This is a genomic window from Cellulosimicrobium sp. KWT-B (genome assembly GCF_002127155.1).
Lineage (GTDB): Bacteria > Actinomycetota > Actinomycetes > Actinomycetales > Cellulomonadaceae > Cellulosimicrobium > Cellulosimicrobium funkei.
The window spans coordinates 800659-914669 of the sequence record NZ_NEDO01000001.1; the positions used below are offsets into that span (position 1 = coordinate 800659).

The window sequence follows — 114011 nt, forward strand, 5'->3', positions numbered from 1 at the left end:
ACGGGGTTGAGGGAGTTCATCGCCCCCTGGAAGACCATCGAGACCTTGTCCCAGCGGAACGCCCGCAGCGAGTCCCCGGACAGGGCTGCGACGTCGATGTCGTCGCCGTCCTTGTCGTGGAGGACGATCTCCCCGCTCGTGCGCAGCGCCGGCGGCTTGAGGAGCTGGTTGAGCCCGTACGCGAGGGTCGTCTTGCCGCAGCCGGACTCGCCCGCGAGGCCGAGGATCTCGCCCCGGTGCAGGGTCAGGGACACGTCCTTCACGGCCTGCACGACCGGGTTCACCTGGTACTCGATCGAGACGTTCCGCGCCGTGAGCACCGGGATCGCGCCGGGCGGGGCCCCGAAGTCGCCCGCGGCCTTCGCGGTGAGGGTCGGTGTGCTCATGACTGGACCTTCTCGTCGTCTCGGGCCGGGGTGCTCGCCGGGCCGTCTGCCGTGGCGGCAGCGCCGGCGGCCGGCGCGGTCGCCGCCGCACGCTTCGCGCGCTGCTTGCGGGCGAGCCGGACGTTCTTGACCGCGGCGGGCGCCGTCCGGAGCCTCGGGTTGATGATCTCGTCGATGCTGAAGTTGATGAGCGCGAGCCCGCACCCGAACAGCGCGATGAGGAGGCCCGGCGGCACGAACCACCACCAGCGTCCGTAGGCCATCGCGTTCTGCGTGCTGGCCTCGTTGAGGATCGTGCCCCAGGTGACCGACCCCGACGGCCCGAGGCCGAGGTACGAGAGACCGGCCTCGCTGAGGATCGCGAGCAGCACGGCGCCCAGGAAGTTCGCCGTGAGGAGCGGCAGGAGGTTCGGCAGGATCTCGACGAGGATGATGCGCGGCGCCTTCTCGCCCGCGACCTTGGCCGCGTAGACGTAGTCCCGGCTCCGCAGCGACCGGGCCTGCGCCCGCAGCACGATCGCCGCGCCCGCCCAGCCGGTGATGCCGAGGATCAGGGCGACGAGGAAGAGCGAGCGGGACTCCAGGTAGGCCGAGATCACGATGATCAGGGGGAGCCCGGGGATCACGAGCATGATGTTCGTGACGAAGGACAGGACCTCGTTCGTCCAGCCCCCGACGTAGCCGGCGAGGATGCCGAACAGGAGCGAGAGGACCATCGCGATCACGCCCGCGAGGAGGCCGACCGTCAGCGAGCCGAGGCCTCCGTGCGCGACCTGGGCGAAGATGTCGACGCCGATGTTGTTCGTGCCGAGCAGGTGCTCGGTGCTCGGCGGCAGGTACGCCGGGTTCGATGTCGCCCGCGGGCTCTGGCTGAACAGCGGCGTCACGACGGAGAAGAGCACGATCCCGAGCGTCAGCACGAGGCCGACGACGAGCTTGCCCGAGCGGCGCGGGAGCATCGCCCGGATACCGCGCTTCGGCGCGGAGCTCTCCGGGACGGGCTCGCCCGCGACGACGGCCTCGGGCGGGGCGATGGGCACGTCCGGCACGATGCCGGCGGTCCGGTTCTCGGGCGGCAGGCCGTCCACCACCACGGAGGCGGCGGGGGCGGCGTCCGCCGCAGGCGTCACGGTCTCGGCATCACGGGTGGGGTCAGCCATTGTTCCGCGTCCTCGGGTCGATGATGCCGTTGATCAGGTCCATGAGGAAGTTCGCCGCGAGCACCACCACGGTGATCACGAGGAAGGCGCCCTGCATGAGCGCGTAGTCCTTCGCCTGGACCGCGGTGAAGAGCAGCTTGCCGATGCCGGGGTAGCTGAAGGCCTGCTCCATGACCACCGACCCGGCGACGACGAAGCCGAGCGCGATGCCGAAGCCCGTGACCGACGGCAGGACCGCGTTCCGCGTCGCGTACGTCAGCGCGACCCGGAAGGGGCGCAGGCCCTTGGCCTCGGCCGTCGTGACGTAGTCCTCGGCGGTGGTCGAGACCATCATGTTGCGCATCCCGAGGAGCCAGCCGCCCATCGCGGACAGGATGATCGTCACGGCCGGGAGGGTGCCGTGGTAGATCACGCTGCCCACGAAGTCCCACGACCACTCGGGACCGCTGTCGAACTCGAAGATGTCGTACGCGCCCACGATGGGGAACCAGCCGAGCGACACCGAGAAGATCGAGATGAGGACCAGGGCGAGCCAGAAGTACGGCACCGCCTGGAGGAAGGTCGACGCGGGGATGATGTGGTCGACCCAGGTACCGCGCTTCCAGCCGACCCACGCGCCGAGGCCGACGCCGAGGAGGAACGCGATGATCGTCGCCAGCCCGACGAGGCCCACCGTCCAAGGGAGGGCCTCGCCGAGCAGCTGGCTCACGGGTGCCGGGAAGTACAGGACCGACGTACCCAGGTCACCCGTGAAGATGTTCTTCCAGTACGCGAGGTACTGCTCCCACAGGGAGGCGTCGTCACTGCCGAAGAGGACGTCGACGCTCTGGATGAGACCAGGGGTCAGCTCGCCGTTCTTCCGGAGCATGGTGTCGAGGTAGATCTGCTTGGGGTCACCAGGGATCGCCCGCGGCAGGAGGAAGTTGAGCGAGACGGCGGCCCAGAAGGTGACCACGTAGAACGTGATCCGCCGTGCGTAGTACCTCATGCGACTGACTCCTCGTTCACCCGAGCTCCTCTTCGGCAGTGCGACATCAGCTCGCGGGCTCGAGCTGGGAGAGGATCACGCCGTTGCTGATCGTGGCCCACGACGGCGGGAAGGCGTACATGTCGTCCTCGGACGGCCAGCCGGCGTAGTCCTTCGTGTTGACGAACGACATGGTCGGGTTCACGACGAGGGCGATGTAGGGGAGGTCGCGGGCGATCTCCTTCTGCACCGTGGCGTACGCGGCCTTCTTCGCGTCCTCGTCGTTGGTGCCGGCGGCGGTGGCCACGGCCTCGTCGACGAGCGGGTTCGAGTAGCGCGGGAAGTTGAAGCGGCCGGCCTCGATGGTCTCGCCCACCGGCGTCGTGTACTCGGTCGTGAGCCACTGGCGGTAGATGGCGAACGGGTCGTCGAGCGAGGTGCCCGTGATGCCGCTGATCATCATCTGGTAGTTGCCGCTGGTCCGGGCGTCGGACATCTCCTGCTGCGTGATCTTCACGTGGTTGATCTGCACGCCCGCCTCGAGCGCCTGCTGCGCGATGAGGTCACCGGCCGCGTTGTGGTCGCTCCAGCCGTCGACCGAGATGAGGTCGACCGAGAGCTTCTGGCCGTCCTTCTCGAAGATGCCGTCGGCACCCTTGGTGTAGCCGGCCGCCTCGAGGACCTTGGCCGCCTCGGCCGGGTCGCCCTCCTGCGGGCTCTCCTTCTCGATCTCCGAGGAGATCCAGCGGTCGTCACGACCGAGGAGCGCGAGCGACGGCGACGCGACGGCCGCGTGCCCCGAGAACGCCTTCTCGTTGATCTCGCCGCGGTCGACGAGCAGGTTGACCGCCTGGCGGACGGCGAGGTCCGTCTGCGGGCCCGCGCAGCCGAGCGCCGCGTTCGAGCACGACATGATCGTGGTCGGGTCCTGCGGGGTGTTGAGCAGCGAGACCTGGCCGCCGCCGGTGACCGTGTCCGGGTCCGCGATGAACATCGTGGTCCAGTCGATCTTGCCGGTGGCGAGGAGGTCCTGGGCGCTCTGGTTCTTGTCGAGCGCGAGGAAGCGGACCTTCTCGAGCTTCGGCTCGCCGCCCCAGTAGTCCTCGTTCGGGACGACGGTGTAGGTCGCGTTCGTGATGGTGTCGAGCGTGAACGGGCCGGTGCCGACGGGCTCCTCGTTCGTGTACGTGATGAGGTCCGACACCTCCTTGAAGAGGTGCTCGGGGACCATGAGCGTGGTGCCGAGGATCTGCACGGCGCTCGTGAACTGCGCGCCGTTGAACGTGAACTTGACGGTCGACTCGTCGACCTTCTCGATCGTGTTCAGGTAGTCGCGCTTCGCCGCCTCGTTGGTGTACGAGAAGATGACGTCCTCGACCGTGAAGTCCTCGCCGTCGGACCACTTCACGCCCTCGCGGATCTTGACGGTCAGCTCGGTGCCGTCCTCGCTCCACTCGTAGGACTCGCCCAGGCGGGGCGTCGGGTCGCCGGCCTCGGCGCGGTTGTAGAAGAACAGCGGCTCGTAGATGCCGCCGTTCGTCACGTGCAGCGGGTTGGGCGCGTACGGGTTGAAGTTCGCGACCATGGGCGTCTGGGTGCCGGCCCAGACGTTGAGGACACGGGCCTCGCCGCCGTTGCCCTCGCCCTCGCCATTGCCCCCGCCGGTGCAGGCGCTCGCGAGCAGCGAGACGCCCGTCACGAGCGCCGCCGCCGTGAGCAGACGCTTGCGCGCCGTGCTTCGAATCATCTTCGGTCCTTTCGCATGGACGACGCGTCCTCACGTCGTACTTCGGCGCCCGCAGGCGTGTGGCAGGAACACTAACTAATAGCCACGGGCCCTCCTACGAATACGACAGGAAAGTTACCTAACTGAGACATCGATACCAGGATCGCCACGGAACCGGTGCGGCCGGACCCCGTGGAGCGGGGTCCGGCCGAGGTGCCGAGGACGGTCAGGAAGGGGTGGGGCTGCCCACGGCCGGTCCGGGCGCCGCAGGACGTGGCGGGCAGCGCGTCGTGCGGGCGCAGCAGGCGGCGCTGGCGCGAGCGGCCGGGGACGGGGCCGGGGACGGGGCCGGCGGCGGGACGGCGGCAGCGCCGCCAGCTGGCCGGGGCAGGGTCAGCGAGCGGCGTCCAGCGCGGTGCGCGCGGCACGGGCGACCTCGGGGTCGGTGACCTCGTAGCCCGCGTCGCCGCCGCCACCCGGCCCGGCGTCGTCCGCGACGACGCGCTTGGCCGAGAGGTGCACGGCGTCCACGCCGGCGGCCACCAGGGCCCCGACGTCCTGCGGCCGCACTCCCCCGCCGGCCATGACCTGCACACGGCCGCCGAGCGCGTCGCGAGCGTGCGCCGCCATGGCGCGCAGCCGGTCGGTGCCGTCGATGCTGCGCGACGCACCGCCCGACGTGAGCACGCGCACGACCCCGGCCCCGGAGAGCGCGTCGAGCGCGGCGAGCGGGTCGGCGACGACGTCGACGGCGCGGTGGAACGTGACCTCGCGCCCGTCGGCGGCGTCCACGAGGGCGCGGACGGCGCCGACGTCGACCAGGCCGTCCGGGGTGAGCGCACCCACGACGACGCCGCGCGCCCCGGCCGCCACCGCGGCCCGGACGTCGCGCACCTGGACGTCGAGGTCGGTGGGCGTGAGGACGAAGCCGCCCGGGCGCGGGCGCACGAGCACGTGCACCTCGACGCGCGGCCCGGGGCCGTCGGCCTCCGCCGCGGCGGCGACCGCGGCCTCGACGAGCCCGGCGCTGGGCGTGAGCCCGCCCGTCGCGCCGAGCCCGACGCACAGCTCGACCCGGTGCGCACGCACGGCCCCGGCCACGCGGACGCCGTCGGGGTCCTGGACGGCGAGCTCGAGGGCCACGGCGCGGGCCGCGGGCGCCGCGGCACCCTCGGGGTGGGTGGTCGTCATGGCGCTCTCCCGTCGTCCGGTCCGGCGGCCGTCGCGTCGCGCGACCCGCACGACGACGGCCGTCGGCCAGGGTAGACGACGCCGGGCGGGGCGCGGGTCGGGCCGGCGGTCAGTCCAGGCAGAACTCGTTGCCCTCGACGTCCTGCATGACGATGCAGGACTCGTTCTCCTCGTCGGCGACCATCACGCGCACGCACGTCGCGCCGAGCGCGACGAGCCGGTCGCGCTCGGCCTCGAGCGCGGCGAGGCGCTCGGCGCCCACGAGCCCGGTGCCGGCACGCACGTCGAGGTGCACGCGGTTCTTGACGACCTTGCCCTCGGGGACGCGCTGGAAGTACAGGCGCGGGCCGGCCCCGGTGGGGTCGCTGCACGCGGACCACGCGTCCCGCTCCTCGGCCGGGAGGGAGGCCTCGGCGTCGTCCCAGGTGGTGAAGCCCTCCGGGGGCGACGCCGGGACGTAGCCCAGCACCTCGCACCAGAACCGGGCGACGCGCCGTGGCTGCGCGCAGTCGAACGTGACCTGGACCTGCCTGACCGTCGCCATCCGGCCACCCTAGGCGCCCGGACCCTCCCGGTCGGAGGCATTTCCCGCGCGCACGACGGCCGCCGGTGCCACCGCTCTGCGCGGGGCACCGACGGCCCTCGTCGTGCGGCTCGGGTCAGATGACGCCGAGCGCGAGGATCGCGTCGGCGACCTTGGTGAAGCCCGCGATGTTGGCGCCGAGCACGTAGTTGCCGGGCGTGCCGTACTCGTCGGCCGTCTCGACGCAGCGGTCGTGGATGCCCGCCATGATCTGCGCGAGGCGGTCCTCGGTGTACTCGAAGGACCACGCGTCGCGCGACGCGTTCTGCTGCATCTCGAGGGCCGACGTCGCGACGCCGCCCGCGTTGGCGGCCTTGCCCGGCGCGAAGAGGACGCCCGCCTCCTGGAGCAGCGCGACGGCGCTCGGCGTCGTGGGCATGTTGGCGCCCTCCGCGACCGCGACGACGCCGTTCGCGACGAGCTGCTTGGCCGCCGCCTCGTCGAGCTCGTTCTGCGTCGCGCACGGGAGCGCGACGTCGCACGGCACGTCCCAGATGGACCCGTCGGTGACGACGCGGGCCCCGGGGCGGCGCGCGGCGTAGTCGGCGACGCGCCCGCGCTCGACCTCCTTGATCTGGCGCAGGAGCTCGAGGTCGACCCCGGCCTCGTCGACGACGTAGCCCGACGAGTCGGAGAACGCGACCACGTTCGCGCCGAGCTGCTGCGCCTTGGCCGTCGCGTAGATCGCGACGTTGCCCGAGCCCGAGACGACGACGCGGCGCCCGTCGAGCTCCTGCCCGCGCGTCTCCAGCATGTTCTGCGCGAAGAGGACCGTGCCGTAGCCCGTGGCCTCCGTGCGGACGAGCGAGCCGCCCCACGAGATGCCCTTGCCCGTGAGGACGCCGGACTCGTACCGGTTGGTGATGCGCTTGTACTGCCCGAAGAGGTAGCCGATCTCGCGGCCACCCACGCCGATGTCGCCCGCGGGGACGTCCGTGTTCTCGCCGATGTGCCGGTAGAGCTCGGTCATGAACGACTGGCAGAACCGCATGACCTCGCCGTCGGACCGCCCGCGCGGGTCGAAGTCGGAGCCGCCCTTGCCGCCGCCGATGGGCATGCCCGTGAGCGAGTTCTTGAAGATCTGCTCGAAGCCGAGAAACTTCACGATGCCCAGGTAGACCGACGGGTGGAACCGCAGGCCGCCCTTGTACGGGCCGAGCGCGGAGTTGAACTCGACGCGGAAGCCGCGGTTGATCTGCACGCGCCCGGTGTCGTCCACCCACGGGACCCGGAAGATGATCTGGCGCTCCGGCTCGCACACGCGCTCGAGGACGGCGGCCTCGACGTAGCGCGGGTGCTTGCGCAGCACGGGGCCGAGCGAGTCGAAGACCTCGCGCACGGCCTGGTGGAACTCGGCCTCGCCGGGGTTGCGACGCAGGACCTCGTCGTAGACGGACTGCAGTCGGCTGTCCATGGGTACTCCTCGTCTGACGCGGGCGGAACTCCTGCTGACGGTACGCCTGTGCCAGAAGCTCCCGTCACACCGTCTCACTCCGCGCGCACCGGCACGGGCGGCCGCAGCGCACGAGCGACCGCACGGGGCGGCACAGGAGTCACCGACGACGACACATCCGTCCACCCACTGAGAAACCCTACCGATCCGGTGCAGTTTCCCGGGGCGGTTGCTATACCCGTCCCCAGGTCACGAGCGCCAGCGCCAAGCCCCGGCTCGCTGGCCGGCAACCCCCTGTCACGGCGGGGTGCTCCGGGAGATGACCAGGCCGGGCCCGGCCTGCCCCGCCACCGGCGAGGACGGCCCGCACGGCAAGCGTGATCGACGACTACTGCGAGGTGCACATGACCCACCACCCCACCCACCCGACGGTGCTCGCCGTCTCGGGCAACCCGCGGCCCGGCTCGCGGACGCTCGGCGCCGCCGAGACGGTCGCGCGCCGCGTCGCCGACCTCCTCGGCGCGGCCGACGTCGCCACGGTCGACCTGGCGTCGCTCGCCGGCGAGGTGCTCGCCGCCGACCACCCGGCGGCCGACGCCGCCCGTGAGCAGCTCGCCCGGGCGACCGTCGCCGTCGTGGCGACGCCGGTCTACAAGGCGTCGTACACCGGGCTGCTCAAGGCCTTCCTCGACCTCTACGGCCCCGACGGGCTCGCGGGCGTCGTCGTGGTCCCGCTCGTCGTGTCCGGGAACCCGGCGCACGCGCTCGTCGGGGAGGTGCACCTGCGGCCCGTACTCGTCGAGCTCGGCGCCGTCGTCCCGACCCGGTCGCTCACGGTCACCGAGCCGCAGCTCGCGGACCTGGGACCGGTCGTGGACGCGTGGCTCGCGCGCGCGGGCGACGCCCTGCGCCGCGCCACGGCACCGCTCCCCCCGGCGGAGGACCACCGCCCGTCGGCCCGCACCGACGCAGCCGTCGCCGACGCGTTCGCGGGGGTGGCCCGATGACCGCCGAGCTCACCCACCTGGAGGCCCTCCTGGCCGAGCAGGACGAGCCCCAGCTCTCCCCCGACGAGTACAAGGCCGTGTTCCGCGGCCACCCCGCGGGCGTCGCCGTCGTCGCGCTCGAGCATGGTGACCGCCTCGTCGGCTTCACCGCGACGTCGGTCATCTCCGTCTCGGCCGCGCCCCCGCTGCTCGCGTTCTCGCTCGCGTCCACGTCGTCGTCGTGGCCCGCGGTCTCGACGGCGCGCACGCTGACCGTGAGCTTCCTCGCGGACCACCAGGACGACGTCTCGGCCCGGTTCGCGACGAGCGGCATCGACCGGTTCGCGGACGGCGGCTGGTCGCGCCTGCCGACGGGCGAGCCCGTGATCGACGGCGCGCTGTCGTGGGTGCGCGGGCGGGTCGTCCAGCGCACCCCGGTGGGTGACTCGTACCTCGTCTCGCTGCGCGCGCTCGCGTCGAGCGTCGGCGCCGCGCCCGGGGCACCACGCGGGTCGGTGGCGTCGCCGCTCGTCTACCACGACCGCACCTACCACCGGATCGGCGACCACTCCGCGCTCTGAGCGCACGACGGGCGAGGGGCCCGACGGCGGACGTCCCGCCGTCGGGCCCCTCGCCCGTCCCGTGCCGCCCCTCACGGGTGGTCCGTCACCAGCTCCAGCCGCGCGCGCTGAGCTCGAGTTCCTCGCGGAACCGCTCGTCGTCGCCGGTGCGGAAGCCCGCGCGCAGGGGCGCGTCCGCGACCGGGAGCCCCGTGAGCCGGCAGGCCTCGCGCAGCAGCGCGTCGTAGGCGCCCTGGACCGCGAGGTAGTGGTGGGCGCGCGCGTAGACGTCCGGGTCGGCCTCGATGCGCCGGAGCTCCGCGGCGAGCGCGGTGAGCCGCACCTGGAGCGCGAGCGTCGTGAGCGGGTCCGGTGCCGCGGCGGCACGACGGCGCCCGCCTGCCCGGTGGCTCGGAGGTCGCCCGGCCCGGCGCAGCACCCACCACGCGGCGGCGGCCGTGCACGCCGTCGCACACCAGATCATGAGCAGCCACGACATCGGAGCCGACCTCTGCGCGGGGAGACCCACAGGACCTCTCCAGTCTAGGTCTCCCCGGCCCCGCGAGGCAGGGTGGGGGCCCCTTGTCCTCGCCGCCGCCCGCGCGGCGGGTCAGCCGTCGAGGAGGTCCGGCTGCGGGTGCCGCACGCCCTGGACGGCCGCGCGCGGGATCGCCGCGCCGATCGTCGCGACGTCGTCCGGCGTGAGCTCGACCGCGGCCGCCGCGACGTTCTGCTCCAGGTACGCGACGCGCTTCGTCCCCGGGATCGGGACGACGTCGTCGCCCTGCGCGAGGAGCCACGCGAGCGCGAGCTGCGCCGTCGTGACGCCGCGCTCCGCGGCGAGCTGCTCCAGGGAGCGCACGAGGCCGCGGTTGTGCTCGAACGCCTCACCGGCGTACCGGGCGTGGGCGCGGCGCACGTCGTCCTCCGCGAAGCCGTCGGTGGCGTCCACGGTCCCGGTGAGGATGCCCCGGCCGAGCGGCGAGAAGGGCACGAAGCCGACCCCGAGCTCGCGCAGCGTCGGCAGCACCTCGTCCTCCGGGTCGCGCGTCCACAGCGAGTACTCGCTCTGCACGGCCGTCACGGGGTGCACGGCGTGCGCGCGGCGCACGGTCGCGGCGGACGGCTCCGAGAGACCGATGCCGCGGACCTTCCCGGCCTCCACGAGGCCGGCGAGCGCGCCGACCGTGTCCTCGATCGGCACCTGGGGGTCGACACGGTGCAGGTAGTACAGGTCGAGGCGGTCGGTGCCGAGGCGGCGCAGGCTCGCGTCGACCGCGGCACGGACGTACTCGGGTCGGCCGTCGACCGGACGCCCGTCGGGGTGGCCGCCCGCGGGCGGGAGCCCGAACTTCGACGCGAGGACGATCTCGTCCCGGTGCGGCCCGAGGACCCGGCCGAACAGCTCCTCGTTGCGGCCGTGGCCGTAGACGTCGGCCGTGTCGAAGAGGGTCACGCCGAGCTCGAGCGCGCGGCGCAGCACGGCCTCGGCCTCCGCGGCGTCCGCGGGGCCGTAGGCGTCGGTGACGGACATGCCGCCGAACCCGACGGCGGAGACGGCGAGCGCCGCCCCGCCGGTGCCGAGCGTGCGCGACGGGAGGGTGCCGGGGGCGGGGGTCCGGGAGGTGTCGGTCATGGCCCCAGCGGACCACCGCGCGCCGCCGGGGGCAAGGGCGGACGCCGTCCTCTCACCTGGCGAGAGGACGTGACACGCCGGGCTGCGCGACGCGTCCCGTCGCAGGTCAGGCACGCCTCTCCTTGCTGGCGGGCGCGCGGAATGCCCCCTAGTCTGGAATGGTTCAAGTGAACGGCACCGACGGAAGCCGGGTGACCGCCGCACGATTCCGGGCGACCCCCGAGAGAGCGAGGAGCACCATGTCCGCACCCACCATCCACCGCACGACGGCCCGCTTCGAGGCGTCGGAGAAGCTCCGCGCCCACCTGCAGCGCGTGCTCGTCGCGCTCGTCGACCTGCACGTCCAGGGCAAGCAGGCCCACTGGAACGTCACGGGCCGCGGGTTCCGCGACCTGCACCTCCAGCTCGACGACGTCGTGGACGCCGCGCGCGAGCACAGCGACACCGTCGCCGAGCGCATGCGCGCGCTCCAGGTCGTGCCCGACGGCCGCACCGAGACCGTCGCGACGACGACGGACCTCTCGCCGTACCCGGCCGGCCTCGTGTCGGTCGGCGACACGGTCGACGCGGTCGTCGAGCGCATCGCGCAGACGGTCGAGGTCGTCCGTGCCGTGCACGACGACGTCGACGCCGAGGACCCGACGAGCGCCGACATCCTGCACGAGATCATCGCGGACCTGGAGAAGCAGGCCTGGTTCCTCTCCTCGGAGAACCGCGAGGCCTGACCCGGCCCGCCGCCGCGAGGTAGAACGGCCCGTCGCGAGGTAGAGCACGCCGTGTGCTACCTCGCGGCGGGCCGTTCTACCTCGCCGTGCGCCCCTGGCGCGCGTGGCGGCCGGGGATGGCCGCGACGAGCTCACGCGTGTACTCCTCCTGCGGGTCGAGCAGGATCTGCTCGGCCGCCCCCTGCTCGACGACGCGCCCGCGGTGCATGACGCCGACGTGGTCGGACACCTGGCGCACGACGGCGAGGTCGTGCGAGATGAACAGGTACGCGAGCCCGTGCTCGGCCTGGAGCCGCACGAGCAGCTCGAGGATCTGCGCCTGCACGGACACGTCGAGCGCCGAGACGGGCTCGTCGAGCACGACGAGCGCCGGGTTCAGGGCGAGCGCCCGCGCGATGGCGACGCGCTGGCGCTGCCCGCCCGAGAGCTCGCGCGGTCCCCGTCGGAGCACGTCGGGCGGGAGCGCGACGTCCTCGACGAGCGCACGTGCCCGGTCCGCCCGCTCGGACGGCGAGCCGACCCGGTACGCCCGGAGCGGCTCGGTGACGATCTGCTCGACGGTGAACCGCGGGTCGAGCGACGCGTACGGGGACTGGTAGACCACCTGGAAGCCGCGGCGCAGCGACCGCAGCCGCTCGCCGCGCGCCGTCGTGATGTCCTCGCCGGCGAACTCCACCGTGCCCGCGGTGGGCCGCTCGAGCCGGAGGGCGAGGCGCGCCGTCGTGCTCTTGCCCGACCCCGACTCCCCCACGAGCGCGTACGTCTCGCCGCGCCCGACCGCGAGGCTCACGCCGTCCACCGCGACGAGCGTCCGGTGCGCCGACCCGCGCGGCAGCGTGAACTCCTTGCGCAGGTCCCGCACCGCGAGGACGGGCGTGCCCGCGGTGTCAGGACCGGCGCCGTCGGGCACCGCGATCCCCTGGCCGACGGCGAGGCTCGCGACCGCGGCGCGGCTCGCCTCCGCGCCCGGGACGACGCCGCCGCCCGGCACCGCCTCGGGGGTGCCGCCCGCGACGAGGCGCGAGCTCGCGAGGCTCGGCGCCGCCGCGATGAGCTGCTGGGTGTACGGGTGGCGCGGGTCGTGCAGCACCTGCTCGGCGGTGCCCTCCTCGACGACGACCCCGTGCTCCAGGACGACGATGCGGTCGGCGCGGTCCGCCGCGACGCCGAGGTCGTGCGTGATGAGCAGGACGGCGGCGCCGAGGTCGCGCACGAGTCCGTCGAGGTGGTCGAGGATGCGGCGCTGGACCGTCACGTCGAGCGCGCTCGTGGGCTCGTCCGCGACGACGAGGCGCGGCCGGGCCGCGACGGCGATCGCGATGAGCACGCGCTGCCGCATCCCGCCGGAGAGCTGCGACGGGTACTGCCGCGCGCGGGCCTCCGGGTCGTCGATCCCGGCCTGGCGCAGCAGCTCGACCGCGCGCTCGCGCGCCTCCTTGCGCCGCGCGAGCCCGTGGATGACGAGCACCTCCGCGACCTGGTCGCCCACGCGCGTCACGGGGTTGAGCGACACCGTCGGGTCCTGCGGCACGAGCCCGACGTCGCGGCCCCGCACCTGCTGCCACTCCTTCTCGGAGAGCCGTCCGACGTCGCGCCCACCGAGGCGGATGGTCCCTGCCGCCACCTCGCCCCCGCGCGCGAGCAGGTGCAGGGCCGCGTGCGCCGTCGTGCTCTTGCCCGACCCGGACTCGCCCACGAGCGCGACGACCTCGCCCGCCCCGACCGTGAGGTCGACGCCGCGGACGGCGGCGTACGAGCCGCCGTCGCGCGTGCGGTAGGCGACCTCCAGACCGCGGATCTCGAGCGCGGGCGCCTCGCCCGACCTCGGGCCGGGACGCTCCTGGGTGGTCGGCGTCGTGGCGGTCATGCGTCCCCTCCGGTCCGTTCCAGGGCCCGCGCGATGCGGTTCGCCGACAGCACGACGGCGACGATCACGAGGCCCGGCATGGTCGTGAGCCACCACGCGGTGGCCAGGTAGTCGCGCCCGCCCGAGACGAGCGAACCCCACTCCGGCGCGGGCGGCGGCGTCCCGTAGCCGAGGAAGCTCAGGGCCGAGATGGCGAGCACGGCCGTGCCGAGCTCGAGCGCGACGAGCGCGAGCACCGGTCCCGTCGAGTTGGGCAGCACGTGCCGCCCCAGCACGCCGTACCAGCGCACCCCCGACGCGCGGGCCGCCTCGACGTACACCGACGTCGAGGTCCGCAGGACCTCGGCCCGCATGACGCGCGCGAACGTCGCGACGCTCGTGATGCCGACGGCGATCGCGACCTTGACCGTCCCGAACCCGAGCGCCGTGATGATCGCGAGCGAGAGCAGGATGCTGGGGATCGCGAGCAGCACGTCGACGAACCGGCCGACGACGTCGTCCACCCACCCGCGCACGAACCCCGCGAGCAGGCCGAGCAGCGACCCGGCGACGAGCCCGACCGCGACCGCGATGACGGTCGCGCCGAGCGAGGCCGACGCGCCGTGGACGACGCGCGCGTACACGTCCCGCCCCAGGTGGTCGGTGCCGAACAGGTGCGCGCCCGACGGCGGCTGCAGCCGGTCCGCGGGCACGCCCGTCAGCGGGTCGTACGACGTGAAGAGCTGCGGGACGACCGCCCACGCCGTGACGAGCAGGACGACGAGCACGGCGACGACCAGCCCGGGCCGCCGCACGGCGTACCGCGCCCCGCGGCGCCACCGGCTCGCCGTGCCCCGGGTCCGCACGCGGCCGTGCCGCAGGATCGCGCGCGCGTCCTCGCGGTCCTCGACCTCGATCTCCGCGGGCGTGCGCCCCTCGGGCGCGTCGGCGGGCGGGGCGTCGGGGGCGAGCGCGCCCGACGGCGGCGCGTCCGCCACCGCGGCACGGTCCGCGACCCGGGCCTCGTCCCGGAGCACGATGCGCACTCCCGGCCTGGTGCTCATGCGGCCACCGCCTTCTGTCGTGCGTCGATCCGGGGGTCGAGCAGGGGGTAGAGCAGGTCGACCACGAGCGTGATGACCACGAACACGAGCGCCGAGAGGACGACGACCGCCTGCACCACGGGGATGTCCTGCGCGTCCACCGACGTCACCGTGAGCCGTCCCAGGCCCGCGCGCGAGAACACCGTCTCGGTGACGACCGTGCCGCCGAGCAGCCCGCCCACGACGACCCCCAGCACGGTCAGCGCGGGGATCGCGGCGTTGCGCAGCGCGTGGCCGAAGTGCACGCGCGCGCGGCTCGCGCCCTTGGCGCGCGCCGTCTCGACGTACGGCTCGCCGAGCGTCCCGCGCAGGCTCCGCGCGAGCACCTGGGCGAGCGCGGCGCTCGCCGGTACGGCGAGCGTGATCGCCGGCAGCACGAGGCTGATCGCGCCCTGGTTGCCGATCGCGGGGAACAGCGGGAGCTGGAAGGAGAACCACTGCAGCAGGAGGAGGCCCAGCCAGAACGGCGGCAGGGCGACGCCGAGCGGAGGGAGCGACGCGAGCGCGTGGCGCAGCCAGGCCGCGCGCGGGAACGTGCTCGCGATCGCGATGCCGGCGCCCGCCACGACGGCGAGGACGAGCGCCGCGGCCGTGAGCCGGAGCGTCTCCGGGAGCGCCTGGAGCACGAGCTGCGTCGCGGGCGCCCCGGACGCGTACGACGTCCCGAAGTCGAGCCGCAGCGCGTGCCACAGCGCGTCGGCGTACTGCACGAGCACGGGCCGGTCGAGGCCGTACTGGGCGCGCAGGGCGTCGAGCAGCGCGGGGTCCACCTGGTCCGCCTCGCCCCCGCCGCTCGCCATGAGCGCGGCCGGGTCGCTGGGCAGCAGGTAGAGGACGAAGAACGAGATGGTGAACGCCGCCCAGAGCACGAACAGGCCCTGCCCGGCGCGACGCAGGACGTACCGGCCCATGGTCGGCCTCCTTCCGTGGGGGATGCCCGCCTGCCCGACGCCGCGGCGTCGGGCAGGCGGGCCCGGCGGGTCAGCCCTGGGTGACCCAGGCGTCGTAGAAGTCGAGGCGCGACGACGCCTCGAACGTCAGGCCGTGGACCGTGTCGGCGGCCGCGATGGTCGTCGAGAGCTCGTAGACCGGGATCGCGTGGCCCTTCTGCACGAGCAGGCGCGACGCCTCCGTGACGAGCTCCTGGCGCTCGGCCGGGTCGGTCGCCGCGGCCGACGCGTCGAGCAGGTCGTCGACCTCCTCCGCGTCGCGCTGGTTGATGTTGCGCGCGTTCGCGGAGAAGATCGTGCGCAGCACGTCCGGGTCGGAGCGCGTGAGGTTGTAGTAGTCGAAGTCGAAGTCGCCGCTCTCCTTGATCGCCTGCGACTCGGCGACGGTCACGTGCTGGAGCTGGAGGTCCACGCCGATCTGCGCGAGCTGCTGCTGGACCAGCTCGAGCGGCTCCGGCACCTGCCAGAACGTCACGGTCGTGGAGAGCTTCTGGCCGTCCTTCTCGCGCACGCCGTCGGCGCCCTCGACCCAGCCCGCGTCGTCGAGGATCTTCTTCGCGCCCTCGGGGTCGTAGGCGAGCTCGTCCGCGACGCTCTCGTAGAGCGGGGTCGAGTGCGACAGGACGCTCGTGGCCGGCTCGTCCTGCGCGCTGAGCACGGTGTCCGCGATCTGCTCGCGGTCGATGCCCTTGAGGATCGCCGTCCGCACGGCCTCGTCGCCCGCGAGCGGGCTCGACTCGTTGGGGAAGAGGTTGAACACGACGCCCGGGTTGGCGCGGTACTCGAGCCAGAACCCGTTCCCGTCGAACTGCGGGAGGTCGACGGTCGAGATCGCGGCCGTGGCGTCGATCTGCCCGGACTGCAGGCTGCCGCTGCGCACGCTCGCCTCGGGGATGACCTTGAACGTCACCGTGTCGAGGTAGGCCTCGCCCTGGTGGTCGCTCGCCTCCGAGCCCCACGCGTAGCCCGCGACCTTCTGGAGCACGATCTCCTGGTCCTGCGTGTACGACTTCACGGAGAACGGGCCGGAGCCGACGAACTTGCCGGCGCAGCGGTCCTCGACGCTCAGGTCGGCCGAGGACGGGGCGAGGAGGCCGAGCGAGAACGTCGACGTCGCCTGGAGGAACTGCGCGCTCGGCTCCGCGAAGTCCACCGTGAGGGTCTGCGGGTCGGTGACGGTCGTGCCCTCGTAGCCGACGAGGTACTGCGAGCCGAGCGACGCCGTCGCGCCGAGCGCGACGATCGCGTCGAAGTTCGTCTTCACCGACTCGGCGTCGATCGGCGTGCCGTCGGCGTACGTGGCGTCGTCGCGCAGGTGGAACGTGTAGCTCGACGCGTCGTCGTTCACCTCCCAGCTCTCCGCGAGCCACGGCAGGATCTCGCCCGTCTCCGGGTCCTGCGCCGTGAGCGACGCGACGGTCTGGCGGGCCGCCGCGATGGCGTCGTTGTTGCCGACCTGCTGCGGGTCGATGCAGTGCGAGTCGACCGTGAGGGCGAACGTCAGGTCGCCGCCCGCCACGGGCTCGCCGGACGGGCTGGGCGACCCGTCGCCGTCGGACGCGCCGGAGCCGCCGCCCGCGCACGCGCTGAGCAGGAGGCCCGTCGCGGCGGCCGCCGCGGCGACGGTCAGGGACCGGCGTCGGTGAGGTGTGGGGATCATGTCGTGCTGCTCTCCTCGTGTGCCGGCTGAGGACCGGCGATCGTCCGGCGCCGGTGGTCGACCGCGCCGGGCCCAGGGCCGGCGCGGCGGGGAACCCACCGGGGTGCCGTGCTTACCGCGCCGCGGGAGCGGCGCGGTCAGGTCGTTCCCGGAGCACCCCGTCACGTCGAAGGGTTGCTGGTCAGCGAGCCGGGCCTGCGTGCTGACGCTCGTCACCTGGGAGCAGGAAAGACAATCTCGACCGGTTGAGTCAAGTATCGAGACGGCCGTCCCGCCAGACGGACGGTTGTTTCCTGCTCCGCGACGTCGTGACCCGTCGGCGGGGCCGTCACGAGCACGGCGAGGGCCCGCCTCGCCAGGCGAGACGGGCCCCTCCGGTCCGGCGGGCTTACCTCAGGACGCCGTGAACCCCGCCGCGCGGCGGGAGTCGGCGGGGCTCCACAGGTCCGTCTTCACCTCGGCCTGCACGACGGGCACGACCTCCTCCGCGAACCGGCGCAGGACGTCCTCCTGCTGCGCCGCAGGGATCAGGTGGTTCACCGAGACGGACTGCAGGTCGTGCCGGTAGGAGGCGTGGTAGTCGAGGATCTTCTCCGCCACGCGCTCCGGCGACCCCACGAGCGCGGGCCCGCGCTCGACGGCGTCCTCGACCGTCCGGAAGCTCGGTGCCTTCCCGACGGCGTCGGGCCCGTACCCCCGGCGCGCCGCCGCCGCGACCTGGCCCTCGTAGATCGGGCGGTACTGCTCGATCGCCTCCTCCGTCGTGTCGGCGAGGAACAGCCCGCCCGAGCCCGACCCGACGAACCCGTACGCCGGGTCGTGCCCGTGCGCCGCGTACTGCTCGCGGTAGCGGTCGATGAGCACCTGGTAGTTCTCGCGCGGCTGCAGCGCGTTGGCGCTGACGATCGGGTCCCCGTACCGGGCCGCGAGGTCCACCGCGAAGCGCGACGTCGCCGACCCGTGCCAGATCCGGAACGGCCCGGCGAACGGTCGCGGCAGCGTCGTCGCGTGCTCCAGCGCGTGGCGGTGCCGCCCGCTCCAGCTCACGTCCTCCTCCGACAGCAGCAGGCGCAGCAGCTCGTAGTTCTCCTGGAGGTACTCGTACTGCTTGTCGATGTCCAGCCCGAGCAGCGGGTACTGCAGCACCTCGTTGCCCTTGCCGATGACGATCTCCAGCCGCCCGCGGCTCAGCTGGTCGACCGTCGCGAGGTCCTCGGCGACGCGGATCGGGTCGAGCAGCGACAGCACGGTGACGCCCGTGCTCAGCAGGATGCGCGACGTCCGCGCCGCGACCGCGCCGAGGATCACCGTCGGCGCCGACGACAGCACCTCTCCCGCGTGCCGCTCCCCCACCGCGAACGAGTCGAACCCGAGCTCCTCCGCGAGCACCGCCGTCTCCACGACCCGGTTCAACCGGTCGGACGGCGCGACCGCCTCCCCGGTCACGGGGTGGGGCGGGTTGAACACGATGTCGAGTACCTGGAACCGCACGTCCTTCTCCTTGTTGTTCGTCGTCGTCCGGGGGGGGCCGGTACCGGCGCGTTCGGCAGCTCCGGCCGTGATCGGCACCCGCAGGTGCCGAATCCGACCGGAGCTGCCGAAGCGGGGCGGGGTTGCCGATCTCTCAGGCCGCGGCGGCCTCGGCGGCGGCGGCGGCGTCGCGCTTCGCGACCTCCTCGCGGACGAGCGGGATGACGTAGCGGCCGAAGTCGACCGCGTCGTCCAGCAGGTCGTAGCCGCGCGCGGAGATGACGCGGACGCCGAGGTCGTAGTACGCGAGCAGCGCCTCGGCGACCTGCTCGGGCGTGCCGACGAGCGCGTTGGAGTTGCCGGCGCCGCCGGTGGCCTTCGCGGTCGCGGTCCACAGCGCGGTGTCGAAGCGCTCGCCCTGGGCGGCGATCTCGAGCAGCCGCTGAGAGCCCGCGTTCTCGGGCTTGTCGATCGGGTGCCGACGGCTGAGCTGTCCCCCGGCGGCGGCCTTGCGCGCCTCGATCCGGTCGAGGATGCGGTGCGCCTTCTCCCAGGCGAGCTCCTCGGTCGGCGCGATGATCGGCCGGAACGCGGCGTGGATGCGCGGCGGCGTCGTGCGGCCCGCGGCGGCGGCCTCGGCGTGCACGCGCGCGATCTGCTCGGCGGTGCGGTCGAGCGGCTCGCCCCAGACGGCGTAGATGTCGGCCTCGGCCGCGCCGACGCGGAACGCGGCGTCCGACGACCCGCCGAACGAGATGGTCGGGGTGCGGCCCTCGAACGGCTTGGCGTCGAGCACGAAGTCGTCGAAGTCGTAGAACGGCCCGTGGTGGTCGAACGGCTCGGCGCTCGACCAGGCCTGCTTGACGATCTGGATGTACTCGTGGGTGCGCGCGTACCGCTCGTCCTTGGTCAGCGTGTCGCCCTCGCGCCCCTGCTCGTGGTCGTTGCCGCCGGTGATGAAATGGACGGAGAGCCGCCCGCCGGAGAGCTGGTCGAGCGTCGCGAACGTCTTGGCGGCGTACGTCGGGTAGGACACGTTGGGCCGGTGCGCGAGCAGCAGCTCGATCGACTGCAGGCGCGCGGCGGTGTAGGCGGCGAGCGCGGCGGGCTCGGGGCCGGAGGAGCCGTACGCGAAGAGGACGCGCGTCCAGCCGTTGTCCTCGTGCGCGCGCACGAGGCGCTCGAGGTAGGCGGGGTCGAACGCGGCGGTCGTGCGCTCGGTGGTCTCCGAGGCGTCGTTGGTCGTGGCGATGCCGAGGAACTCGACGGGCATGAGGGTCTCCGTGGTGTCGGTGCGGGTGGTGCGGCGTGCGGTGGTGCGGCGTGCGGTGGTGCGGCGTGCGGTGGTGCGGGGGCCGGACGTGCAGGGCACGGTCCGGCCGCCGGCTCAGGGCCGGGCGGGCGCCGTCGGGTCCGGCGACGCCGCGGGCCCCGCGGGCGCGGGCTCCGGGGCCGCCCCGACCGGGTCGGACGCCGGGAGGCCGGCCTCCTTCCACGCGGGGAAGCCGCCGTCGACGTGGGACACGTGCGTGTACCCCCGGCGCGCGAGCGCCTCGGCCACCGGCCCGGAGCCGTTCGGCGACCCGCACACGACGACGACGGGCGTGTCGAGCGAGATCACCGGGGCGTCGGCGGGGCCGAACAGGGCGTCGAGGTCGTCGCGGTCGGCGAGCGTGGCGCCGGGGATCTCGCCGTGCGCGGCGCGACCGCCGGCCGAGCGCACGTCGATCAGCAGCGCGCCGTCGGCGACCTGGGCGGCGGCGTCGGTCGCGGCCCGCAGGGGCGGGGTCGTGGTCATGGGTGTCTCCTTCGCGGGGTGGTGGCGTCAGCGGGTGGTGGCGAGGGCGGGTGCGACGTCGGGGGTGGCGGTCGTGGTGTCGCCTCTGCCCGAGGCGTCTGCGAACCAGTGCTCGGCGAGCAGCGCGAACGAGCGTCGGGCGTCGTCGGCGTCGTGGGTCGCGGTGGTGACGAGGAGCTCGTCCGCGCCGGTCGCGCGGCGCAGGGTCTCGAGCCGCCGCACGACGGTCTCGGGGTCGCCGACGATGCGCGTGTCGACGCGGTCGGCGACGAGCGCGCGCTCCGCCTCCGGACGCTCCTCCCACGCGGGCGACGTGCCCGGCTCCGGGTAGGCGATCGCGCCGTCGGCGCCGCTGCGGATGGAGAGCACCCAGTCCGCGAACGGCGTCGCGAGCTCGCGGGCCCGCTCGACGGTGTCGGCGACGAGCACGTCGGCGGACACGACGACGTAGGGCTCGTCGAGCACGCCCGGCCGGAACGCCTCGCGGTACGCGGCGACGGTGTCGAGCGTCGCCGACGGCGCCACGTGGTAGTTCGCGGCGAGCGGCAGCCCGAGCTCGCCCGCGACGCGCGCGCTCTCGCCCGCGCTCGACGCGAGGACCCACAGGTCCCAGTCGGCACCCTCGACGGGCGGGCTCACGTACGGCGTCCCGCGCTCGTCGCGGTAGCTCCCCGCGCGCAGCCCGAGCACGAGGTCGAGCTCGTCGCGGAAGCTCGCCGGGGTGCGCGACGCCCCGACGATCCGCTTCTGCGCGAGGATCCGCTCGCGCAGCACGGAGTCGTTCACGTCGGCGGGCGGCGCGCCGGGCACGTACAGCCCGTCGACGACCCGCGGCCCGGTGGCCGGCCGGGCCCGCCGCGGCGGCGCCCCGGCCCCCTTCTCCCCCGTCGGCGGTGTGAACGCCCGGCCGAGCCCGAGGTCGACGCGGCCGGGGTGGAGCGCGGCGATCGTACCGAACTGCTCGGCGGCGACGAGCGGGCTCGTCGTGCTCAGCAGCACCGCACCGCTGCCGACGCGGATGCGCTCGGTCCGGGCCGCGACGGCGGCGGCGAGCACGGCGGGCGACGCGGAGCCGACGCCGGGCGACAGGTGGTGCTCGGCGTACCAGACGCGGTGGTAGCCGAGCCGGTCGAGGTCGCGCGCGAGCCCGACGGCGCGGCGCACCGCGTCCTGGCCCGTCGCCCCCTCGGGGACGATCGCGAGGTCGAGCACGGACAGCGGGACGCGGCCGGACGCCGGTCGCGGCCCGCCGGGGGTGGCGGTCGGGTGCGGATGCTGGTGGGACATGGCTTCCTCTGGTGGGGTGCGGTGGCTCGGGGCGACGCGGTCGCGTGCGGGCCCGCCGGGCTACTTGGACGGGAACCCGAGCGCGGCGAGAGTGGTGCGCAGGTGGGCGCGCCCGCGCAGGGCGCCGGGGACGCGCAGGCGGTCGACGACGCGGTCGCGCCAGCCGCCGTCGAGCCCCTCCTCGCGGTAGAAGGGCGCGATGCGCTTCTCGTACGCCGCGACGTGCTGCTCCTGGCCGGCGGCGCGGTAGCGCTCGGTGTGCAGGACGGCGGCCTGCGGCAGCCGCGGCTTGACCCGTTCCCCGCCCGCGGGGTCGGGGTGCCCGACGACGAGCCCCACGACCGCGACGACGCCCTCGGGCAGGCCGAGCTCGGCCGCGACCTGGGCGGGGTGGTTGCGCAGCGCGCCGATGTACACGGTGCCGAGACCGAGCGACTCCGCCGCCACGACGGCGTTCTGCGCGGCGAGCGCGGCGTCGAGGAACGCGACGACCGTCGTCTCGAGGTAGTCGGTCGCCTCGAGCCGGACGCCCTCGCGCTCGCCGAGGGCGCGGGCCCGCGCGACGTCGGCGAGCCAGACGAGCAGCAGCGGCGCGGTGCGCACGTGCTCCTGGTCGCCCGCGAGCGCCGCGAGCCGCGCCTTGCGCACGGGGTCGGTGACGGCGACGACGCTCCAGAGCTGGAGGTTCGACGACGTCGGGGCGGACTGCGCGGCGGCGACGAGCGTCGGCACGACGTGGTGGGCCAGCGGGTCGGTGCGGTAGCGGCGCACCGTCCGGTGCCGGAGCTGCGTCGCGAGGACGGTGCCGGGACGGTCCGCGGCGGGTGCCAGGCCCGCGGCCGCACCGGACGCGACGTCCTCGACCACGGCGGGGTCGACGCCGTACCGCGCCGCGAGCGCGGCACGGGCCCCGCCGGTGTCGTGCGTGGCGTGCGTCTCGGGGCCCGCGGCCGGAGCCGGAGCGTCCGCGGCGGCGGGTGCGGGAGCGATCGTCATGAGGCGGTCCTCTCGGGGAGTGCGGCGAGGCGGGCGAGCACGAACCGCTCGGCGGCGGTGCCGCCGTCGGGCAGGGCGCCGGGGGCGGTCGCGAGGTCGGCGAGCACGCGCCCGACGGCCGGGGCGAACTTGAAGCCGTGGCCGGAGAACCCGGCGCCGACGACGACCGGACCACGCCGGTCGAGCACGAAGTCGTGGTCGGGCGTCGTGGTGTAGGTGCAGCTCACGGGGACGTACGCGTCGGGGTCGAGGCCGGGCAGCCAGGTCCGCACGTAGTCGCGCAGCGCGGCGAGCTGACCCGGCTCCGGCCGGTACGAGCGCCGGTCGGGGTCGACGACGGGGCCGACGCCGTGGAAGCCGACCTTGACGCCCTCGCCCGGGGTCGCGAGCCCGTAGACGCCGCTCGGCCACGCGCTGCCGGGACCGACGTCGTGCGTGAACGCGGGCCACCCCGCGGGCGACGCGCCGGGGGCGAGCGCGAAGTGGGCGGGCTGCTCCTGCGTGACGACGAGCGGGAGCTCCTGCCCGAGGAGGCCGCCCGCCGGGGAACCCAGCAGACCCGCGCTCCACGCCCCGACGGTCACGACGACGACCCGCGCGACGACGTCGGCGCCGTCGGTGACGACGCGCACGCCCTCGGGGACGCGCTCGACGTGCCGGACGGCGACCTCGTGCCGCACGTCGGCGCCCTGGGCGGCCGCCGCCCCCTGGAGGGCCGCGACGGCGCGGTCGGCGTGGAGCCGGCCGGCCGTCGCGACCTCGTGCAGCACCCGGCCCTCGAACCGCAGCCCCGGCCAGCGCTCGGCCGCGGCCGCGGGGTCGAGCCACTCGTGCTCGATCCCCCGGGCCGCGAACGCGGCGCCGATCGCGTCGGAGCGGCGCTCGGCCGCGCCGTCGCGACGCCCGTGGCTCACGCCGCCGGTCACGTCGAGGAGCTCGGTCCCGGTCTCGTCCTCGACCTCGCGCCACAGGCGCAGCGCCTCCTGCGCGAGGTCGAGGTACTCGGGCTCGGCGTACGTCGTGCGGTAGATGCGCGACGTCCCGTGCGAGGCGCCGTGCGCGTGCCCGGGCGCGAAGCGCTCGAGCAGCACCACGTCGCGCCCACGCCGCGCGAGCTGCCACGCCGCGGCCGAGCCCATGACGCCGCCCCCGACCACGAGGTGGTCGACGTGCTGGGTGCTGGTGGTCATGCGCGGGTCACTCCGTCTTCGGCAGGCCGGGCGGGTTGGTCTGCGACTCCTCGACGGCCTCGGACTCCAGGCCCCACCGCTGGAGCACCTCGAGGTACGTGCCGTCCTCGATGGCGTGGTTGATCGCGGCGGTGATGGCCGGGGCCGCCTCGTTGCCCTTCTTCGTGGCGACGGCGATCTGCGCCGTGTCGGGCCAGCCGCCGTTGAGCGTGCCCACGACCTTGAAGTCCTGCGGGGAGATCGCCGCCTGGTACGCGAGCGACGCGTTGGGGCCGACGTACGTCTCGATGCGCCCGGACTGGAGCGCGAGCAGGACGTCCGAGAACTGCTCGTAGTACTCGGGGCCCTGGATGGGCTCGAGGCCGTCCTCCTGGTTGAGGCGATCCCACTCGAGCACGATCTTCTCCTGGTTCGTCCCGGAGCCGACGGCGACGACCTTGCCCGCGATGTCCTCGCGCTTCGTGATCGACGTGATGTCGGAGTCGGCGCCCACGAGCCAGCCGAGCTCGTCGTTGCGGTACGTGGAGAAGTCGATGGTCTCCTTGCGCTCCTCGGTCACCGTGACGTTGGAGATCACGGCGTCGACGTCGCCCGAGCCGAGCGCGAGCGGCCAGTCGGCCCAGGCCTTGACCTCGAGGCGCAGGTCCTTGCCGAGCGCGTCGGCGACGAGCTGCGCGATGTCGGTCTCGTTGCCGATGGGCGTCTCGTCGTCGTCGGCGAGGAAGCCGAGCGGCGGCGCCGCGCCCGCGGAGATCGCGACGACGAGCTCGTCCTTGTCCTTCCAGGCGTCCGGGAGGAGCGCGACGGCCTCGGCCGACTCGGTCGTGCGGATGCGGTCCTGGTCGGGGCTCGTGCTCACGTCGAGGGCGTCCGAGACGGACGTCGTGCTCTCCGTCGTGCCGTCGGAGGATGCCGCGCCCTCGTCCGCGGCGGCCGGGGCCTCGGTGCTCACCCCGGAGCAGGCCGCGAGCGCCAGCAGGGGCACGACGGCGAGGGCGGCGAGCGCGCGGGGGGCGCGGGCGCGGGTGGTCGTTGCGGTCACGGGTGTCCTACCTCTCGGGTGGTGCGTCGGGGTGACGCAGGGAGTGCGGGTGTGCGGGACGGCCGGGTGGCCGTCGCGGGTCACGACGGCGGGCGTCGGTGGAGGGCGGTGGTTCAGAGGACCTTCTGGAGGAAGGCCCGGGTGCGGTCGTGGCGCGGGTGGTCGAGCACCTCGGCGGGCGTGCCCTGCTCCACGACGACGCCGTCGTCCATGAACACGACGGTGTCGGCGACCTCGCGGGCGAAGCCGATCTCGTGCGTCACGACGACGAGCGTCGTGCCGGTGCTCGCGACGTCCTTGATGACCTCGAGCACCTCCCCGACGAGCTCGGGGTCGAGCGCCGACGTGGGCTCGTCGAACAGGAGCACCTTGGGCCGCAGCGCGAGCGCACGGGCGATGGCGACGCGCTGCTGCTGCCCGCCGGAGAGCTGGCGCGGCCGGGCGTCGGCCTTGTCCGCGAGCCCGACGCGCTCGAGCAGCGCGCGGGCCTCGGGCTCCACGTCCTCGCGGCGGCGGCGCTGCGCGGAGACCGGCGCCTCGACGACGTTCTCGAGCGCGGTGAGGTGCGGGAACAGGTTGAAGCTCTGGAAGACGAACCCGATCTGGGTGCGCTGGCCGAGGATCTCGCGCTCCTTGAGCTCGCGCAGGGTGTTGCCCTTGCGGCGGTACCCGATGAGCTCGCCGTCGAGCGAGATGAACCCCTTGTCGACCTTCTCCAGGTGGTTGATCGCGCGCAGCAGCGTCGACTTCCCGGAGCCGGACGGGCCGAGCACGACCGTCACGGACCCGGGCGGGACGGTGAGCGACACGTCGCGCAGCACCTCGAGGGTGCCGAAGCTCTTGTGGACGCCGTGGATCTCGACGAGCCCGGCGGTCGCGACGTCGGCGGTCATGCCGCACCTCCCGACGTGCGCGCGGTGCGGGTCAGCACGCCCACCCGGGCGCGGGCCGCGTACGCGGGCGGGACGGCGTCGGGCACGGGGCGGCCGGAGAGCCGCGACGCCCAGACGAGCACGGTCCAGCGCGCCTTCTGCAGCGGGGTCGGGGGCAGCGTGCGCACCGCGCCCTTCGCGTAGTGCCGCTCGACGTAGTACTGCACGACGGTGATGAGCGTGGTGAGCACGAGGTACCAGATCGACGCGACGATGAGCAGCGGCACGACGCGGCCGTTGCGGCCGTAGATGACGCTGACGATGTAGAACAGCTCGCCGTACGCCAGCACGTAGACGATCGACGTGCCCTTGAGCAGCCCGATCACCTCGTTGACGGCCGTCGGGATGATGGAGCGCATCGCCTGCGGCAGGATGATGCGGCTCACCTGGCGGCGCTTGGGGATGCCGAGCGACGCGGCGGCCTCCTGCTGCCCCTGGTCGACCGAGAGGATCCCGGCCCGCACGATCTCGGCCGAGTACGCGGCCTGCGAGAGCCCGAGCCCGAGGATCGCGGCCCAGAACTTGTCGATCACGGACAGCGTGTCGAAGTACAGGAACTCGGGCCCGAAGGGGATGCCGACGCTCAGGTACGGGTACAGGTAGGCGAGGTTGTACCAGAGCAGCAGCTGCAGCAGCAGAGGCACGGACCGGAACACCCACGTGTACGTCCACGAGACCGACTGCAGGAGCGGCGAGCGCGACAGCCGCATGAGCGCGAGCACGGTGCCGAGCGCGAACCCGACGACCGACGCGACGAGCGTGAGCCGGATCGTCGCCCACGCGCCCTCGAGGATCGAGGGCCAGGTGAGGTACTGCGCGACGACGCCCCACTCCCAGCGGTCGTTCGTCACGAGCGAGCTGACGACCATGGCGAGCAGCACGGCCACGCCGGCCGTCGCGGCCCAGCGGCCCGGGTGCCGGGCGGGGACGATGCGCAGGCTCTCGAGCGGCAGCGCGTCCTCGACACCGCCGCGCGGGTCGGCGGGGTGCCGGCCCGACGGCGGCGCGAGCTGCCGGGACTCGTCCTGCGGGAGCGACACGGTGCTCATGGCGCGACCTCCAACCACTTCTCGAAGGCGAGCGGGCCGATCTCCTCGGGATCGGTCCCGGTGTCGAACAGGGGCGTGTAGCCGGTCGCGAGGTACAGGCCGGCGGCCTCGGGCTGGCGCGGGCCCGTCGTGAGGTACACGCGCCGGTAGCCGCGCTCGACGGCGCGACGCTCGAGCTCGACGAGCACGAGGCGCGCCAGCCCGCGGCGCCGGTGCGCCGAGTGCGTCCAGATCCGCTTGAGCTCGGCGGTGCGCACGGCGGGCGTCCCGTCGGCGCGGCGCGCGGCCGGCCGGGCGAGGCGCGCCGGGTCGCCGAGCTCCGGCTCGGTCCGACGGCGGAACGCGCCGCCCGCGACGGGCTCGCCGTCCTCCAGCACCAGCACGAGCTCGCCGTGCGGCGCCGCGAAGTCCTGCGCGGGGTAGTGCTCCATCTCGGCGCGGAGCTCCTCGGCGCTGAGCACGCGCTGGTACCGCGTCCAGTACTCGTGGGAGAGCTCGTCGAGCAGCGGCCGCACGAGCGGGTCGTGCATCGCGACGGACCGGACCTCGCGCGTCCCCCGCCCGGCGGGGCGCGCGGCGACCGCGGTCACCGGGGTGCCCTCTCGCCCGCGGTGACGGCGAACGACACGTGATTGCCCTCGACCGGCGCCGGGCACGTCCCGAAGTCGCTGAACGCATACGGCAGGTTGACGGCCCGGTTGAGGTCGAGGCGCACGCTCCCCGCGGTGCCGGGCACCGCGTCGGCGTCCACGCGCAGGACCCGCCAGGGGGCGACGCCGTCCGCCTCGTCGCTGAAGAGCAGCGTCACCGCGCCGCCCGGCGCGCCGGTGAGGGCGAGCGTCGCGCTGCGCCGGGCGCCGTCGCGCTCGACGACGAGGTCGACCTCGCCGACCGTGCGCACGTGGTGCACGAGGCCGGGCCGGGCCGCGCCGACGACGACGGGCCGCGGCGCGTCGTACCAGCGCACCGGCGCGTCGACGACCCAGGCGGGGTCGTAGGCGAACGTCGGGACGCCGTCGAACGCCGTCCGGGCCGGGGCGAGCGGGTCGCGCACGCGGACGGCGTAGCGGCCCGTGCGGCGCACGACCTCCACCGCGACCTCGCGCGTCTCGCCCTCGCCCGCCGGGTCGCCCGCGTCCCGGTCGTGCGGCAGGAACGTGCCGGCGACCGTCGACCCGCCCTCGGCGACGACGACGGTCCCGACGGCGCCGCCCGTCGTCGTCCGGACGGCGCCGCCCTCGTCCGCGCGGTGGTGCGCGCCGTCGGCGTCGGCCCACCAGAGCCCCGGGACACTCGGGAGGGCGGCGGGCTCGGCAGGGAGCGCGTGGTACGCGACGAGGCTCAGCCAGCCGTGCGGCGGGCGCAGCCCGTCCTCGCGCTCGGCGTGCCAGGCGGCCCAGGCGACGGCGTCGGGCGACGCGGACGCGACGGGGTCGGCGGGTGCGGTGGCCACGGCGCCCGTGGCGGTCGGCGTGCTCGTGCTCATGGGTCCTCCGAGGTCGGTGCGGGTGGTCGGTGCGGTGGTCGCCGCGGTGCCGGCGACGGTCAGCCGACGAGCTCGGCGGGGTGCGCCGCCGTCGGCCCGTGGTCGCCGCGCGTCGCGCCGGGGCGGGCGAGGCCGAGGTGCTCGCGCAGGGTCGTGCCCGCGTACTCCGTGCGGAACGAGCCGCGCTCCTGGAGCAGCGGGACGACCTGGTCGAAGACGTCGTCGAGCCCTCCCGGCGTGAGGTGGGGCACGAGGATGAAGCCGTCGGAGGCGTCCTCCTGGACGTGCCGGTCGATGTCGTCCGCGACCTGCTGCGGCGTGCCGACGAACCCGCCGCGCGACGTCACCTGGATGACGAGCTCGCGGATCGACCACCCGTGCGCCTCGGCCTGCTCGCGCCACGCCGCGGCGACCGCCGCCGGGTCCTTCGCGTGCCGCACCCGGCCGCGCGTGATCGACAGGTTCTCGGTGTCGGGGTCGACGTCGGGCAGCGGGCCCTCGGGGTCGTACGCCTCGAGGTCGCGACCCCAGACCTGCTCGAGGAACGCGATCGCCGTCGGGCCCGACACCTGCTGGAGCCGGATCTCCCGGGCGCGCTCCTCCGCCTCGGCGGGCGTGTCGCCCAGCACGACGACGGTCGCGGGCAGGATCTTCAGGGAGTCGCGCTCGCGACCGTGGGCCGCGAGCCGCCCCTTGACGTTCTCGTAGAACGCGCGCCCGGCGTCGAACGTCGAGTGCGCGGAGAACACGACGTCGGCGGTCGCGGCGGCGAACTCGCGTCCGTCGGCCGAGTCGCCCGCCTGGAACAGGACGGGGTGGCCCTGCGGGCCCCGCGGCGTCTCGAACAGCCCGACGACGTCCGCGTACGTCCCGTGGTGCGCGACCGGTCGCACCGCACCCGGCCGCAGGAACTCGCCCGCGATCCGGTCGGCCAGCACGGCGTCGTCGTCCCACGAGTCCCACAGGGCGCGCGCGACCTCGACGACCTCGGCCGCCCGCGCGTACCGCTCGGGGTAGGGCAGGTAGCCGCCGCGGCGGAAGTTGGCGCCCGTGAAGGCGTCGGGGCTCGTCACGAGGTTCCACGCCGCGCGCCCCTCGGAGAGCAGGTCGAGCGTCGCGAACTGCTTCGCGAGCTCCCACGGCTCGTTGAACGTCGAGTTGATCGTGCCCGCGAGGCCGAGCCGCTCCGTGACGGCGGCGAGCGCGGCGAGGACGGGCAGCGTGTCGGGGCGGCCGACGACGTCGAGGTCGTGGATGCGGCCCTTGTGCTCGCGCAGGCGCAGGCCCTCGGCGAGGAAGAAGAAGTCGAGCTTCGCGTCCTCGGCACGGCGCGCGAGGTGCTCGAACGACGCGAAGTCGATCTGGCTGCGCGAGCGGGGGTCGCTCCACACGGTGGTGTTGTTGACGCCCGGGAAGTGGGCGCCGAGGTGGATCTGCTTGCGGGGTCGGGTGCTCATGTCGGGTCCGTCCGGGCTCAGGCGATCGCCGCGTAGCGGTTCGCGGGGTGCGGGAGGCCGAGCGTGTCGCGCAGCGTCGTGCCCGGGTACGCGGTGCGGAACAGGCCCACGCCCTGGAGCAGCGGCACGACCCCGTCGACGATCGCGTCGAGGTCCGTGCTCAGCGACGACGGCCGCAGCAGGAAGCCGTCGGCGGCACCGGCGTGCGCCCACTCCTCGACCGTCGCCGCGAGGTCGCGCGCCGTGCCGACGTGCGTCAGCGAGTCGGTGTCCCACGAGACGCCCTCGAGGTCCTCGAGCAGGTCGAGGCGGGCCTGCGCGCTCGCCCGCGTGTCGCCGACGACGACGTAGGCGTCCACGAGGACCCGGAGCGTGTCGGGGTCGCGCCCGGCGTCCGCGGCGGCGTCGCGCACCTGCGCCCGCAGCGCGACCGCCTCGTCCCGCGTCGCGGCGCGGACCCGCACGACGTCGGCCCGCCGGGCCGCGAGGTCGAGCGACGCCGGCGTGCTCGCCCGCACGACGACGGGCGGCTGGCCCTGCGGCGGGCGCGGCGTGATCGACGGCCCCTTGACCGCGAACCGGATGCCCTCGTGGTCGACGTAGTGCAGCTTCTCGCGGTCCACGAACCGGCCCGTCGCGACGTCGCGGATCTCGGCGTCGTCCTCCCACGAGTCCCACAGGCGCGTGACAACCTCGACCGCCTCGTCGGCCTCGGCGACGGCGTCGGGCTCGTCCTGGGCGCCCTTGCGCCCGAAGGCCGCGGCCTCGGCCGGGGTCGTGGACCACCCGACCTGCCATCCCGCGCGGCCGGAGCTCACGTGGTCGATCGTCGCGACCGCCTTCGAGACGTGGAACGGCTCGGTGTGCGTGGTGGTGACGGTCGGGACGAGGCCGATGCCCGCGCTGCGCGGCGCGAGCCGGGACGCGACGAGCGCGGCGTCGAGCCGGCCGCGCACGGACCCGTTGCGGCCCGGCTGGAGGGTGAACGCGTCGTCGAGCGTGACGAGGTCGAGCAGGCCGCGCTGGGCGGTGGCCACGAGCTCGACGAGGCGCTTGGCGTCGAACAGGCGCTGGGCCTGGGAGCCCACGGTCCGCCAGGCGGCGGGGTGCGCACCGGCGTCGGTGAGGTCGACGCCCAGGTGGACGGTGCGGGCGGGGCGGGGGTCGGGCATCGCGAGGATCCGTTCTGGGACAGGCGCCGGCGGCGCGCTCAGGGCGCGGCGGGGTGCCGGGGGTGGGCAGGGTCGCCTCGCCGCGGGACGGCAGGGCGGGGCCGGGGAGGCCGGAGGAAGGCGCGTCAGGGCGTGCGCGCGGGAGCGCGCGGCGTCAAGAGCGGGGCGTCGTCAGCGACAACAGGTGACGCGCGCGGGGGCGCCGCCCGGACAGGAGACGACGGCCGCAGCGCCGACCGGACAGGGGCACGTCGGCGCGTGCGGGGTGCTCACCGCGGTGCTCGACTCTCGCCGGTCCATCGTCCGTCTCCTTCGTGCCCGTCTCCGGGCGCCGCGTGTTGCCCCGCACCGCGCAGGTCGCGCGACGCGGGACCTGGTCCTCACCCGGGGCACCCCGCCACGCGGGAGGGTTGCCGTCCGACGAGCCGGGGCTTCGCGTCGGAGCTCATGACCATGTCCTGTGCCGGGGTCCGTGGACCTCGGTTGCCGGGAACCTACGAGCGGTCGGAGAGGGTGTCAACGCACCGCCGGGACCTTCCCACATACTGGACTTGATCGGTCGACTTTGAGCAGTCGAGGCCCCCGTTTGCACCGAGTGCATCGATGCACCTAGTGTCAAGAGGTGCCTCTCCTCCCCGGACCCGAGCGCCCGACCACGCCCGCGACGGGCGCCGTGACCCCGGACGCGCCGAGCGCGGACGTCCCCGGCCCGGACGCCGCGGCTCCGGACCGTCGCGCGGCCCTGCGCGCACGCCACCGCCGTGCGATCGTCGCCGCCGCCGCGTCGCTCATGGAGGAGAAGGGCGGCGCGCGCTTCACCGTCGACGAGCTCGCGGCCCGCGCCGACGTCGCGCGCCGCACGATCTTCAACCACTTCGCGTCGCTCGACGACGTCGTCGTCGAGGTCTGCGAGGACGTGCTGGGCACCGTCGTCGAGACGCTCGGGGCGAGCGCGGCCGAGCCGGGCACCGACCGCCCCACGCCCCTCGACGACGTCACCGCGGCGCTGCGCGGCACGGACCTCGTCGGCCCCATGGCCTACCTCACGCGCGCCCTCGGCGGTACCGCGACCGAGCCCACGCCGCGCGTCACGACGATGGTCGTGCGCACCTTCACCCACCTCGCCGAGCGCCTCGTCGCGGCGACCACGCGCCGGCACCCGGACGTCGACCCGCTCGAGATCGAGATGCTCGTCGGTGCGCTCATGGCCGGGGTCCTCGTCATCCAGCGGCGCTGGTGGGCCGAGACCGGCGCCGCCGACGACGACGCCTCGCGCGCGGTGTGGTCGGGCCTGCTCGACCGCCTCGTCGAACGGATCCGCGCCGGCTGGGCGGACCCCGCCTGACGCGAGCCGCACCCTCCCAGCCCCGACCCGCCCCGCGACCACCTCTCCCGCAGCATCACCCCCGCACCCCGGGCACACCCGCCACCGGACTCCCACCGAAGGACCCTCATGGCTGAACTCCTCTACCGCCTCGGCCGCGCGTGCGCGCGCCGCGCACGGACCGTCCTCGCCGCGTGGCTCGCGGTGCTCGTGCTCGCCGGGGCGGCGTTCGTCGCGTTCGGCGGCACGCTCGCCAGCAGCTTCTCGATCCCCGGCACCCCGACCGCCGACGTCACCGAGCGCCTCCAGACGGCGCTGCCCGAGGCGTCGGGCGGGAGCGGCACGATCGTCCTCGCGACGGACGACGGCGCCCCGTTCACGCCCGAGCAGGAGGCGGCGATCGCGGACCGCTTCGCCGCGGCGGAGGAGGTCGACGGCGTCGCGTCGGTCGTCGACCCGTTCGCGACGCAGGAGGAGCTCGCCGACCAGCGGAAGCAGATCGACGACGGCCGCACCCAGATCGCCGCGGGACGCGAGCAGATCGAGGACGGCCGCGCGCAGCTCGCCGCCGCGCAGGAGCAGGTCGACGCCGCGCGCGCCCAGCTCGACGCGGGCCAGGCCCAGCTCGATGCCGCACGTGCCCAGGCGGAGGCCGCGGGCGCGCTGGAGCAGGCCGCGCCGCAGCTCGACGCGCAGCAGGCCGAGATCGACGCGGGCCGCGCCACGCTCGAGTCGCAGGCCACGACGCTCGACCAGCAGGTCACCGCGCTGGAGGACCAGAGCGCGACGCTCGAGGAGCAGTCCGCGCAGCTCGAGCTCTCCGCTCCCCTGCTCGACATGGCGTCCGACATCCGCCTCGTGTCCACGGACGGGAGCGCGGCCGTCGCGAACGTGACGTTCACCGAGCCGAACATGAGCATCGACCAGCAGACGAAGGACGACCTCGTGGCCGTCTTCGCCGACGACCCGGTCGACGGCGTCCAGACCGACTTCTCGTCCGACATCGCCCAGGGCGTGCCGCAGGTGTTCGGCGTGGGCGAGGCCGTCGGCCTCGTCGTCGCGGCGATCGTGCTCGTCGTCATGCTCGGGACGCTCGTGGGCGCCGGCCTGCCGATCCTCACGGCCCTCATCGGGGTCGGGATCGGCGCGCTCGCCGCGATGTCGCTGTCCGGGGTCGTGGAGATGTCGTCCGTGACGCCGGTGCTCGGCCTCATGCTGGGGCTCGCCGTCGGGATCGACTACTCGCTGTTCATCGTCAACCGGCACCGGCGCCAGCTCAAGCAGGGCGACGAGCTGCACGAGTCGATCGCGCTCGCGAACGGCACGTCGGGCAACGCGGTCGTGTTCGCCGGGGCGACGGTGCTCATCGCGCTGCTCGCGCTCAACGTCACCGGCATCCCGTTCCTCGGCCTCATGGGCACGGTCGGTGCGCTGTGCGTCGCGATCGCCGTGCTCATCGCCGTCACGCTCACGCCGGCCCTGCTCGGGATGATCGGCCCGCGGATCCTCAGCCGCCGCGAGCGCGCCGCGCTCGCCGAGCCCGCAGCGTCGTCGGGCGCCTCGACGGGTGCGGCGGCCGGCGCGTCGGCCGGGACCGCGTCGTCGGGGCCGGGCGCCGCGGGCGGTCTGCCCGCCGCGGAGCCCGTGCGCCCCATGTCGACCGTCCGCGCGGTGGGGACGGCCCTGCTCTCCGTCGTCGCGCTCGGCGTGATCGCCCTGCCCGCGCTCGACCTGCGGACCAACCTGCCCGACGGCTCGTCCGAGGCGCACGACTCCACGCAGTACCGGGCGTACTCGACCGTCGCCGAGGAGTTCGGCGAGGGCACGAACGGACCCCTGCTCGTCGTCGCCGACCTCCCTGGCGAGCCCACCGAGGCCGAGGCGCTCGAGTACCAGGTGGGCGTGGCCGAGGAGCTGTTCGCCCAGGACGACGTCGTGGCCGTCGCGCCGATCGGGACGTCCGAGGACCGCACGGTCGCGGCGTTCCAGGTGATCCCGGCCGAGGGCCCGACGAGCGAGTCGACCGAGGAGCTCGTGCACGCGCTGCGCGCCCTCGAGCCGCTCGACGGCGAGGTCACGCTCGGCGTCGCGGGCTCGGCCAGCGGCAACATCGACATCTCGGAGAAGCTCGCGCAGGCCCTGCCGATCTACCTCGCGGTCGTCGTCGGGCTGTCGCTCGTCATCCTCGTGCTCGTGTTCCGGTCGATCTTCGTGCCGGTCGTCGCGACGCTCGGGTTCATCCTGTCGTACTTCGCCGCGCTCGGCGGGGTCGTCGCGATCTACCAGTGGGGCTGGCTCGCGGGGGTGTTCGGCGTCGAGACGCCGGGCCCGATCCTCAACTTCCTGCCCACGATCCTCGTCGGCATCCTGTTCGGCCTCGCGATGGACTACCAGCTCTTCCTCGGCTCGGGGATGCGCGAGGCGTACGCGCACGGCGCCCCCGCGCGCGTCGCGATCGTGCAGGGCGTCCGCGCCGGCCGGGCCGTGGTGACGGCCGCGGCGATCATCATGATCTCCGTCTTCGGCGGGTTCGTCTTCTCGCACAGCGCGATGATCCGGCCCATCGGGTTCGCGCTCGCGTTCGGCGTCCTCGTCGACGCGTTCGTCGTGCGGATGCTGCTCGTCCCGGCGCTCATGCACCTCGTGGGCGACAAGGCGTGGTGGCTCCCCCGCTGGCTCGACCGCATCCTGCCCGACGTCGACGTGGAGGGCGCCGCGCTCGAGCGCCGGCACCCGCACCACCTCGACGGGTCGACCGACCCGGCGGCCCAGGGCGGCGCGCCCGACGCCGGCACCGAGCCGGGCACCACCGGCCCGGACGCGACCGAGCCGGAGACCGCGCGCGGCTGAGGCCGCGGAGCCCCGCACCGGACCCGGTGCGACCAGTCGACGAGCGAGCCCGCTCGTCGGCCGGTGGCGCCGGGTCCGCCGTCGTCAGGGGCGGGGCACGTGCACCGTCGCGACGATCGCGCGGTGGTCGCTGCCCACGACGTGCAGGGAGCCGACGTCGGTCACGACGTTCTCGCGGTCGGTCACCACGTGGTCGAGGTTGAGCACCGGTGGCACGACGCCGGGGCGCGGCGACCACGACAGGTCGAGCCCGCCGCCCGAGGCGCGCGACGCGTCGTGGAACCGGTCGCCCAGCAGCCGGCGGAACGTCGCGTGGTCGTGGGTGGAGTTGAAGTCGCCGACGAGCACCTGGGGCAGCGGGTCGCCGTGCGCGCGCTCGGCGAGCGCGTCCGTCTCCTCGTGCCAGATGTCGACGTACTCCGGGATCGGCGGGATCGGGTGCACCGCGGTGACGCGCACCGGGACGCCGTCGACCTCCACCGTCGCCGACGGCATCGCGTCGTTCGAGAACGGCTCGACGTCCACGTCGCGGAGCGGCAGCGCGCTCCACAGCCCGCTGCCCATGGCGCCGCGCCCGACCTTGCCGTCGGCGCTGTACGGCAGCACGTCCTCGATCCCCGCCGCGACGAGCCGCTCGCGCAGGTCCGTCGTCAGCTCCAGCACGGCGAGCACCTGCACGTGCTCGGTGCGGACGAGGTCGACGAGCGCCTCCGCGTCCGCCGCGCCGTACCAGGTGTTGGCGCCCATCACGCGCAGCGTCACCGCGTCGTCGGGCGGCGCAGGGCCGGGCACGAACGCGGGCACGAGCCACACCGCCTGGACGGTGACGCAGACCGCGAGCAGCGCCGCGAGCAGCCACCGGCGCGCGAGCAGCGTGAGCACGAGCCCGACGGCGGCGCCCAGGGCGACGAACGGCGTGAAGCCGACGAGCTGCGCCACGGGCGTCCACGCGTCGTCGGGCAGCACGCGCGCGAGCGTGAGGAGGAGCACCGCGACGGCGCCCGTGGCGAGCACGACCGTGAGGGGTCGGCCGCCCGGTCGGCGCCGCGTCGTGACGCGCGCGGGCGGGAGGCGCGTGGTGGCCGAGGTCATGCCCGGACTCTCGCAGCGCCGGCCCCGCCGCCGCGACCCGCCCCACCGGCCCGCCCGGCGATCTCCACGGAACCCGCCCACCCGCCCGTCCCGAGCGTCCCGCCCGTCCGCCGAGCACGAGGTTGCCGTCGTTCCGGGGTCCGTGCCGACGGCAACCTCGTGCTCGACCGAGCGCTGGACCGGGAGACGGGACGACGACGCCCCGGTCACCGTGCGGTGACCGGGGCGTCGGTGGAGCGGGTGTCAGCCGAAGATGGCCGGCAGCGTGCCGCGGAAGGCCGCGTCCGCCTCGCTGAGCGGGACGGTGAACAGGCCCGCGACCTCGAGCGCCTCGCCCGACTCGGCGACGGCGCCGGGCTCCGTGCCCGTCTCGCCGATCTTGAGGACGGGGACGCCGCGCGCGACGCACGCGTCGACGAGCTTGGACTCCTCGCCACGGGGCACCGCGACGAGCGCGCGGGCCGTCGACTCGGAGAACAGCGCCTCGAACGGGGTGACGCCGTCGCGCTCGGTCAGCGCGTCGAGCGACACGGTGGCCCCGACGCCGAAGCGCAGCGACGCCTCGAGGAGCCCCTGCGCGAGCCCGCCCTCGGAGAGGTCGTGCGCGGCCGACACGAGGTCGTCGCGGCTCGCGTTGACGAGCACGCCGGCGAGCGCCTTCTCGGCCGCGAGGTCCACCCGCGGGGGCACGCCGCCCAGGTGGCCGTGCTCGACGTCGGCCCACGCCGAGCCGTCGAGCTCCGCGCGCGTGGTGCCGAGGAGGTAGATGCTCTCCCCCGTCTCGCGCCAGCCCGACGGCGTGGCGTGCGCGACGTCGTCGAGCACGCCGAGCACGCCCACGACCGGGGTCGGGTGGATCGAGGAGTCGATCTGGCCCGGCTCGCCGGTGCCGTTGTAGAGCGACACGTTGCCGCCCGTCACGGGGACGCCGAGCTCGCGGCACGCGTCCGCGAGGCCCTCGATCGCCTCGACGAGCTGCCACATCGAGTCGGGGTCCTCGGGCGAGCCGAAGTTGAGGCAGTCGGTCACGGCGAGCGGACGGGCGCCCGTCGTCGCGACGTTGCGGTACGCCTCGGCGAGCGCGAGGCGGGCGCCCGTGCGCGGGTCGAGCTTGCCGTAGCGGCCGTTCGCGTCCGTCGCGAGCGCGACGCCGAGGCCCGTGCTCTCGTCGACGCGGACCACGCCCGAGTCGTCGGGCTGCGCGAGCGCGGTGTTGCCCTGGACGAACCGGTCGTACTGGTTCGTCACCCACTCCTTGGACGCGAGGTTCGGCGACGCGAGGAGGCGCAGCGCCGTCGCGCGGAGCTCGTCGCCGCTCTCGGGGCGGGCGAGCGCGTCGGCGTCCACGGTGCGGGCGTTGAGCCCGTCCTGCCACGACGGGCGCGCGTACGGGCGGTGGTACACCGGGCCCTCGTGCGCGACGGTCCGCGGGTCGACGTCGACGATGCGCTCGCCGTGGTGGTCGATCGTCAGGCGCCCGGAGTCGTTGACCTCGCCGATCACGGCGGTCTCGACGTCCCACTTGGCGGTGATGGCGAGGAACTCGTCGAGCTTCTCCGGCGCGACGACCGCCATCATGCGCTCCTGCGACTCGGACATGAGGATCTCGCCCGCGTTGAGCGTCGGGTCGCGCAGCAGGACGTCGTCGAGCCACACGTGCATGCCGCCGTCACCGTTCGAGGCGAGCTCCGACGTCGCGCACGAGATGCCGGCGGCGCCGAGGTCCTGGATGCCCTCCACGACCTGCGCCGCGTAGAGCTCGAGGCAGCACTCGATGAGGACCTTCTCCATGAAGGGGTCGCCCACCTGGACGCTCGGGCGCTTGGCGGGCACGCCGTCCTCGAACGTCTCCGAGGCGAGGATCGAGGCGCCGCCGATGCCGTCGCCGCCCGTGCGGGCGCCGAACAGCACGACCTTGTTGCCGACGCCCGAGGCGTTGGCGAGGTGGATGTCCTCGTGGCGCAGCACGCCGAGGCACAGCGCGTTGACGAGGGGGTTGCCCTGGTACGAGGAGTCGAAGACGAGCTCGCCGCCGATGTTCGGCAGGCCGAGGCTGTTGCCGTACCCGCCGACGCCGCTCACGACGCCGTGCACGACGCGCGCCGTGTCCGGGTGGTCGGCGGCGCCGAAACGGAGCTGGTCCATCACGGCGACGGGCCGCGCGCCCATGGAGATGATGTCGCGCACGATGCCGCCGACACCCGTCGCGGCACCCTGGTAGGGCTCGACGAACGACGGGTGGTTGTGCGACTCGACCTTGAACGTCACGGCCCAGCCGTCACCGATGTCGACGACGCCCGCGTTCTCGCCGATGCCGACGAGCAGGTGCTTCTTCATCTCGTCCGTGGTCGCCGCGCCGAACTTCGACAGGTGGACCTTGGACGACTTGTACGAGCAGTGCTCGGACCACATGACGGAGTACATCGCGAGCTCTGCGGCCGTGGGGCGGCGCCCCAGGATGTCGCGGATGCGCTGGTACTCGTCCGGCTTGAGGCCGAGCTCGGCGAACGGCTGGACCTCGTCGGGCGTGGCGGCGGCGTGCTCGACGGTGTCGAGCGTCGGCGCGGCGGGACGAGCCTCGGAGCGTGCGGAAGCCTGGGGTGCGGGGGCGGTCATCGTTTCCCTCGGGTGGGCGCTGAGCGGGGAGCGCACGACGGCGCGCGGCCAGTCTACCGGCGCCCGCGGAGAGCCGTCCGCGCGTCTCGCGTCGCGGGCGGCCGAGAAGTGAGACGAGCGTCTCGCCGTGCGGAAACCCGGTTTCCGGGTTCCGATGGAGGGGTGACCACCCTTCTCGAACCGACGTCCGGCACCGCCCGCAGCAGGACCAGCGACCTCCTCGACCCCCACCTGGAGCGGCTCGGCCACGAGCTCACGCTCGTCGAGCGCCAGCTCAACGGCTACTCCCGGCGCACCGGCTCCTACGTGGGCCACGGGGCCGTCGAGACCGTCGAGCCGGCGGAGGGCCGCTACCGGGACGAGCTCGAGGCCGAGCGCGAGCGCATCCTGTCGCGCCTCGAGATGCTCAGCGCCATGCGCGTCGCCGCGTCCTGCTGACCACGACCGCGACCGCGACTCCGAGCGCGGCCACCGCGGGGCGCGGGGCGGCTCAGAGCGTCAGCCCCAGCACGACGCCCAGCACGCCGAGCGCGGGCGGCACGAGCTGCACGAGCGCCGCCCGCGCCTTCGACGGCGACGACAGGATCAGCACGAGCCCCGCCGCGACCATCGACCCGGCCCCCGCGACCACGAGCGTCAGGCCGACGTCCTGCCGGTCCGCCGCGTACAGGACGATGCCGAGCACGACGAGCACCGCGAGGAACAGGTTGTAGAACCCCTGGTTGAAGGCCATCTCGCGCGTCGCCGCCGCCTCCTGCGGCGACGTGCCGAACGTGGCGCGCGTGCGGTCGCTCGTCCACGTGAGCGACTCCATGACGAAGATGTACACGTGGATCGCCGCGGCGACCCCCGCGAGCGCCAGCCCGAACCCGATCATCGTCGGTCCCTCCCGGTCCGCGAGGCCGCACGGTGCGCGGACCCCGGCGTAACGCCGGGTGTCGCTGCCTCAGCGCTCCTCAGCGTTCCACAGGAGCGGCTCGGCCGCCGCGAGCGCCACGGCCAGCGCGCCGACCACGAGCCCGACGCGCGTGTGCGGCAGCCGCACGCCGCGGTCGCGCAGCCGCTCCCCGCGCCGGTAGACCCACTTCTCGCCCGCGACGACGAGGGTCGTCGCGAGCGCGAGCCCGGCCGCCGCGCCCGCGACGGCGACGCCGGCCGGCACCGGCGTGGTGTCGTCGTCGGTCGTCGCCCAGGTGTTGTCCTCCCGCGGGGCGCCGCCGGCGGTCGTGGTCCCCGCCGTCGCGCCGGTCTCGTCCGCGTCCGCCTCGCGGGCGGCGTCGCGCAGGGAGCGCAGGCCCTCGCGCGCCTCGGTCCCCTCGGTCGTCGAGGTGAACGTCAGCGCGACGGCGGCCGTCGCGACCGCGGTCTTGGCGAGCGCGCGCGCCCAGCGCGGGCGGACGGCGTCGGGCACGGCGTACCACGCCACGGTGGACAGCCCCGCGATCGCCACGGTGCGCGGGTCGGCGACCCGTCGGGTCGGCGCGTGCTCGGTCATCGTGCCCCTTCGTCGGCAGGTGTGCTCAGGGGGCCTAACGGCTCGCGACCGTGCCGGGTTCCTGCGGCGCGCAGGCGTTCGCGCAGGTAGCGCACCGCGGGGGCGTCGGTCATGGTCGCGCGCCACACGACCGTGACCGGGCGGGTCGGGACGGGCTCGCGCACGGGCACCGCGACGACGTCGGCCGGCAGCGGGCCGCGCCCGAGGCGCGGGACGAGCGCGACGGCGAGGTCCTGGGCCACGACCTCGACCTGCGACGCGAACTCGAGGCACCGGAAGTCGATGCGCGGGACGCGCGGCTCGCGCGCGAACATGTGGCAGAACCACTCGTAGCAGATGGTGCCGTCGGGCGTGCAGACCCAGGTCTCGTCGAGCAGGTCCGACGGCGTGAGCGCGGCCCGCCCCGCGAGCGGGCTCGACGCGTGCACGAGCACGTCCGCCTCGTCGCGGAACAGCTCCTCGGCGCGCAGGCTCGGCGGGAGCGCGAGGCCGACGCCCTCCCAGTGGTGCACGAGCGCGAGGTCCAGGGTGCCCGCCGCGACGGCCGCGACGGCGTCCCAGGGCTCGGTCTCCTCGACGACGAGGCGCAGGTCCGGCACGTCGTCGCGCACGCGCGCGAGGAGCGGGGCGACGACGCCGCGTACCGCCGTCGAGAACGAGCCGAGGCGCACGGTCCCCGTGGGGCGCGCCCCGGCGTCGTGCAGGCGGGCCCGCAGCGACTCGACCTGCTCGCGCAGCGCGCGGCCCTCCTCGACGACGCGCCGCCCTGCGGCCGTGAGGACGACTCCCCGCCCCTCGCGGTCGAGCAGGCGCGCGCCGAGGTCGCGCTCCAGGCGCTTCACCTGCTGCGAGACGGCGGACGGCGTGTACCCGAGGTCGCGCGCCGCGGCGTGCACGGTGCCGGTGCGCTCGACGGCGAGCAGGGCGTCCACGGCGGCGAGGTCGATCATGCGACCGATGCTATCCGGAAGCGGCGCTACCGGGAACCGTGCACGACTGTGCGCTGGACGTGCACGATGCCGCGGGCGCACCCTCGATGCCATGCCGCTGCGCCCGTCCCTCCTCGCCGTCCTCGTCGCCGTCGTCTGGGGCGTAAACTTCGTCGTCATCGACCTCGGGCTCAGCGACATGCCACCGACGCTGTTCGTCGCCCTGCGCTTCCTCGTCGTCCTGGTCCCGGCGGTGTTCCTCGTGCCGCGGCCCCGCGCGCGGTGGCGGGACGTGCTGCTCGTCGGCACGTTCATGAGCCTCGGCCAGTTCGGCCTGCTGTACACCGCGCTCGCGCTCGGCATGCCCGCCGGGCTCGCGTCGCTCGTGCTCCAGGCCCAGGTCGGGCTCACCGTGCTGTTCGCCGCCGCGGCGCTGCGTGAGGTCCCGACGCGCGCGCAGCTCGTGGGCGTGCTGGTCGGGGCGGCCGGGCTGGTCGTCGTCGGCGTGGGCCGCAGCGCCTCGACGCCGGCCCTCGCGTTCGTCGTGACGCTCGCCGCCGCGGCGTCGTGGGCGGTGGGGAACGTCGTCGCCCGACGCGCCGGGAGCCGCCGCGACCTGGCCTCTACCTCGCGCGACCAGGGTTCTACCTCGCCTGACCAGGGCTCTACCCCGCGTGACCAGGGCTCTACCTCGCCGGACCGCGGCTCTACCTCGCGTAGGCAGGGATCTCCCTCGCGGCCCGGGCTGGAGGGGCTGTCGATGACGGTGTGGTCGGCGCTCGTGGTGCCGGCCCCCATGCTCGGGCTGTCGCTCGTGCTCGACGGGCCGGACGCCGTCGGGCACGCGCTCACCCACCTCACGCTCGCGCCGGTCCTGTCGACCCTCTACACCGCCTGGCTCGCGAGCCTCGTGGGCTACGGGATCTGGAACACGCTCCTCACGCGGTACCCGGCGTCGGCGGTCGTGCCGTTCACGATGCTCGTGCCGCCGGTCGGGATGCTCGCCGCGTGGCTCGTGCTCGACGAGGTGCCGAACGCGGCCGAGGTGGTGGGCGGCGTCGTGCTCCTCCTCGGCGTCGCGACGACGACGGGCGTCCTGGGGCGGCGGCGCTCGCCCGGCACGGCGGTCGTGCCTCGCGCGACGGCCGTCCCCGGCACGGCGGTCGCGCCCGACGCGGCGGCGTCCTCCGTCGCGACCGACCCGCCCTCCGCTGGCGGGCGCCCCGACGCGACCGCGACCGACGGTCCGACCGCGACACGCGCGCGTTCGCGCTGACAGGACGCCCGCGCGGGGGTTCCATGGGAGTCCGGGACGTCCGAGACGCGAGGGAGCCTCTCATGAGCGAGACCGCGGGCCGCACGCAGGAACGGCAGCAACCGGAGCTCAAGCGCGTCATGGGGCCCAGGCTGCTCCTGCTGTTCATCGTCGGGGACATCCTGGGCACGGGCGTGTACGCGCTCACCGGCCAGGTCGCGGGCGAGGTCGGCGGGGCGGCATGGCTGCCGTTCCTGCTCGCGTTCGTCGTCGCGACGATCACCGCGTTCTCCTACCTCGAGCTCGTCACGAAGTACCCGAGCGCCGCCGGCGCCGCGCTCTACACGCACAAGGCGTTCGGCATCCACCTGCTGACGTTCGTCGTCGCGTTCATGGTCATGAGCTCCGGGATCACGTCGGCCTCCACGGCGTCCAACGCGTTCGCGGGGTTCGTCTCCGACGGGTTCGGGCTCGAGCTGCCGACGGGCGGGGACGGGCGCCTGCTCATCGCCCTCGCCTTCATGGCCCTCGTCGCGCTCGTCAACCTGCGCGGGGTCGGGGAGAGCGTCAAGGCGAACGTCGTGCTGTCGCTCGTCGAGCTGTCCGGCCTCCTGCTCGTCATCTTCGTGGGGCTGTGGGCGACGACGCAGGGCCGCGCCGACTTCTCGCGCGTCGTCGTGTTCGAGAGCGCCGACGACAAGAGCGTGTTCCTCGCCGTCACCGCCGCGACGACGCTCGCGTTCTTCGCGATGGTCGGGTTCGAGGACTCCGTGAACATGGCGGAGGAGTGCAAGAACCCCGTGCGGGACTTCCCGCGCATGATGCTCACCGGGCTCTCGATCACGGGCGCGATCTACGTGCTCGTCGCGATCACCGCCGTGGCGCTCGTCCCCGTGGGCGACCTCACGGACGACGCCAAGGGGTCGGCGCTCACGCAGGTCGTCGCGGCGGGCGCGCCGAACCTGCCGTTCGACACGATCTTCCCGTTCATCGGGATGTTCGCCGTCGCGAACTCCGCGCTCATCAACATGCTCATGGCGTCCCGCCTGCTCTACGGCATGGCGAACCAGGGCGTGCTGCCGCGCGCGTTCGGCCAGGTGCACCCGTTCCGCCGCACGCCGTGGGTCGCGATCCTCGTGACGACGGCCATCGCGTTCGCGCTCATCGTGTACGTCGTGCGACAGTCCGGGACCGCGGCGGGCACCAACGCGATCGCCCTCCTGGGCGGGACGACGTCGCTGCTCCTGCTCGTCGTCTTCACGATCGTCAACATCGCGCTCCTCGTGCTGCGCCGCGACCGCGTCGACCACGAGCACTTCCGCACCCGCACCTGGCTCGCTGTGCTCGGCGCCCTGACGTGCGCGTACCTCGCCGGGCCGTGGGCCCGCAGCGCCGAGCAGCAGGAGCAGTACGTCATCGCGGGCGCGCTCGTGGCCCTCGGGGTCGTGCTCTCGTTCGTCACGTGGCTCTACAACCGCTCGGTGCGCCACCGCCGGATCGCGTTCTCCGACGTGTCGCGCCTGGAGGACGACGTCGACGACGACGGCCCGGGACGGTGACCGCCGTCGCGCATGATGGGTCCATGCAGATCCGCGTCGCCGCCTACGCCGTGGTCGTCCGCGAGGACGGCCGGATGCTCCTCCCCCACTGGAGCGAGGGGGACCGCGGTGGCTGGACGCTGCCCGGGGGCGGCATCGACCCGGGCGAGGACCCCGCCGCCGCGGCCGTCCGGGAGGTGCGCGAGGAGACCGGCTACGACGTCGAGCTCGACGGCCTGCTCGGCGTCGACAGCCTCGTGATCGACGCCGCCGACCGGATCCGGCCCGAGGACCGCGACCGGTCGCTGCACGCGATCCGCATCGTCTACCAGGCCCACGTGGTGGGCGGCGAGCTGCGCGTCGAGGAGGACGAGTCGACCGACGACGTCGGCTGGTTCACGCCCGACGAGGTCGACGCGCTGGACCGCGTCGGCCTCGTCGACGTGGCCCGCCGGTGGGCCGGCCTGCTCCCCGTGCCGTCGTGACCCGCCCGCGCCGGGTGGCCTGCGGGCGGCCCGGGACGACGGCGCTGGGCGCGCTCGCCGTCGCCGTCCTCGTCCCGGTCGCGCTGGCCGCGTGCACGCCCGGCACCCCGCCGCCGGACCCGGACGTGGTGACGTCCGCACCGGTGCAGGTCCCGTCGCCCGGCCCGGGCGCCACCACGGAGGACGGCGGCGCCGCGGACGACCCGAACGGCGACCGGAGCGGCGGCGCCGAGCCCGCGTCCGTGCGCGTCCCCGTCGGGACGGCGACGGTCGAGATCGCCGTGCCCCCGCCGGCGTCGGGCGGGGCCACGCCTCCCCACGTCACGGCCGACGCCGAGGGTGCGTCCGACGTCACGCTCGCCCTCGCGGGCGCCCCCGCCACGGTCTCGGTGGAGGGCGGCTCGCTCGTGCGCCACCCGGACGGCACGCTGACCGTCCTGGACGACGGCGGCACGCCCGTCGGCGGGCTCGGCGCCCCGCGCGCCGTGGGCCGGCACGGCGCGCCGGGCACGCCCGGCGCGGACGGCGCGGACGGCGCGAGCGGGGCAGAGGGCGGGACGGTCGACAGCACGGACGCCGGCCCCACAGCGGACACCCCCGCACCCGGGACCCCGCGCGTCCGGGTCGCGCTCGTCGACGCCCACCGCGCGGAGGTGACGCTCGTGGGGACGACGGGGACGGCGGGAACGGCGGGAACGAGGTCGGGCGGGGACGGCGCGGCGGGCGCTCCCGCCGGGGACGCGGACGAGACCGCGACGACGGACGACGCCGCGGCGTGGGACGTCGTCGTCCCGCTCGGCACGCGTGCGGTGCGGAGCACCGACTGGGGCGAGCGCGAGGGCGGCCGGTCGCTTGCCGTCGACCCGACGGCGTGGGCCCGCGGCGCGGGGCAGGCAGGCCAGGAGCTCGTGTGGGCGCAGGTCGTCGCCGCCGAGCCGGAGGCCGACACCCCGACGATGCACGACCAGCTCGTGTGCCACGCCGTCGGCGCCCCGGACAAGGCGACGTGGAACCTCGAGCCCTGGCGGCCCGACGTCGGGCTGCTCGCCACGATGTCCGCGCGCTGCAACCCCGCCTGACCACCCGCCGTCGACCCGCACCCCCCGCTCGGCCGAACACCGGCTCGGCCGCCGAGCACGACGTCCCTCCCCGTCGAGCACGAGGTTCCTGTCGGCATGCGCCTCGGAACGACAGGAACCTCGTGCTCGGCGGCCGAGACGGAGACCGAGACGGCAACGGCCCGGGCGGCACGACGGCTGGTGGACGTCGTGCCGCCCGGGCCTGACCCTCGGCAGCGGTACCGCTCCGCCTGCGACGCCGAGGACGTTCCGGGGTGGCGCCGAGGACGGCGCCGGGGTGGTCAGCGGGCCTGCGGGCTGCCCTTCGCGGCCTTGCGCAGCGACTTCTCGCTCCGCGGCTCGTCACCGCTCGCGCGCAGGCGCCGGTAGTAGTCGCGCGCCTCGTCCTGGCGCTCCTTCTCGATGCCCGTCGCGATCGTCGCGCGCAGGTGCTCGGGGCCGTAGCCCCAGGCGTCCACGAGGTCCTGCGCGTGCGGGCGCAGCCGGTCGATGAGGCGGTCGAGGTAGCTCGTCACCGTGCGCGCGCGCTGCGTCGAGAGGCGCCCGTTGAGCAGGTACCAGGCGAGGTGCCGCTCGACGAGGCTCAGGCCGAACAGGTCGCGCACCGTGGTGAGGACCTCGCGCGTGCCCGCGTCCTCGATCGTGCCGAGCGCCTGCGTGAACGCCTCCCAGCGCAGCAGCTCCGCGTGGGCGCGGGCCGCCTCGACGAGCTCGACCTGGTGGGCGTTGAACAGGTTCGTGGCCGTCTCCGGGTCGGCCTTCTGCGCCGGGCGCAGCGCCTGCGCGACGTCCGCGACCATCGTCTCGACCCGGTCGGTGAGCAGCGCGCGCTGCGTCTCGGGATCGCGCAGGTGGCCGGCCGCGCGGCGCGGGTCGCCGACGTCCGCGAGCGCCTGGGCGGCCCGCTTGAGCGGCGTGCGGTGCAGCGCCATGTCGCCCGCGCGCTCGACGACGACGCGCGCCATCTGGCCCGGGGTGATGCCCTTGAACTGCTTGCCGTAGTCGGCGAGCAGGCGCTTCGCGACGAGCTGGAGCAGGACGGTGTTGTCGCCCTCGAACGTCGCGTACACGTCGAGGTCCGCGCGCAGGCTCGTGATGCGGTTGGTCGTGAGGAACCCGGCCCCGCCGCACGCCTCACGCGTCTCCTGGAGCACGTCGAGCGCGAACCGCGTGCTCGTCGCCTTGAGCGCGGCCGCCGTCGTCTCGAGGTCCTCGCGCTGCTCCGGGGTGTCCTCCTCGCCGGAGAACACCGAGTGGAACAGGTCGAGCAGGCGGTCGTGCGCGAAGTGCGCCGCGTACGTCTCCGCGATGGGGACGATGAGACGACGCTTGTGCGTGCCGTAGTCGAGGAGCACGACCTCCTCCGTCGGCGTCGCGCCCGTGAACTGGCGGCGCTCGTTCGCGTACCGCACCGCGATCGCGAGGCCGAGCTTCGCCGCGGTCACCGCGGCGCCGTCGAGCGACACGCGACCCTGGACGAGCGAGCCGAGCATCGTGAAGAAGCGGCGTCCGGGGCTGTCGATGGGGCTGGAGTACGTGCCGTCGGCGTCCACCGAGCCGTAGCGGGCGAGCAGGTCGGTGCGCGGGACCCGCACGTGGTCGAAGTGCAGGCGCCCGTTGTCGATGCCGTTGAGCCCGCCCTTCTGGCCGTCGTCCTCGCCGCCCACGCCGGGCAGGAAGGGCAGCCGGCCGAGCTCGTCGCGCTCGCCCGCGGTGTCGCGGATGGGCACGTAGAACGCGTGCACGCCGTGGTTGACGTTCTTCGTGATCAGCTGCGCGAACACGACCGCGGCCACGCCGTGCACGCCCGCGTTCCCGAGGTAGTCCTTCCACGCCCCGCGGAACGGGGTGTGGATGACGAACTCCTCGGTCTCCGGGTCGTACGTCGCCGTGGTGGCGATGCTCGCGACGTCGGACCCGTGGCCGATCTCCGTCATCGCGAACGCGCCCGGCACCGAGAGGTCCATGGCGCCCGGCAGGAGGCGGTCCTGCTGCTCGGGCGTGCCCAGGTGCAGGATCGCCGAGCCGAACAGCCCCCACTGCACGCCCGCCTTGATCTGCAGCGACGGGTCGGCCGCGACGAGCTCCTCGAACCCGGCGAGGTTGCCGCCCGCGTCGTCCGCGCCGCCGAGGCGCTCCGGGTACCCGCGCCACACCTGGCCCTTGCCCACGAGCAGGTGCATCTGCTCCAGCACGCGCTCGCGGTGCTCGCGCAGGCTCTGGCCCTCGATGCGCTGGAACGCCTCCTCGCCCGCGGTCGCGCGCGCCGCCGCGCGCAGGTCGGCCCAGCGGCCGAGCAGGATCTTCTCGAGGGCGGCGACGTCGACGCGGGCGTCGCCCTGCGACGTCGGGCCCGCGTCGCCGGCGCTCGTCGTGCGCGGTGCGAGCGCGGGACGGTCGGACGTGGCGGTCATGGCTTCTCCTTGGGGTCTGAGGCGGTCGCCGGGTGCGGAGGGCGGTCGGAGGGGACGCGGTCGGCGTCGGGGCGGGTCGTGCCCGGGTTGTGCGAGAGGACGCCGACGGGGCCGGCCCACAGCCACGCGGCGACGCGCTCGGTGAGCTGCTCGCGGTCGGGGACGTCGGCGCGATCGCGGTGGGCGAGCCACCACTCGCCGGCACCCCGGACGAAGCCGACGGCGCCCGCGGCCCACGCCGCGGCGTCGGTCGGGGAGACGTCGGTGACCCGGGCGAAGGGCTCGGCGACGAGCTCGATCACCGAGTCGAGGAAGGCGGCGAGCGGGGCGCGGTCGACGCCGCCCGCGCCCTGGGTGAGGCCGCTCGCCGCGAGCTGGGCGGCCGGCTCCTCCGTCCCCGCGACGGCGCTCGTCCGGGTGACGAAGTAGTACACGTTGGGCGAGCTCTCGATCATCTCGAGGTACACGCCGACCATCGCGCGCAGCGCGCGCTTGGGCGTCTCGGCGGCCTCGGCCGCCTGGGTCAGCGCGTCGTGCATCTGTCCCACGACGGCGGAGCCCAGGGCGACCTGGAGCCCGGTCTTGTCGTCGAAGTAGCGGTAGATGATCGACTTCGACGTGCCCGACGCCGCCGCGATCTCGTCCATGGAGACCCCGGGGCCTCCCCGGTGCACCGCCTTGCTGGCCGCCCGGATGAGCTCCGCGCGGCGCGCCGCCCGGTGCTCGTCCCAGCGGGTCGACCGACCGTCGACCGCGGCGGCCGGCTGCACCCGTCCTCGGGTGACCGGTCGCGCGTCGGCACCTGCGTTCACGTCGTCCTCCGTTGCGCCCGACCTCGATGTCGTCGGCACCTCGTCACGGGTGCCGTGCCGGGGCAGGGCACAGCCCTGTGACCCGACTCACGAAACCGAGAGTATCAGGTACTCTTGGTATTGGACACCAACCGGCCCTCTCCCCCGCCTCGCGCACGCCGTGCCGAGGCGCTCTCCCGGGCCGGCACCGAACGCAGCGCAGCGAGCACGGACAGGAAGTGAGGCACAGTGGCCACCAGCACCAGCCCCCGCCCGACCCCCGAGCAGTCCCCCCGGGAAGACGCCCCCGCGGGCGCTTCCCGCGACGCGTGGGTCGTGGGAGGGAACCGCATCCCGTTCGCCCGCGCCGGCAAGAAGTACGCGTCCGCGAGCAACCAGGAGATGTTCACCGCCGCGCTCGAGGGGCTCGTCGCGCGCTTCGGCCTCCAGGGCGAGCGGCTCGGGGAGGTTGTCGGCGGCGCCGTGCTCAAGCACTCCCGCGACTTCAACCTCGTGCGCGAGTCCGTGCTCGGGTCGTCGCTCTCCCCGCAGACCCCGGCCTACGACCTCCAGCAGGCGTGCGCGACCGGCCTGGAGGCGACCATCGCCGTCGCGAACAAGATCCGTCTCGGCCAGGTCGAGTCCGGCGTCGCGGGCGGCTCCGACACCGTGTCCGACGCCCCCATCGCCGTGAGCGAGGGCCTGCGCCGGGCGCTGCTCGAGGCGAGCCACGCCAAGACGCTCGGCCAGCGCGTCAAGGCGTTCGCGAAGGTCCGCCCCGCCGACCTCGCGCCGCTCGCGCCCGCGACCGACGAGCCGCGCACCGGCCTGTCGATGGGCGAGCACCAGGCGATCACGACGGCCCGCTGGGAGATCTCGCGCGAGGCGCAGGACGAGCTCGCGCTCGCGAGCCACGAGCACCTCGCGGCCGCGTGGGACGCCGGGTTCTTCGACGACCTCGTCACCCCGTTCCGCGGGCTCGTGCGCGACGACAACCTGCGCGTCGACTCGTCGCTCGAGAAGCTCGCCGCGCTCAAGCCGGTGTACGGCAAGCGTCTGGAGGGCGTCACCCCGACCATGACGGCGGGCAACTCGACCCCGCTCACCGACGGCGCGTCGACCGTCCTGCTCGCCTCGGCCGAGTGGGCGCGCGAGCGCGACCTGCCGCTGCTCGCGCGCGTCGTCGACGCGGAGACCGCCGCCGTCGACTTCGTGCACGGCCACGAGGGCCTGCTCATGGCGCCCGCGCACGCGGTCCCCCGCCTGCTCGCCCGCAACGGGCTCACGCTCGGCGACTTCGACCTCTACGAGATCCACGAGGCGTTCGCGTCGACCGTGCTCACGACGCTCAAGGCCTGGGAGGACGACGAGTACTGCCGCACCGAGCTCGGGCTCGACGGCGCGCTCGGCTCGATCGACCGCTCGCGGCTCAACGTGAACGGCTCCTCGCTCGCCGCGGGCCACCCGTTCGCCGCGACCGGCGGGCGCATCGTCGCGACGGCGGCCAAGCTCCTCGCGCAGCGCACCGCCGAGACCGGGGCACCCGCGCGTGCGCTGATCTCCGTGTGCGCCGCGGGCGGCCTCGGCGTCGCCGCGATCCTCGAGTCCGTCCCCGCGACCGACGCCGCCTGACGCCCCGACGACCGAGAGGAACACCCGTGACCGACTCCTACGTCCAGGCCGTCAACTCCGGCTTCACGAAGATGCTCGCCAAGAAGCTCGGCCTCCCGCGCCCCGCGGTCCTGCGCCGCTTCCGCGCGGGCGACCCGCTCACCGTCGGGCCCGTGCTCGTGCTCGGCGGCACGCCGGGCGTGCGCGACGACGCCGACCTCGTCGCCGAGGCCCTGCTCGGCTGGGACCTCGACGTCCGCCAGACCCCGGACGACACGACCCGCTGGGGCGCGGTCGTCGTCGTGCTCAGCGGGATCGAGCGGCCGCAGGACGCGTCCGCGCCCGTCATGGCGCTCTCGGCGACGCTCCGCCGCCTCGCGCCCAACGGCCGCGTCGTGACGATCTCGCGCGCGCCCGCCGACACCGACTCCCCCGAGCTCGCCGCCGCCCGTGAGGGCGTCGACGGGTTCCTGCGGTCCGTCGCCAAGGAGCTGCGCTACGGCGCGACCGCCAACGGCATCCAGGTGACCGACGACGCCCCCGTCGACAGCCCGAGCGTCCTCGCGACCCTCCGCTTCTTCCTCTCGGCGAAGTCCGCGTTCGTCGACGGCCAGCTCCTCCGGGTGGGTCCGAGCGCGACCGACGGCGCCTCCGGGAGCAGCTCCGCCGACCTCGACCAGCCGCTCGCCGGCAAGGTCGCGGTCGTCACGGGCGCGGCCCGCGGCATCGGGGCGCAGGTCGCCCGGACGCTCGCGCGCGACGGCGCGAAGGTCGTCGTCGTCGACGTGCCCGCGGCGGGCGAGGCGCTCGCCCGGGTCGCGAACGAGATCAAGGGCACGGCGCTGCAGCTCGACGTGACCGCCGACGACGCGGGCGCCCGGATCCTCGAGCACGCCCGCGCACGGCACGGCGGGCTCGACGTCCTCGTGCACAACGCCGGCATCCTGCGCGACAAGCTGCTCGCCAACATGTCGCCCGACAAGTGGGACGCGGTGGTCGCGGTGAACCTCGCCGCGCAGCTGCGGATCACGGAGTACCTGCTCGGCGCGAACGGGTTCTCGTCCGCGCCGCGCGTCGTGTCCCTCGCTTCGACGAGCGGGATCGCGGGCAACCGCGGCCAGGCGAACTACGCGTTCTCGAAGGCGGGCGTCATCGGGCACACGCGCGCGTTCGCCCGCCTGCTCGCGGCGCCGGACGGCCCGGGCGGGACGGCGAACGCCGTCGCGCCGGGCTTCATCGAGACGGACATGACGGCGTCGATCCCGTTCGTGCAGCGCGAGGTCGCGCGCCGCGTCGCGTCACTCCAGCAGGGCGGCCAGCCCGTGGACGTCGCCGAGGCGATCGCGTTCCTCGCGTCGCCCGCGGCCGGGGGCGTCAACGGGCAGGTGCTGCGCGTGTGCGGGCAGAACGTGGTGGGCCGGTGACGGCGCCCGCGGGCGCCCCGGCGCGCGTCGAGACGCTGCCCGCCGTCCCGGGTCTGGGCGGCCTGTACGTGCGCGGGCTCGCGGCGTCGGGCCGGATCGCGGCGGCGCACCGGCTGCCCGTCCGGGGCGGCCGGACGGAGCTGACGCTCCCGGACGTCACCTACCGGGTCGCGGCCGTCCCGACGGGCGACGACGCGGCGCCGGGCCACGTCGGCAGCGCCGCGCACCTCGCGCGGTACGCGCGGCTCGTGGGCGAGGCGCCGTCGGACGTCCTGCCCGCCGGGTACCTGCACGTGCTGGGGTTCCCGCTCGCGACGGCCGTCATGGTGCGGGCCGACTTCCCGCTCCCGCTGCTCGGCATGGTGCACCTCGCGAACTCGGTGTCCGTGCTGCGCCCGGTGCGGCTCGGGGACGCGCTCGAGGTCCGCGCGTGGGCGCAGGACCTGCGCCCGCACCGTCGCGGGGTCCAGGTGGACCTCGTCACGGAGGTCTCGGTGCTGCGCACGGACGACGAGCGCGCCGCGGGGAGCGGGCTGGCCGCGACGACGCTCGCCTACCGGGGCGTCTCGACGTACCTCGCGAAGGGCGCGTCCCTCCCGGGCGGCCCCGCCCCGGCCGACGCCGAGGGCCCGGCCGCGTTCGTCCCGCCCCTGCCCACCGCGCGGTGGACGCTCGGGGCGGGGACCGGCCGCGCGTACGCGGCGGTGTCGGGCGACCGCAACCCGATCCACACCTCGGCGCTGGGCGCCAAGGCGTTCGGGTTCCCGCGGGCCATCGCGCACGGCATGTACACCGCGGCGCGGGCGCTCGCCGAGGCGGGCCCCGGTCGCGGCGACGCCTACGACTGGACCGTCACGTTCGCCAAGCCGGTGCTGCTGCCCGGCACGGTCGACGTCGCGCTGCGCCCGGCGGACGACGTGCCCGCCGAGGTGCGGGACGCCGTCGGGCAGGTCGCGGCGGCCGTGCCCGACGGCGCGGGCGACCCCGGCACGGGCGTCGCCTACCAGGCGTGGGACGGCAAGGGCCGCCTCCACCTCGCGGGCCGCGTCACCCCGCGCCCCTGACCCCCGCCGCCGAGCACGGGGTTGATGTCGTTCTCGAGCGCATGACGACACCTACCCCGTGCTCGACGCCGCGCAGGCTCGTGCTCGGCGCGCCGAACGGTCAGGCCAGGCGGGCGAGCAGGCCGTCGCGGACGGTCGGCCACTCGTCGCGGAGGACCGAGAAGTAGGCGGTGTCCTGGCGGGAGCCGTCGGGCGCGACGCGGTGGCTGCGCAGGACGCCCTCCGGCACCGCGCCCAGGCGCCGGATCGCCCCGATGGACCGGCTGTTGCGGGCGTCGGCGCGGAGCGCGACGCGCGTGACCCCGAGGTCCTCGAACGCGTGCCGCAGCAGGAGGTACTTGCACGCCGGGTTCGTCGTCCCGCCCCACCACTCGCGCGCGTAGAACGTGGACCCGAGCTCGATACGGCCCTGGGAGGGCACCCACTCGTAGAGCGACGTCGAGCCGCGGACCACGGCGTCGGCGGTCGCGCCGTCCCCACCGGGAGCGCTGGAGGCGCCCACGACCGCGAACGCGAGCCGGCCGGGCGCGGCGACCGCGTCACGCACGTAGCCCTCCATCGCCTCCGTACCGCGCGGGACGGCGCTGGACATGCCCGCCCAGATGCCGTCGTCGACGAGGGCGCCGAGCGCCGGCGCGTGGGTCGCGGCGAGCGGTTCGAGGCGGACGCCGAAGCCTTCGAGGACGGTCTCGTGCTGCACCCGCACATCCCACCACACCACCGGTGCCCCGACCGCGTGCGAACCCGGCCGACCGTGGTTACGGTCGAGAGGTACCGACGAGAGGAGCACCCATGGGACTCGGAGACAAGGCCAAGCACGCCGCCGAAGAGGCGGGTGGCAAGCTCAAGGAAGGCGCGGGCAAGCTCACGGACAACGAGCGGCTCGAGGCCGAGGGCCAGGGCGACCAGGCCAAGGCCAACGTCAAGCAGGCGGGCGACGACGTCAAGGACGCGTTCGACCGCTGACGTGCTCCACCGTTCTGCTCACGAGGGCCCCGCTCCGGCGGGGCCCTCGTGGCGTCTCCGGGACCGTTCGCCCGGGGCGCGACGACCGCGATGCGACGACCAGGACGCGACGACCGGGAGCCGCGGCGGTCAGGACGCGGCGAGCGGCCGGACGTCGGCCGACGGCGCCGGGGCGAGCACCGGGACGACGCGCGGGGCGGTGATCCGCGCGAGGAGACCCACCTCGACCCCGGGCCACTCGGGCGCGAGGATCGAGAACAGCACGGAGTCGGCGCGCGTCCCGTCGGGCGCGGTCCGGTGGCCGCGCATGACGCCCTCCTCGTGAGCACCGAGACGGCGCATGGCCCCGAGCGAGCGCTCGTTGCGCGTGTCGACGCGGAAGCCGACCCGGTGCACGTCCCACGTCTCGAACGCGTGGCGCAGCAGGAGCCACTTCGTCACGGGGTTGACGAGGCTCCCCCACGTGGAGCGCGCGTAGAACGTGCGGCCCACCTCGACGCGGCGGTCGACGAGCGACAGGTCGCGGAACGCGGTGCTGCCGAGCACGGCGCCGGACGCGCCGTCGGGGTCGACGGCGCGCACGACGAAGCCGGTGAGGTCCGGGGCCGCGCGGGTCGCGGCCACGAGATCGGCCATCCCCGCGACCCCGTAGGGCAGGGGGATGCTCATCCCTGACCACATCGCCTCGTCGACGAGGCCGGCCAGCGTCTCAGCGTGCTCCAGGGCCAGCGGTTCCAGCCGGAAACCGTGCCCCGAGAGGACGACGTCGTGCAGCACAGCGCATATCAGAGCACACGCGGAACACCGCGCCAAGAGGGTCCGGCGACGCGGTGGACAACGCTCGGCGACGCTTCGGTGAACGGCCTCCGCCGTCGGCCGCCGACGCCGGTCAGACGGCCGGTCCGCAGCCCGCCGCGTCGGCGAGAAATCCCGCCGCCGCGGTCGCGAACAGCCCTTCCAGACCGGACCCCGCGGGGACCGGGCGGGGGTCGTCCACGACGGCCCAGCAGCCGTCGACGACCTCGTACCGGGTCGTCGGGCCCTGCTCGACGTAGGCGCGCACGGCCTCGACGAGGCGCACGACGTCCGCGCCCGTCGTCCCGACGCCCACCGAGGCGCGGATCGCGCCCGCGTCGTAGCCGAGGCGCGCGAGCAGCGGGTGCGCGCAGAACCGGCCGTCGCGCACGCCGATGCCGTGCTCGGCCGAGAGGTAGGCGGCGACGAGGCCCGGGTCGTGGCCCTCGACGGCGAACGTCACGACACCGACCGGGTCGACGGCGTCGTCCCACACGCGCACGACCCGGACGCCCGGGACGGCCTCCAGGCCTGCGACGAGGGCCGCGCGGAGCGCCGCCTCGTGCGCGTGCAGGTCGGCCGGCTCGAGCGCGGCGAGCGCGTCGCACGCCGCCGCGAGCGCCGCGGCGCCCACCACGTTCGGCGAGCCGGCCTCGTGGCGCGCGGGCGCCGTCTGCCACTGCGTCCCGGTCACCGCGACCTGGCGCACGGCGCCGCCGCCCGCGAGGTAGGGGGTGCCCGCGTCGAGCCAGTCGCGCCGTCCGACGAGCGCCCCCGCGCCGAACGGCGCGTAGGTCTTGTGCCCCGAGAACGCGACGTAGTCGACGCCCGACGCGGCGAGCGAGAACCCGCGGTGCGGGACGAGCTGCGCGCCGTCGAGCACGACGCGCGCCCCGGCGTCGTGCGCGGCGCGGACGACCTCGACGACGGGCAGGGACTCGCCCGTGACGTTGGAGGCGCCGGTCACGGCGACGAGCGCGTACGGGAAGCGCGCGAGCTCGGTGCGCAGGCCCGAGAGCGTCTCCGCGACGGACGCGCCGCCCGCGAGGACCGTCGCGCCGCCGGCGCGCTGCCACGGCAGCAGGTTCGCGTGGTGCTCGACGTCGAGGACGAGCACGCGCCCGGGCGTGCCGTCCGGGTTCGCCGGGACGCAGCCCGCGAGCAGGTTGAGCGAGTCGGTCGTGTTGCGCGTGACGACCGTGACGTCGTCCTCGCGCGCGCCGACGAACGCGCCGATCGTGCGGCGCGACGCCTCGTAGAGCGCCGTGGAGACCTGCGAGAGGTAGCCCGCGCCGCGGTGCACGCTCGCGTAGAGCGGCAGCACCTCGGTCACGCGGTCCGCGACCGAGCGCAGCGCCGGGGCCGACGCCGCGACGTCGAGGTTGGCGTACGGGACGCTGCGGCCGTCGACGAGCGGGACGAGGGTGTCCCCGCCGACGACGGGCAGGAGCGCGGGCGCATCGGCGAGCGCCGCGAGGTCAGGGGCCGGGGCGTCGGTGGGACACGAGACGTCCGCGAGAGCAGTCATGGCACAGTCCTCCAGGGTCGTCCGGGGAGAACCTCCCCGCGCTTGCCGCCCGCCGGTCGGCGTGCGGCCTGGTCGTCACCCGGGGCACCCCGCCGCGAGAGGAGGGTTGCCGGCCAGCAAACCGGGGTTTCGCGCTGGCACTCATGACCTGCGGACCAGGATGTCCGCGCGGACGGCGGCGTGTCAACCGGTGGTCACGGCGTCTCGGATGGCGGGACGCAGTCCACCGGCGTCTCGAGGCGCCACCCCGACTCGTCGACCGCGAACGACTCGAGCACCTCCCCCGTGCCGGCGTCGAGCACGACGACCGAGTCGGCCGGCCACAGCGCCGGGTCGCCCGGCGGTGTCGCCGGCGGGCGCTGGAGGCGCACACCGCGCGTGTGGGCCTCGATCACCGCGCCCGTGCGGGTGCTCGCGAGCACGACCTCCGGGTGGGCGTCGGCGTAGGCGTCGCACGCCGCGCCGTTCCCGTCGGAGCTCCACCAGCCCTCGTACCCGCCGACCGTGTGATCGGCCAGGTCGACCGGCTCGCCCCGGTGCGCCGCGGCCCCGTCCGACGACGGCGGGGGCGGGTCGAGCCGCTCGGCGTCGGGTCGCTCGGCCTCCGGCCGCTCGGCCTCGGGTCGAACCGGGTGGACGGACGGCCGCTCCCCGGGCGTCCGCGCGGCATCGTCCCCGACAGACCCCACGCTCACGACGCCCTGCGGAGGCTCCTCCCCGCTGGACGCGGCCCACCACCAGGCGCCCGCCGCGACGACGACCGCCGCCACGCCCGCGCCTGCAGCGCGTGCTCGTCCCGTCCGCATCGACTCCCCCTGCCCGCCGGGACCCCCGCCCGGCCGCGCGGCCACGCTAGCGGAGCCACGCGGCGTCGGGCACCCCTCCACAGGCCGCTCCCCGAGACGGGCGTTCCGCACGTCGGACGCGTGGCGTACGATCCGAGCCAACCATCCGGAGCGGCCGAGTGACGTGGCACGTCGACGCCGCAGCAACCCCCCGGACCGCCTCGGCGGCCGGGCGCAGGGTGCTACTGCCACGATCGATGGAGGAGGACTCTCATGAGCGACCAGTCCGAGCAGGCGTCGGCACCCCGGCCGGCACCCCCCAAGGCACGTCCCGCCGTCGGCTACGCCGGCGACCTCACCCCGCAGCAGGCGTGGGACCTGCTCGCCCACGACGAGCGCGCCGTGCTCGTGGACGTCCGCACCGAGGGCGAGTGGCGCACCATCGGCGTGCCCGACGCCACGGAGCTCGGCCGCGACGTCCTGTTCGACGAGTGGGTGACCCCGGCGGGCCCCAACCCGCGGTTCCTCGACCGGCTCGTCGAGGCGGGCCTGACCCCCGGCGACGAGCGCCCCGTCGTGTTCCTGTGCCGCTCGGGCCAGCGGTCGATCGGCGCGGCGCGCGCGGCCACGGCCGCCGGGCTCGGGCCGTCGTACAACGTGCTCGAGGGCTTCGAGGGCGCCCAAGGGTTCTCGGGCCTGCGGGACGTCGAGGGCTGGAAGGTCCGCGGGCTGCCCACCACGACGTTCGACGAGGCCGCCCGGTGAGCGCGGTCGTGCCCGGCGGCTCCGGCCGCAAGCCCCTGCCCGCGAGCGCCCGCCCCGCGACGCTCGCCGTGCGCGGCGGCCACGCGCGCACCGAGTTCCAGGAGACGTCCGAGGCGCTGTTCCTCACGCAGGGCTACACGTACGACCGCGCGGCCGACGCCGAGGCGGCGTTCAAGGGAGAGCTCGACCGGTTCGTCTACTCGCGCTACGGCAACCCGACCGTGCACACGTTCGAGGAGCGCCTGCGCCTCCTGGAGGGCGCGGAGGCGTGCTACGCGACGGCGTCCGGCATGTCCGCCGTGTTCACGGCGCTCGCCGCGCTGGTGCGGTCCGGGTCGCGCATCGTCGCGGCGCGCGCGCTGTTCGGGTCGAGCCTCGTCATCTTCGACGAGATCTTCGCGAAGTGGGGCGTGCGGACGGACTACGTCGACGGCCACGTGCTGTCGCAGTGGGAGGAGGCGCTGTCCACCCCCGCGGACGTCGTGTTCTTCGAGACGCCGTCCAACCCCATGCAGGACATCGTCGACGCGCGGCGCGTGAGCGAGCTCGCGCACGCCGCCGGCGCGGTCGTCGTGCTCGACAACGTGTTCGCGACCCCGCTGCTGCAGCGGCCGCTCGAGCTCGGGGCCGACGTCGTCGTCTACTCGGCGACCAAACACATCGACGGGCAGGGCCGCGTGCTCGGCGGCGCGATCCTCGGGACCGAGGAGTACGTCACCGGTCCCGTGCAGACGTTCATCCGCAACACCGGGCCGTCGCTCTCGGCGTTCAACGCGTGGGTGCTGCTCAAGGGCCTCGAGACGCTGCCCGTGCGCGTCGCCGCGCAGAACGCCGCCGCGGCGCAGGTCGCGGAGGCGCTGGAGCAGCTCCCCGGGATCGGCCGCGTGCGCTACCCGTTCCTCGCGTCGCACCCGCAGCGCGAGCTCGCGCGGTCGCAGCAGAGCGGCGGCGGGACCGTCGTGACGTTCGACCTCGCCGTGCCCGAGGGCACCGACCCCGAGACGGCGAAGAAGCGCGCGTTCACGTTCCTCGACGCGCTCCAGGTCGTCGACATCTCGAACAACCTCGGCGACGCGAAGTCCCTCGTCACGCACCCGGCCACCACGACCCACCGCAAGCTCGGCCCCGAGGGCCGCGCCGCGGTCGGCATCGCGGAGACGACCGTGCGCCTGTCGGTGGGCCTGGAAGACCCGCAAGACATCATCGAGGACGTCGAGCAAGCCCTGAACTCCTGACCCCCGCCTTCCGCCGAACAGGTGCCTGGTCGGTACCGGGGCTTCCCAGAATCGGGTGGACCGAGCGCGCCGTGCCTTCGTAGCGTCGTCGGGTGCCCGACGCCATCTTCGACGACCCCCGCCTCGCCGCCCTCTACGACCCGCTCGACCCGGACCGGTCCGACCTCGACGCCTACGTCGCGATCGTCGACGAGCTGGGCGCGCGCCGAGTGCTCGACGTCGGGTGCGGCACCGGGACGTTCGCGTGCCTGCTCGCGCAGCGCGGCGTCGAGGTGGTCGGCCTCGACCCGGCGGGTGCGTCGCTCGACGTCGCCCGCACGAAGCCGGGCGCCGAGCGCGTGCGCTGGCTGCACGGCGACGCGACGGCCCTCCCCCCGCTCCAGGTCGACCTCGCGACGATGACGGCGAACGTCGCGCAGGTGTTCCTCACCGACGACGCGTGGGCCGCGACGCTGCGGGGCGTCCACGACGCGCTCGTGCCGGGCGGGTGGCTGGTGCTCGAGACCCGTGTCCCCGCCCGTCGGGCCTGGGAGGGGTGGGTCCGGGAGGCGACGACCACGCGCGTGGACGTGCCCGACGTCGGCCCGGTCGAGTCCTGGACCGACCTCACCGACGTGTCGCTCCCCTTCGTGTCCTTCCACGACACGACCGTGCTGCCCGACGGCACCACGCTCCACTCCGACTCGACGCTGCGCTTCCGGGAGCGCGAGGACGTCGAGACGTCGCTCGTGGCGTGCGGGTTCGAGGTCGTGGACGTCCGGGACGCGCCCGACCGCCCGGGTCGCGAGTGGGTCTTCGTGGCGCGGCGCGGCTGAGCCGCGCAAAAGCCCTCTCGCGTCAGCCCCGACGGTCGCCCAGCACGACGACGTCCTCCGGGCGTCCGCCCGACCGTGCGACGTGCGACCGGACCGCGTCCAGCTCCTCCGGGAGCCCCTGGACTAGTCTTTAGCGGAGGTTGACCTCACGTCCGCCATCCGGGCGTGCGTTCTCGCGCACCAAACCATCCCCTCGCCGGTAGTCGCCGTCCCTGCTACGGTCCCGACATGTTCAGCCGACGCGTGCCAGCGCCTGCGGAGGTCTTCACGCCCACGACGCTTCCGCTCCAAGAACACAATGCCTACGTCCATCGGAGCGACGCTGAAGCGAAGATCGAGCGCTATCTGTCTCGTGGTCAGGTGCCACTGATCTACGGCGAGTACGGAGTCGGAAAGACCACGGTCGCGCGGAAGGTCTTGCGCGATCGTGGATTCGAGCCGCACATGGTCTACATGCCCACGACAGCCTCGAAGTCGATTTCGGACGTCATTCGTCTTTCCCTAGAACACCTTGGGGCAACGGTGACCGTGGAATCGGTGCGATCCACCAGCACGGAGGGTGGCCTCAGCGCCAGCTTCGTCGTGGAACTCGGCGGGAGGGTCGCTCGCACCACACAGGACACCGAGCGCTTCGTCGTCGACACGCTGACCGACGAGCGCGCTCTCGCACTTTTCAGGGATAACGAGCTGACGATCGTCATCGACGAACTGCATCGAGCGAGCCCCGAGTTTCGCGGTGGCCTCGCCGATCTAATTAAGGCAAGTCATGGGCAGGAGGATCGCTGGCCGCAGATCGTCCTGATCGGGACATCTGCTGACGCCACGGCTCTGGTTCGTGCGGACGCAGGTATCGACCGCTTCGTAAAGGAGTTGCGGCTTCCGACACTGACCGCGACGGAAGCGCGGGCCCTCGTCACCACAGGCTTCACGACCCTCCAGATAGAGATCGACGACAGTATCGTCGAGCTCGTAGTGCGGACTGCGGCAGGTGCGCCGTCACTCTTGCAGTCGGTCTGCCTCGATATGGCGGAGTCGGCGGTGGCCCGTTCGAACGCCGACGTGAGCCGAGAGGACTACCAATCGGCGGTGCGGAACTACCTCGACGAGAACACCGGCCGCCTCAACGCGGCGTACACAAAGGCGATTGAACACACCGGGCCGAAGCGGTACCGCAAGCAAATTCTCATTGCGATGTCGCAGCTCGAGACCGAGTATCCCGAACTGGAAGAGATCCGAGCTCGCATCGAAGAGAACCTCGGCGAGCGGGTTGAACAGACTGCACTGTCGGGACCCTTGAAGAGCCTCAAGACGGGCCCCGACCGAGTGCTCGTCGACGTGGAGCGATACGAGGGTGGACGCGTTCACAACGTGAGCACGTTCCTCGACCCCATGATGAAGTCGTTCGTGCGCTTCATCACCGAAGCGGAAGCTCAAGGCCTGCTCGGCCCGACGTGAGCGCGTCGCAGCACGACACGAAACCCGTAGCCATCTGGCCCCCAATGGGTTAGGCTTGCGCACTGCCGGGGTAACCCCACCAAGCGCTACACCTCGGCGCCAGAGGCACACGACACGCGACACTCCGCAACACTCAGGGCTCCCAGCGACACGCGAACCGTAGAACCGCACACTCCGAGAAGAGGCTGCGCACAGTTCTACAGAGCCCTACATGCCGAAGGACCGCGTCCAGGTGCTCGCGGGCGAGCACGGTGCCGCCCTCCGTCACCACCCCGAGCGCGCCGAGGAAACCGGCCGCAATCTCAAGTGCGCCAAGTTGGAGCGCGCGATCCGGGAGGCCGTCGCCTCCGCGCCTCCGCTGAGTGCCGCGCAGCGTGACCGCCTCGCCTCGCTCCTGACCGGTGCCGCTCGGTGAGCGCTACAAACTGCCCGGACTGCGGGGGCACCGCCGAGGGCGCCCGCATCGTCCACGAGGACTCCTGCCCCCTCTTCGGTGCGCTTGAGCGGACCTCGGCGGACGACGCGCGCTGGTTCCGCGACCACCCCGGTCAGGCGCGTCGCTACCGCCGCACGACGGCTGCGGAGCGTTCCGAACAGCGGCTCCAGCGCCCCGGCGTCTCCCCGGACACCAAGGTCACCGTCTCGCGGCTCGACCGTGGCGTGCACCAGCACACGGGCTGGCCGAGTGGCTGCAGCACGATCCAGGTGACGAGTGCAGCGGCGCGCACCGTCGCCCCGACGCGTGCGACCACTCGGGGCGGTGTGGCCCGGTGAAGCTCGCCATCGCCACCGCCCCGCGGCGGAACTCGACGCGCTGGGAGCAGGGCACCGTCACGTGGGCGGAGCTGTGCAGCTGGGTGGAGTCGCCCGCGGACCACAAGGAGTGCGGTGGCTACGTCCTCGGCACACTCCGTGGCGGGCGCCGCCGCAAGGACACCGTGCTGTCACGCTCCGGCGTGACGCTCGACGCGGACCACGCCCGGCCCGACCTCCCCGAGGTCATCGAGACCGTGTTCGGCTGGCTCGCCGTCATCCACACCACGCACAGTTCGACGCCGGACGCCCCGCGGTTTCGGATCGTCCTCCCCACCGACCGCGAGATGACGCCCGACGAGGACCGGCGCGTCACGCACGTCCTGATGGACCGCCTCGGCGCCGAACAGTTCGACCGCGGCAGCGCCGAGCCGGAGCGCTTCATGTACCGGCCTGCCACCCAGCGGCCGGAGTGGTTCCAGTCCCGCGTGGTGGACGGCGATCCGCTGCAGGTGGACGAGCTGCTGGCCGAGTACGACCGCATGCACGCGGACGTCACGAGAACGCCCGGAGACGCCGCGAGCACCACCCCGGGGGACGCAGGTATCCCCGCGCTCTCGACGGCGTGGAGAGCGCACCGGAGGACGCGGTGCGCCATCAGATCGACCGCGCCCTGTCCGACCTCGACAACCTGTCCGGCCTCGCCGACGGCGAGCGGATGGACTGGCCGGGCACACCCGACGGCGTCGGGTGGGACCGGGGCACGTGGTATGCCGCTCGGCGCCTCGTGGAGGCGGCCAATTCCAGCAGGAGCTACACGCTGGACGACGCCCGGGAGGACTTTATGAAGCACGCCCCCGCCGCGGAGGGCACGTACAACCCGGAGCACAAGTGGACCGCCGCCGTGCGGGACGTCGGTGCACGGGGCGTGCCGCACGAGGGCGCCGCAGACGTGTTCGGGACGGTGCCTCTTGGTCAGCGTGACGGCGGGGTGTCGTCCTGGTCCGGCGTAGACCTGACCGGGTTCCTCGACGGCACGTACGAGCCTCCGGTTCCGCAGCTGCTGACCCGGACCGACGGTGTCTCGCTGCTGTACCCCGGGCTCATCCACTCGCTCCACGGCGAGTCGGAGTCGGGGAAATCGTTCGTCATGCAGGCGCTCGCCGTTCAGTGCATCTCGGACGGGAAGCCGGTGCTCTACGTCGACCACGAGTCCGACCCCGGCTCGCTGGTCGAGCGCCTGCTGTTGCTCGGCGCGTCGCCCGGGGCCATCGCCCGCTGCTTCGTCTACGTGCAGCCTGAGACCGACCCGGACCGATCCGAGTCCGACCGCGTCGCATTGTACATGCTGCTGGACGCCCGCCCCTACGTGCTCGCCGTGATCGACGGTGTGTCTGAGTCCATGTCCGTCGTGACCGGGGAGTCCAAGGACCCCAACGCCACGGCCATCGAGTGGATGCGCAAGGTGCCGCGCCGCATTGCGGACCGGACCGGCGCCGCTGTTGTTCAGATCGACCACGTCACGAAGAACGCCGACACCCGTGGTCGGTTCGCGATCGGCGGGCAGGCCAAGATGGCGTCCCTCACGGGCGCCGCGTACCTCGTCGACGTGGCTGCCCCGCTCGGGCGCGGGCTGCGCGGAGAACTCGTCCTCAGGGTCGCGAAGGACCGCCCGGGGTACGTGCGTGGCAGGTCAGGGGAGCACCGCCCGGGCGACCGCACGCAGGAGGCGGTACGGGTGGTCGTGGACTCGACGGCCGGTGCCCCCGTTGTGACGGTCCTCCCGCCGCACGTCGGCCTGTCCGTGGACGACGCCCAGGTCCGGGTCCTGCGGGCGATCTGCGATTACCTGGCGGAGCTTCCGGGCGACCACCCCGGCGCGTCGCAGGCTGCCGTGCGGCGCGAGGTGACGGGCAAGAACGACGCCATCGACCTCGGGCTCCGGGCGCTCGTGGAGCGCGGCTACGTGGCCCGTACGGCCAAGGGTCAGTCGATGCGGCACCGCCTCGTTCGGCCCTACACGCCCGAGTTCGAGGAGGCCGAGGATGCCTGACCCCGCCCCGCGCCCCACTGCGCCCCAACCGCGCCCCGGGCGCGGTCCCACAACCGCGCCCCGCGCCCCTCTCCTTATGGAGGGGCGCGGGGGCGTGGTCGCCGAGAGGCCTTCTACAACACCAACAGCCGGGGCGCGGTTGCCGGGTATGGCCACGGCTGACCGGGACCTTTACGCCGCGACGCGCCGGGCTTGCCGGCTCGACGTCTCGCCGGGCACGACGGTGGCCCTCTGCCGTCGTGCCGGGTGCGGCTGGCGGGCCGTCGCCCTTGACCCGGCCCACGCACGCACCCTCCATGCCCAGCACTTCCGCGCCACGCACGCGCGGTCCCCGATCTCACGTAGGAGCACCCCATGACCACGGACCACCCCTTGGACGCCGTCGCCCCGGGCGGACCCCTTGGAGCCGACCCCTCCGACTCGACCCGCTGGGCGGAGTATGCGGCAGCAGCGTTCGGCCCGGACCCCGAGGCCGAGCGTGCGCGGCTCCGCGCCGAGGACGCCGACACAGCAGCAGCACGGACCGCGGCGCTGCAGCGGCTCCGCGACTGGGCGGCCGGGGACGGGGCGTGAGCACCGTCCCGGAGGCCCGCCGCTGTACGGCACGCTCTCGGCGCTCTGGATAGCGCTGCGGGCGCGCCGCTACCCCAGGGACCAACGTGTGTGCTTCGCACGGGAGCAAGGCGCCTGCGGTCCGCCGCGCCGCCGCACGCCGCCTCGCCGAGGCAGCCGCCGAGAAGGCCGTGCAGCGCACCGTGGCCGACCGCGGGCCACTGACCCTCGGGGAGATCTACGCGGAGCTCCTCACCACCGCGGGGACGGTCGTCGCGTGGCGCGACCTGCTCACCGCACGGCTCGACGAGTTCGACGGACGGCTGACGTACACCGATGGTGGCGGCACCGAGCGCGTGAAGGCCGACGTGCAGCTCTTCACGCGCGCCCTCGACCAGGCGACCCGGACCCTGGAGCTGATCGGCCGCCTCGACCTCGACTCGCGGACGGCTGCGCTCTCCCGGCGCCAGGGCGAGGCCATCGCCGGAGTGATCCGGCAGGTGCTCGCCGGGGTCGGACTCACCCCGGAACAGGAGGCCGCGGCGCACGCGCTCCTGCCCGGTGCACTGCGGCAGCTCACGGAGGACCGGCTGTGACGGGCCGCCGTCCCCTCGACGCGCACGTCTCCGGCCCCGCCGCGGTGTGGGTGCTGCGGCGGCTCGACCCCGCCGACGTGCGGCGCTCCATCGCGCACTTCCGGGTGGCGGGACAGAGCGAGCTCGCGGCGGCCCTGGAGGACGCATACCTGGACCTCCACGAGGCCGGGAGGCAGTGGCTCGCGACCCGCGACGAGGACGCCGCTACCGGCCTCGGTAACTCGGTAACGCCACCTGAGGATCGCGGCGCATCGTTCGAGTGGGTGGCTGCCCCAGGGCAGCTGCTGAGCTCGGCGTCAGTGAGCGCCGGGCTCGGCAGCTCGTGGCGGGCGGGCTGCTCACCGGAACCAAGGTCGGGGGCAAGTGGCTCATCGACCGCGACGACGTCGCCCGCCTCGCGGGAGACAGGAGGCTAACCGCATGAGCAAGGACCTGACCGACGACGAGCTCGACCGCGAGCTCGCACGCATGGCCGGGCGTCCCGCCCTGGTAAGTCGCGCGCCCCTCGCGCTGAACGAGGCCGACGGCGACATCACGGGCGACGAGCTCGACGTGGCCCTCGCCCACCTGACCGGGCGGTCCGTCTCGGAGAGGCTGGCGGAGGACGCCGAGCGCGACGGCGCCGCCCGCGAGGCCCGCACGCAGGCCAACGCGCCGACGAGCGCCCGGCCCCGCACCCTGGCCGATGCCGCGTACGAGGCCCGGCGGGCCCCGGTCCGCCGTGGCGCCACGTCGCGCACGGTGGCCGAGGGTCGCCGCGTCGTCCCGATCACCGAGACCGGGCCGTCCCGCGTGATCGGGGGCACGCGATGAGCCGCGCGCTCGACAAGGCACGCGCCGCCGTCGCCACCGCTCAGGGGGAGCTCGACCGCTGGACCACCGCCCTGCACGACGCCGAGGCCGCCGCAGCAGCCGCCGAGCTGGCCGAGCCCGCGACCCCCGACGACCTCGACCGCATCGGCCAGGACGCCACAAGCGCGTCCTCCCGGGCATCCGCCGCGCGGCGCGCGCTCGCGACAGCGACCGTCCGGCTCGACGTCGCCCGCCGCGCCGCCCTGCGCGCCGAGGCTGACGACGAGACGGAGGCCGCGAGGTCGGCTCGCAAGTCCTACGAGACGCATGCCGGCAAGGTCCGGGCCCTGCTGGATCAGTTGGAGAAGCTCGACGGCATCCGGTACGGCAACGCACCGGAGCACCGGGGCACTGGCTGGCGCGACCACCCGGGCACGTCCGTCTCGCTCGACCTCTACCGCCGCCTCTGCACCCACGAAGCACGCGCGGCGGTCCTGCGGTTCGCCGCCGAGCGCGGGCACGCGCCGATGTTCGTCCACGAGCTGGACACCAGGCCCGAGGGCGCACGCCTCAGCGACCAGGTGCAGGGCGAGCAGGTGCCCGAGTCGGTGCATGCGTACGCCGCGACGACCGCCCAGGTGCTCGGCGCGAGCTGAACGGACCTCGGGGAGGGTGGCGCCAGGTGCGCCGCCCTCCCCCACTGCTGGGAGGCTACAGAAATGACTACCGCCGACGAACTCGCGGAGCAGGTACGCCTGATCGAGGCCACACTTGCCACCTTGCCCGAGGACGGCAGCAGCGGGGTCGACCTACGCACGCGCGCCCGGCTGGAGGGGTACGTTGCCGGTGTGCGTGAGGGGCTGGCGGTGCACGTCGAGGAGAGACTTATACAAAAGTGACCCTTGGGCTAGACTGGACATATGGCCGCAGCTCCGCTCCGCACCATCGGCTACGTCCGCGTTTCCACCGCCAAGTAGGAGATCGGCCCCGAGATCCAGGTCGCGGCCCTCACAACCGAGGCTGAGCGCCGAGGTTGGGATTTGGAGCTCCGCCGCGAGGACGCCGCGAGCGCCAAGAGCCTGAAGGGGCGCCCAGTCCTCGCCGGAGCCCTGGCCGACCTGAAGGCGGGCCGGGCCGACGTGCTGGCCGTCGCGAAGCTCGACCGACTTAGCCGATCCGTTGCGGACTTCGCCCGCATCCTCGACGACGCCGAGCGGCAGCGGTGGCACGTCGTCTGCCTCGACCTTGGCGTCGACACGACGACCATCACCGGCCGTGCAATGGCGCAGGTGACGGCGACGTTCGCGGAGATGGAGCGCCGACGCATCGGGGAACGCACCCGCGAAGGCATGGCCAAGATCAAGGCCGAGCACCCTGACCGACACATGGGGCGCCCGGTCAGGCTCACCCCGTACGCGGAGCAGCGCATCCTCGACCTACGTGCGCAGGGCGCGACCCTTCAGGGCATCTGCGACGCGCTCGCCGCCGAGGGCGTCGCCACAGCGACGGGCGGGCGCTGGTGGCCTGCCACCGTGGCGAAGGTGCTCAAGCGGGCGGCGTAATGTCGCTGCTGCTCAGCGGCGCGCGACGGGGTCGTCGCTGCGCGCCATGACCTCTTGGCCTTCGCGCCTTGCCCAATCTCGAATCTCGGGCGCGACCGAGGATGATCTCGCCGACTGTGTCGCCCTAACGGCTTCTATCGCGACCGCGACGGCGTCCAAAGCGGCCTCGGTCTCTTGGGCGTCAAGCTCAGCCTCTGCTTGCTGTCGTCGATGACGCGGCGCGGCTTCGCCAGACCCTGAACTCGCGCGAGGCTCCAAGCGCAGTTCTGCAAGAGCCACCCGCCTCGCGCGCACACGCGCGAGCGCACGCTCCTCGCGTCTGCGCTCCCCGAAGAACGGAAGCAGGCCCCAGCCCACTACGCGCGTCGGCGGCGGCTCGTTGGTCACATCGCTCATGATGACTCCATCATGCACCCAGTATGGAGAACGCCGCGAGAGCAGAGGTGACCAGCGCAACTGGTGCTTGCACCCAGATGAGTCCTCGGACTGCCCGGAGAACGCTTTCGTTCAGTTCCAGTGCTAGTTCGGTAGCTTCGCGCAGTTCTTCTAGCTGACGCGAAACGTCCCAGCGAAAACGCAGCGCCCTGCTTTGCACCTTGACGTGGTCGGGCTCGCGAACTCGGTCGGCAGCGAAGACGAGAAGCGTGAACAGCAGCGTGACTGCGAATCCTATGCTCGTGAGCACGTCGAGCCGCTCGTCGCCTTCGACACGCACTTGAAGCGCCACACCGCACATCGCACCCGCGATGCCAGCGAGAAACGTCGTCACGAGCTTCGCCGTGTCCGTCTGAGAGCGCTGACGCTCGATCACGCGATCCGCTTGGGCGTCGAGCCAAGCGTCGAGGAACTGTTGCGAGGGCACGACGCTAGTCTGGCAGCAAGCAGGGCGTTGCGGCCCTCGTGTCCCTGATCACGCAAGAGTTCACCCGCACAGGGCGCGACTACTCCGCGCTACCGGGTGAACTCAGGTCTCAGGCTGCAGCGTACGCGCGCACCTCAATCGGCCGAGTCGATGGTGATCTCCCGCGGGGGTGTCGGTCACCGCCGCCGCCTCACAGCGTCGAGGGCTTCCGACGCTTCCGCACGCTGCCGCCGTCGCGGTTGGGGCTGCAGAGCCGGTGCGTCGCCGCGTCGCGTCGCGTCGCGTCGCGGGATCCTGCCCCTTTGGTCGCGCACGGACCTCACCCGCGCGGTTTAAGGACGATGGGCTTCTCGAAACGACCGGGGTGCCCCGGGGGTACCAGCACACTCGACGCTGGTACCCACTTCGCGCCGGCCTTCGGTTGGATTTGCACCGCGCCCGGGTCGAAGGAGACGGTGACGGGACGCCCGTTAGGCCCCCCAGCGGCCTCAGCGACCACCTTGTCCCGGACGGCACCAAAGCCCTTTGGCTCACTCCCCGGCGGCTCGGCCACCGCAATCGTCTCGGTTGCAGTCTCGAGGACGTACCAGCGCACACGGCCTGACGGGTAGATCCCCGCTATGGCCGCGAGCCCCGGTGGCGGCGGTGCCGTAGGCCACATCTTGTTGTCTTCATGCTGAAGGCCTTCCATGACCTCCTGCGTGCCATGCAAGAGGTTGGCCGTAAGTCCGCGAAGCCGCTCGGCCTCCATTCGGCCAGTCAGGGTAACCAGATGGCCAGCGATCTCATACATCGACAGGAGACCCTCGCGGTATGCGACGGCTGCCAGTTGCATGTCTGGCCCAATCCGATGAACAGGCGTGCCTTGCACTTCTCGCACGAGGCCCGAGAGTCCGCCCGAACTACCGTGGATAACACCGGACAGGATCCGATAGCCCTCGTAGCCGTCTTCGATGCCGTGAGCGGTGGCGCGTTCAAGCAGGTTTCCCTCCGCCCACCCACGGCGGAACGACTTGCCCCATTTCGTCACCGCGTCCGCGGCCTTCCTCGCGACCTTCCTACGGAGCTCGTCGAGCCGGTCCTTCTCCCTCCGTCTGGTGCGGCCTTTCAAGAGAGGCAGATGCCAGGTACGTTTGCTCACCTGATCGGCTGTCACGTATCGGTGGTCGAGATAGCGGTCGCTCGTGTTCGCGCCCGATGACGTCACGTCCATCAGATTGACGAGGTGCTCATAGAGCGCCCGGGCCGCGTGAGCGGCTGACCGGCCGTCGTAGCGGTCGACGTGCGCAAGAAGCGCGATTGCGTCATTCGCTGCTGCGGTGAGGATGTGGTGTGCAGCTAGATTGGGAAGTTGCGGTCGCAGTGCGCCGACATCCAGACCGAGCGAGTAGACCCAAGCACTGATGTCGTCTTGAAACTGCTCCGAGCGCGAATCCCACAGACTGTCCGGCAATTCGCCGAAAGGGTTCGGCAATTCCCAGCCAGAGCGGTCCCCGTCGTCCCACCGCTTCTCGGGGATCTCCCCGAATGCTCCGATCGTCACAGCCCCAGTCTGACATCTGGGGCTGTAGATCGAGCTGACTGTGGACAGCGTGTCGCCCGAGCTTCAGTGGCACTGTCAGTGTCGGGGTCCCGCGATCGCAATCTTCGGCATTAGCCACGGTGCTCACGCCGACAGCGGCGTGGCTGGCCCGTTCCCGCGCTGCATGAGCCCAACGGCGAAGAGGTTCACCAGCGTGACCGCCATCGAGACAGCAACTGTCGCCTCTTCGATCGAGACGTTGCCAGGCGCCGAGGGCTGACCGGCGTGCCGGTCATGTTGGCCGAACCACACCACGCGCATCATGCCGACGATCACGTCACTCGTCGGCGCCTCGCGGTGCACACGGTCCATCGGCAGAGCCCAGTCCTTCTGGTCCTCGATCTGCTTAAGAACCGTTCCGAGCGACGCACCCTTGTTTGTAGGCGAGACGATCGGCACCGTTGCTTCCTCGATCGCGAGGATCGCCTGCCGGTACGCCTCGCTGGCCTCGGGCCGCAAGTCATACAACTTCTCCCATGCCTTAGCGAGGTAGATCCCGGCTCGCTGAGCACGCGCCATGACCGAGTCAGCCGCCTCCTGGACCCCGAGGGGCACCCGGCGCACGAGAGCCGGACGGCCCGCGCGAGTCCCCACGATGTAGGCAGACTTGCTCCGCTCCAACAATGCGACGAGCTCTTCTGACTTGGCATGACCGTCGTGCGCAAGGAGGTAGTCCGCTACCTGAAGTGGCACTGCGCGCTCACGCAACGTCGAAAGTGCCACGTCGAGCTGTTGGGCCGCCGTGGAACTGGTCAGGTACGCGACTCGAAGGTTGGGAAGGGGCACCTTCAGGCGCTGGCACATTTCCTCCGCTAGCTCAACGTCAAGGGCGTTGACCCGATCGCTTCGCATGCCAACGACCCGCCTAATCGTGAGTGCGCTACGCACCCAGACCCAGAAGGCCGCTTCCATCCACGGCGGGACACCCTCGTGGAGAGCGTCGTACTCAGCGATTTGGTCCTCGTCATCGACCCCCAGCGGTCGCCATGTCTCGTCGGTCACATGGGGATGCTCTCACGCTCCACCCACAACCAGACGCCTACTTGGTCTTCCAGGTGATCGCAACGGTCTCGGGCCGAAACGTTCGCGTGCCGCGCCCAGGCGAGTAGATGGCCACCTCTGCGATGGTGTCGATCACCGCCCGCTGCCTCGCGGTGTCGAGTGCGTCCCACGCGGCGCGCACGTCGCCGCCGTCGAGCAGCGGGGAGAGCACGTCCGCCCGTCCCGCGTCGGCCATCTGGGCTTCGGCGTCGCGCAGCTTCACCTGCAACCGCTCTGTTGCGGCCCGCAGCTGCGAGGCGGTGAGCGCACCGTCCGCAAAGTCCACCGCGAGCGAGTCCATCCGCGCGCGGAGGGCGATCGCCTCGCGGCGCAACGCGTCGAGGTCCGGGTGCTGCTGGTCGTGGGTGAGGTCGCGGGCGTCGGGCTGAGACAGTCGCGCCACCATGACCCGACTCACGTAGTCGTCCACCGGCTCGGCGCGCCGGGAGATGTGCCCGAAGGCACCGGAACACCGGTAGCCGCGTACGCCTCGGTGCGCTCCCCCGGCATGGACGGTCGCACCGCACACGCCGCAACGCGCGAGGCCGGTCAGGAGCGCACGCGCCGACGTGGGCCCTGAGCGGCGTCCAGGAGCGTCGAGAAGCGCGCGGGCGGCCTGCCATGTCGACTCCTCCACCAGAGGCGCCCAGACGGCCTCAGAGACGATTCCGCCCTTGTGTGCGCGCTTCCCCGCATACCGAGGGTTCCGGAGCACCGCGCGGACGTTGTCGCCGCGCCAGGACGAGGGCGTGCCGTCCCTCCGTGGCTGACCAGGCGTGAACCCATCGGCGTTCCACGTTCGGGCGATCTGAGCCAGTGGCACCCCTGCCAGGAGCGCGGCGTACCCCTCGCGCACTGCGCGCGCCTCGTCCTCCCGGACGGTCACCCCGTCCGGCTCATACCCGAACGGGCGACGGCCGCCGACGCGCCGCCCGTCGGCAGCGGCCTGCGCGTTGGCACGCTGCTGCCGATCAGACTTCAGCTCGACCTCGAAGCGAGCGATGCCGCCAAGCTGGTCCGCGATCCAACGCCCCGTGGCGGTCGTGAAGTCCAGATCCGGCCCGTTGATGAGGCTGATCGCGGCGTTGCGATCGCGGCAGAGCTCGTACAGCTGAAGCTCGTCGCGGCGGTTCCGCTGTAGGCGGTCGAGCGACCATGCGACGACGACGTCCGCGCCGCCCGACTTCACGCGCGAGAGCAGCGCCTCGAAGCCCGGACGCCGCCGCCCGCGGTAGGCCGACTGGTCGTTGTCGGACTCGACGGCGACGACCTGCCAGCCTCGCTCTCGGGCGCGCCGCTCGCAGTCCTCGCGCTGCCGGGTGACCCCGGCCTCGCGTCCAGTGCGGTCCTCAGAGATGCGTACGTAGATCACGGCACGTTTCACATCCGCTAATCTAGCGTCCACGTCAGCAGGAGGAAGGTCACCGACGTCCCGGTGTCGTTCACATCCCAGAGCAGCGTCCCGTCCTCGTCGAAGCCCGAGCCGCAGATCGTGAAGGGGGCGACGGCGAGGGCGAGGTCGAGCTCGCGGTCGTCGCGCGGGTCGAGCTCGAGCGAGATCGGGGGCTCCCAGCCGAAACGCCGGGCCAGGCGTCCGCGTCGTGCGCGGCGCAGCTCGTCCAAGGCGTGCACCGCGTGCGTCGCGTCCGGTGGCCACGGCTCGTCGGAGTACACGTCGACCTGGAGCCGCACCACCCGGTCGCGCAGCGCCAGGAGGGCGCCGCGGCACGCGGCCGCGACGGTGCCCGGCGCGGCGCCGTCGGCGATCGTGCACAGCACGGCCGTCGTCCTCCGCTGCCGCATCGGGCCTCCCTCGGGTGCCGGTTCCGCCGCGGCCTCCGCGCGCGTGCGGTGCGGACACCGTAGTGCCCGGGCCGCCTGTGGGCGGCGGTTCGACGGTGTGGGTCGCACCTCGTAGATTCCTCGTAGCGCACGGCCACGGGCCGGGCACATGATCACGCCACCACCACCGACAGGGGTCCTCTTGCTGCACGTGCACCGCTCCGAGCGTGCCGAGGCGCTCGTGGCGCCGCTCGCCGCCGTGCTCGCGGAGGTCCCGGCGGACCCGTTCACACCGGACGTCGTGGCGGTCCCGACGCGCGGGGTGGAGCGGTGGCTCGCGCAGCGGCTCTCGCACCACCTCGGCGCGGGCGAGACGGCGGGGATCTGCGCGAACGTGGACTTCCGGGGCCCGCGGCGGCTCGTCGAGCAGGTCGTGGCCGACCTCACGGACCTCGACCCCGACGACGACCCGTGGCGGCCCGAGCGGCTCGCGTGGTCGGTGCTCGAGGTGCTCGACGCGCACCTCGCCGAACCGTGGACGGCGCCGCTCGCGCGCTACGTCGGCGACCCGGGCGACGAGGTGCGGCGGGGCCGGCGGCTCACGCTCGCGCGACGGCTCGCGGACCTCCTGGTCGACTACGCCCGCCAGCGGCCCGAGGTCGTGCTCGCGTGGTCGGCCCCGGTCGCGGGGACCGCCGTCGCGCCGGACGACCTCGCGTGGCAGCCCGAGCTGTGGCGCCGCCTGGTGGAGCGCGTCCCGGCGACAGACCCGGCGCGGCGCGTGACGGAGGCGGTCGCGGCGCTGCGTGCGGAACCGGCGGCCGTCGACCTGCCGCCGCGGCTGTCCGTGTTCGGGCCCACGCGGCTGCCCGAGGACGAGCTCCGGGTCCTGCGCGCGCTCGCCGAGCACCGCGACGTCCACCTGTGGCTCGTGCACCCCTCGCCGGCGCTGTGGGCGACGGTCGCCGCGTCCGCCGGCGACCCCTCCACGGGCGACGCGAGCCCGGGCGTGGACCGCGCGGGCGCGCCCGTCCGGCGTCGCGCCGACCTGCCGACGTTCGCGCGCCACCCGTTCCTCGCGTCCACCGGCCGGGACACGGTCGAGCTGCAGCTGCGGCTCGCCGCGGGCGAGGCGCGCGAGACCCACCACGCGGCCGCGCCCCCGCCACCGACCCTGCTCGGCGCGCTGCAGTCCGCGCTGCGGGCCGACGAACCGGACGGCGCCCACGTGCTGGACCCGACGGACCGCTCCGTGCAGGTGCTCGCGTGCCACGGCCGGGCCCGGCAGGTCGAGGTGCTGCGCGAGACGCTCGTCGGCCTGTTCTCCGCCGACCCGACGCTCCAGGCGCGCGACGTCATCGTGCTCTGCCCCGACGTCGAGACGTTCGCGCCGCTCGTCACCGCGACCTTCGGCGCCGTCCCCGAGCTCGGGGACGACGCCCACCCGGGCCAGCGGCTGCGGGTCAGCCTCGCGGACCGCGGCGCCGGGACGACCAACCCCGTGCTCGCGCTGCTCGCCACGCTGCTGCGCCTCGCGGACGGCCGCGTCACGGCGTCCGAGGTGCTCGACCTCGCGGCGAGCGGCCCGGTCCGCCGCCGGTTCCGCTTCTCCGACGACGACGTCGACCGCCTGCGGCAGTGGGCCGTCGAGGCGGGTGTGCACTGGGGCGAGGACGGCGAGCGGCGTGCCCGCTTCGGGATCGACGGGCACGTGCGGCAGGGCACGTGGGACGCGGCGCTCGACCGCATCCTGCTCGGCGCCGCGATGGCCGACGAGGACGCCCGGTTCGTCGGGCCCGCGCTCCCGCTGGACGACGTCGGCTCGACGGACGTGGACCTCGCGGGCCGGCTCGCGGAGCTCGTCGCGCGGCTCACGGAGATCCTGCGCGGCCTCGACGGCGTGCACCCGCTCGCGCACTGGCTCGACACCCTCGACCGCGCGCTCACGCTCCTGGCGGAGGCGCCGCCGACGGAGGCGTGGCAGATCGGCTCCGCGCGCCGCGTGCTGGGCGACGTCCGGGCGGCGGGTGCCGCGCACGGCGGCGTCGCGCTGCGGCTCGCGGACGTGCGGGCGCTGCTCGACGACCGCCTGGCCGGGCGCCCCACGCGCGCCGGGTTCCGCACGGGCGCGCTCACCGTGTGCTCGCTCGAGCCGATGCGCTCGGTGCCGCACCGAGTCGTGTGCCTCCTCGGGCTCGACGACGGCGTTTTCCCCCGCACCGCCGCGCCCGCGGGCGACGACCTGCTCGCCCGGCACCCCGAGATCGGCGAGCGCGACGCGCGCAGCGAGGACCGGCAGATCTTCCTCGACGCCGTCGCCGCGGCGGGCGACCACCTCGTCGTCGTGCACACGGGTGCCGACGAGCGCACCGGGGCGCCGCGCCCGCCCGCGGTCCCCGTGGCGGAGCTGCTCGACGCGCTGGACCGGGTGGCCACCACGGCCGACGGGCGCCCCGCGCGCGAGCACGTCGTCGTGCAGCACCCGCTCCAGACGGTCGACGAGCGGAACTTCACGCCGGGCGCGCTCGGCGTCCACGGACCGTTCAGCCACGACGACGCCGCGTTCGCCGGGGCCCGCCAGGCGCGCGAGAAGCGTGAGCCGGTCGGGGCGCTCGTCGGCGCACCGCTCTCGCTGCCGACCGGTGCCGCCGTCGGCTCCGTGGAAGAACCGGGGTCGCCCACGGCAGCCGGGGGCCGCGCCGACGTCGAGCTCGACGACCTGGTCCGCCTGCTCGAGAACGCGCCCCGCTGGTTCGCGCAGCACACGCTCGACGTGGGTCTCGTGCTGGAGGAGGAGGACGTCGAGGACCGGCTGCCCCTCTCCCTCACGGGGCTCGCGGGCTGGGGCGTGGGCGACCGCGTGCTGCGGGCCGCGCTCGCGGGCGTCGACCCGAACCGCGCGATGCAGGCCGAGTGGCGGCGCGGCCAGGTCCCGCCGCGCGAGCTCGGCCGGTCGGCGCTCCAGGAGGTCGTCCGGGCCGTGGGGCCGCTCCGGGTCGCGGCCGTCGAGGCCGCGCGCGAGGCCGACGTCGCGGCCGGTCGTCCCGTGAGCCAGGACGTGCTGAGCTCCGCCGAGACGGTCGACGTGCGGGCCACTCTCCCGGACGGCGGCACGCTCGTCGGCAGCGTGCCAGGCGTGCACGGCGCGCGCGTGGTGCGCACGGAGTACTCGCGGCTCGGGCCGAAGCACCGGCTGCGCGCCTGGGTGCAGGCGCTCGCGCTGCGCGTGAGCGACCCGGACCGCCCGTGGGACGCCGTCGCGATCGGCCGGTCCCCCCGCGGCCCGGGGGTCGCGTGGTCGACGCTCACGCCGCCCGACCGCGACACGGCGGCCGCCGTGCTGGCCGACCTCGTGGCCCTGCGCGACGAGGCCGCCCGCGAGCCCCTGCCGCTGCTGCCCGAGGTCGCGCTCCGCTACGCCGAGGAGCGGCGCACCACCGACGCGCGCGACGCCCTGATGCGCGCCGGGTGGGCGTGGAACAAGGGCTTCGAGCGCAAGGACCCGTACGTCGTGCTCGCGTGGGGCCAGGACCCCGCGCTCCCCGACCTCGCGGGCCACGCGACGACCGCCGACCTGGGCCGCTTCCCCGACGACCCGACCCGCCTCGGCGCGCTCGCGCGCCGCGTGTGGGACCCCCTGCTGGAGCACGAGCTGCGAGGTGCGCGATGAGCGGCCCGACGTCCGCACCCGCCACGCCCGCCCCGGCGTCCGGACCCGCGGCGCCCGGACCCGTCGCGGGGAGCCCGCGGCGCTTCGACCCGTTCGGCGACCTGCCGCGCGGGACGGTCGTGCTCGAGGCGAGCGCTGGCACGGGCAAGACGCACACCATCGCGACCCTCACGACGCGCTACGTCGCCGAGGGCGTGGCGGCGCTGCCCCAGATCATGCTCGTGACGTTCGGCCGGGCCGCGACGTCGGAGCTGCGCGACCGCGTGCGCGAGCGCCTCGTCGCGACCGAGCGCGCGCTGCGCGGCCCCGACCCGGCGCACAGCACCGACGAGCTCGTCGCGTTCCTCGCCGCGGTCGACGCCGACGAGCTCGCCCGCCGTCGCGAGCGCCTGCGCGTCGCGCTGTCCCAGCTCGACGCCGCGACCATCACGACGACGCACGGGTTCTGCCAGCAGATGCTCACCGCGCTCGGGACGGCGGCCGACGTCGACCTCGCGACGAGCTTCCTGCCCGACGTGGCCGACCTCGTCGAGGAGGTCACGGACGACCTGTACGTGCGGCGGTTCGCCGACCAGAGCGAGCCGATCCTCTCGCCGCGCGACGTGCGCGCGGTCGCCCGCGCGGCGGTGAGCGACCACGGGGCGGTGGTCGCGCCGTCGGACGCGGCCGAGGGCTCGGTGGCCGCGGCGCGGTACGAGGTCGCCGTCGCCGCCCGCCGCGAGGTGGAGGCGCGCAAGCGCGCGATGCACCTGCTCGACTACGACGACCTCCTCGTCCTGCTGCGCCGCGCCCTCACCGACCCGGAGCACGGTGCGACGGCGACGCAGCGCGTCCGGTCGAGGTTCCGCGTCGTCATGGTGGACGAGTTCCAGGACACGGACCCCGAGCAGTGGGCGATCCTGCGCACCGCGTTCCACGGGCGGCCCGACGAGAGCAGCGCGCTCGTCCTCATCGGGGACCCCAAGCAGGCGATCTACGCGTTCCGCGGCGCGGACGTCGTGACGTACCTGCAGGCCGTCGAGGACGCGACGGACACCGCGACGCTCAGCACGAGCTGGCGCAGCGACGGCCCGCTCCTCGCGGGCCTGCACGCGCTGCTCGGCGAGACAGCGCTCGGCGACCCGCGCATCGTCGTGCGCCCGGTCGACGCGGCACACCCCGAGGCACGGTTCTCCGGCGGCGCGCCGGTGCGGCTGCGGCAGGTGACGCGTCGCGCCTACCGGCTGGGCGCCTCGTCGGCGCCGTCGGCCCCGGACGCGCGCGGCCTGCTCGCGAAGGACGTCGCGGCCGACGTCGCGAGCCGCCTCGGCACCGCGTCCGGCGGGGGCGACCGCGTGCGCGACGACACCGGCGGGGCGGCGGGCGACGCGGCGCGCTGGCGCCCGCTCGAGCCGCGCGACGTCGCCGTGCTGACGCGCACGAACGCGCAGGCCGAGGCGGTGCGCTCGGCGCTCGTCGCGCTGGGCGTTCCGGCGGTCGTGTCCGGGCCGTCGAGCGTGTTCGGGTCGGCCGCGGCGCAGGACTGGCTCACGCTCCTCGCGGCGCTGGAGCAGCCGGGCCTCCACCGGCGCGCGACGGCGCTCGCCCTCACCCCGTTCGTCGGCTGGGACGCGCAGCGCCTCGCGACGGCGGACGACGCGGACCACGACGAGCTCGGCGACACGGTCCGGGCCTGGGCGCACCTGCTCGCCGACCGGGGCGTGGCCGCGGTCGCGGAGGTCGCCGCACGGCGGGGGGCGACGGCACGCGTCATGGCGCGCGCCGACGGCGAGCGCTACCTCACCGACCTGCGCCACGTCACGCAGGCGCTGCACGAGGCCGCGACGACCGAGGGGCTCGGCACGGCCGCGCTCACGGCCTGGCTCCGGACCCGGATCGCGGAGGTCGGGACGGTCTTCACCGACGAGCGCACCCGCCGTCTCGAGACCGACGCCGCCGCCGTTCAGGTCGTCACCGTGCACGCCGCGAAGGGCCTTGAGTTCGGCGTCGTCTACGTCCCGTTCGGGTGGGAGCGGTTCGAGCCCGACGACCAGGAGCTGTTCGCGTTCCACGACGACCACGGGCAGCGCGTGCTGCACCTCGGCGGGGTCGGCTCCCCCGGGTTCGTGGACGCCAAGGCGCGCTGGCGCGACGAGGAGCTGGGCGAGGACCTGCGCCTGCTGTACGTGGCGCTCACCCGAGCTCGGCACCAGGTGGTCGTGCACTGGACCCCCACGAAGCGCAGCACGGGATCGGGACCGCTCACCCGCCTCCTGCTCGCCGACCGGATGCTCGGCGGCGAGCCCGGGCGCCACGCGCGGCCCGACGCGATGCGCGACGACGCCGTCCGGTCCGCGTTCGAGGCCGTCGCGGCGCGGTCGGGCGGGACGGTCGTCGTCGAGCAGGTCGACGCGCGGCCGAAGGGCGAGCGCTGGTCGCCCGGCACCCGGTCGGGCACGGACCTCGCGCTCGCGACCGCTGCCCACCTCCCGGACCGCGACTGGCGTCGGGCGTCGTACTCGGCCCTGACCGCGGCCGCGCACCACGGCCCGGTCGGCGGGATCGAGAGCGAGCCCGAGGACCCGGGCGTGCAGGACGAGCCCGAGGAGACCACCGACGACGACACCGCCGCGCCCTCGGCCCCGGCCTCGACCCCGCGCCCCGGCGCGGACGTGCCGTCCCCGTACGAGGGGCAGCCGGGCGGCACCGCGTTCGGCACGCTCGTGCACGAGATCCTCGAGTACGTCGACACCGCGGCCGACGACCTCGACGCCGAGGTGCGCGCCCGCTGCGCACAGGCGGCGACGGTGCGTGTGCCGGGCGTCGAGCCCGTCGCGCTCGCGACGGCGCTCGGCCTGTCGCTGCGCACGCCGCTCGGCCCGATCGCGGGCGGGCTCACGCTCGCCGACGTCGACCCGCGCGACCGGCTGCCCGAGCTCGAGTTCGAGCTCCCGCTCGCCGGGGGCGACGAGACGGAGGGCGTGCGCCCCGCGACGCTGCGCGACCTCGCGGACGTCCTGCGGGCGCACCTGCCCGCCGACGACGCGTTCGCGCGCTACCCCGACCTGCTCGCGGCGCTGGCCGACGAGTCCGAGACCAGCACGGGCACCGGCGGCGTCCCGCTGCGCGGCTACCTCACGGGCTCGATCGACGCCGTGCTGCGCGTGCCCGCCCCGGGTCCCGACGGCGCTCCGGGCAGGGATCCGGGCGGCCGCCGCCGGTACCTCGTCGTCGACTACAAGACGAACCGCGTGGGGCCGCCCGGGGTCCCGCTCGCCGTAGGCGACTACCACCCCGACGCCATGCGCGACGCGATGCTCGCCTCGCACTACCCGCTGCAGCTCGTGCTCTACCTCGTCGCGCTCCACCGCTACCTGCGGTGGCGCGTGCGCGACTACGACCCGGACCGCGACCTCGCGGGCGGGGCGTACCTCTTCGTGCGCGGCATGGCCGGCCCGGACACGCCCCGCGGCCCCGACGGCACCCCGTACGGCGTCGTCGCATGGAGCCCGCCGCCCGGGCTCGTCGTCGCCCTGTCCGCCCTGCTCGACGGAGGTCGCGCATGACCACGACCACTCCCGGGTCGGCGCTCCGGCCCCCCGCTCCTCCTGCGGGCGACGCGGTCGACGAGGGCGACCCGCGGCTCGCCGTCGGCGTGCCGGCGGGCCTGGCGCCGTTCAACGTCGCGCGCGTGGTCTCGGCCGCCGACGTGCGCGTCGCGCTGCGGCTCGGCCGGCTCACGGGCGAGCACGACGACCAGGTGCTGCTCGCCGTCGCGCTCGCCGTCCGTGCCGTGCGCAGCGGCTCCGTGTGCGTGCGCCTCGACGACCTCGGCTCCCTGGCGCTGCCCGAGGACGAGGAGGCCGCCCGGACCGACGCCGCCGACCTGCCGTGGCCGGACCGCACCGCGTGGGCCGACGCCGTCGCGCGCAGCCCGCTCGTCGCCGTCGGGGTCGACGGCCCGCCCGACCGCCCCGCGCGCTGGGTCGGGGGCGCGCTGTACCTCGACCGCTACTGGCGCGACGAGCTCGCGGTCCGGCACGACGTCGACGGCCGGCTCGCGGCGCCCGACCTGCCGGTGGACGCCGACCGTCTCGACGCCGCGCTGGCCCGCCTCTTCCCCGCGGCGGAGGACACGCGCCAGCGGCTCGCCGCCGCGCACGCCGCCACGCGCCGGCTCACCGTGCTCACGGGTGGCCCCGGCACGGGCAAGACGACGACGGTCGCGCGGCTGCTCGCCGTCCTGCACGACGCCGTCCCGCACGACGCTGCCCGTCCCGCGGCCGCGGTGGTGCCCGCTCCGTCGCGCGCGGAGGCGACCGCCCCGGCCGACCAGGGCACGGCGCTGCGCGTCGCGCTCGCCGCCCCGACCGGGAAGGCGGCCGCACGGCTCCAGGAGGCGGTGCGCGAGGTCGTCGCCGGGTTCGGGGACGCCGCCGACCGCGCGCGCGTCGGGACTCCCGTCGCGACGACGCTGCACCGCCTGCTCGGGTACCGGCCGGGCAGCAGCACCCGGTTCCGTCATGACGCGCACCACCACCTGCCGCACGACGTCGTCGTCGTCGACGAGACGTCGATGGTCGCGCTGCCGCTCATGGCGCGGCTGCTCGAGGCGCTGCGGCCGGACGCGCGGCTCGTGCTCGTCGGGGACCCGGACCAGCTCGCCTCGGTGGAGGCCGGTGCCGTGCTCGGCGACCTCGTGCACCGCGAGCCCGTCACGCCCCCGGCCACCGCACCGGTCGTGCTCGCGGCGGCCGAGACCGCGCTGGCCGACGCGCCGCCGCCCGCCGACGGCGAGGTCGACGACCGGGCGGTGCTCGGCAACGGCGTCGTCCGGCTGCGCACCGTCCACCGTCAGGACCGCGACTCGGAGATCCTGCCGCTCGCCGCCGCGATCCGGGCCGAGGACGCGGAGGCGACGCTCGCCCTGCTGCGCGCGGGGCACGGGTCCGTGGAGTTCCTCGAGACGCCCGACGACGAGCCCGACGACGCGGTGCTGGCCGCGGTCCGCGCGGACGCCGTCGCTGCGGGGACCCTGCTCGTCGAGGCCGCGCGCGCCGGGGACGCGGCCGCCGCGCTCGACGCGCTCGCGCGGCACCGCGTCATGGTGGCGCACCGGCGCGGGCCCGCGGGGCGCGGCCGGTGGGCGGCGCAGGTCGAGGCGTGGGTCGAGGAGGCGACCGGCCACCACGCGACCGACTCCCCGTGGGTCGCCGGGCGGCCCCTGCTCGTCACGACGAACGACGCCGAGGTCGGCCTCTACAACGGCGACACCGGCGTGCTCGTCGCGGAGCCCTCGGGCGGGGTCGTCGCCGTGTTCGGGGACCCGCGCGCGCCGCTGCGCGTGCGCACGCACCGGCTGCCGCCCGTGGAGACCGTGCACGCCATGACGGTCCACCGCGCCCAGGGCAGCCAGTTCGACCGGGTCACACTCGTCCTGCCGCCCGCGACCTCGCCGCTGCTCACGCGCGAGCTGCTGTACACGGCGGTGACGCGCGCGCAGTCGTTCGTGCGCGTCGTCGGCTCCGAGGACGCCGTGCGCACCGCGGTGACGAGCCCGGTCCACCGGGCGAGCGGGCTGCGGACTCCGCTGCCCGGCGGTCAGTCCTCGGTGCGCTCCGCCTGATCCCGCTCGCGCAGCTCCTTGAGGCGGCCCCAGGGCACGAGCACGATCCAGGCGACGGACGCGACGGCGGCGCCCATGATCATCGAGGGGACGTCCATGGCGACCATCCTGGCAGGCGTGCGCGGTCGCCCCGGGGAATGAGGCACGAGGGTGGCCGGTTGGCACCAGGGTGAGCACCCAGACCCCCCGCCTGTCCGTCCTCGACCTCGTGCCCGTCCGCTCGGGCCAGTCCAGCACCCAGGCGGTGCGAGCGTCGCTCGACCTGGTCCGCCTCGCCGACCGGCTCGGCTTCGAGCGCTACTGGTTCGCCGAGCACCACAACATGCCCGCGGTCGCGGCCTCGACCCCGCCCGTGATGATCGCCGCGGCGGCGTCGGTGACGGACCGGATCCGCGTCGGCTCCGGCGGCGTCATGCTGCCCAACCACGCGCCGCTCGTCGTGGCCGAGCAGTTCGCGGCGCTCGAGGCGATCGCGCCGGGGCGGGTCGACCTGGGCCTCGGCCGCGCCCCCGGCTCGGACCCGGTCGTCACGCAGCTCCTGCGCATCACCGGCCCGACGGCCGACGTCGACCGCTTCCCCCAGCACGTCACGGACATCCTCGCGCTCATGAGCCCGCAGGGCGCGACGCTGCGCCTCACGAGCGGGCAGGTCTACGACGTGCACGCGACGCCCGCCGCGGACGGTACCCCGACGGTCTGGCTGCTCGGGTCGAGCGACTACTCCGCGCGCCTCGCGGCCGAGCTCGGCCTGCCGTACGTGTTCGCGAACCACTTCTCGGGCCAGGGCATCGACGAGATCCTCGCCCTGTACCGCGAGGGCTACCGCCCGAGCGAGGCGTTCCCCGAGCCCCGCACGTTCCTCACCCTCAACGCCGTCGTCGCGGAGACCGATGACGAGGCGCGCGCCCGGGCACTCCCCCAGGCCCGCATGATGGCGCGCCTGCGCACCGGGCAGGCGCTCACCGCGCTCGAGACCGTCGAGGAGGCGCAGGCCGCGCCGCTCGACGGTGCGGCCGGGGAGATGGTCCAGGACAGCCTGCGCCGCTGGGCCGTCGGGACGCCCGACGCCGCGGCGGCGGAGGTCCGTCGGCTCGCCGAGCGGCACGGCGTGGACGAGGTCATGGTCGTGCCCGTCGCCGCGTCCCGTGCGGACGAGGCGCTCGACGCGACGCCGGGCCGCGCGAGCACGCTCGAGCTCCTCGCGGGAGAGCTCGCCGCCTGACCCTCCCCGCCGAGCACGACGTCGCTGTCGCCAGGGCGCCCGTCACGACAGCAAGGTCGTGCTCGACGCGGAGCGACGTCGTGGTCGGCGTCGGCGCGGTGGCGGGGACGCTGCGGCGTCGGTGGGAGGCGGTAGCGTCGCGCGCATGACCACGAAGTACGACGACGCGTCCTGGCACTCCGGCGGCGAGGGCTACCCGCCCGAGGCCGGTCCCGAGGCGGGGGCGACGCACATCGGCATGTTCCTCGCGTGGGCGGTGCTCGCGGGGCACGCGTCCCCGGAGCTCGAGGAGGACTCCGAGGACGAGCTCGCGGCGCTGCGCGAGCGCACCGTCACGCCGGGCGCGTTCGTGCACGAGTCGTGCGACGGCAAGCTCGTCGACCACGACCTCGACGACATCGGCACGGCGTTCGCGAACGCCTACTACGCGGGCGACGACGAGGACGAGGGCGACGGCGGCCTCTACCTCGAGGACTACGTGGACGCCGTGAGCCCCGGCGACGGGGAGCCCGAGGACGTGTACCGCGTCCCGGACACGTGGGAGACGTACGAGCTCGTCGCGCCGCTGATCGACGCGCGGTTCGCCCAGTGGGACGACGAGGGCCGCCCGGCGGTCCTGCGGCACCGCGCGTGACATGAGCGCCCCGACGCCCGTCACGCGCCTCGCCGCCGTCCTGCGCGCCGACAACCCCGGCCCCATGACGCTCGACGGCACGCGCTCGTACGTGCTGCGCGCGCCGGGCTCGGCGTCGTGCGTCGTCGTGGACCCGGGGCCCGACGACGCGGCCCACCTCGACGCGCTCGCCGCCGCCGGGCCGGTCGAGCTCGTGCTCGTGACTCACCGCCACGCCGACCACACGGCCGGGTCCCCCGGGCTGCGCGCGCGCACCGGCGCCCCGGTGCGGGCCGCCGACCCGGACCACTGCCACGGCGGCGCGCCGCTGCGCGACGGCGAGGTGATCGAGGCCGCGGGCCTGCGGCTCGTGGTCCTCGCCACGCCCGGCCACACCGCCGACTCGGTCTGTCTCGTCCTGCCCGACGACGGCCAGGTCGCCTCGACCGACGAGCGCGCCCGCCGCACGGCGCACCCGGGCCCGGCGGGCTCCGGTACCGCGGGCTTCGGCACCGCGGGCTCCGGGACCGCGGTGCCCGAGGGCGCACGGACGCCGTCGGGCACGACGGTCCTCACCGGGGACACGGTGCTCGGGGCGGGGACGACGGTGATCGCGGCGCCCGACGGGTCGCTCGGCGCCTACCTCGCGAGCCTCGACGCGATCGAGGCCGTGGCGGGCGGTCCAGGCCTGCTGACCGGCCTCCCCGGCCACGGACCGGTCGTCGACGACCTCGCGGCGCGCGTGCGCGCGTACCGGGAGCACCGTCACGAGCGTCTCGCCCAGGTGCGGGCCGCGCTGACGGCGCTCGGCCTGGCCCCGGACGCGCCGGGCGCGGTCGACGAGGTGGTCACGCGGGTCTACGCCGACGTCGACCCCACGGTGCGAGGAGCCGCCCGGCAGTCCGTCGCCGCGCAGCTCGCGTTCCTCGCCGGCCCAGACACCGACGCGGGCACCGGCCGCCGGCACCGGCACCGGCACCGGCACCGGCACCGGCACCGGCACGATCGCCGACATCGGAGCGGACGCGGCCGACGACAGCCCCGGCACCCCGAGCGGCGACGGCTGACTGTCGGTGCCACGGTGCACGATGACGGGATGACGACACCACGGCTCGGTATCGCGTTCGTGCCCACCCACGCACCGGAGAGCCTGCGGCGGCTCGCGACGACGGCGGAGGACGCCGGCCTCGACGACCTCTGGGTGTGGGAGGACTGCTTCAAGCAGTCCGGCCTCGCCTCGGCGGCCGCTGCCCTGGCGTGGACCGAGCGCGTGCGCGTCGGCATCGGGCTCATGCCCGCCCCGCTGCGCAGCACGGCGATCACGGCGATGGAGGTCGCGACGCTCGCGCGGATGTTCCCCGGTCGCCTCGTCGCGGGCGTCGGGCACGGCGTCCAGGAGTGGATGGGGCAGGCGGGGGTGCGCGTCGCGTCGCCGCTGACGCTCCTGCGCGAGCACGCGACGGCGCTGCGGAGCCTGCTCGCGGGCGAGGAGGTCACGACGGACGGCCGGTACGTCACGCTCGACGCCGTCCGGCTCGACTGGCCGCCCACGGAGCCGATCCCTCTGTGGCTGGGCGGGTCCGGGCCGCGGACGCTCGCGCTGGCCGGCGAGCTCGGCGACGGTCTCATCCTCACGAACGCGCTGACCCTCGAGGACGTGCGGGGCGCAGCGTCGGTCGCGCGGGAGGGCGGCGCGGGCCCCGGGTTCGACGTCCACGCGACGCTCATCGCCGCGACGGGGCCGGACGCGCAGGCACGGGTCGACCGCGAGCTGCCGGTGTGGGGCGCGGAGCCCGGTCGGGGCATCGGCGCCGCAGGTGACGCCCACGCGGTCGCGGCGGGCGTCCTGGCTCTCGCGGAGGCGGGCGCGACGGCCGTGGCGGTCCAGCCCACTGCGGACGAGCCCGACGTCGAGGCGTTCGTGCGCTTCCTCGGGCGCGAGGTCGCGCCGCTGCTCAGCTCTCGGTGACGCGCCCGGTGTCGCCCTCGGTGCCCGCGGCGCCGGGCCGCTGCCGCAGGCCGTGGACGAGGGCGACCACCGCGCACACCAGCGCGACGGCGCCGACGGCGAGCGCGAGGCGGACGGGGAAGTCGGCGTAGAGGTCGGTGACCTCGCCGACCGGGAGGCCCCAGCCCGCCGCGGTCTCCCGCACTTCCGCCGCGAGCGCACCGATCCTTCCGGGCACCCGCGTCACGGCTGCGGAGACCCACCCGAGCAGCTCGAGGACGACGGAGGCCACGGAGTGGGCGCCGGACGCGAGGGGGATCACCGGTCCACCCTAGCGGAACCGGACAGCGCGGTCATATGCGGCACGGCGGGTATCGCCTCAGGTCAGCGGCTTGGCGAAGCACAGCGCGACGTGGTTGTCGCCGTCGTAGGGCGGGAAGTGCGCGACGGCACGGAAGCCGAACGAGCGGTAGAGCGCGATAGCGCCGGGCTGGCGGATGCCCGTCTCGAGCAGGAGCGTGGAGACCGCGCGCTCACGTGCCGCCGTCTCCAGCCCGTCGAGGAGCCGACGCGCGGTCCCCGTGCGGCGCGCGCTCTCCCGCACGAACACCTTCTTCGCCTCGAGCGCGTCCTGCGGCGCGCCGGGCTCGGGCCGTCGCAGCGACGCGCATCCGAGGGCCTCGCCGTCCCGGTACGCCACGAGGGTGACCACGACGTCCGCTCCCAGGCGCGCGTCCACGCCCTCGAAGCCTCCGGCGGAGTCGAGGCTGCCGAAGAGTTCCGGGTACAGGACGGCGGACGACGTCTCGTGCATCTCGCGGCGCAGCGCGGCCGCGTCGGGGTCGTCCCACGGGACGGCTCGGAGCTCGACCGCGGCTCCCCCGACGACCGGGCCGCCCGCCGCGGCGCCGGACCCCGACCCCGCGCCGTCCGGCGCAGCGCCCCGTGGTCCGGTGGCATCCGGCGCGGCGGTCCCCGCTCCGGCGGCATCCGGCGCAGCGGCGGGCGACACGCGCAGGTCGAGCGCGAAGCAGCGCGAGAGTGGCTGCCCGGCGTAGTGGCCGTACGACTCGATCGGCACGTACCCGAGCGCGAGGTAGAGGTCGATGGACTCCGGCTGGAGCGTGCCCGTCTCCAGCACGAGCCGGTCGAGGCCCGCGGCGACCGCGCGCTCGTGCAGCGCACGCATCGCGGTGCGCGCGTGCCCGCGGCCCCGGTGGGCGGGCTCGACGTACAGGCGCTTCACCTCGCCGGTCCGCGCGGGGTGCGTGCCGCCGCGTCCGTCCGGCGTACCGGAGACGTCGCGCAGCGCGACGAAGGCGACCGGTTCGCCGTCCTCCCGGACCACGACGTTCGCGAGCGCCGCCTCGGGGGCGAACGTGCCGGCGTCGGGCTCGCCGTAGCGCACCGCGAGCTCCGCCTGCTGCCGCGACCGCAGCCGCTCGGCCGCGGCGTCGTCCGCCGGCACCGTCGCCACGGTGACGACCCCGGCCCCGGGGCGCCCGACGGCGTCGGGCAGGACGCGCGGGAGCGTCACGCGCGGACGAGCGCGCCCAGGACGGACGTGAAGAACCCGAGGCCGTCGGTGCCGGCGCGCGGGCCGGCCTCGGCGGCCGGGCCGAAGCCGGGCTCGACGGCGTGCTCCGGGTGGGGCATGAGGCCGACGACGTTGCCCGCCGCGTTCGAGATGCCCGCGATGCCGCGGCGCGACCCGTTCGGGTTCCAGCCGTCGTAGCGGAAGACGACGCGGCCCTCGGCCTCGAGCTCGTCGAGCGTCCGCTCGTCGGCGACGAACTGCCCGTCCTGGTTCTTCAGCGGGATCGTGATGCGCTGGCCGGCCGTGTAGTCGCGCGTCCAGGCGGTGTCGGCGTTCTCGACCACGAGGACCTGCTCGCGGCACACGAAGTGCAGGTGGTCGTTCTTGACCATCGACCCCGGGAGCAGGTGCGCCTCGGTGAGGATCTGGAAGCCGTTGCAGATGCCGAGCACGGGCATGCCGCCCTTCGCGGCGTCCACGATCGACTCCATGACCGGCGCGAAGCGGCTGATCGCGCCCGCGCGCAGGTAGTCGCCGTAGGAGAAGCCGCCGGGCAGGACGACCGCGTCCACGCCGTGGAGGTCGGCGTCGGCGTGCCAGAGCGACACGGCCTCGCCGCCCGCGAGGCGCACCGCGCGCGCGGCGTCGCGGTCGTCGAGCGTGCCGGGGAAGGTGACGACGCCGACCGTGGCCGTCGCGAGAGCCGAGGCGGTCATCAGGCGAGACCCTGCGACGTGATCGTCGCGGCGGCGTCCGTCTCGATGTCGGCGACGCGCACGACGTCCTCGATGACGGGGTTCGACAGAAGCTTCACCGCGGCCTCCTCGGCGGCGGCGAGGACCTCCGGCGTCACCGGGCCTTCGACCTCGAGCTCGAACCGCTTGCCCTGGCGGACGGACGTGAACTGGGTGAAGCCGAGGCGCGGCAGCGCCCCGACGACGGCCTTGCCCTGCGGGTCCAGGATCTCGGGCTTGGGCATGACCTCGACGACGACGCGTCCCACGGGGGCTCCTTGGCGAGAGTGTTGGGAGGGCCGGGGCTCCGGGATCCCGGCCACGTCACGGGCGTCGAGGACGCCCGGGGGGACGGGACGAGCGGGAGCCGACGGCGGGATTCCGCGCTCAGTCTAGCGGGCGCGCGCACCCGCCCGGTCGGGCGTCCGCACGGTGAGCGGGCGGGCTCAACCGCCCGCGGTGCGGCGCCGGTCCGGGGTGTCGACCGGGATGTTGCCGTCGAGCACGTGCTTGCGCCAGGCCCGGTCGACGTTCGACCGCGCGAAGAGCATGGCGGACCCGATTGCGCACACCAGGACCAGCGGCCAGTACCACCAGGTGAAGGGGAGCCGCCACACGTACTCAGCCCCTGACGAGATCACCCCGAGGAACACCATCATGGCCGAGACGACCAGCTGGGTCCCCGTGACGAGCGACGCGGCCGCGACAGCCCTGCGCCAGGGGTAGAGCGCCCCGTGGATGTCGTCGGCGACCCACCACCAGTACCGCGCGGGGAGCCGCAGGTCGAACCACCGGTAGAGCAGCCAGCGCCCGAGCGGCGGGTGCTCGCGCCACCGCAGCGCCCACCCCGCGCGGACGAGGCCCCACGCCTCGCGGGCGCCGATGCCGCGGGGAGCGGCGCCGTCGTCCGGCTCGGGCGCCAGGTCGAGCAGGACGGCGAGCGCCTCGTCCCCGTGCAGGTCGCGCCAGCGCCGGGGGTAGGCGCGCAGCCAGAACCGCGCGGACCGCTCGTACCGGTCGGCGCCGCGCGCCCCGCGGGCAGGGCGACCGGGCTGCGCGCCGTCGGCGGCGGCCCGCCGCCCGGTCACGCGCCGCTCCCGGCGAGACCGTCGGCGGCACCCCGACCGGTACCGCGGGAGAGCGACCGGCGCGCGCGCTCCGCGAGCTCGGCGAGGCGCAGGGTCTCGGCGCGGGCGGCGCGGCGCCCGTCGTCGGTCGCGCGGTAGTAGCGACGCAGCCGGCCGTCGACGACCTCCTCGCCCGTCGGCTCGACGAGACGGGCCGCGACGAGGCGGTCGAGGTTCCCGTAGAGGGTGCCCGCGCCGAGGCGGGTGCGTCCGTCGGAGAGCTCGCGCACCGACCGGATGACGGCGTAGCCGTGGAGCGGCTCCCCGCTGAGGGCGAGGAGCACGAGGTACGCCTGCTCCGTCATGCGGAACGGGGCTGAGGAGACCATGGTCGATATATATCGCCCGACGACCTATGCGCGCAATCCCTCGGCGCGTGTCGGAGGGTGGGGCTAGGCTCGAACACGTGTTCGAGACGCACGCTCGGGCACGGTGCGAGGGCGGGGTCCTGCCCCTTCCCCGCCCTCGCACGACACCTCGCCCGACGACGCACGGAGGCTCCCCATGGACGCACCGGCAGCAACCGTCCCGACGATCGACCGCGGCCGTTCACGGCCCGCGCCGGCCACCGTGGCGCGCGTCCTCGCGCGCGACGGGACGTGCGTCTTCCCGGGCTGCCGCGTACCGGCGTTCCGCTGCGACCTCGACCACGTCGTCGCCCCGCGGCCGGTCACAGGCACGGGCACAGGCACAGGCACAGGCACCGGAATGGACGACGACGCGGAGTCCGCGCACGGGGCCGACAACCTCGTCGCCCTGTGCCGCCACCACCGGGTCGTCCGCGCACGCGACGGCTGGCGCCCGGCGCTGCTCGCCGACGGGTCGGTACGGTGGACCGCGCCGAGCGGGCACACCTACCTCCGACCCGGCACCCTCCGGACCGCGTGAGGCGTCAGGAGAGAGGCGTCAGGAGCCAGGCGTCAGGCGTCAGGAGCCAGGCGTCAGGCGTCAGGCGTCAGGCCTCAGGCGTCAGGCCTCAGGCCTCAGGCGAGCGTCGATCCGGTGAGCCGCTCGTACGCCTCGAGGTACCGCGCGCGGGTGCGCGCGACGACGTCGGCCGGGATCGACGGCGGCGGGGTGTCCGCGGCGCGGTCCCAGCCCGACGCGGGCGACGTGAGCCAGTCGCGCACGAACTGCTTGTCGAAGCTCGGCTGCGCGCGGCCCGGCTCCCACTGGTCCGCGGGCCAGAAGCGCGACGAGTCGGGCGTGAGCACCTCGTCGCCGAGCACCGTCTCCCCCGTCGCCGGGTCCACGCCGAACTCGAGCTTGGTGTCCGCGAGGATCACGCCGCGATCGCGCGCGATCTCCTCGGCGCGCGCGTACACGGCGAGCGTGAGGTCGCGCAGGCGCGTGGCGTCGTCGAGGCCGATCTGCTCGACCACGACGTCGAACGAGACGTTCTCGTCGTGCTCGCCCACGGCAGCCTTCGTCGCCGGCGTGAAGATCGGCTCGGGCAGGCGCGACCCGTCGACGAGGCCGTCGGGCAGCGGCACGCCGCAGACCTCGCCGCCCGCGCGGTACTCCACGAGGCCGGAGCCCGTCAGGTACCCGCGCGCCACGCACTCGACCGGGAACATGTCGAGGCGGCGGCAGATCATCGCGCGCCCGGCGACGACGTCCGGCACGAGGCCGTCGCCCGGCACCGCCGAGACGGCGGTCGAGACGACGTGGTTCGGCACGAGGTCGGCGAGCTGCTCGAACCACCACAGGCTGAGCTGCGTGAGCACGACGCCCTTGTCGGGGATACCGGGCGACAGCACGTGGTCGTAGGCGCTCACCCGGTCGCTCGCGACGACGAGGACGACGTCGCCCAGGGGGTGCACGCCCCCGACGGCCGGCAGGTCCGGCGTGTACAGGTCGCGCACCTTGCCGGAGTACGCGTGCGTCCAGCCGGGCAGGTCGAGCGCGGCCGTGTCGAGGGCGTCGGCCTCGCCGAGCGAGAGAGCCGAGCCGGGGTCCAGGGGTGGGTGCGTCACGGCCCCTAGTCTCGCACCGGCCCCGGCGAGGTCGCCCACCGGTCCAGGAGCGCGCGACGTAGGGACGAAAAGTCGCTACTGTGCCTCCCAGGACGGCCGTGGGAGCGCTCTCCCGCCGTCAGGGGGCCGCACCGGAGCGACTCCTGCGGGGGCGCGTGCGCTGCTGTCCCGGCCCGCCGACGGCGGCAGGCCCCATCCGCACGGAGGAGGCAACGATGCACCACCGCACGATGCACCATCGCCTGACAGCGCTAGCGGCCGGAGTGGGGGTGGTCGTCGCAAGCGTAGGCCTCGCGACGACCGCGCACGCGGGCGATCTCGGTCCCGTGGGCGCGCCCCGGTCCGCACCGAGCCCGACCCCGTCACCGACGACCGCGAGCCCCGCCGCCCCCGCCCCCGACGACCTGTCGGAGGGGCAGCTCCGCGCCCTCGAGCGCGACCTGGGGCTCGATGCCGCGGGCGTCGCCGACCGGCTCGCGCTCGACGCCGCGACGGCCACCGTCGAGCGCGCGCTCAGCGACGGGCTCGGGACGGCATACGCCGGCACGTGGGTCGACGCCGAGGCGGGCGCCCCCGTCGTCGCCGTGACCGACCCGGCGGCCGTCGCCGACGTCGAGGCGGCCGGTGCGACGGCCCTCGTCGTGGAGCACGGCCTGGCCGAGCTCGACGACGTCGCGGCCCGGCTCGACGCGACCACCACCCCCGACGCCGTCCAGGCCTGGTACGTCGACGTCACCACGAACGAGGTGGTCGTCGAGTCGCTCGACCCCGCGGCGGCGCAGGCGTTCGTCGCCGCGTCCGGGGTCGACGCCGCCGCGGTGCGCACCGAGATCCTCCCGGCGCCGTACGAGCTCACGGCCGACGTGCGCGGCGGCGACCGCTACATCACCCGGGACCCGGGCGCGTCGTCGGGCTCGGCCTGCTCGATCGGCTTCGCCGTCCAGGGCGGCTTCGTCACGGCGGGGCACTGCGGCGCGGCGGGCAAGGAGGTGCTCACCGCGAGCTGGGCGCGCATGGGGACGGTCCAGGCGGCGTCGTTCCCCGGCCACGACTACGCGTGGGTGCGCGTCGACGCCGGGTTCTCCCCCGTCCCCCGGGTGAACAACTACGCGGGCGGCACCGTCGACGTCGCCGGCTCGGCCGAGGCGCCCGTGGGTGCGTCGGTGTGCCGCTCGGGCGCCACGACCGGCTGGCGCTGCGGCGTCATCGAGCAGAAGAACATCACCGTCAACTACGGCAACGGCGACGTTCCCGGCCTCGTGCGCGGCAGCGCGTGCGCGGAGGGCGGCGACTCGGGCGGGTCGGTGATCTCCGGCAACCAGGCGCAGGGCGTCACGTCGGGCCGCATCAACGACTGCTCGAACGGCGGCAAGTTCATCTACCAGCCCGTCAACCCGATCCTGTCGGCCTACGGGCTGTCGCTCGTGACCACGGGCGGCGGGTCGGGCAGCGCGCTCGTGGGGCTCGCGGGCAAGTGCATCGACGTCCCCGGGTCCGACTTCAGCGACGGCAAGCGCCTCCAGCTGTGGACGTGCAACGGGTCGAGCGCGCAGCGCTGGACGTTCGAGGCCGACGGCACCGTCCGCGCGGGCGGCAAGTGCATGGACGTCGCGTGGGCGGCCACGGCCGACGGCACGGCGCTCCAGCTCGCGAACTGCAGCGGCAACGCGGCCCAGAAGTTCGTGCTCAGCGGCGCGGGCGACCTCGTGTCGGTGCTGGCGAACAAGTGCGTCGACGTGCCGAGCAGCAACAGCGCCGACGGCACCAAGCTCCAGATCTGGACGTGCAACGGCACCGCGGCCCAGAAATGGCGCCGCGCCTGACGCCTCACCCCTGAGGTGCTGAGCACGGCACGGCGGTCGCTCCCCCGTGGAGAACGAGCGCCGTGCCGTGCTCGACGGCGGGGTTGTCAGCCCGCGAGCGTGACCTCGCCCGCGGCGGCCCTCGCCGCGATGTCGGTGCGGTGGTGCGAGCCCGGGAGCACGATGCGGTCGACCGCGGCGTACGCCCGGCGGCGCGCCTCGGCCAGGTCCGCGCCGCGCGCCACGACCGACAGCACGCGGCCGCCCGACGCGACCAGGCCGCCGTCCGCGCGCGACGTGCCCGCGTGCAGCACGTGCACGCCCTCGACGCCCTCCGCCGCGTCGATCCCCGTGATCGGGTCGCCGCCACGGACGGCGCCCGGGTAGCCGTGCGCCGCGACGACGACGGTGACCGACGCGTCGTCGTGCCAGCGCAGCGGGCCGACCTCGGCGAGCCGCCCCTCGGCCGCCGCCAGCATGACCGCGGACAGCGGCGTCGCGAGGCGCGTGAGCACGGACTGCGTCTCCGGGTCGCCGAAGCGCGCGTTGAACTCGACGACGCGCGTGCCGCGGCTCGTCAGCGCGAGACCCACGTAGAGCACGCCGACGAACGGGGTGCCGCGCCGCGCCATCTCGTCGATCGTCGGCTGCGCGACGCGCGTGACGACCTCCTCCACCAGGCCCTCGGGCGCCCACGGCAGCGGGCTGTAGGCGCCCATGCCGCCCGTGTTCGGGCCCGCGTCGGCGTCGAACGCACGCTTGAAGTCCTGGGCGGGGGCGAGCGGCACGACCGTCGCGCCGTCGCTCACGCAGAAGAGGGAGACCTCGGGACCGTCGAGGTACTCCTCGACGACGACGCACGGGTCCTCAGGTGTGCCGTCCGCCGCACGGCGGGGCGTCGCGAAGCACGCGGCGGCGTGCTCGAGCGCGGCCTGACGGTCCTCCGTGACGACGACGCCCTTGCCCGCGGCCAGGCCGTCGTCCTTGATGACGTAGGGCGCGCCGAACGCGTCGACGGCGGCCGCGACCTCGTCGACGTTGGTGCACACGTGCGCGAGCGCCGTGGGGACCGACGCGGCGGCCATGACGTCCTTCGCGAACGCCTTGGAGCCCTCGAGCCGCGCGGCCTCGGCGCTCGGCCCGAACACGGGGACGCCGGCCTCGCGCACCGCGTCCCCGACGCCGGCGACGAGCGGCGCCTCCGGGCCGACGACGACGAGGTCGACGCCCAGGTCCGTCGCGAGCGCGGCCACCGCGGCGCCGTCGTTCTGGTCCACCGCGTGCAGCGTCGCGAGGTCCCCGATGCCCGGGTTCCCCGGGGCGGCGTGCAGCTCGTGCCGCTCCGCGCCCGGGCGGTCGGCCTCGTGCGCGAGGGCGTGGACGATGGCGTGCTCGCGGGCACCGGTCCCGACGACGAGGATCTTCACGGGCGCCGAGTCTACCGAGACGGCCCGGACGCCCCGCAGGGCGTCCGGGCCGTGGTCGGCAGGGGGCGTCGGCTCAGTGGATGAGGTCGTGGCGCGGGATGATCGCGTCGCGGCTCGGGCCGACGCCGATCGCGGAGATCCGCGTGCCCGACATCTCCTCCAGCGCGTGCACGTAGCGCTGCGCGTTGACCGGCAGGTCGTCGAACGTGCGGGCGCCGGAGATGTCCTCCCACCAGCCGTCGAGCTCCTCGTAGATCGGCTTCGCGTGGTGGAACGCCGTCTGGTCGAGCGGCATCTCGTCGTACCGGACGCCGTCGACGTCGTACGCGACGCAGACCGGCACCTTCTCGAAGCCGGTGAGGATGTCGAGCTTGGTGAGCACCATGTCGGTGATGCCGTTGACGCGGGTCGCGTAGCGCGCGATCACCGAATCGTACCAGCCGCAGCGGCGCGCGCGGCCCGTCGTGACGCCGTACTCGCCGCCCTGCTTGAGCAGGTACTCGCCGTTCGCGTCGAACAGCTCGGTCGGGAACGGGCCCTCGCCCACGCGCGTCGTGTACGCCTTGATGACGCCGATCACGGAGCTGATGCGCGTCGGCCCGACGCCGGAGCCCGTGAGCGCGCCGCCCGCGGTCGCGTTGGACGACGTGACGAACGGGTACGTCCCGTGGTCGACGTCGAGCATCGTGGCCTGCCCGCCCTCGAAGAGGACGTTCTTGCCCGCGTCGAGCGCCTTGTTCAGCTCGAGCGCCGTGTCCGCGACCATCGGCTTGAGCCGGTCGGCGTACTGCAGCAGCTCGGCCACGGTCTCGTCCACGGTGATGGCACGGCGGTTGTAGACCTTCACCAGCAGGTGGTTCTTCTGGTCGAGCGAGCCCTCGATCTTCTCCGCGAGGATCTTCTCGTCGAACAGGTCCCAGATGCGGATGCCGACGCGGTTGATCTTGTCCGCGTACGCCGGCCCGATGCCGCGGCCCGTCGTGCCGATGCGGCGCTTGCCGAGGAACCGCTCGCTCACCTTGTCGATCGTGCGGTGGTAGCCCGCGATGACGTGCGCGGAGCCCGAGACGAGCAGGCGCGAGACGTCGACGCCGCGCGAGATCAGGTCGTCGAGCTCCTGGAACAGCACCTCGATGTCGACGACGACACCGTTCGCGATGACCGGCGTGACCCCCGGGGACAGGATGCCCGACGGCAGCAGGTGGAGCGCGTACTTCTCGTCCCCGATGACGACCGTGTGGCCGGCGTTGTTGCCGCCGTTGAACTTGACCACGTAGTCGACCCGGGACCCGAGGAGGTCGGTCGCCTTGCCCTTGCCCTCATCGCCCCACTGGGCACCGACGAGCACCACGCCTGGCATGGAATCCCCACTTTCGCGCTGCCTGTTCCTCGGGCCGGTCATGGTCGTGGGCGCGCACCGGCGTCCGGAGCGGAGCGGGCACGGCGTGCCCGACGGCGCCGGGCCCGCGGGCCCGAGGCGTCACCCGGGCGGCAGAGACCCGGGGACCGGCGCCGAGTTTACCGGTCGGATGACGGAAATTGACCTTCGAGGCGGCTATCGACCGCGTCACGCCCGGGATGGGCAGAATGGCCTCATGAGCGACACCCACCCGAACCTCCTCGACGGCCCCGCGCCCGTCCGCCTCCCCGACGACTACGCGCACGTCCGCGACGCCATCGCGGCCGACGGCGACCCGTACGAGATCGCGGGCCGCTCGCCCGCGAGCTCGCTCGCCTGGGCCTACCTCGCCGAGGACTTCCTCCACGAGAACGGCTCGCGCGGCGCGGTGACGGCCTACGCGTTCGCGCGCACCGGCTACCACCGCGGGCTGGACTCCCTGCGGCGCGCCGGCTGGCGCGGCCAGGGACCGATCCCGGCCGACCACGTGCCGAACCAGGGCTTCCTGCGCGCGCTCCTGGCCCTCGCCGAGTGCGCCGCGTACCTCGGCGAGGTCGAGGAGGCGGAGCGCTGCGAGCAGTTCCTGCGCGACTCCGGGACCTCGGCCGACGAGGTGCGCGCGCTGCGCTGACCGGCCGCGCGTCCGCCCGGCGACCACCGGGTGGGCGCGCGACGCACCCGGGCGGCGTCTAGAGTCGTGGGCATGATCGAGATCGCCACGTCCCCCGCGACGACGACCCTCGTCATCGCCGGAGACCTCGATCTCGCCGAGCGCGACCAGTTCCCGGAGATCGCGGCACGCGTCGTCGGGCTGCGCCGTCAGCTCCTCGTCATCGACATGTGCCGCGTGACGTTCATGGACTCCACCGGCGCGGCGTTCCTCATCTCGCTCGCCGACGCCGGTCGCAAGCGCGGCGGTGCGACGGTGCTGCGCGGCTGCGACGACCGGGACCTGTTCGTGCTCGAGGTGTGCGGCGCGCTCGAGCTGTTCCGCATCGACAACGACCACCGCTGCGAGCCCGCGACGCCGCCGTCCGGCTTCGCCAAGGTCGAGCCCCCGGCCTGACGCCCGCGGGCCGACCTAGCGCCCCGAGGGCCGCAGGGTCGCCCACACGAGCTTGCCCGACGCCGTCGGGCGCCACCCCCAGTCGGCGAGCCGCTCGACGATCTGCATGCCGAAGCCGCCCATGCGGTTCGGGTGCCCGTCCGTCGGGACGGGCGGCGCGGGGTTGGAGTCCTCGACCTCGACGCGGATGCCGTCGCCCGTGTCGAACAGGCGCAGCGCGAGGTGGCCCCACCCGTGCAGCACGCCGTTCGCGACGAGCTCCGAGACGACGAGCTCCGCGTTCGCGCTCTCCCGCACGCCCCACGCCTGGCACGTGCGCACGACGGCGTGCCGCGCCCGCCCGATCGACGCCGGCTCGCTCGGCAGGAGCCAGCGGCGGCTGCGCGGGCTGAGCACGACGGCGGACGCGTCCCGCTGCGGGTCGGGGATGCGCACGACGACGAGCGCGACGTCGTCCTCGGGGGCGTCGGCCAGGCGCGACAGCAGCTCCTCGCCCACGCCCGCGGCGTCGACGGCCGTGACCGCCTCGGACGCCGCGACGAGCGCCTCCAGCCCGACCCGCAGGGCGCGGTCGCGGCGCTCGATGAGGCCGTCGGTGTAGAAGACGAGCGTGTCGCCCGGCAGGAGCGTCGCGACGCCCGTCGAGCGGCTGCGGCCGCCGAAGCCGACGAGCGCTCCCCCGGCGTCGTCGAGCTGCGTCACGGTGCCGTCGCGCAGCAGGAGCGGCGGCAGGTGGCCGGCGCGCGAGTACTCGATCCGCCACGCGTCCTCGGGCTGCGCGGCGTCCGGCTGCGTGAGCGCCGCGTACACGAGGCTCGCGGAGCGCGGGATGCGCATGCCCTGGACGAGCTGGTCGACGCGCTCGAGCACGGGGCCGGGCGTCGTGAGCTCGTAGGCGTACGAGCGCACCACCGAGCGGAGCTGGCCCATGGCGGCCGCGGCCTCGACGTCGTGCCCCACGACGTCGCCGATGACGAGGCCGACGACGTCCGGCGCGATCTGCAGGACGTCGTACCAGTCGCCGCCCACCTGGGCGTGCTCGGAGTTCGGCGCGTAGTACGTCCACACGTCGAGACCCGTGACGTCGGCCTGCTCGGGGAGCATCGCGCGCTGGAGCGTCTCGGCGAGGCGGTGCTCGCGCGCGTAGAGGCGCACGTTGTCGATCGCGGTGCCGGCCCGGCGCGCGATGACCTGCAGCAGCGTGCGCACGCCCTCGCGGGCCTCCGCGTCGGTGCCGAACCCCTGCGGCGGCGTGTCGGGCAGGTCGCCCGTGACGAGCAGGCCGAGGATGCGCCGGCGCCCCGGGACGGCGGACACGGTCACGGAACCCGGCCGCCGGGGCAGCCCGGAGAGCCGGTGGTGGAGGTCGCGCTGGAGCCAGCCCGAGGCGGACCACTGCGGGTACGTGGCGGAGAGGTCGAGCGTCACCGGCCCCTCGATGCGCCCGTCGAGCACGTCCTGGACGCGGTCGGGCACGTCCACGCGGACGCGCGGCACCGAGCCGGTGACGGAGGCCGAGTCGCCGAGCGCGTCGGTCGTGTGCACGCCCGGGGCGAGGGGCAGCACGCCGGGCGTGTAGCGGCCGTGCCGCTGGCCGCGCCCGCTCGGGGGCGCCGCCGTGTCGACGCCCTCCGCGTACCGCAGCCCGTCGTCGTTGAGGTAGAAGCCCGCCCAGTCGACGACGTACCCCGCGAGCAGCGCCGTGATGTCGCGCAGCGCGTACGGCTGGTCGAGGTCGGCGAGGAGGTCGGAGCTGCGGGCGACGACGTCGAGCACCGCGCGCTCGCGCCGCTCGAGCGCGAGCGACGCGACCTGGGCGGCGTACCGGTCGAGGTGCTCGGAGACGTCGACCTGCGCACCGACCCAGTGGGTCACCGCGCCGTCCGGGCCGGTGAGGGGCGCGAGCGAGAGCTGCGTCCACACCGCGACCCCGTCGCGCCGGAAGGTGCGCACCGTGTAGGTGAGCTCGCGCTCGTCGGCCACGGCGGCGCGGAGCTGCTGCGCGTCGACGGGGTTCGCGAGGAGCGACTCGAGGACCTGCGGGCTGCGGCCGAGCACCTCGGCGGCGGTGAACCCGGTCTGCCGCTCGAACGCGCGGTTGACCCAGACGATCGGCATCTCCGCCGACCGCGGGCCCGTGACGAACATCGCGACCCCGGTGGCGTCCATCGCGCGCGTGCACAGCTCCTGGACGTGCGCGGGCAGGTCGGTGCCGAGCTCCGGCGAGCTGCCCATCGTCACCTCCGACGGTCCGAGCGTCGATCGTCTGGAAACGGACGCCACGGTCGCGTTACTGTCCCGACTGGACATTCAACCGTAGATTGGTGCTTCCCGAGACCGGAACCGGTCCGGACCACGCCAGAGAGGAGCGCCGGTGCGCGAAGGTACACCCCCGGCCGCAGACCGCCCGGTCGGCGTCGCCGGCGACCCCGCAGGAGCGGGCGACCCCGCGAGCGTGCACGTGATCGTGGGCACGACGCGAGCCCGGATCGTGCTCTCGGGCGAGATCGACGCCGACCTCGGCGCTGACCTCCAGGAGGCGACCGCCGCGGCGGAGGACTCCGGCCTGCCCGTCGAGATCGACGCCCACCACGTGACCTTCATGGACTCGTCGGGTGTGGCGTTCCTCGCACGTCTCGCGTCGCGCGGCCCGCACCGCGTGCGCGTCCTCCGCGCCCCGCCCACGGTGCGGTTCCTCCTCGAGGTGACCCGCATCGGCGAGCTGCTCGACATCGTCGACGTGGACCCCGGCTTCGACCTCGACGAGCCTCCCGGCAACGGCGCGGGCACCACCGACTGACGCTCGTGGCCGCCTGACGCCCGTCGCCGGGCGCGCGGCCGCAGCACGACGAAGGCCCCCGGTCCTCACGGACCGGGGGCCTTCGTGCGACGCGGGCCCGGAGCGACGCCGGGCCGTGCGGCGTCAGCGGATCTTGTTGCCCGCGGAGCGCAGCTGCTGCGACGCCTCGATGATGCGCGCGGCCATGCCGGCCTCGGCCAGCTTGCCCCAGGCGCGCGGGTCGTAGGCCTTCTTGTTGCCGACCTCGCCGTCGACCTTCAGGACGCCGTCGTAGTTCGAGAACATGTGGCCGACGACGGGGCGCGTGAACGCGTACTGCGTGTCGGTGTCGATGTTCATCTTGATGACGCCGAAGTCCACCGCCGCCGAGATCTCCTCGGCCGTGGAGCCGGAGCCGCCGTGGAAGACCAGGTCGAACGGGTTCTCCTTGCCGACCTTCGCGCCGACGGCCTCCTGGATCTCCTTGAGGATCTCCGGGCGGAGCTTGACCGCACCCGGCTTGTACACGCCGTGCACGTTGCCGAACGTGAGGGCCGTCAGGTAGCGGCCCTTCTCGCCCGTGCCGAGCGCCTCGATCGTCGCGAGGCCGTCCTCGACCGTCGTGTAGAGCTTCTCGTTGATCTCGGCCTCGTGGCCGTCCTCCTCGCCGCCGACGACGCCGACCTCGATCTCGAGGATCGTGCGCGCCGCCTGCGAGAGCTCGAGCAGCTCGGCCGCGATGGTGAGGTTCTCGTCCAGGGGGACGTCCGAGCCGTCGTACATGTGCGACTGGAACGTCGGCAGGCCGCCGTTCTTCACCTGCTCGGCCTCGATGGCCAGGAGCGGGCGGACCCAGGAGTCGAGGTTCTTCTTGACGCAGTGGTCGGTGTGGATCGCGATCTGCACCGGGTAGTTCTTCGCGACCTCGCGCGCGTACGCCGCGAGCGCGAGCGAACCGGCGATGCGGTCCTTGACCGTCGAACCCGAGCCGTACTCGGCGCCGCCCACCGAGACCTGGATGATGCCGTCGGACTCGGCCTCGGCAAAGCCCTGGAGCGCGGCGGTGATGGTCTGCGACGAGGTGATGTTGACGGCCGGGTAGGCGAACGAGCCTGCCTTCGCCCGGTCGATCATCTCGGCGTAGACCTCGGGGGTTGCGATGGGCATGCGGAGCTCCTGTGGAGTCGTGCGGGGTGGACTGTCAGGTCAAAGTCTGGCATGGATGACAGCGCGAGGTCAGGGCCGTTCGACCCGTGGTCCCCGGATGACCACGCCTCTACCTCGGCGGCCCCGTCGGCCCCAGGTGCTGCGCCGCCCAGGCGTGCAGGGCGATCGCGCCGGCGGCGCCGGCGTTGATCGAGCGGGTCGACCCGTGCTGCGTGATGTGGAGCACCGCGCGGCACGCCTCGACCGCCTCGGGCGTCAGCCCGGCCGACTCCTGGCCGAGGAGCAGCACGCACGACGGGGGCAGCGCGTAGCCCTCGATCGGCACCGACCCCGGGACGTTGTCGACCCCGAGGAGCGGCAGCCCCTCCCCCGCCGCCCAGACCGCGAGGTCCGCCACCGACGCGTGGTGGTGCACGTGCAGGTAGCGGTCGGTGACCATGGCGCCGCGGCGGTTCCACCGCCGTCGCCCCACGACGTGCACCCCGGCCGCGTTGAACGCGTTGGCGGTGCGGACGACGGAGCCGATGTTGAGGTCGTGCGCCCAGTTCTCGATCGCGACGTGGAGCCGGCGGGCCGGGTCGCGGCGCGCGTCGAGGTCGGCGACGACGGCCTCGACCGTCCAGTACCGGTAGGCGTCGACGACGTTGCGACGGTCGCCGTGCGCGAGCAGCTCGGGGTCGTACCGGGGGTCGAGCCGCGTCGCCTCGGGCGGTCCGGCGGGGTCCGGGACGCGGGGCCACGCCTCCGGGCCGCCCGGCCACGGGCCGACGCCGACCTCGCGCTCGTCCGCCTCCCGCTCGCCCACCTCGCCCGCGCTGCTCGCCATGGCGCACATTCTGCCGGGACCCGCAGGTCCGCCGTCGCCGGACCTCCACGGCGGGTCCACACCGACCGCCGGGCCGCGCGGCCGCGCCCGGCTACGCTGGTGACCCGTGAACACCCTCGCCGAGCTCGCCTCCGCCCTCCCGGGAGCCGCGCACGCCGCGAGCCTCGGCGCCGCCGGACCGGTCGCCGCCCTGGGCCCCGACTGGATGGACCCGATGACGCTCATCGAGCGCTTCGGCGACGCCGCGCTCGTCGGGATCGTCGTCGTCATCTTCATCGAGACGGGCCTGCTCTTCCCGATCCTGCCGGGCGACTCGCTGCTGTTCACCGCGGGCGCGCTCGTCGCGCAGGAGTCGCTGCAGATCAGCCTGCCCGTGCTGCTCGTCCTGCTGTTCGCCGCGGCGTTCCTCGGCGACCAGACGGCGTACCTCATCGGACGCACCGTCGGGCCCAAGGTGTTCGACCGGCCCGACTCCCGGTTCTTCAAGCGCAAGTACATCGACCAGACGAACGCCTACTTCGAGAAGTACGGCGGCCGGACGATCGTCATCGCGCGGTTCGTGCCCATCGTGCGCACGTACGCCCCCGTCGCCGCGGGCGTCGGCAAGATGCACTACCGGCACTTCGTCGGGTTCAACGCGCTCGGCGCGCTGCTCTGGGCCGTCGGCCTCACGTGGCTCGGCTACCTCCTGGGGAACATCACGTTCGTCAAGGAGAACATCGAGGCGCTCGTCCTCCTCATCGTCTTCCTGTCCGTGCTGCCCATGGTCGTCGAGGTCTGGCGCGGGCGGCGGGCGGAGAAGCGGGCGGCGGCGCTCGAGGAGCAGATCGCGGCCGACGCCCAGCAGAGGACCGGGGTCGCGGAGGACGCGACCGCCGTCGGCCAGGCCGACACGGACGGGAAGGACGCCTGACATGACCCGAGAGATCACGAGCTGGCTCACCGACATGGACGGCGTGCTCGTCCACGAGGGCCACGCGATCCCCGGCGCCCCGGAGTTCGTGCGCGCGCTGCGCGACAAGGGCCGGCCGTTCCTCATCCTCACGAACAACTCGATCTTCACGGCACGCGACCTGCGGGCGCGGCTCGCGACGTCGGGCATCGACGTGCCGGAGGAGTCGATCTGGACGTCGGCGCTCGCGACGGCGCAGTTCCTCACCGACCAGATCCCCCAGGGCAGCGCGTACGCCGTGGGCGAGGCCGGGCTGACGACCGCGCTCTACGAGGCCGGCTACACGCTCACCGAGTCCGACCCGGACTACGTGGTGCTCGGCGAGACGCGCACGTACTCGTTCGAGGCGATCACCAAGGCGATCCGCCTCGTGCTGGGCGGGTCGCGGTTCATCTGCACCAACCCCGACACGACCGGGCCGTCGCAGGAGGGCCCGCTGCCCGCCACGGGCGCCGTCGCGGCGATGATCACCTCGGCGACGGGCCGTAAGCCGTACTTCGTCGGCAAGCCCAACCCGATGATGTTCCGCTCCGCGCTCAACCGCATCGACGCCCACTCCGAGACGACCGCGATGATCGGCGACCGGATGGACACCGACGTCGTCGCGGGCATCGAGGCGGGCCTGTACACCTACCTCGTCATGACGGGCTCCACGACGATGTCCGACGTCGACCGCTACCCGTTCCGGCCCAGCAAGGTCGTCGACTCCGTCGCGGACCTCGTCGACCTCGTCTGAGGGCACGCCGGGCCGGTCCGGCCGTTCCAGCTCCCCGGGGAGCCCCGCACGCACGACGACGCCCGGTCACCGCGAGGTGACCGGGCGTCGTCGTGCCGGGGACCGGGTCAGGCGGCCGCGGCCACCTCCGCGCGACCCGCGCGACGGCGGCGCACCGCCAGGAGGGCCGCACCGGTGAGCAGCAGCGTCCCGGCCAGGAGCGCGAGGCTCCCGGCGTCGGAGCCGGTCGTGGCGAGCGCCCCCGAGTAGGCGTCGCACTCGACGTCGCCGCCGACCGGGAAGCTCACCGTCACCGGCGAGAGCGCGGTCCCGGCCTCGTAGAACCCGGCGAACGCCTTCGCGCCGGCGGCCGTGAGGGTCGCGGGGACGCCGCTCCACGTGATCGTGGAGCCCGACGTCGCCTTCTTCCCCGACAGGTCCAGGCTCGCGAACGCGACGCCGGTCGACGAGGACTTGTTGCCCTCCATGTCGCTGCTCTGCACGTCGACCACGAGCGTGCCCGACGACCCGTCCACGACCACCCGCGGGTTGCTGATCCGCAGGTCGAGGATGCCCTCGTGCCCGGAGAACGACACCGACCCGCCGAAGCTCGCGCGGCCCTTGCCGAGGTCCGTGTTGAACGAGCCCTTGCCGCCGCTCCACGTGAACGCCGAGCCGCCGTCCCGCACGCCGTCCGTCGAGACCGAGCCCTTCGCGATCGGGCCGGTGACGTACGACCGGAACCGGTCGCTCACGCCCCACGAGAGGGTCGCGCCGTTGACGCCCTGCGCGAAGCACTGCTCCGCCGCGCCGCCCGACCCGGTGCCGGTGTCGGTCGTGCCGGCGCCCACGATCGTGATCGGCGCGGACGCGGTGTGGTCCGCACCGACGAGGAGGAGCGTGTGCTCGCCCGGCGCGACGTCCTTCGGGATCGTCACGGTCGAGGTCGCGGCGCCGCCGGCGTTCGCGGTCGTGCCCGTCGCGAGCGTGCGCGGCGTCGAGCGGAGCTCCGTGCGGATACCGGGCTCGCGCGCACCGAACCCGACGCCGCTGATCGTCACCTCGTCGCCCGGGCGTGCCTGCGCCACCGAGAGCGTCGCCTTCGCCGGGTCCACGGACCCGCCGGTCGAGCCGTCGCCCGGGGCGCCGATGGTGCCGCCGCCCCCGGGCGCGGTCGCCTTCGCGCCGACCGTGAACGTCACGGGGTCGAGCGCCGTCCCGGCAGGGTAGAAGCCGACGAACGCGAGCGAGCCGTCCGCCGTGAGCGTCGCGGTCGCGTCCCGGAACGTCACGGCCCCGTCCGCGCCCGTCGTCGGCGTGCCGAGCGCCAGTGTCGCGACGGCGACGCCCGTGCGGTCGAACGTCGAGCCGTCCAGCCCCGTGGAGCGCGCGTCCACGAGCAGGCGACCCGTGCCCGGGCCGGTGATCTCGACCACCGGGTTCGACAGGGTGAGGTCGAGCGCGCCCGCGTGGCCGGTGAAGCGGACCGTCCCGGCGTACCGGGCCGTCCCCCGGCCGCTCGCGGCGGTCCACGTGCCGCCGTCGGCCTGGCCGAAGCGGAAGACGCCGTCGACGACGCTCGCGCCGCTCGTCGCCGTCGCGCCGCCCTTCGCGACCGGGCCCACGATGTAGCTGCGGAACGACTCCTTGACGCCCCACGTGAGGCTGCCGGCCGTCGTCGGCGCCGGGGTCGTCGGCGCGGCGGTCACCGCGACCGTCACCGGCGCGGACGTCGAGCCGCGGTAGGCGGTGGCGTCCGTGGGGACGAAGGTCGCGCTCAGGGCGTGCGACCCGACGGAGAGCGGGGCCGTCCGGAACGTCGCGACACCGTCCGTGACGGTCGCGGTGCCCAGGGTCGTGCCGCCCGCGACGAACCGAACCGTGCCGGCGGCCTTCGGCGCGACCGTCGCGGTGAGCGTCACCGCCGTGCCCTCGACGACCGACGTCGCGGACGACGCGAGCGTCGTCGTGGTCGCCTTCGCCTCGCCGCCGGGGACCGGGGTGGTCACGGTCAGCGTGGTGCTGCCGGTCAGGCCGAGCTCCGACGTGACGACGACGGGGACGGGCCCGGCGGGGGTGCCGGCGGGGACCGTGAGCACGAGCGTCGCGCCGTCGCGGGAGTACGACGCCGGGGTGCCACCGAGCGTCACGGCCTTGACCGCGTCGTCCCCACCGAGGCCGCGCACGGTGACGCGGACCGTCGAGCCGGCCTCCACCGTGGTGGACGCGGGCGTGACGGTGAGCGTGCCCGGTGCGTCGTACGCGACGGGGACGAACTGCTCCTGCGCGGCGTTGCTCACGCCGCCCGCGCCGTAGGTGGCGACGCCGTAGCGCCCGCCCTCGAGCGCGGCGGGGTTCTTGACGACGAGGCGTGCCTCGAACGTGCCGTCCGGCGTGATGTCCGTCCACTGCGCCCGGACCACCGACTGGTACTGCGCGGGGACCTGGTCGAGCACGGGCTCGGCGAGGGCCCACACCTGCGAGCCGACCTTGCGCGTCGACGCCGCGGCGCCCTCGGACGGCCGCCACTGCTCGGCGAAGCTCCCGAACACGACGTAGGTGCCCTGCGGGAGCGTCGCCGGGATCGGGACGCCGCGCCCGCCGACGTTCGCCGCCGGGTCGAAGCCGGTGCCCCGGACGACGATCGTGTCGCCCACCGCGACCGGGGTGTCGCCGAGGGGTGTCGTGCCGTCCGCGGCGAGCACCGAGATCTCGGGCTCCCACACGGGCGCCTCGGGCTCCGTCGTGAACGCGACGGGCGCGTACAGCTCCTGCGCGGCGTTGACCGTGCCGCCCGCGGCGTACGTGTAGACGCCGTAGCGGCCGCCCTCACGCTCGAGCTCGCTCGCGACGAGCTCGGCGGTGAACGTGCCGTCCGGCGCGAGCTCGGCCCACTGCCCGCGGATCGCGGACTGGTAGCGCGGGTCCACCTGGTCGAGCGCCGCGGACGAGAGGGCCCACCGCTGCGAGCCGGCCGTGCGCGCGCTCGACGGGGCACCCTCCGACGGGCGCCAGTCGGTCGCGAAGCTGCCGAAGACCACGTAGGTGCCGGCGGGGATGCCGCCGGAGATCGGCGGGCGGTTGCCCGCCGGCGCGACGTTCGCGGCCGGGTCGAAGCCCGAGCCCTTGACGACGATCCTGTCGTCCGGGCGGACGGGCGCGTCCCCGAGCGGCGTCGTGCCGTCGGCGGCGTAGAGGGTGATCCGCGGCTCCCAGACCGGCTCGGGCGTCGTGCCGCCCTGGACCGCGACGGGCGTGAACGTGTCGAGGCTGCGGTCGGTCACCGAGAGGCCGTGCGCGGCGGACGTCGCCACCACGTACTGCTTCGCCGGGTCGAGCATCCCGGCCGGGACGGTCAGCGTCGTCGTGAACGCGCCGTCGCGCACCTGCTGCGGCATGACCCAGCCCTGGGCGAGCCAGCCGCTCGCGACGAGGGGGCCGCTGCCGTCCCAGATCGAGGCGTCGCCGAGGAGCACGTACGCACCGTTCGCGGCGCCCGCGCCGACGAACCCGGTCCCCTGGATCGTGAACGTGTTCTCCACCGCCGGGTCGACGGGCGCCGACGGCGACACCGTGACCGCGGGGTCGACGGCGGGCTCCGGCTCGGGTTCCGCGGCGGTCACCGTGTGCGCGACGGCCGCGGACGCCGAGGCGACGAACGCGGACGGGTCGGCGGGCGCGAAGGCGGCGCTCAGCTGGTGGCTGCCCGCGGCGAGGGCCGCGGTCTCGAGGCGCGCGACGCCGTCGGCCACGGGAGCGGTGCCGAGGGCGGTGCCGCCGTCGCGGAACTCGACCGTGCCCGCGGCGGCGGGCGCGACGGTCGCGGTGAGCGTCACGCTCGCCCCGGCCGCGGACGTGCCCGCGGGCGCTGCGGCGAGCGTGGTCGTCGTCGCCTGCGCGGGCGCCACGGGCTCGGGCGACACGACGCGGGCGGTCAGGGTCGACAGGGGCTTGCCCGCGTACGACGCGAAGTACGGCGAGACGTTCCCGAGCGTCCCGACGACGGTCCCGTCCGCCACGAACGTGACCTCGTCACCGGCCCGCGTCGCGGTCACCGTGACGTCGGCGACCTTGACGTCGTTCCCCGCGCCGGCGTTCACCGTGCCCGCGAAGTCCGCGTAGACCGCGCCCGTCGTCGGGCCGGTGAGGTCGAGCCGCACGTCGGAGATCGTCACGTCGAGCGCGCCGTGGTGGCCCTCGTACCGGGTCGATCCACCGAGGCGGATCGAGCCCGTCCCGGACGCGTCGTCGTAGCTGCCGGACGCGGGGCCGTAGGACGCCTGGCCGCCCTGGAGCGGCGGGGTGATCGTGCCCTGGGCGATGCCGCCCGTGACGTACGACGTCCACGAGTCGACGAAGTTCCAGGTGGCCGACCCGCCGGTCACGTCGGCCGCGGCCGCCTGGGCCGGGGCGCCGGTGCCAGCGACGGTGAGGCCGGCGGCGAGCGCCGCGGCGAGGAACGAGGCGAGGACGCGTCGGACGCGTCTCGGCGATGAAGTGCGCACAAGGTCTCCCGTGCTGGTCCGGGCGAGGTCCCGGCGGGGAGCGGGACCGAGAAGGGAGCGTGCTCACGCTCCGCCGAGACGGACCATATAAGGGTCGCCTCACCAAAGCAAGGTAAGCCTGACCTATGGAGATGTGACGCGCGCCTCCTCCCGCCACGACGACGCCCCGCGGCCCAGGAGGCCGCGGGGCGGTGCGCCGCGTCGAGCGGCGGGAGACGGAGCGGGAGGGGCTCAGGCGAGGCCGAGGTCCTCCAGGCTGAACAGGTAGTGGTACGGCACGCCGAGCGCCTCGATCTTCGCGCCCGCACCCGTGGCACGGTCGACGATCGTCGCGACGCCCGCGACCTCGCCCCCGGCCGCGCGCACGGCCTCGATCGCCGTGATCGGCGAGCCGCCCGTGGTCGTGGTGTCCTCGACGACGACGACGCGCCGGCCCGCGACGTCGGGGCCCTCGATCTGGCGCTGCATCCCGTGCGCCTTCGCCGCCTTGCGCACCACGAACGCGTCGAGGTCCTGGCCGCGGGACGCGGCGGCGTGCAGGAGCGCGGTCGCGATGGGGTCGGCACCCAGCGTCAGGCCGCCGACGGCGTCGATCTCCGCCGTGCCGAGCCCCTGCTCCTCGAGGAGGTCGAGGAGCTGGTGGCCGATGAGCGGCGCGGCGCGGTGGTGCAGCGTCACGCGGCGCAGGTCCACGTAGTAGTCCGCCTCCTTGCCCGAGGAGAGCGTCACGCGGCCGTGCACGACGGCGAGCTCACGGATGAGGCCGAGCAGCTGCTCGCGGGGGGTCGAGGCGAGCGTCGAGGCGGGGTCGGTAGTCACGACCGCCAGGGTATCGGGCCCGCCCCGTGCCTAGCGGTACTTGCCGATCGCGCGGACGGCGGAGCGCGGCATCGCGCGCAGGGCCGCCGACGCGACCCGGTACCGCACCGACGGCGTGGAGATGACGACGCCCCGCCGCACGTCCGCGAGCGCCTCGGCGACGACCCGGTCGGCGTCGAGCCACGCGAGGTCGGGGAGCACGGACTTGTCGATGTCGGCGCGGTCGTGGAACTCGGTGTGCGTGAAGCCGGGGCACAGCACGGTCGCCGTGACGCCCGTGCCGTGCAGCTCGACGGCGAGCCCCTCCGTGAAGGACCGCACCCACGCCTTCGCCGCCGCGTACGTGCCGCCCGCGGTGAGGGCCGCGACCGACGCGACGTTGAGGATCGCGCCGCGCCCGCGCTCCGTCATCTGGCCCGCCGCCGCGTGCGACAGCACCATGACGGCGCGGACCATGACGTCGAGCGCCTCGAGCTCGACGTCGAGGTCGCCCCCGACGAAGTGCTGGTGCGTCGCGAAGCCCGCGTTGTTGACGAGCAGGCCGACCGGGCGCTCGTCCGGGCCGCCGGTCGTGGCGAGGCGCTCCGCGACGCGCGCGACGTCGTCGGGCACGGACAGGTCGGCGCGCAGCACCTGGACGCGCACCCCGGCCGCGGCGCGGATCTGCCGTGCGGTCTCCTCGAGGCGCGCCTCGTCGCGCGCCACGAGGACGAGGTCGTGCCGCGCCGTGGCGAGCTGCCACGCGAACTCCAAACCCAGGCCGGCGCTCGCGCCGGTGATGAGTGCTGTCGCCATGGTCACAGCCTACGGGCGCCCGGGTGACCCGGGCGCCCGCAGGCGGGGTGGAGTCGTGTCACCGGGCCGGCGGCTTCACGGCGAGCACGGGGCACGCGGCGCCCAGCAGGATCTGCTGGGCGGTGGAGCCGAGCACGAGCTTCCCCACGGGGGTGCGGTGCCGCACCCCGACGACGACGAGGTCGGCGTCGACCTCGGCCGCGACGCCGAGCACGACCTCCGCGGGCAGCGCGGAGGACTGCAGGTGCCGCACCTCGTGCTCGACGCCCGCCTCCTCGAGGATCGTGCCGACCTCGACGAGCTGGTCGTGGTCGGCCCAGCGCGGGTCGACGAGCCGGTCGCCGCGCGTCGTGTTGACCACGACGACGCCGGTGCCGAGCAGGACGGCCGCCCGGGCGGCGGCCCGCGTCGCGGCGGTCCCGAGCTCGCCGGGCGCGTAGGCGAGGACGACGGTCATCAGCGCACCTCCTGGTCCTGGGCCTCGACGCGGACGTCTTCCGCGAGCGCCGCGAGCTCGGCGCCGGTGCGGCGCTCGCGCCGGCGCAGCCAGAGGCCCGCGAGGACCACGACGGCGACGAGGGCGTAGGCCGTCGCGGCGAACGGGCTGGTGACGAGCGTCGTCAGGTCGCCCTGGCTGATCGCGAGCGAGCGGCGCAGGCGGTCCTCGGCCATGGGGCCGAGGATCATGCCGACGACCATGGGCGCGACGGGGTAGCCGTAGCGCCGCATGAAGAACCCGATCGCGCCGATGACGAGCAGGATGAGCACGTCGACCGGGGAGAAGTTCAGCGCGTACGAGCCGAGCGCGCCGAACAGCAGGATGCCCGCGTAGAGGTAGTGCCGCGGGATCTGGAGCACCTTCACCCACATGCCCACGAGGGGCAGGTTGAGCACGATGAGCATGAGGTTGCCCACGTAGAGGCTCGCGACGAGCGCCCACACGAGCGCGGACTGGCTCTCGAAGAGCAGCGGGCCCGGCTGGATGCCGTACGACTGGAACGCGACGATGATGATCGCGGCGGTCGCCGTCGTCGGGAGGCCGAGCGTGAGGAGCGGCACGAGGACGCCGGACGCCGCGGCGTTGTTCGCCGCCTCCGGGCCCGCGACGCCCTCGATCGCGCCCTTGCCGAACTCGTCCTTGTGCTTCCCGGCGGACTTGCGCTCGGCGGCGTAGGACAGGAAGGTCGCGACGTCGGCGCCGCCCGCCGGGATGGTGCCGACGGGGAACCCGATCGCCGTCCCGCGCAGCCACGGCTTCCAGGACCGCCGCCAGTCCTCGCGCTTCATCCAGGAGCGCCACCCCTTCTCGACGGGGATGACGTGCACGGGACCGTGCCGCAGGCGCGACCCCACGTACAGCGCCTCGCCCACCGCGAAGAGGCCGACGGCGACGATGACGACGTCGATCCCGTCGGCGAGCGTCGGGACGCCGAACGTGAACCGCTGCTGGCCGGTGAGCGTGTCGGTGCCCATGAGCCCGAGGAACAGGCCGAGCGACAGGGACGCCATGCCGCGCGGCACCGACGACCCGAGCAGCGCGCCGACGGTCACGAACGCGACGACCATGAGCGCGAAGTAGTCGGGCTCGCCGAGCTGCACGGCCCAGCGCGCGACGTACGGCGCGACGAACGTCAGGGCGACGGTCGCGATGGTGCCCGCGACGAACGAGCCGATCGCGGCGGTCGCGAGCGCGGCCGCCCCTCGGCCCATGCGGGCCATCCTGTTGCCCTCGAGGGCCGTGACGATCGACGACGACTCGCCGGGCGTGTTGAGCAGGATCGACGTCGTCGACCCGCCGTACATGCCGCCGTAGTAGATGCCGGCGAACACGATGATGGCGGCCGTCGCGTCGAGCGAGTACGTGAGCGGCAGGAGCAGCGCGATCGTCATCGCGGGGCCGATGCCGGGGAGCACCCCGACCGCGGTCCCGACGAACACGCCGAACAGCGCGTAGAGCAGGTAGACGGGCTGGACTACGGTCGCGAACCCGTCGAGCAGCGCGGTGAGGTTATCCACGGAACCAGGTCACCCCCTCCAGGAGCGGGCCGGGCGGGAGCGACAGCCCGAGCACGCCGCCGAACAGGACCTGGATCACCAGGGCCAGGACGAGGCCGAGCACGGCGGCGCGCCACCACGGGCGGGCGCCGAGGACGATCGCGGCCCCGGCGAACAGGAGCGTCGCGGCGAGCGGCCACCCGACGAGGTTGATCGCGTAGACGTGCACGAACAGGACCGCGCCGAGCAGGCCGACGGTCAGCCAGTCGGTGCGGGCGTCGGGGTCGACGTCCTCGCTGTCCTCCTCCTGGCCGCCGTGCCCCCGCCAGACGGCGACGAGCAGCACGAGGCCGGTGGCGAGCAGCATCGCGCCCACGAGGTAGGGGAACGCCCGGGGCCCCAGCGTGTTCGCCGAGCCGGGCACGACGATCGTCCCGGCGTCGAGGAGCACGAACACCCCGAGGGCGGCGGTGACGCCGGCGACGACGAGCTCGCCGGGTCGCCGCCGGGGACCCGCGGCGGGGGTGGCGCCTGCGGGGTCCCCGGCGGCCTGGCCGTCGGCGGGGTCGCCGACGGCCGTCGCCGGCGCCGGCCCGGGGCGGGGCTCGGCGTCGGACGGTCCTGGCTCGGGAGCCGCGGCGGACGACCCCGCGGACGGAGCCTCCGACGACCCCGGCTCGCGCGACGCGTCGGGTGGCGCGTCGCGCGAGGCGCGACGCCTGGTCACGGCGTGACCAGGCCGACGTCGGTGAGCGTCATCTGGATGTCGGCGATGTTCTCCGTGAGGAAGCCGTCGAACTCCTCGCCCACGAGGAACGCGTCGTCCCAGCCCTTCTCCTCGAGCGTCGCCTGCCACTCGTCGGACGCGACCATCTCGCTGACGAGCAGCTCGAGGGCGCGGCGGTCCTCGTCGGAGAGGTCGCCCGGCGCGACGACGCCGCGCCAGTTCGTGAGCTCGACGTCGTACCCGGCCTCGGTCATGGTCGGCACGTCGGGCAGCAGGTCGGTGCGCTCGGCGCCCGAGACCGCGAGCGCCCGGACGGTCCCGGCCTTGACCTGCTCCGCGTACTCGCCGACGCCGGAGATCCCGGCGCTGACCTTGTTGCCGAGCAGCGCGGCGAGCGACTCGCCGCCGCCCGAGTAGGCGACGTAGTTGAGGAGCCCGCCCACCTCGGCCGACGGCACGTCGGCCGCCTGGAGGAGCATCCCCGCGAGGATGTGGTCGGCCCCGCCGGCGGAGCCGCCGGTGATGGAGACGGACTTGCCGTTCGCCACGACGTCGTCGACGAGGTCCTCGAGCGTCTGGTACGGCGACGACGCGGGCACGACGACGACGAGGGGCTCCTCGGTGAGGCGCGCGATCGGGGTGGTGTCCTCGATGCGAGCCTGCGACTCGTTGGTCTCGACCGCGCCGACCATGACGAGGCCCATGACGAGCAGCGTGTGGGGGTCGGTGGTGTTGGCGAGCGACGCGAGGCCGACCGTGCCGCCGGCGCCGCCGACGTTCGTGACGGTCGCGGTGCGCACGAGCCCGGAACCCTGGAGGTCCTGCTGCATCGCGCGGCCGGTCTGGTCCCAGCCCCCGCCGGGGTCGGCCGGGACGACGATCGCGAGCTCGTCGACGGACGCGGCGGCCTCGCCGGACGCGTCGCCGGAGCCGCCCGTCGTGGGGGCGCTGGGCTCGAGGCCCGAGCACGCGGCGAGACCGAGGACGAGTCCTGCGGCGAGCGTCGCGGTGAGAGCGTGCCGCGGGCTGACGGTGTGCCCGGAGCGCGGGCGGACGACGGATCGCATGTCTCCTCCTTGAGCGGGACCCGCAACGGCGCGGGCCTCACGACCTGATCCGGGGAGCCTAGGAGCGCGGGGCGGCGCGGCGAGGGCTGCGGTCGTACTGGACGTTGTGGTCGATCCGGTGGTTGCGGTCGTTGTGGTCACGGCCGAGGCTCGGGTGCGGCGGACCTGGGGCACACTGGTGCGGTGGGTCGAGCAGTGTCGCTCCGGGTGCAGCTTCTCGTGCTGCAGGTCGCCATCGTGCTCCTGGTCGTGGCGTCGGCGGGGGCCGTCGCCTCGACCCTGCAGCACCGCCAGCTCCGCGACGCCTACCTCGACCGCATGACCGCGGTCGCGTTCTCCGTCGCGCGCCTGCCCGCGATCATCGACGCGTTCGACGACGACGACCCCGCCGCGACGATCCAGCCGATCGCAGAGGTCATCCGCGAGGCCTCCGACGTCACGTACGTCGTCGTCACGGACGACGAGGGCGTGCGGTACTCCCACCCGGACCCGACCCGCATCGGCGAGACGGTCTCGACCGACCCGTCGGTGCCGCTCTCCGGCGAGGTGTGGACGGGCACGCAGACCGGCACGCTGGGCGAGTCGTGGCGCGTCAAGGTCCCGGTGTTCGGGCCCGAGGGGGACGTCGTCGGGACGGCGAGCGTCGGCATCCTCGAGTCCGACCTGGCCGACGACCTCGCCGACGACCTCGGGTGGCTGCTCGCGGCCCTCAGCGTCGCGGCGGCTCTCGGCGTGGTCTGCGCGGCGTTCGTGACGCGCGCCGTGCGCCGCCGCATCTTCCGGCTCGAGCCCGAGGAGATCGGCCGGCTGCTCGAGACGCGCGACGCGATGCTCCACGGCATCTCCGAGGGCGTCGTCGCGCTCGACCGCGACGGCGCGGTCGTGCTCGTCAACGACGAGG

The 114011-nt window shown here is 74.4% G+C and carries 104 protein-coding genes, 2 pseudogenes and 4 riboswitches (2 of these 110 only partly in view); of the genes and pseudogenes, 42 read left to right on the forward strand and 64 right to left on the reverse strand.

The features are described from left to right. The 7 genes from B9L22_RS03460 to gdhA all read right to left on the reverse strand — a co-directional run. Positions 1–386, reverse strand: partial view of an ABC transporter ATP-binding protein gene (locus B9L22_RS03460; RefSeq protein ID WP_021483201.1) — the beginning only. Its footprint begins 532 nt before the window's first position; only the first 386 of its 918 coding nucleotides appear in the window; the start codon lies at positions 384–386; the stop codon falls past the left edge of the window. Next, positions 383–1546, reverse strand: a complete 1164-nt coding sequence (locus tag B9L22_RS03465) for an ABC transporter permease (protein ID WP_086149209.1) — start codon at positions 1544–1546, stop codon at positions 383–385. The genes B9L22_RS03460 and B9L22_RS03465 overlap by 4 nt, the downstream gene beginning before the upstream one ends. Beyond that, positions 1539–2534: an ABC transporter permease gene (locus B9L22_RS03470; RefSeq protein ID WP_086149210.1), complete on the reverse strand. Its 996-nt coding sequence runs from the start codon at positions 2532–2534 to the stop codon at positions 1539–1541. Before B9L22_RS03470 ends, B9L22_RS03465 begins: the two co-directional genes overlap by 8 nt. A 46-nt stretch (positions 2535–2580) precedes the next feature. Beyond that, complete coding sequence (locus B9L22_RS03475) at positions 2581–4260, reverse strand: ABC transporter substrate-binding protein (protein ID WP_086149211.1); 1680 nt, start codon at positions 4258–4260, stop codon at positions 2581–2583. A gap of 372 nt (positions 4261–4632) precedes the next feature. Further along, positions 4633–5430 carry a copper homeostasis protein CutC gene (locus B9L22_RS03480; RefSeq protein WP_086149212.1) on the reverse strand — a complete coding sequence of 266 codons (798 nt, stop codon included), beginning with the start codon at positions 5428–5430 and terminating at the stop codon, positions 4633–4635. Positions 5431–5539: 109 nt separating this feature from the next. Further along, on the reverse strand, positions 5540–5974 hold the full coding sequence (locus tag B9L22_RS03485; RefSeq protein WP_086149213.1) for a VOC family protein: 435 nt from the start codon (positions 5972–5974) through the stop codon (positions 5540–5542). A 115-nt stretch (positions 5975–6089) separates the two neighbouring features. Further along, the gene (gene gdhA / locus B9L22_RS03490) at positions 6090–7427 is read right to left on the reverse strand and encodes an NADP-specific glutamate dehydrogenase (RefSeq protein WP_021482903.1); all 1338 of its coding nucleotides are present in this window, start codon (positions 7425–7427) and stop codon (positions 6090–6092) included. A 226-nt stretch (positions 7428–7653) separates the two neighbouring features. Beyond that, positions 7654–7756: riboswitch (SAM riboswitch) on the forward strand. A 54-nt stretch (positions 7757–7810) separates the two neighbouring features. Here gdhA and B9L22_RS03495 point away from each other — a divergent pair. Both B9L22_RS03495 and B9L22_RS03500 read left to right on the forward strand, forming a co-directional pair. Further along, positions 7811–8413, forward strand: coding sequence for an NADPH-dependent FMN reductase (locus B9L22_RS03495; RefSeq protein ID WP_086149648.1), 603 nt, complete (start codon positions 7811–7813; stop codon positions 8411–8413). Further along, positions 8410–8973 (forward strand): flavin reductase family protein, encoded by a 564-nt coding sequence (locus tag B9L22_RS03500; RefSeq protein ID WP_086149214.1) that lies wholly within the window; start codon positions 8410–8412, stop codon positions 8971–8973. The genes B9L22_RS03495 and B9L22_RS03500 overlap by 4 nt, the downstream gene beginning before the upstream one ends. 85 nt (positions 8974–9058) lie before the next feature. On the opposite strand, the gene B9L22_RS03505 is transcribed toward B9L22_RS03500, so the two are convergent. Both B9L22_RS03505 and B9L22_RS03510 read right to left on the reverse strand, forming a co-directional pair. Continuing rightward, entirely contained in the window at positions 9059–9451 is a 393-nt protein-coding gene (locus B9L22_RS03505) for a hypothetical protein (RefSeq protein WP_228074943.1), read from the reverse strand. A 111-nt stretch (positions 9452–9562) separates the two neighbouring features. Then, positions 9563–10588, reverse strand: a complete 1026-nt coding sequence (locus B9L22_RS03510) for an aldo/keto reductase (protein WP_086149215.1) — start codon at positions 10586–10588, stop codon at positions 9563–9565. Between the two features lie 239 nt (positions 10589–10827). Here B9L22_RS03510 and B9L22_RS03515 point away from each other — a divergent pair, with 239 nt between their 5' ends. Next, a complete protein-coding gene (locus B9L22_RS03515) occupies positions 10828–11313 on the forward strand; it encodes a Dps family protein (RefSeq protein ID WP_051028364.1) in 486 nt (161 codons plus the stop codon). Between the two features lie 76 nt (positions 11314–11389). On the opposite strand, the gene B9L22_RS03520 is transcribed toward B9L22_RS03515, so the two are convergent. The 17 genes from B9L22_RS03520 to B9L22_RS03600 form a co-directional block, all read right to left on the reverse strand. Continuing rightward, positions 11390–13180, reverse strand: a complete 1791-nt coding sequence (locus B9L22_RS03520; RefSeq protein ID WP_086149216.1) for an ABC transporter ATP-binding protein — start codon at positions 13178–13180, stop codon at positions 11390–11392. Further along, the gene (locus B9L22_RS03525) at positions 13177–14223 is read right to left on the reverse strand and encodes an ABC transporter permease (RefSeq protein ID WP_086149217.1); all 1047 of its coding nucleotides are present in this window, start codon (positions 14221–14223) and stop codon (positions 13177–13179) included. Before B9L22_RS03525 ends, B9L22_RS03520 begins: the two co-directional genes overlap by 4 nt. Next, entirely contained in the window at positions 14220–15173 is a 954-nt protein-coding gene (locus B9L22_RS03530; RefSeq protein ID WP_086149218.1) for an ABC transporter permease, read from the reverse strand. Before B9L22_RS03530 ends, B9L22_RS03525 begins: the two co-directional genes overlap by 4 nt. Before the next feature lie 70 nt (positions 15174–15243). Next, entirely contained in the window at positions 15244–16872 is a 1629-nt protein-coding gene (locus tag B9L22_RS03535) for an ABC transporter substrate-binding protein (RefSeq protein WP_086149219.1), read from the reverse strand. A 103-nt stretch (positions 16873–16975) separates the two neighbouring features. Then, positions 16976–17089, reverse strand: a riboswitch (SAM riboswitch). Positions 17090–17265: 176 nt separating this feature from the next. Then, positions 17266–18363, reverse strand: a complete 1098-nt coding sequence (locus B9L22_RS03540) for an LLM class flavin-dependent oxidoreductase (protein ID WP_086149220.1) — start codon at positions 18361–18363, stop codon at positions 17266–17268. Positions 18364–18496: 133 nt separating this feature from the next. Further along, positions 18497–19615, reverse strand: a complete 1119-nt coding sequence (locus B9L22_RS03545) for an LLM class flavin-dependent oxidoreductase (protein WP_086149649.1) — start codon at positions 19613–19615, stop codon at positions 18497–18499. 114 nt (positions 19616–19729) lie between these two features. Continuing rightward, complete coding sequence (locus tag B9L22_RS20400; protein WP_085386602.1) at positions 19730–20140, reverse strand: rhodanese-like domain-containing protein; 411 nt, start codon at positions 20138–20140, stop codon at positions 19730–19732. Positions 20141–20167: 27 nt separating this feature from the next. After that, the gene (locus tag B9L22_RS03555) at positions 20168–21427 is read right to left on the reverse strand and encodes an LLM class flavin-dependent oxidoreductase (protein WP_086149221.1); all 1260 of its coding nucleotides are present in this window, start codon (positions 21425–21427) and stop codon (positions 20168–20170) included. 60 nt (positions 21428–21487) lie between these two features. After that, positions 21488–22423: an NADPH-dependent oxidoreductase gene (locus tag B9L22_RS03560; protein WP_086149222.1), complete on the reverse strand. Its 936-nt coding sequence runs from the start codon at positions 22421–22423 to the stop codon at positions 21488–21490. Further along, a complete protein-coding gene (locus B9L22_RS03565) occupies positions 22420–23613 on the reverse strand; it encodes an FAD-dependent oxidoreductase (RefSeq protein WP_086149223.1) in 1194 nt (397 codons plus the stop codon). The genes B9L22_RS03560 and B9L22_RS03565 overlap by 4 nt, the downstream gene beginning before the upstream one ends. Before the next feature lie 7 nt (positions 23614–23620). Further along, positions 23621–24655: an ABC transporter substrate-binding protein gene (locus B9L22_RS03570; RefSeq protein ID WP_086149224.1), complete on the reverse strand. Its 1035-nt coding sequence runs from the start codon at positions 24653–24655 to the stop codon at positions 23621–23623. 113 nt (positions 24656–24768) lie between these two features. Continuing rightward, complete coding sequence (locus B9L22_RS03575; protein WP_086149225.1) at positions 24769–25548, reverse strand: amino acid ABC transporter ATP-binding protein; 780 nt, start codon at positions 25546–25548, stop codon at positions 24769–24771. Continuing rightward, positions 25545–26636, reverse strand: coding sequence for an amino acid ABC transporter permease (locus B9L22_RS03580; RefSeq protein WP_086149226.1), 1092 nt, complete (start codon positions 26634–26636; stop codon positions 25545–25547). Before B9L22_RS03580 ends, B9L22_RS03575 begins: the two co-directional genes overlap by 4 nt. Then, on the reverse strand, positions 26633–27226 hold the full coding sequence (locus tag B9L22_RS03585) for a GNAT family N-acetyltransferase (RefSeq protein WP_369824789.1): 594 nt from the start codon (positions 27224–27226) through the stop codon (positions 26633–26635). The genes B9L22_RS03580 and B9L22_RS03585 overlap by 4 nt, the downstream gene beginning before the upstream one ends. Further along, positions 27223–28122, reverse strand: coding sequence for a DUF1684 domain-containing protein (locus B9L22_RS03590; RefSeq protein ID WP_086149227.1), 900 nt, complete (start codon positions 28120–28122; stop codon positions 27223–27225). The genes B9L22_RS03585 and B9L22_RS03590 overlap by 4 nt, the downstream gene beginning before the upstream one ends. Before the next feature lie 59 nt (positions 28123–28181). After that, a complete protein-coding gene (locus B9L22_RS03595; RefSeq protein ID WP_086149228.1) occupies positions 28182–29579 on the reverse strand; it encodes an NtaA/DmoA family FMN-dependent monooxygenase in 1398 nt (465 codons plus the stop codon). 17 nt (positions 29580–29596) lie between these two features. Then, the gene (locus B9L22_RS03600) at positions 29597–30751 is read right to left on the reverse strand and encodes an LLM class flavin-dependent oxidoreductase (protein ID WP_086149229.1); all 1155 of its coding nucleotides are present in this window, start codon (positions 30749–30751) and stop codon (positions 29597–29599) included. A gap of 345 nt (positions 30752–31096) precedes the next feature. Then, positions 31097–31204: riboswitch (SAM riboswitch) on the reverse strand. A 169-nt stretch (positions 31205–31373) separates the two neighbouring features. Between B9L22_RS03600 and B9L22_RS03605 the strand changes: the two genes are divergently transcribed. Together B9L22_RS03605 and B9L22_RS03610 are read left to right on the forward strand one after the other, a co-directional pair. Continuing rightward, positions 31374–32096: a TetR/AcrR family transcriptional regulator gene (locus tag B9L22_RS03605; protein ID WP_233139682.1), complete on the forward strand. Its 723-nt coding sequence runs from the start codon at positions 31374–31376 to the stop codon at positions 32094–32096. Between the two features lie 108 nt (positions 32097–32204). Then, positions 32205–34925: an MMPL family transporter gene (locus B9L22_RS03610; RefSeq protein WP_086149230.1), complete on the forward strand. Its 2721-nt coding sequence runs from the start codon at positions 32205–32207 to the stop codon at positions 34923–34925. Between the two features lie 84 nt (positions 34926–35009). Here B9L22_RS03610 and B9L22_RS03615 read toward each other — a convergent pair whose 3' ends face one another. Together B9L22_RS03615 and purL are read right to left on the reverse strand one after the other, a co-directional pair. Further along, positions 35010–36017 (reverse strand): endonuclease/exonuclease/phosphatase family protein, encoded by a 1008-nt coding sequence (locus B9L22_RS03615; RefSeq protein WP_086149231.1) that lies wholly within the window; start codon positions 36015–36017, stop codon positions 35010–35012. A 243-nt stretch (positions 36018–36260) separates the two neighbouring features. Next, positions 36261–38633: a phosphoribosylformylglycinamidine synthase subunit PurL gene (gene purL, locus B9L22_RS03620; protein WP_086149232.1), complete on the reverse strand. Its 2373-nt coding sequence runs from the start codon at positions 38631–38633 to the stop codon at positions 36261–36263. Positions 38634–38795: 162 nt separating this feature from the next. On the opposite strand from purL, the gene B9L22_RS03625 reads away from it, so the two are divergent. Further along, positions 38796–39071: a hypothetical protein gene (locus B9L22_RS03625; protein ID WP_086149233.1), complete on the forward strand. Its 276-nt coding sequence runs from the start codon at positions 38796–38798 to the stop codon at positions 39069–39071. A 52-nt stretch (positions 39072–39123) separates the two neighbouring features. On the opposite strand, the gene B9L22_RS03630 is transcribed toward B9L22_RS03625, so the two are convergent. The 3 genes from B9L22_RS03630 to B9L22_RS03640 form a co-directional block, all read right to left on the reverse strand. Continuing rightward, entirely contained in the window at positions 39124–39510 is a 387-nt protein-coding gene (locus tag B9L22_RS03630; protein WP_021482312.1) for a DUF1304 domain-containing protein, read from the reverse strand. Positions 39511–39579: 69 nt separating this feature from the next. Next, positions 39580–40128 (reverse strand): hypothetical protein, encoded by a 549-nt coding sequence (locus B9L22_RS03635; RefSeq protein WP_086149234.1) that lies wholly within the window; start codon positions 40126–40128, stop codon positions 39580–39582. Beyond that, positions 40125–41078 (reverse strand): LysR family transcriptional regulator, encoded by a 954-nt coding sequence (locus B9L22_RS03640; protein ID WP_158097138.1) that lies wholly within the window; start codon positions 41076–41078, stop codon positions 40125–40127. The genes B9L22_RS03635 and B9L22_RS03640 overlap by 4 nt, the downstream gene beginning before the upstream one ends. A gap of 91 nt (positions 41079–41169) precedes the next feature. On the opposite strand from B9L22_RS03640, the gene B9L22_RS03645 reads away from it, so the two are divergent. The 4 genes from B9L22_RS03645 (at position 41170) to B9L22_RS20150 (ending at position 45414) form a co-directional block, all read left to right on the forward strand. Further along, on the forward strand, positions 41170–42333 hold the full coding sequence (locus B9L22_RS03645) for an EamA family transporter (protein ID WP_143317044.1): 1164 nt from the start codon (positions 41170–41172) through the stop codon (positions 42331–42333). Between the two features lie 62 nt (positions 42334–42395). After that, positions 42396–43871 carry an APC family permease gene (locus B9L22_RS03650; protein WP_198947189.1) on the forward strand — a complete coding sequence of 492 codons (1476 nt, stop codon included), beginning with the start codon at positions 42396–42398 and terminating at the stop codon, positions 43869–43871. Positions 43872–43894: 23 nt separating this feature from the next. Beyond that, positions 43895–44335: an NUDIX hydrolase gene (locus B9L22_RS03655; RefSeq protein WP_086149236.1), complete on the forward strand. Its 441-nt coding sequence runs from the start codon at positions 43895–43897 to the stop codon at positions 44333–44335. Continuing rightward, positions 44332–45414 carry a DUF2599 domain-containing protein gene (locus tag B9L22_RS20150; protein WP_198947190.1) on the forward strand — a complete coding sequence of 361 codons (1083 nt, stop codon included), beginning with the start codon at positions 44332–44334 and terminating at the stop codon, positions 45412–45414. Before B9L22_RS03655 ends, B9L22_RS20150 begins: the two co-directional genes overlap by 4 nt. A 281-nt stretch (positions 45415–45695) precedes the next feature. Here B9L22_RS20150 and B9L22_RS03665 read toward each other — a convergent pair whose 3' ends face one another. After that, positions 45696–47828: an acyl-CoA dehydrogenase gene (locus tag B9L22_RS03665; protein ID WP_086149237.1), complete on the reverse strand. Its 2133-nt coding sequence runs from the start codon at positions 47826–47828 to the stop codon at positions 45696–45698. Then, positions 47825–48640, reverse strand: coding sequence for a TetR/AcrR family transcriptional regulator (locus B9L22_RS03670; protein WP_233139695.1), 816 nt, complete (start codon positions 48638–48640; stop codon positions 47825–47827). The genes B9L22_RS03665 and B9L22_RS03670 overlap by 4 nt, the downstream gene beginning before the upstream one ends. Positions 48641–48868: 228 nt before the next feature. Between B9L22_RS03670 and B9L22_RS03675 the strand changes: the two genes are divergently transcribed. The 3 genes from B9L22_RS03675 to B9L22_RS03685 are packed head-to-tail and all read left to right on the forward strand — an operon-like array spanning position 48869 to position 52718. Continuing rightward, the gene (locus B9L22_RS03675) at positions 48869–50251 is read left to right on the forward strand and encodes an acetyl-CoA C-acetyltransferase (RefSeq protein WP_086149239.1); all 1383 of its coding nucleotides are present in this window, start codon (positions 48869–48871) and stop codon (positions 50249–50251) included. Positions 50252–50277: 26 nt separating this feature from the next. Next, positions 50278–51654 (forward strand): 3-oxoacyl-ACP reductase, encoded by a 1377-nt coding sequence (locus B9L22_RS03680; protein ID WP_086149240.1) that lies wholly within the window; start codon positions 50278–50280, stop codon positions 51652–51654. After that, complete coding sequence (locus tag B9L22_RS03685) at positions 51651–52718, forward strand: MaoC/PaaZ C-terminal domain-containing protein (protein WP_086149241.1); 1068 nt, start codon at positions 51651–51653, stop codon at positions 52716–52718. The genes B9L22_RS03680 and B9L22_RS03685 overlap by 4 nt, the downstream gene beginning before the upstream one ends. A 100-nt stretch (positions 52719–52818) precedes the next feature. Here the strand turns inward: B9L22_RS03685 and B9L22_RS03690 are convergent, their stop codons facing one another. Then, positions 52819–53418: a GNAT family N-acetyltransferase gene (locus B9L22_RS03690; RefSeq protein ID WP_086149654.1), complete on the reverse strand. Its 600-nt coding sequence runs from the start codon at positions 53416–53418 to the stop codon at positions 52819–52821. 92 nt (positions 53419–53510) lie between these two features. Here B9L22_RS03690 and B9L22_RS03695 point away from each other — a divergent pair, with 92 nt between their 5' ends. Then, entirely contained in the window at positions 53511–53684 is a 174-nt protein-coding gene (locus B9L22_RS03695; protein ID WP_034652831.1) for a CsbD family protein, read from the forward strand. A gap of 129 nt (positions 53685–53813) precedes the next feature. On the opposite strand, the gene B9L22_RS03700 is transcribed toward B9L22_RS03695, so the two are convergent. The 3 genes from B9L22_RS03700 to B9L22_RS03710 all read right to left on the reverse strand — a co-directional run bounded on the left by B9L22_RS03700 (position 53814) and on the right by B9L22_RS03710 (position 56813). Next, positions 53814–54461 (reverse strand): GNAT family N-acetyltransferase, encoded by a 648-nt coding sequence (locus B9L22_RS03700; RefSeq protein WP_086149242.1) that lies wholly within the window; start codon positions 54459–54461, stop codon positions 53814–53816. Between the two features lie 112 nt (positions 54462–54573). Continuing rightward, entirely contained in the window at positions 54574–56007 is a 1434-nt protein-coding gene (locus B9L22_RS03705) for an aminotransferase class V-fold PLP-dependent enzyme (RefSeq protein WP_086149243.1), read from the reverse strand. 33 nt (positions 56008–56040) lie between these two features. Next, positions 56041–56156: riboswitch (SAM riboswitch) on the reverse strand. A 45-nt stretch (positions 56157–56201) separates the two neighbouring features. Continuing rightward, positions 56202–56813: a hypothetical protein gene (locus B9L22_RS03710; RefSeq protein WP_158097139.1), complete on the reverse strand. Its 612-nt coding sequence runs from the start codon at positions 56811–56813 to the stop codon at positions 56202–56204. A gap of 252 nt (positions 56814–57065) precedes the next feature. Here B9L22_RS03710 and B9L22_RS03715 point away from each other — a divergent pair, with 252 nt between their 5' ends. The 5 genes from B9L22_RS03715 (at position 57066) to B9L22_RS03735 (ending at position 61477) form a co-directional block, all read left to right on the forward strand. Continuing rightward, positions 57066–57557: a rhodanese-like domain-containing protein gene (locus B9L22_RS03715; RefSeq protein ID WP_086149245.1), complete on the forward strand. Its 492-nt coding sequence runs from the start codon at positions 57066–57068 to the stop codon at positions 57555–57557. Beyond that, a complete protein-coding gene (locus B9L22_RS03720; RefSeq protein ID WP_233139703.1) occupies positions 57554–58792 on the forward strand; it encodes an O-succinylhomoserine sulfhydrylase in 1239 nt (412 codons plus the stop codon). The genes B9L22_RS03715 and B9L22_RS03720 overlap by 4 nt, the downstream gene beginning before the upstream one ends. A gap of 92 nt (positions 58793–58884) precedes the next feature. After that, complete coding sequence (locus tag B9L22_RS03725) at positions 58885–59607, forward strand: class I SAM-dependent methyltransferase (RefSeq protein ID WP_086149246.1); 723 nt, start codon at positions 58885–58887, stop codon at positions 59605–59607. Positions 59608–59835: 228 nt separating this feature from the next. Beyond that, complete coding sequence (locus tag B9L22_RS03730; RefSeq protein WP_086149247.1) at positions 59836–61062, forward strand: AAA family ATPase; 1227 nt, start codon at positions 59836–59838, stop codon at positions 61060–61062. Between the two features lie 211 nt (positions 61063–61273). Next, entirely contained in the window at positions 61274–61477 is a 204-nt protein-coding gene (locus tag B9L22_RS03735) for a hypothetical protein (RefSeq protein ID WP_143317046.1), read from the forward strand. 529 nt (positions 61478–62006) lie between these two features. On the opposite strand, the gene B9L22_RS19555 is transcribed toward B9L22_RS03735, so the two are convergent. Beyond that, entirely contained in the window at positions 62007–62363 is a 357-nt protein-coding gene (locus B9L22_RS19555; RefSeq protein WP_143317048.1) for a hypothetical protein, read from the reverse strand. A gap of 77 nt (positions 62364–62440) precedes the next feature. Here B9L22_RS19555 and B9L22_RS03745 point away from each other — a divergent pair, with 77 nt between their 5' ends. The 8 genes from B9L22_RS03745 to B9L22_RS03780 all read left to right on the forward strand — a co-directional run bounded on the left by B9L22_RS03745 (position 62441) and on the right by B9L22_RS03780 (position 67370). Next, positions 62441–63868: an AAA family ATPase gene (locus tag B9L22_RS03745; RefSeq protein ID WP_143317050.1), complete on the forward strand. Its 1428-nt coding sequence runs from the start codon at positions 62441–62443 to the stop codon at positions 63866–63868. 354 nt (positions 63869–64222) lie between these two features. After that, complete coding sequence (locus B9L22_RS03750; RefSeq protein WP_086149251.1) at positions 64223–64441, forward strand: hypothetical protein; 219 nt, start codon at positions 64223–64225, stop codon at positions 64439–64441. An 86-nt stretch (positions 64442–64527) separates the two neighbouring features. Then, positions 64528–65016, forward strand: coding sequence for a hypothetical protein (locus tag B9L22_RS03755; protein ID WP_143317052.1), 489 nt, complete (start codon positions 64528–64530; stop codon positions 65014–65016). Between the two features lie 259 nt (positions 65017–65275). Next, positions 65276–65440 (forward strand): helix-turn-helix domain-containing protein, encoded by a 165-nt coding sequence (locus B9L22_RS20730; RefSeq protein WP_158097140.1) that lies wholly within the window; start codon positions 65276–65278, stop codon positions 65438–65440. Then, positions 65437–65829: a hypothetical protein gene (locus B9L22_RS03765; RefSeq protein ID WP_086149254.1), complete on the forward strand. Its 393-nt coding sequence runs from the start codon at positions 65437–65439 to the stop codon at positions 65827–65829. Before B9L22_RS20730 ends, B9L22_RS03765 begins: the two co-directional genes overlap by 4 nt. Then, positions 65826–66464, forward strand: a complete 639-nt coding sequence (locus B9L22_RS03770) for a hypothetical protein (RefSeq protein ID WP_086149255.1) — start codon at positions 65826–65828, stop codon at positions 66462–66464. Before B9L22_RS03765 ends, B9L22_RS03770 begins: the two co-directional genes overlap by 4 nt. A gap of 63 nt (positions 66465–66527) precedes the next feature. Next, entirely contained in the window at positions 66528–66707 is a 180-nt protein-coding gene (locus B9L22_RS03775) for a hypothetical protein (RefSeq protein ID WP_086149256.1), read from the forward strand. 93 nt (positions 66708–66800) lie between these two features. Further along, positions 66801–67370: a recombinase family protein gene (locus B9L22_RS03780; protein WP_255376880.1), complete on the forward strand. Its 570-nt coding sequence runs from the start codon at positions 66801–66803 to the stop codon at positions 67368–67370. Positions 67371–67382: 12 nt separating this feature from the next. Here the strand turns inward: B9L22_RS03780 and B9L22_RS19560 are convergent, their stop codons facing one another. The 6 genes from B9L22_RS19560 to B9L22_RS19910 all read right to left on the reverse strand — a co-directional run bounded on the left by B9L22_RS19560 (position 67383) and on the right by B9L22_RS19910 (position 72658). Further along, positions 67383–67766 carry a hypothetical protein gene (locus B9L22_RS19560; RefSeq protein WP_143317054.1) on the reverse strand — a complete coding sequence of 128 codons (384 nt, stop codon included), beginning with the start codon at positions 67764–67766 and terminating at the stop codon, positions 67383–67385. A 10-nt stretch (positions 67767–67776) separates the two neighbouring features. Further along, entirely contained in the window at positions 67777–68232 is a 456-nt protein-coding gene (locus B9L22_RS03785) for a hypothetical protein (RefSeq protein WP_086149257.1), read from the reverse strand. Between the two features lie 319 nt (positions 68233–68551). Then, entirely contained in the window at positions 68552–69775 is a 1224-nt protein-coding gene (locus B9L22_RS03790; protein WP_086149258.1) for a DUF5677 domain-containing protein, read from the reverse strand. A 123-nt stretch (positions 69776–69898) separates the two neighbouring features. Continuing rightward, a complete protein-coding gene (locus B9L22_RS03795) occupies positions 69899–70816 on the reverse strand; it encodes a hypothetical protein (RefSeq protein WP_086149259.1) in 918 nt (305 codons plus the stop codon). Positions 70817–70853: 37 nt separating this feature from the next. Further along, positions 70854–72239, reverse strand: coding sequence for a recombinase family protein (locus tag B9L22_RS19565; protein WP_158097141.1), 1386 nt, complete (start codon positions 72237–72239; stop codon positions 70854–70856). Positions 72240–72244: 5 nt separating this feature from the next. Beyond that, entirely contained in the window at positions 72245–72658 is a 414-nt protein-coding gene (locus B9L22_RS19910; protein WP_158097142.1) for a hypothetical protein, read from the reverse strand. A gap of 190 nt (positions 72659–72848) precedes the next feature. On the opposite strand from B9L22_RS19910, the gene recC reads away from it, so the two are divergent. Genes recC through recD form a run of 3 tightly spaced genes read left to right on the forward strand, consistent with a single transcriptional unit; the run spans position 72849 to position 81912 of the window. Beyond that, positions 72849–76307, forward strand: a complete 3459-nt coding sequence (gene recC, locus B9L22_RS03810) for an exodeoxyribonuclease V subunit gamma (protein WP_233139807.1) — start codon at positions 72849–72851, stop codon at positions 76305–76307. Further along, positions 76304–79852: a UvrD-helicase domain-containing protein gene (locus B9L22_RS03815; RefSeq protein WP_086149262.1), complete on the forward strand. Its 3549-nt coding sequence runs from the start codon at positions 76304–76306 to the stop codon at positions 79850–79852. The genes recC and B9L22_RS03815 overlap by 4 nt, the downstream gene beginning before the upstream one ends. Next, entirely contained in the window at positions 79849–81912 is a 2064-nt protein-coding gene (recD, locus tag B9L22_RS03820) for an exodeoxyribonuclease V subunit alpha (protein WP_086149263.1), read from the forward strand. Before B9L22_RS03815 ends, recD begins: the two co-directional genes overlap by 4 nt. On the opposite strand, the gene B9L22_RS20610 is transcribed toward recD, so the two are convergent. Further along, positions 81888–82010, reverse strand: a complete 123-nt coding sequence (locus B9L22_RS20610) for a hypothetical protein (protein WP_021483523.1) — start codon at positions 82008–82010, stop codon at positions 81888–81890. The genes recD and B9L22_RS20610 overlap by 25 nt on opposite strands. 71 nt (positions 82011–82081) lie before the next feature. On the opposite strand from B9L22_RS20610, the gene B9L22_RS03825 reads away from it, so the two are divergent. The 4 genes and pseudogenes from B9L22_RS03825 to B9L22_RS03840 form a co-directional block, all read left to right on the forward strand. Then, positions 82082–83134, forward strand: coding sequence for an LLM class flavin-dependent oxidoreductase (locus B9L22_RS03825; protein WP_086149264.1), 1053 nt, complete (start codon positions 82082–82084; stop codon positions 83132–83134). Between the two features lie 145 nt (positions 83135–83279). Further along, entirely contained in the window at positions 83280–83768 is a 489-nt protein-coding gene (locus B9L22_RS03830) for a hypothetical protein (RefSeq protein WP_086149265.1), read from the forward strand. 1 nt (position 83769) lies between these two features. Beyond that, positions 83770–84657 (forward strand): annotated as a pseudogene (locus tag B9L22_RS03835) (MBL fold metallo-hydrolase); the annotation flags it as partial. Between the two features lie 237 nt (positions 84658–84894). Beyond that, positions 84895–85716 (forward strand): annotated as a pseudogene (locus B9L22_RS03840) (LLM class flavin-dependent oxidoreductase); the annotation flags it as partial. Here the strand turns inward: B9L22_RS03840 and B9L22_RS03845 are convergent. The 6 genes from B9L22_RS03845 to B9L22_RS03870 form a co-directional block, all read right to left on the reverse strand. Further along, on the reverse strand, positions 85703–86017 hold the full coding sequence (locus B9L22_RS03845; RefSeq protein WP_043658871.1) for a hypothetical protein: 315 nt from the start codon (positions 86015–86017) through the stop codon (positions 85703–85705). The pseudogene B9L22_RS03840 and the gene B9L22_RS03845 sit on opposite strands and share 14 nt — an antisense overlap. Before the next feature lie 57 nt (positions 86018–86074). Further along, a complete protein-coding gene (locus B9L22_RS03850; protein ID WP_233139710.1) occupies positions 86075–87232 on the reverse strand; it encodes a GNAT family N-acetyltransferase in 1158 nt (385 codons plus the stop codon). Continuing rightward, complete coding sequence (purQ, locus tag B9L22_RS03855; RefSeq protein ID WP_034654359.1) at positions 87229–87948, reverse strand: phosphoribosylformylglycinamidine synthase subunit PurQ; 720 nt, start codon at positions 87946–87948, stop codon at positions 87229–87231. Before purQ ends, B9L22_RS03850 begins: the two co-directional genes overlap by 4 nt. Then, the gene (purS, locus tag B9L22_RS03860; RefSeq protein WP_021483374.1) at positions 87948–88235 is read right to left on the reverse strand and encodes a phosphoribosylformylglycinamidine synthase subunit PurS; all 288 of its coding nucleotides are present in this window, start codon (positions 88233–88235) and stop codon (positions 87948–87950) included. The genes purQ and purS overlap by 1 nt, the downstream gene beginning before the upstream one ends. Before the next feature lie 177 nt (positions 88236–88412). Further along, positions 88413–89054 carry a hypothetical protein gene (locus B9L22_RS03865; RefSeq protein ID WP_086149266.1) on the reverse strand — a complete coding sequence of 214 codons (642 nt, stop codon included), beginning with the start codon at positions 89052–89054 and terminating at the stop codon, positions 88413–88415. After that, on the reverse strand, positions 89051–89422 hold the full coding sequence (locus B9L22_RS03870) for a PadR family transcriptional regulator (RefSeq protein ID WP_233139711.1): 372 nt from the start codon (positions 89420–89422) through the stop codon (positions 89051–89053). The genes B9L22_RS03865 and B9L22_RS03870 overlap by 4 nt, the downstream gene beginning before the upstream one ends. Before the next feature lie 379 nt (positions 89423–89801). Between B9L22_RS03870 and B9L22_RS19570 the strand changes: the two genes are divergently transcribed. After that, positions 89802–89981, forward strand: coding sequence for a hypothetical protein (locus tag B9L22_RS19570; protein WP_143317058.1), 180 nt, complete (start codon positions 89802–89804; stop codon positions 89979–89981). A gap of 95 nt (positions 89982–90076) precedes the next feature. Here the strand turns inward: B9L22_RS19570 and B9L22_RS03880 are convergent, their stop codons facing one another. Further along, positions 90077–91054, reverse strand: a complete 978-nt coding sequence (locus tag B9L22_RS03880) for a phosphoribosylaminoimidazolesuccinocarboxamide synthase (RefSeq protein ID WP_086149659.1) — start codon at positions 91052–91054, stop codon at positions 90077–90079. 341 nt (positions 91055–91395) lie between these two features. On the opposite strand from B9L22_RS03880, the gene B9L22_RS03885 reads away from it, so the two are divergent. Beyond that, positions 91396–92892, forward strand: coding sequence for a ricin-type beta-trefoil lectin domain protein (locus B9L22_RS03885; protein WP_233139712.1), 1497 nt, complete (start codon positions 91396–91398; stop codon positions 92890–92892). Positions 92893–92978: 86 nt separating this feature from the next. On the opposite strand, the gene purD is transcribed toward B9L22_RS03885, so the two are convergent. Then, on the reverse strand, positions 92979–94298 hold the full coding sequence (gene purD / locus B9L22_RS03890) for a phosphoribosylamine--glycine ligase (RefSeq protein WP_086149269.1): 1320 nt from the start codon (positions 94296–94298) through the stop codon (positions 92979–92981). Positions 94299–94371: 73 nt separating this feature from the next. Further along, complete coding sequence (locus B9L22_RS03895; protein ID WP_021482868.1) at positions 94372–95658, reverse strand: adenylosuccinate synthase; 1287 nt, start codon at positions 95656–95658, stop codon at positions 94372–94374. A gap of 235 nt (positions 95659–95893) precedes the next feature. Between B9L22_RS03895 and B9L22_RS03900 the strand changes: the two genes are divergently transcribed. Continuing rightward, positions 95894–96328 carry a DUF3151 domain-containing protein gene (locus tag B9L22_RS03900; RefSeq protein ID WP_043653884.1) on the forward strand — a complete coding sequence of 145 codons (435 nt, stop codon included), beginning with the start codon at positions 95894–95896 and terminating at the stop codon, positions 96326–96328. 72 nt (positions 96329–96400) lie between these two features. Continuing rightward, positions 96401–96763: an STAS domain-containing protein gene (locus B9L22_RS03905; RefSeq protein ID WP_043653881.1), complete on the forward strand. Its 363-nt coding sequence runs from the start codon at positions 96401–96403 to the stop codon at positions 96761–96763. Between the two features lie 15 nt (positions 96764–96778). Here B9L22_RS03905 and B9L22_RS03910 read toward each other — a convergent pair whose 3' ends face one another. Next, positions 96779–98998 (reverse strand): SpoIIE family protein phosphatase, encoded by a 2220-nt coding sequence (locus B9L22_RS03910; protein ID WP_086149270.1) that lies wholly within the window; start codon positions 98996–98998, stop codon positions 96779–96781. Between the two features lie 139 nt (positions 98999–99137). Here B9L22_RS03910 and B9L22_RS03915 point away from each other — a divergent pair, with 139 nt between their 5' ends. Then, positions 99138–99563 carry an STAS domain-containing protein gene (locus B9L22_RS03915; RefSeq protein WP_021482033.1) on the forward strand — a complete coding sequence of 142 codons (426 nt, stop codon included), beginning with the start codon at positions 99138–99140 and terminating at the stop codon, positions 99561–99563. Between the two features lie 123 nt (positions 99564–99686). On the opposite strand, the gene fbaA is transcribed toward B9L22_RS03915, so the two are convergent. Beyond that, on the reverse strand, positions 99687–100709 hold the full coding sequence (fbaA, locus tag B9L22_RS03920; RefSeq protein WP_074805350.1) for a class II fructose-bisphosphate aldolase: 1023 nt from the start codon (positions 100707–100709) through the stop codon (positions 99687–99689). Positions 100710–100818: 109 nt separating this feature from the next. Further along, a complete protein-coding gene (locus B9L22_RS03925; protein WP_369824791.1) occupies positions 100819–101535 on the reverse strand; it encodes a TrmH family RNA methyltransferase in 717 nt (238 codons plus the stop codon). 205 nt (positions 101536–101740) lie between these two features. Between B9L22_RS03925 and B9L22_RS03930 the strand changes: the two genes are divergently transcribed. Both B9L22_RS03930 and B9L22_RS03935 read left to right on the forward strand, forming a co-directional pair. Next, positions 101741–102448: a VTT domain-containing protein gene (locus B9L22_RS03930; RefSeq protein WP_086149661.1), complete on the forward strand. Its 708-nt coding sequence runs from the start codon at positions 101741–101743 to the stop codon at positions 102446–102448. 1 nt (position 102449) lies between these two features. Continuing rightward, positions 102450–103223, forward strand: a complete 774-nt coding sequence (locus tag B9L22_RS03935; protein ID WP_021482670.1) for an HAD-IIA family hydrolase — start codon at positions 102450–102452, stop codon at positions 103221–103223. 107 nt (positions 103224–103330) lie between these two features. Here B9L22_RS03935 and B9L22_RS03940 read toward each other — a convergent pair whose 3' ends face one another. The 7 genes from B9L22_RS03940 to B9L22_RS03970 form a co-directional block, all read right to left on the reverse strand. Further along, positions 103331–107707: an HtaA domain-containing protein gene (locus tag B9L22_RS03940; RefSeq protein WP_086149272.1), complete on the reverse strand. Its 4377-nt coding sequence runs from the start codon at positions 107705–107707 to the stop codon at positions 103331–103333. A gap of 231 nt (positions 107708–107938) precedes the next feature. Further along, entirely contained in the window at positions 107939–108526 is a 588-nt protein-coding gene (gene pyrE / locus B9L22_RS03945; RefSeq protein WP_021483023.1) for an orotate phosphoribosyltransferase, read from the reverse strand. A 30-nt stretch (positions 108527–108556) separates the two neighbouring features. Next, positions 108557–109321 carry an SDR family oxidoreductase gene (locus B9L22_RS03950; protein WP_086149273.1) on the reverse strand — a complete coding sequence of 255 codons (765 nt, stop codon included), beginning with the start codon at positions 109319–109321 and terminating at the stop codon, positions 108557–108559. 58 nt (positions 109322–109379) lie between these two features. Further along, a complete protein-coding gene (locus B9L22_RS03955) occupies positions 109380–109778 on the reverse strand; it encodes a universal stress protein (protein ID WP_034655300.1) in 399 nt (132 codons plus the stop codon). Next, on the reverse strand, positions 109778–111337 hold the full coding sequence (locus B9L22_RS03960; protein ID WP_021482991.1) for a tripartite tricarboxylate transporter permease: 1560 nt from the start codon (positions 111335–111337) through the stop codon (positions 109778–109780). Before B9L22_RS03960 ends, B9L22_RS03955 begins: the two co-directional genes overlap by 1 nt. Continuing rightward, positions 111330–112043, reverse strand: a complete 714-nt coding sequence (locus B9L22_RS03965) for a tripartite tricarboxylate transporter TctB family protein (protein ID WP_086149274.1) — start codon at positions 112041–112043, stop codon at positions 111330–111332. The genes B9L22_RS03960 and B9L22_RS03965 overlap by 8 nt, the downstream gene beginning before the upstream one ends. Next, positions 112040–113110 carry a tripartite tricarboxylate transporter substrate binding protein gene (locus B9L22_RS03970; RefSeq protein ID WP_086149275.1) on the reverse strand — a complete coding sequence of 357 codons (1071 nt, stop codon included), beginning with the start codon at positions 113108–113110 and terminating at the stop codon, positions 112040–112042. Before B9L22_RS03970 ends, B9L22_RS03965 begins: the two co-directional genes overlap by 4 nt. Positions 113111–113293: 183 nt before the next feature. On the opposite strand from B9L22_RS03970, the gene B9L22_RS03975 reads away from it, so the two are divergent. Continuing rightward, positions 113294–114011 carry the 5' end (the start) of a sensor histidine kinase gene (locus tag B9L22_RS03975; protein ID WP_233139713.1) on the forward strand. It continues 974 nt past the right edge of the window, so 718 of the gene's 1692 nt are visible here — the first part of the coding sequence; its start codon is at positions 113294–113296; the stop codon falls past the right edge of the window.

Bases quoted from the DNA above. Each gene is read 5' to 3' on its own strand.
- B9L22_RS03465 (WP_086149209.1), bottom strand. From the start codon at position 1,546: ATGGCTGACCCCACCCGTGATGCCGAGACCGTGACGCCTGCGGCGGAC.
- B9L22_RS03470 (WP_086149210.1), bottom strand. From the start codon at position 2,534: ATGAGGTACTACGCACGGCGGATCACGTTCTACGTGGTCACCTTCTGG.
- B9L22_RS03475 (WP_086149211.1), bottom strand. From the start codon at position 4,260: ATGATTCGAAGCACGGCGCGCAAGCGTCTGCTCACGGCGGCGGCGCTC.
- B9L22_RS03480 (WP_086149212.1), bottom strand. From the start codon at position 5,430: ATGACGACCACCCACCCCGAGGGTGCCGCGGCGCCCGCGGCCCGCGCC.
- B9L22_RS03485 (WP_086149213.1), bottom strand. From the start codon at position 5,974: ATGGCGACGGTCAGGCAGGTCCAGGTCACGTTCGACTGCGCGCAGCCA.
- gdhA (WP_021482903.1), bottom strand. From the start codon at position 7,427: ATGGACAGCCGACTGCAGTCCGTCTACGACGAGGTCCTGCGTCGCAAC.
- B9L22_RS03495 (WP_086149648.1), top strand. From the start codon at position 7,811: ATGACCCACCACCCCACCCACCCGACGGTGCTCGCCGTCTCGGGCAAC.
- B9L22_RS03500 (WP_086149214.1), top strand. From the start codon at position 8,410: ATGACCGCCGAGCTCACCCACCTGGAGGCCCTCCTGGCCGAGCAGGAC.
- B9L22_RS03505 (WP_228074943.1), bottom strand. From the start codon at position 9,451: ATGTCGTGGCTGCTCATGATCTGGTGTGCGACGGCGTGCACGGCCGCC.
- B9L22_RS03510 (WP_086149215.1), bottom strand. From the start codon at position 10,588: ATGACCGACACCTCCCGGACCCCCGCCCCCGGCACCCTCCCGTCGCGC.
- B9L22_RS03515 (WP_051028364.1), top strand. From the start codon at position 10,828: ATGTCCGCACCCACCATCCACCGCACGACGGCCCGCTTCGAGGCGTCG.
- B9L22_RS03520 (WP_086149216.1), bottom strand. From the start codon at position 13,180: ATGACCGCCACGACGCCGACCACCCAGGAGCGTCCCGGCCCGAGGTCG.
- B9L22_RS03525 (WP_086149217.1), bottom strand. From the start codon at position 14,223: ATGAGCACCAGGCCGGGAGTGCGCATCGTGCTCCGGGACGAGGCCCGG.
- B9L22_RS03530 (WP_086149218.1), bottom strand. From the start codon at position 15,173: ATGGGCCGGTACGTCCTGCGTCGCGCCGGGCAGGGCCTGTTCGTGCTC.
- B9L22_RS03535 (WP_086149219.1), bottom strand. From the start codon at position 16,872: ATGATCCCCACACCTCACCGACGCCGGTCCCTGACCGTCGCCGCGGCG.
- B9L22_RS03545 (WP_086149649.1), bottom strand. From the start codon at position 19,615: ATGCCCGTCGAGTTCCTCGGCATCGCCACGACCAACGACGCCTCGGAG.
- B9L22_RS20400 (WP_085386602.1), bottom strand. From the start codon at position 20,140: ATGACCACGACCCCGCCCCTGCGGGCCGCGACCGACGCCGCCGCCCAG.
- B9L22_RS03555 (WP_086149221.1), bottom strand. From the start codon at position 21,427: ATGTCCCACCAGCATCCGCACCCGACCGCCACCCCCGGCGGGCCGCGA.
- B9L22_RS03560 (WP_086149222.1), bottom strand. From the start codon at position 22,423: ATGACGATCGCTCCCGCACCCGCCGCCGCGGACGCTCCGGCTCCGGCC.
- B9L22_RS03565 (WP_086149223.1), bottom strand. From the start codon at position 23,613: ATGACCACCAGCACCCAGCACGTCGACCACCTCGTGGTCGGGGGCGGC.
- B9L22_RS03575 (WP_086149225.1), bottom strand. From the start codon at position 25,548: ATGACCGCCGACGTCGCGACCGCCGGGCTCGTCGAGATCCACGGCGTC.
- B9L22_RS03580 (WP_086149226.1), bottom strand. From the start codon at position 26,636: ATGAGCACCGTGTCGCTCCCGCAGGACGAGTCCCGGCAGCTCGCGCCG.
- B9L22_RS03590 (WP_086149227.1), bottom strand. From the start codon at position 28,122: ATGAGCACGAGCACGCCGACCGCCACGGGCGCCGTGGCCACCGCACCC.
- B9L22_RS03595 (WP_086149228.1), bottom strand. From the start codon at position 29,579: ATGAGCACCCGACCCCGCAAGCAGATCCACCTCGGCGCCCACTTCCCG.
- B9L22_RS03600 (WP_086149229.1), bottom strand. From the start codon at position 30,751: ATGCCCGACCCCCGCCCCGCCCGCACCGTCCACCTGGGCGTCGACCTC.
- B9L22_RS03610 (WP_086149230.1), top strand. From the start codon at position 32,205: ATGGCTGAACTCCTCTACCGCCTCGGCCGCGCGTGCGCGCGCCGCGCA.
- B9L22_RS03615 (WP_086149231.1), bottom strand. From the start codon at position 36,017: ATGACCTCGGCCACCACGCGCCTCCCGCCCGCGCGCGTCACGACGCGG.
- purL (WP_086149232.1), bottom strand. From the start codon at position 38,633: ATGACCGCCCCCGCACCCCAGGCTTCCGCACGCTCCGAGGCTCGTCCC.
- B9L22_RS03630 (WP_021482312.1), bottom strand. From the start codon at position 39,510: ATGATCGGGTTCGGGCTGGCGCTCGCGGGGGTCGCCGCGGCGATCCAC.
- B9L22_RS03635 (WP_086149234.1), bottom strand. From the start codon at position 40,128: ATGACCGAGCACGCGCCGACCCGACGGGTCGCCGACCCGCGCACCGTG.
- B9L22_RS03640 (WP_158097138.1), bottom strand. From the start codon at position 41,078: ATGATCGACCTCGCCGCCGTGGACGCCCTGCTCGCCGTCGAGCGCACC.
- B9L22_RS03645 (WP_143317044.1), top strand. From the start codon at position 41,170: ATGCCGCTGCGCCCGTCCCTCCTCGCCGTCCTCGTCGCCGTCGTCTGG.
- B9L22_RS03650 (WP_198947189.1), top strand. From the start codon at position 42,396: ATGAGCGAGACCGCGGGCCGCACGCAGGAACGGCAGCAACCGGAGCTC.
- B9L22_RS03655 (WP_086149236.1), top strand. From the start codon at position 43,895: ATGCAGATCCGCGTCGCCGCCTACGCCGTGGTCGTCCGCGAGGACGGC.
- B9L22_RS03665 (WP_086149237.1), bottom strand. From the start codon at position 47,828: ATGACCGCCACGTCCGACCGTCCCGCGCTCGCACCGCGCACGACGAGC.
- B9L22_RS03695 (WP_034652831.1), top strand. From the start codon at position 53,511: ATGGGACTCGGAGACAAGGCCAAGCACGCCGCCGAAGAGGCGGGTGGC.
- B9L22_RS03705 (WP_086149243.1), bottom strand. From the start codon at position 56,007: ATGACTGCTCTCGCGGACGTCTCGTGTCCCACCGACGCCCCGGCCCCT.
- B9L22_RS03710 (WP_158097139.1), bottom strand. From the start codon at position 56,813: ATGCGGACGGGACGAGCACGCGCTGCAGGCGCGGGCGTGGCGGCGGTC.
- B9L22_RS03715 (WP_086149245.1), top strand. From the start codon at position 57,066: ATGAGCGACCAGTCCGAGCAGGCGTCGGCACCCCGGCCGGCACCCCCC.
- B9L22_RS03730 (WP_086149247.1), top strand. From the start codon at position 59,836: ATGTTCAGCCGACGCGTGCCAGCGCCTGCGGAGGTCTTCACGCCCACG.
- B9L22_RS03735 (WP_143317046.1), top strand. From the start codon at position 61,274: ATGCCGAAGGACCGCGTCCAGGTGCTCGCGGGCGAGCACGGTGCCGCC.
- B9L22_RS03750 (WP_086149251.1), top strand. From the start codon at position 64,223: ATGACCACGGACCACCCCTTGGACGCCGTCGCCCCGGGCGGACCCCTT.
- B9L22_RS03765 (WP_086149254.1), top strand. From the start codon at position 65,437: ATGAGCAAGGACCTGACCGACGACGAGCTCGACCGCGAGCTCGCACGC.
- B9L22_RS03770 (WP_086149255.1), top strand. From the start codon at position 65,826: ATGAGCCGCGCGCTCGACAAGGCACGCGCCGCCGTCGCCACCGCTCAG.
- B9L22_RS03775 (WP_086149256.1), top strand. From the start codon at position 66,528: ATGACTACCGCCGACGAACTCGCGGAGCAGGTACGCCTGATCGAGGCC.
- B9L22_RS19560 (WP_143317054.1), bottom strand. From the start codon at position 67,766: ATGAGCGATGTGACCAACGAGCCGCCGCCGACGCGCGTAGTGGGCTGG.
- B9L22_RS19910 (WP_158097142.1), bottom strand. From the start codon at position 72,658: ATGCGGCAGCGGAGGACGACGGCCGTGCTGTGCACGATCGCCGACGGC.
- B9L22_RS03815 (WP_086149262.1), top strand. From the start codon at position 76,304: ATGAGCGGCCCGACGTCCGCACCCGCCACGCCCGCCCCGGCGTCCGGA.
- recD (WP_086149263.1), top strand. From the start codon at position 79,849: ATGACCACGACCACTCCCGGGTCGGCGCTCCGGCCCCCCGCTCCTCCT.
- B9L22_RS20610 (WP_021483523.1), bottom strand. From the start codon at position 82,010: ATGGACGTCCCCTCGATGATCATGGGCGCCGCCGTCGCGTCCGTCGCC.
- B9L22_RS03830 (WP_086149265.1), top strand. From the start codon at position 83,280: ATGACCACGAAGTACGACGACGCGTCCTGGCACTCCGGCGGCGAGGGC.
- purQ (WP_034654359.1), bottom strand. From the start codon at position 87,948: ATGACCGCCTCGGCTCTCGCGACGGCCACGGTCGGCGTCGTCACCTTC.
- B9L22_RS03870 (WP_233139711.1), bottom strand. From the start codon at position 89,422: ATGGTCTCCTCAGCCCCGTTCCGCATGACGGAGCAGGCGTACCTCGTG.
- B9L22_RS19570 (WP_143317058.1), top strand. From the start codon at position 89,802: ATGGACGACGACGCGGAGTCCGCGCACGGGGCCGACAACCTCGTCGCC.
- B9L22_RS03895 (WP_021482868.1), bottom strand. From the start codon at position 95,658: ATGCCAGGCGTGGTGCTCGTCGGTGCCCAGTGGGGCGATGAGGGCAAG.
- B9L22_RS03900 (WP_043653884.1), top strand. From the start codon at position 95,894: ATGAGCGACACCCACCCGAACCTCCTCGACGGCCCCGCGCCCGTCCGC.
- B9L22_RS03905 (WP_043653881.1), top strand. From the start codon at position 96,401: ATGATCGAGATCGCCACGTCCCCCGCGACGACGACCCTCGTCATCGCC.
- B9L22_RS03910 (WP_086149270.1), bottom strand. From the start codon at position 98,998: ATGGGCAGCTCGCCGGAGCTCGGCACCGACCTGCCCGCGCACGTCCAG.
- fbaA (WP_074805350.1), bottom strand. From the start codon at position 100,709: ATGCCCATCGCAACCCCCGAGGTCTACGCCGAGATGATCGACCGGGCG.
- B9L22_RS03925 (WP_369824791.1), bottom strand. From the start codon at position 101,535: ATGGCGAGCAGCGCGGGCGAGGTGGGCGAGCGGGAGGCGGACGAGCGC.
- B9L22_RS03930 (WP_086149661.1), top strand. From the start codon at position 101,741: ATGGACCCGATGACGCTCATCGAGCGCTTCGGCGACGCCGCGCTCGTC.
- B9L22_RS03935 (WP_021482670.1), top strand. From the start codon at position 102,450: ATGACCCGAGAGATCACGAGCTGGCTCACCGACATGGACGGCGTGCTC.
- B9L22_RS03950 (WP_086149273.1), bottom strand. From the start codon at position 109,321: ATGGCGACAGCACTCATCACCGGCGCGAGCGCCGGCCTGGGTTTGGAG.
- B9L22_RS03955 (WP_034655300.1), bottom strand. From the start codon at position 109,778: ATGACCGTCGTCCTCGCCTACGCGCCCGGCGAGCTCGGGACCGCCGCG.
- B9L22_RS03970 (WP_086149275.1), bottom strand. From the start codon at position 113,110: ATGCGATCCGTCGTCCGCCCGCGCTCCGGGCACACCGTCAGCCCGCGG.